The organism is Paraflavitalea sp. CAU 1676, from assembly GCF_029223285.1.
In the GTDB taxonomy this organism is placed as follows: domain Bacteria; phylum Bacteroidota; class Bacteroidia; order Chitinophagales; family Chitinophagaceae; genus Paraflavitalea.
In genome coordinates this window covers 519,045-634,387 of the sequence record NZ_JARHUJ010000001.1, presented here as the reverse complement: position 1 = coordinate 634,387, position 115,343 = coordinate 519,045, and the positions used below count along the sequence as shown (strand labels likewise).

At 48.9% G+C, this 115,343-nt stretch carries 90 protein-coding genes (2 of these 90 cut by a window edge); 36 read left to right on the top strand and 54 right to left on the bottom strand.

The window, feature by feature from the left end; genetic code table 11:
* Both P2H89_RS02620 and P2H89_RS02615 read right to left on the bottom strand, forming a co-directional pair.
* A protein-coding gene (locus P2H89_RS02620; RefSeq protein WP_275824935.1) for a DUF1501 domain-containing protein crosses the window boundary here: on the bottom strand, positions 1 to 1,102 show its 5' portion. It extends 410 nt beyond the left edge of the window; only the first 1,102 of its 1,512 coding nucleotides appear in the window; it begins with the start codon at positions 1,100 to 1,102; the stop codon falls past the left edge of the window.
* A gap of 19 nt (positions 1,103 to 1,121) precedes the next feature.
* A complete protein-coding gene (locus P2H89_RS02615) occupies positions 1,122 to 3,851 on the bottom strand; it encodes a DUF1553 domain-containing protein (RefSeq protein ID WP_275824934.1) in 2,730 nt (909 codons plus the stop codon).
* A gap of 122 nt (positions 3,852 to 3,973) precedes the next feature.
* Here P2H89_RS02615 and P2H89_RS02610 point away from each other — a divergent pair, with 122 nt between their 5' ends.
* Entirely contained in the window at positions 3,974 to 4,987 is a 1,014-nt protein-coding gene (locus P2H89_RS02610; RefSeq protein ID WP_275824933.1) for a LacI family DNA-binding transcriptional regulator, read from the top strand.
* 40 nt (positions 4,988 to 5,027) lie between these two features.
* Positions 5,028 to 6,425: a class II fumarate hydratase gene (gene fumC / locus P2H89_RS02605; protein WP_275824932.1), complete on the top strand. Its 1,398-nt coding sequence runs from the start codon at positions 5,028 to 5,030 to the stop codon at positions 6,423 to 6,425.
* 89 nt (positions 6,426 to 6,514) lie between these two features.
* Here the strand turns inward: fumC and P2H89_RS02600 are convergent, their stop codons facing one another.
* Positions 6,515 to 8,938 (bottom strand): TonB-dependent receptor, encoded by a 2,424-nt coding sequence (locus tag P2H89_RS02600; RefSeq protein WP_275824931.1) that lies wholly within the window; start codon positions 8,936 to 8,938, stop codon positions 6,515 to 6,517.
* An 84-nt stretch (positions 8,939 to 9,022) separates the two neighbouring features.
* Positions 9,023 to 10,780 (bottom strand): PQQ-dependent sugar dehydrogenase, encoded by a 1,758-nt coding sequence (locus tag P2H89_RS02595; protein WP_275824930.1) that lies wholly within the window; start codon positions 10,778 to 10,780, stop codon positions 9,023 to 9,025.
* A gap of 182 nt (positions 10,781 to 10,962) precedes the next feature.
* On the opposite strand from P2H89_RS02595, the gene P2H89_RS02590 reads away from it, so the two are divergent.
* On the top strand, positions 10,963 to 13,257 hold the full coding sequence (locus tag P2H89_RS02590; protein ID WP_275824929.1) for a hypothetical protein: 2,295 nt from the start codon (positions 10,963 to 10,965) through the stop codon (positions 13,255 to 13,257).
* A gap of 83 nt (positions 13,258 to 13,340) precedes the next feature.
* On the opposite strand, the gene P2H89_RS02585 is transcribed toward P2H89_RS02590, so the two are convergent.
* From P2H89_RS02585 to P2H89_RS02555, 7 genes are all read right to left on the bottom strand, one after another.
* Positions 13,341 to 14,594: a DUF4595 domain-containing protein gene (locus P2H89_RS02585; protein WP_275824928.1), complete on the bottom strand. Its 1,254-nt coding sequence runs from the start codon at positions 14,592 to 14,594 to the stop codon at positions 13,341 to 13,343.
* 123 nt (positions 14,595 to 14,717) lie between these two features.
* Entirely contained in the window at positions 14,718 to 15,395 is a 678-nt protein-coding gene (locus P2H89_RS02580; protein ID WP_275824927.1) for a lipoprotein signal peptidase, read from the bottom strand.
* A 69-nt stretch (positions 15,396 to 15,464) separates the two neighbouring features.
* Positions 15,465 to 17,963: a bifunctional UDP-N-acetylmuramoyl-tripeptide:D-alanyl-D-alanine ligase/alanine racemase gene (locus P2H89_RS02575; RefSeq protein ID WP_275824926.1), complete on the bottom strand. Its 2,499-nt coding sequence runs from the start codon at positions 17,961 to 17,963 to the stop codon at positions 15,465 to 15,467.
* Positions 17,964 to 17,971: 8 nt separating this feature from the next.
* Positions 17,972 to 18,934 carry a TerC/Alx family metal homeostasis membrane protein gene (locus P2H89_RS02570; protein WP_275824925.1) on the bottom strand — a complete coding sequence of 321 codons (963 nt, stop codon included), beginning with the start codon at positions 18,932 to 18,934 and terminating at the stop codon, positions 17,972 to 17,974.
* A gap of 165 nt (positions 18,935 to 19,099) precedes the next feature.
* Positions 19,100 to 20,809 carry a gliding motility-associated ABC transporter substrate-binding protein GldG gene (gene gldG, locus P2H89_RS02565; RefSeq protein ID WP_275824924.1) on the bottom strand — a complete coding sequence of 570 codons (1,710 nt, stop codon included), beginning with the start codon at positions 20,807 to 20,809 and terminating at the stop codon, positions 19,100 to 19,102.
* Positions 20,810 to 20,873: 64 nt separating this feature from the next.
* Positions 20,874 to 21,596 carry a gliding motility-associated ABC transporter permease subunit GldF gene (gene gldF / locus P2H89_RS02560; protein ID WP_275824923.1) on the bottom strand — a complete coding sequence of 241 codons (723 nt, stop codon included), beginning with the start codon at positions 21,594 to 21,596 and terminating at the stop codon, positions 20,874 to 20,876.
* Positions 21,597 to 21,899: 303 nt separating this feature from the next.
* Complete coding sequence (locus tag P2H89_RS02555) at positions 21,900 to 23,072, bottom strand: IscS subfamily cysteine desulfurase (protein WP_275824922.1); 1,173 nt, start codon at positions 23,070 to 23,072, stop codon at positions 21,900 to 21,902.
* A 75-nt stretch (positions 23,073 to 23,147) separates the two neighbouring features.
* Here P2H89_RS02555 and mce point away from each other — a divergent pair, with 75 nt between their 5' ends.
* Entirely contained in the window at positions 23,148 to 23,552 is a 405-nt protein-coding gene (gene mce / locus P2H89_RS02550) for a methylmalonyl-CoA epimerase (RefSeq protein WP_275824921.1), read from the top strand.
* Here the strand turns inward: mce and P2H89_RS02545 are convergent.
* The 3 genes from P2H89_RS02545 to arfB are packed head-to-tail and all read right to left on the bottom strand — an operon-like array spanning position 23,549 to position 25,815.
* Positions 23,549 to 24,595, bottom strand: coding sequence for a cytochrome-c peroxidase (locus P2H89_RS02545; RefSeq protein WP_275824920.1), 1,047 nt, complete (start codon positions 24,593 to 24,595; stop codon positions 23,549 to 23,551). The genes mce and P2H89_RS02545 overlap by 4 nt on opposite strands.
* Positions 24,596 to 24,597: 2 nt before the next feature.
* A complete protein-coding gene (locus tag P2H89_RS02540; protein ID WP_275824919.1) occupies positions 24,598 to 25,371 on the bottom strand; it encodes an MbnP family protein in 774 nt (257 codons plus the stop codon).
* Positions 25,372 to 25,413: 42 nt separating this feature from the next.
* The gene (gene arfB, locus P2H89_RS02535) at positions 25,414 to 25,815 is read right to left on the bottom strand and encodes an alternative ribosome rescue aminoacyl-tRNA hydrolase ArfB (RefSeq protein ID WP_345799360.1); all 402 of its coding nucleotides are present in this window, start codon (positions 25,813 to 25,815) and stop codon (positions 25,414 to 25,416) included.
* A 71-nt stretch (positions 25,816 to 25,886) separates the two neighbouring features.
* Between arfB and dtd the strand changes: the two genes are divergently transcribed.
* The 3 genes from dtd to P2H89_RS02520 are packed head-to-tail and all read left to right on the top strand — an operon-like array spanning position 25,887 to position 27,764.
* Positions 25,887 to 26,339 carry a D-aminoacyl-tRNA deacylase gene (gene dtd / locus P2H89_RS02530; protein WP_275824917.1) on the top strand — a complete coding sequence of 151 codons (453 nt, stop codon included), beginning with the start codon at positions 25,887 to 25,889 and terminating at the stop codon, positions 26,337 to 26,339.
* Between the two features lie 27 nt (positions 26,340 to 26,366).
* Positions 26,367 to 26,699, top strand: coding sequence for a nucleotide pyrophosphohydrolase (locus P2H89_RS02525; protein ID WP_275824916.1), 333 nt, complete (start codon positions 26,367 to 26,369; stop codon positions 26,697 to 26,699).
* 45 nt (positions 26,700 to 26,744) lie between these two features.
* On the top strand, positions 26,745 to 27,764 hold the full coding sequence (locus tag P2H89_RS02520) for a hypothetical protein (protein ID WP_275824915.1): 1,020 nt from the start codon (positions 26,745 to 26,747) through the stop codon (positions 27,762 to 27,764).
* A 113-nt stretch (positions 27,765 to 27,877) separates the two neighbouring features.
* Here the strand turns inward: P2H89_RS02520 and P2H89_RS02515 are convergent, their stop codons facing one another.
* Positions 27,878 to 28,210 carry a hypothetical protein gene (locus P2H89_RS02515; RefSeq protein WP_275824914.1) on the bottom strand — a complete coding sequence of 111 codons (333 nt, stop codon included), beginning with the start codon at positions 28,208 to 28,210 and terminating at the stop codon, positions 27,878 to 27,880.
* A gap of 192 nt (positions 28,211 to 28,402) precedes the next feature.
* Here P2H89_RS02515 and P2H89_RS02510 point away from each other — a divergent pair, with 192 nt between their 5' ends.
* Together P2H89_RS02510 and P2H89_RS02505 are read left to right on the top strand one after the other, a co-directional pair.
* The gene (locus P2H89_RS02510) at positions 28,403 to 29,842 is read left to right on the top strand and encodes a glycine--tRNA ligase (protein WP_275824913.1); all 1,440 of its coding nucleotides are present in this window, start codon (positions 28,403 to 28,405) and stop codon (positions 29,840 to 29,842) included.
* A 276-nt stretch (positions 29,843 to 30,118) separates the two neighbouring features.
* The gene (locus P2H89_RS02505) at positions 30,119 to 30,436 is read left to right on the top strand and encodes a hypothetical protein (RefSeq protein WP_275824912.1); all 318 of its coding nucleotides are present in this window, start codon (positions 30,119 to 30,121) and stop codon (positions 30,434 to 30,436) included.
* A gap of 71 nt (positions 30,437 to 30,507) precedes the next feature.
* On the opposite strand, the gene P2H89_RS02500 is transcribed toward P2H89_RS02505, so the two are convergent.
* Positions 30,508 to 31,266: an FAD-dependent oxidoreductase gene (locus tag P2H89_RS02500; protein WP_275824911.1), complete on the bottom strand. Its 759-nt coding sequence runs from the start codon at positions 31,264 to 31,266 to the stop codon at positions 30,508 to 30,510.
* Between the two features lie 535 nt (positions 31,267 to 31,801).
* On the opposite strand from P2H89_RS02500, the gene mfd reads away from it, so the two are divergent.
* Positions 31,802 to 35,296, top strand: a complete 3,495-nt coding sequence (gene mfd / locus P2H89_RS02495; protein ID WP_275824909.1) for a transcription-repair coupling factor — start codon at positions 31,802 to 31,804, stop codon at positions 35,294 to 35,296.
* An 89-nt stretch (positions 35,297 to 35,385) separates the two neighbouring features.
* Here the strand turns inward: mfd and P2H89_RS02490 are convergent, their stop codons facing one another.
* The 9 genes from P2H89_RS02490 to P2H89_RS02450 form a co-directional block, all read right to left on the bottom strand.
* Complete coding sequence (locus tag P2H89_RS02490) at positions 35,386 to 36,324, bottom strand: hypothetical protein (RefSeq protein ID WP_275824908.1); 939 nt, start codon at positions 36,322 to 36,324, stop codon at positions 35,386 to 35,388.
* A 467-nt stretch (positions 36,325 to 36,791) separates the two neighbouring features.
* The gene (locus tag P2H89_RS02485; protein WP_275824907.1) at positions 36,792 to 37,457 is read right to left on the bottom strand and encodes a T9SS type A sorting domain-containing protein; all 666 of its coding nucleotides are present in this window, start codon (positions 37,455 to 37,457) and stop codon (positions 36,792 to 36,794) included.
* Between the two features lie 352 nt (positions 37,458 to 37,809).
* Positions 37,810 to 39,387, bottom strand: coding sequence for a F0F1 ATP synthase subunit alpha (gene atpA / locus P2H89_RS02480; protein WP_275824906.1), 1,578 nt, complete (start codon positions 39,385 to 39,387; stop codon positions 37,810 to 37,812).
* 93 nt (positions 39,388 to 39,480) lie between these two features.
* Positions 39,481 to 40,044, bottom strand: coding sequence for an ATP synthase F1 subunit delta (gene atpH, locus P2H89_RS02475; protein WP_275824905.1), 564 nt, complete (start codon positions 40,042 to 40,044; stop codon positions 39,481 to 39,483).
* 76 nt (positions 40,045 to 40,120) lie between these two features.
* Positions 40,121 to 40,615, bottom strand: a complete 495-nt coding sequence (gene atpF / locus P2H89_RS02470) for a F0F1 ATP synthase subunit B (RefSeq protein WP_275824904.1) — start codon at positions 40,613 to 40,615, stop codon at positions 40,121 to 40,123.
* 94 nt (positions 40,616 to 40,709) lie between these two features.
* Complete coding sequence (gene atpE, locus P2H89_RS02465; protein ID WP_315820186.1) at positions 40,710 to 40,961, bottom strand: ATP synthase F0 subunit C; 252 nt, start codon at positions 40,959 to 40,961, stop codon at positions 40,710 to 40,712.
* Between the two features lie 39 nt (positions 40,962 to 41,000).
* On the bottom strand, positions 41,001 to 42,092 hold the full coding sequence (gene atpB, locus P2H89_RS02460) for a F0F1 ATP synthase subunit A (RefSeq protein ID WP_275824902.1): 1,092 nt from the start codon (positions 42,090 to 42,092) through the stop codon (positions 41,001 to 41,003).
* 211 nt (positions 42,093 to 42,303) lie between these two features.
* Positions 42,304 to 44,115 (bottom strand): ABC transporter ATP-binding protein, encoded by a 1,812-nt coding sequence (locus tag P2H89_RS02455; protein WP_275824901.1) that lies wholly within the window; start codon positions 44,113 to 44,115, stop codon positions 42,304 to 42,306.
* 174 nt (positions 44,116 to 44,289) lie between these two features.
* Positions 44,290 to 46,500, bottom strand: a complete 2,211-nt coding sequence (locus tag P2H89_RS02450) for a hypothetical protein (RefSeq protein ID WP_275824900.1) — start codon at positions 46,498 to 46,500, stop codon at positions 44,290 to 44,292.
* Between the two features lie 168 nt (positions 46,501 to 46,668).
* On the opposite strand from P2H89_RS02450, the gene P2H89_RS02445 reads away from it, so the two are divergent.
* On the top strand, positions 46,669 to 47,355 hold the full coding sequence (locus P2H89_RS02445) for a response regulator (protein WP_275824899.1): 687 nt from the start codon (positions 46,669 to 46,671) through the stop codon (positions 47,353 to 47,355).
* Between the two features lie 46 nt (positions 47,356 to 47,401).
* Positions 47,402 to 48,457, top strand: a complete 1,056-nt coding sequence (locus P2H89_RS02440; RefSeq protein WP_275824898.1) for an ATP-binding protein — start codon at positions 47,402 to 47,404, stop codon at positions 48,455 to 48,457.
* Here the strand turns inward: P2H89_RS02440 and P2H89_RS02435 are convergent.
* From P2H89_RS02435 to P2H89_RS02395, 9 genes are all read right to left on the bottom strand, one after another.
* Positions 48,454 to 49,242: a mechanosensitive ion channel family protein gene (locus tag P2H89_RS02435; RefSeq protein WP_275824897.1), complete on the bottom strand. Its 789-nt coding sequence runs from the start codon at positions 49,240 to 49,242 to the stop codon at positions 48,454 to 48,456. The genes P2H89_RS02440 and P2H89_RS02435 overlap by 4 nt on opposite strands.
* A gap of 76 nt (positions 49,243 to 49,318) precedes the next feature.
* Entirely contained in the window at positions 49,319 to 50,878 is a 1,560-nt protein-coding gene (locus tag P2H89_RS02430) for a glycosyltransferase family 39 protein (RefSeq protein ID WP_275824896.1), read from the bottom strand.
* A gap of 11 nt (positions 50,879 to 50,889) precedes the next feature.
* Positions 50,890 to 51,558, bottom strand: a complete 669-nt coding sequence (locus P2H89_RS02425) for a phosphatase PAP2 family protein (protein WP_275824895.1) — start codon at positions 51,556 to 51,558, stop codon at positions 50,890 to 50,892.
* Between the two features lie 127 nt (positions 51,559 to 51,685).
* Positions 51,686 to 52,810 (bottom strand): TIGR03364 family FAD-dependent oxidoreductase, encoded by a 1,125-nt coding sequence (locus P2H89_RS02420; RefSeq protein ID WP_275824894.1) that lies wholly within the window; start codon positions 52,808 to 52,810, stop codon positions 51,686 to 51,688.
* The gene (locus P2H89_RS02415) at positions 52,807 to 54,093 is read right to left on the bottom strand and encodes a DUF5690 family protein (protein ID WP_275824893.1); all 1,287 of its coding nucleotides are present in this window, start codon (positions 54,091 to 54,093) and stop codon (positions 52,807 to 52,809) included. The genes P2H89_RS02420 and P2H89_RS02415 overlap by 4 nt, the downstream gene beginning before the upstream one ends.
* Positions 54,094 to 54,137: 44 nt before the next feature.
* The gene (locus tag P2H89_RS02410) at positions 54,138 to 54,722 is read right to left on the bottom strand and encodes an HD domain-containing protein (protein WP_275824892.1); all 585 of its coding nucleotides are present in this window, start codon (positions 54,720 to 54,722) and stop codon (positions 54,138 to 54,140) included.
* Positions 54,723 to 54,970: 248 nt separating this feature from the next.
* The gene (locus P2H89_RS02405; RefSeq protein ID WP_275824890.1) at positions 54,971 to 56,545 is read right to left on the bottom strand and encodes a SusD/RagB family nutrient-binding outer membrane lipoprotein; all 1,575 of its coding nucleotides are present in this window, start codon (positions 56,543 to 56,545) and stop codon (positions 54,971 to 54,973) included.
* A 23-nt stretch (positions 56,546 to 56,568) separates the two neighbouring features.
* Positions 56,569 to 59,769 carry a SusC/RagA family TonB-linked outer membrane protein gene (locus P2H89_RS02400; RefSeq protein WP_275824889.1) on the bottom strand — a complete coding sequence of 1,067 codons (3,201 nt, stop codon included), beginning with the start codon at positions 59,767 to 59,769 and terminating at the stop codon, positions 56,569 to 56,571.
* A gap of 169 nt (positions 59,770 to 59,938) precedes the next feature.
* Positions 59,939 to 60,508, bottom strand: coding sequence for an XRE family transcriptional regulator (locus tag P2H89_RS02395; protein WP_275824888.1), 570 nt, complete (start codon positions 60,506 to 60,508; stop codon positions 59,939 to 59,941).
* 199 nt (positions 60,509 to 60,707) lie between these two features.
* Here P2H89_RS02395 and P2H89_RS02390 point away from each other — a divergent pair, with 199 nt between their 5' ends.
* Both P2H89_RS02390 and P2H89_RS02385 read left to right on the top strand, forming a co-directional pair.
* Positions 60,708 to 61,544 carry a UDP-2,3-diacylglucosamine diphosphatase gene (locus P2H89_RS02390; protein ID WP_275824887.1) on the top strand — a complete coding sequence of 279 codons (837 nt, stop codon included), beginning with the start codon at positions 60,708 to 60,710 and terminating at the stop codon, positions 61,542 to 61,544.
* Positions 61,545 to 61,558: 14 nt separating this feature from the next.
* Positions 61,559 to 62,593, top strand: a complete 1,035-nt coding sequence (locus P2H89_RS02385; protein WP_275824886.1) for a glycosyltransferase family protein — start codon at positions 61,559 to 61,561, stop codon at positions 62,591 to 62,593.
* 83 nt (positions 62,594 to 62,676) lie between these two features.
* On the opposite strand, the gene P2H89_RS02380 is transcribed toward P2H89_RS02385, so the two are convergent.
* Positions 62,677 to 62,877: a hypothetical protein gene (locus P2H89_RS02380; RefSeq protein WP_275824885.1), complete on the bottom strand. Its 201-nt coding sequence runs from the start codon at positions 62,875 to 62,877 to the stop codon at positions 62,677 to 62,679.
* A gap of 685 nt (positions 62,878 to 63,562) precedes the next feature.
* Between P2H89_RS02380 and P2H89_RS02375 the strand changes: the two genes are divergently transcribed.
* Complete coding sequence (locus P2H89_RS02375; RefSeq protein ID WP_275824884.1) at positions 63,563 to 64,762, top strand: hypothetical protein; 1,200 nt, start codon at positions 63,563 to 63,565, stop codon at positions 64,760 to 64,762.
* A gap of 116 nt (positions 64,763 to 64,878) precedes the next feature.
* Here P2H89_RS02375 and P2H89_RS02370 read toward each other — a convergent pair whose 3' ends face one another.
* The 3 genes from P2H89_RS02370 to P2H89_RS02360 form a co-directional block, all read right to left on the bottom strand.
* Positions 64,879 to 66,339, bottom strand: a complete 1,461-nt coding sequence (locus tag P2H89_RS02370; RefSeq protein WP_275824883.1) for a hypothetical protein — start codon at positions 66,337 to 66,339, stop codon at positions 64,879 to 64,881.
* A gap of 26 nt (positions 66,340 to 66,365) precedes the next feature.
* A complete protein-coding gene (locus P2H89_RS02365; protein ID WP_275824882.1) occupies positions 66,366 to 69,164 on the bottom strand; it encodes a TonB-dependent receptor in 2,799 nt (932 codons plus the stop codon).
* Positions 69,165 to 69,382: 218 nt separating this feature from the next.
* A complete protein-coding gene (locus P2H89_RS02360; protein ID WP_275824881.1) occupies positions 69,383 to 70,603 on the bottom strand; it encodes a porin in 1,221 nt (406 codons plus the stop codon).
* 235 nt (positions 70,604 to 70,838) lie between these two features.
* Here P2H89_RS02360 and P2H89_RS02355 point away from each other — a divergent pair, with 235 nt between their 5' ends.
* The 5 genes from P2H89_RS02355 to P2H89_RS02335 all read left to right on the top strand — a co-directional run bounded on the left by P2H89_RS02355 (position 70,839) and on the right by P2H89_RS02335 (position 75,900).
* Entirely contained in the window at positions 70,839 to 71,468 is a 630-nt protein-coding gene (locus tag P2H89_RS02355) for a DUF47 family protein (protein ID WP_275824880.1), read from the top strand.
* Between the two features lie 79 nt (positions 71,469 to 71,547).
* Positions 71,548 to 72,564, top strand: coding sequence for an inorganic phosphate transporter (locus tag P2H89_RS02350; RefSeq protein WP_275824879.1), 1,017 nt, complete (start codon positions 71,548 to 71,550; stop codon positions 72,562 to 72,564).
* A gap of 184 nt (positions 72,565 to 72,748) precedes the next feature.
* Entirely contained in the window at positions 72,749 to 73,621 is an 873-nt protein-coding gene (rfbA, locus tag P2H89_RS02345) for a glucose-1-phosphate thymidylyltransferase RfbA (RefSeq protein WP_275824878.1), read from the top strand.
* 231 nt (positions 73,622 to 73,852) lie between these two features.
* Positions 73,853 to 74,908, top strand: coding sequence for a UDP-glucose 4-epimerase GalE (gene galE, locus P2H89_RS02340; protein ID WP_275824877.1), 1,056 nt, complete (start codon positions 73,853 to 73,855; stop codon positions 74,906 to 74,908).
* A 38-nt stretch (positions 74,909 to 74,946) separates the two neighbouring features.
* Positions 74,947 to 75,900 (top strand): transketolase C-terminal domain-containing protein, encoded by a 954-nt coding sequence (locus P2H89_RS02335; protein ID WP_275824876.1) that lies wholly within the window; start codon positions 74,947 to 74,949, stop codon positions 75,898 to 75,900.
* Positions 75,901 to 76,331: 431 nt separating this feature from the next.
* Here P2H89_RS02335 and P2H89_RS02330 read toward each other — a convergent pair whose 3' ends face one another.
* Positions 76,332 to 77,333, bottom strand: a complete 1,002-nt coding sequence (locus P2H89_RS02330) for a tryptophan 2,3-dioxygenase family protein (RefSeq protein WP_275824875.1) — start codon at positions 77,331 to 77,333, stop codon at positions 76,332 to 76,334.
* Between the two features lie 61 nt (positions 77,334 to 77,394).
* Complete coding sequence (gene purD, locus P2H89_RS02325; RefSeq protein WP_275824874.1) at positions 77,395 to 78,675, bottom strand: phosphoribosylamine--glycine ligase; 1,281 nt, start codon at positions 78,673 to 78,675, stop codon at positions 77,395 to 77,397.
* 197 nt (positions 78,676 to 78,872) lie between these two features.
* On the opposite strand from purD, the gene P2H89_RS02320 reads away from it, so the two are divergent.
* A complete protein-coding gene (locus tag P2H89_RS02320) occupies positions 78,873 to 80,588 on the top strand; it encodes a peptide MFS transporter (RefSeq protein ID WP_275824873.1) in 1,716 nt (571 codons plus the stop codon).
* A 75-nt stretch (positions 80,589 to 80,663) separates the two neighbouring features.
* Positions 80,664 to 82,715, top strand: coding sequence for an oligopeptide transporter, OPT family (locus tag P2H89_RS02315; RefSeq protein WP_275824872.1), 2,052 nt, complete (start codon positions 80,664 to 80,666; stop codon positions 82,713 to 82,715).
* Positions 82,716 to 82,980: 265 nt separating this feature from the next.
* On the opposite strand, the gene apaG is transcribed toward P2H89_RS02315, so the two are convergent.
* Positions 82,981 to 83,367 (bottom strand): Co2+/Mg2+ efflux protein ApaG, encoded by a 387-nt coding sequence (gene apaG, locus P2H89_RS02310; RefSeq protein WP_167286308.1) that lies wholly within the window; start codon positions 83,365 to 83,367, stop codon positions 82,981 to 82,983.
* A gap of 155 nt (positions 83,368 to 83,522) precedes the next feature.
* On the opposite strand from apaG, the gene P2H89_RS02305 reads away from it, so the two are divergent.
* Positions 83,523 to 84,974 (top strand): NADP-dependent isocitrate dehydrogenase, encoded by a 1,452-nt coding sequence (locus P2H89_RS02305; protein ID WP_275824871.1) that lies wholly within the window; start codon positions 83,523 to 83,525, stop codon positions 84,972 to 84,974.
* Positions 84,975 to 85,109: 135 nt separating this feature from the next.
* On the top strand, positions 85,110 to 85,547 hold the full coding sequence (locus P2H89_RS02300) for a (4Fe-4S)-binding protein (protein ID WP_275824870.1): 438 nt from the start codon (positions 85,110 to 85,112) through the stop codon (positions 85,545 to 85,547).
* Between the two features lie 240 nt (positions 85,548 to 85,787).
* On the opposite strand, the gene P2H89_RS02295 is transcribed toward P2H89_RS02300, so the two are convergent.
* The 3 genes from P2H89_RS02295 to P2H89_RS02285 all read right to left on the bottom strand — a co-directional run bounded on the left by P2H89_RS02295 (position 85,788) and on the right by P2H89_RS02285 (position 87,547).
* A complete protein-coding gene (locus P2H89_RS02295; RefSeq protein WP_275824869.1) occupies positions 85,788 to 86,132 on the bottom strand; it encodes a translation initiation factor in 345 nt (114 codons plus the stop codon).
* A 92-nt stretch (positions 86,133 to 86,224) separates the two neighbouring features.
* Positions 86,225 to 87,079, bottom strand: a complete 855-nt coding sequence (gene nadC / locus P2H89_RS02290; RefSeq protein ID WP_275824868.1) for a carboxylating nicotinate-nucleotide diphosphorylase — start codon at positions 87,077 to 87,079, stop codon at positions 86,225 to 86,227.
* A 72-nt stretch (positions 87,080 to 87,151) separates the two neighbouring features.
* Positions 87,152 to 87,547 carry a DUF4783 domain-containing protein gene (locus tag P2H89_RS02285; RefSeq protein ID WP_275824867.1) on the bottom strand — a complete coding sequence of 132 codons (396 nt, stop codon included), beginning with the start codon at positions 87,545 to 87,547 and terminating at the stop codon, positions 87,152 to 87,154.
* Between the two features lie 135 nt (positions 87,548 to 87,682).
* On the opposite strand from P2H89_RS02285, the gene gpmI reads away from it, so the two are divergent.
* From gpmI to uvrC, 5 genes are all read left to right on the top strand, one after another.
* Entirely contained in the window at positions 87,683 to 89,209 is a 1,527-nt protein-coding gene (gene gpmI / locus P2H89_RS02280; RefSeq protein WP_275824866.1) for a 2,3-bisphosphoglycerate-independent phosphoglycerate mutase, read from the top strand.
* Between the two features lie 450 nt (positions 89,210 to 89,659).
* The gene (locus P2H89_RS02275) at positions 89,660 to 90,241 is read left to right on the top strand and encodes a sigma-70 family RNA polymerase sigma factor (protein WP_275824865.1); all 582 of its coding nucleotides are present in this window, start codon (positions 89,660 to 89,662) and stop codon (positions 90,239 to 90,241) included.
* 74 nt (positions 90,242 to 90,315) lie between these two features.
* Positions 90,316 to 91,815 carry an outer membrane beta-barrel protein gene (locus tag P2H89_RS02270; protein WP_275824864.1) on the top strand — a complete coding sequence of 500 codons (1,500 nt, stop codon included), beginning with the start codon at positions 90,316 to 90,318 and terminating at the stop codon, positions 91,813 to 91,815.
* Positions 91,816 to 91,893: 78 nt separating this feature from the next.
* Complete coding sequence (locus P2H89_RS02265) at positions 91,894 to 92,505, top strand: hypothetical protein (protein WP_275824863.1); 612 nt, start codon at positions 91,894 to 91,896, stop codon at positions 92,503 to 92,505.
* 183 nt (positions 92,506 to 92,688) lie between these two features.
* Complete coding sequence (gene uvrC / locus P2H89_RS02260) at positions 92,689 to 94,521, top strand: excinuclease ABC subunit UvrC (protein WP_275824862.1); 1,833 nt, start codon at positions 92,689 to 92,691, stop codon at positions 94,519 to 94,521.
* 222 nt (positions 94,522 to 94,743) lie between these two features.
* On the opposite strand, the gene P2H89_RS02255 is transcribed toward uvrC, so the two are convergent.
* From P2H89_RS02255 to P2H89_RS02245, 3 genes are read right to left on the bottom strand one after another with little or no spacing between them, the layout of a single operon-like run.
* Positions 94,744 to 95,166: a hypothetical protein gene (locus P2H89_RS02255; RefSeq protein WP_275824861.1), complete on the bottom strand. Its 423-nt coding sequence runs from the start codon at positions 95,164 to 95,166 to the stop codon at positions 94,744 to 94,746.
* A 13-nt stretch (positions 95,167 to 95,179) separates the two neighbouring features.
* Positions 95,180 to 96,199: a hypothetical protein gene (locus P2H89_RS02250; protein ID WP_275824860.1), complete on the bottom strand. Its 1,020-nt coding sequence runs from the start codon at positions 96,197 to 96,199 to the stop codon at positions 95,180 to 95,182.
* Positions 96,200 to 96,234: 35 nt separating this feature from the next.
* A complete protein-coding gene (locus tag P2H89_RS02245) occupies positions 96,235 to 96,786 on the bottom strand; it encodes a sigma-70 family RNA polymerase sigma factor (RefSeq protein ID WP_275824859.1) in 552 nt (183 codons plus the stop codon).
* 623 nt (positions 96,787 to 97,409) lie between these two features.
* Between P2H89_RS02245 and P2H89_RS02240 the strand changes: the two genes are divergently transcribed.
* The 7 genes from P2H89_RS02240 to P2H89_RS02210 all read left to right on the top strand — a co-directional run bounded on the left by P2H89_RS02240 (position 97,410) and on the right by P2H89_RS02210 (position 106,234).
* The gene (locus P2H89_RS02240; protein ID WP_119053129.1) at positions 97,410 to 98,435 is read left to right on the top strand and encodes a rod shape-determining protein; all 1,026 of its coding nucleotides are present in this window, start codon (positions 97,410 to 97,412) and stop codon (positions 98,433 to 98,435) included.
* A 79-nt stretch (positions 98,436 to 98,514) separates the two neighbouring features.
* Positions 98,515 to 99,366, top strand: a complete 852-nt coding sequence (gene mreC, locus P2H89_RS02235) for a rod shape-determining protein MreC (RefSeq protein ID WP_275824858.1) — start codon at positions 98,515 to 98,517, stop codon at positions 99,364 to 99,366.
* Positions 99,359 to 99,892 (top strand): rod shape-determining protein MreD, encoded by a 534-nt coding sequence (gene mreD / locus P2H89_RS02230; protein WP_275824857.1) that lies wholly within the window; start codon positions 99,359 to 99,361, stop codon positions 99,890 to 99,892. Before mreC ends, mreD begins: the two co-directional genes overlap by 8 nt.
* A gap of 72 nt (positions 99,893 to 99,964) precedes the next feature.
* The gene (gene mrdA / locus P2H89_RS02225) at positions 99,965 to 102,043 is read left to right on the top strand and encodes a penicillin-binding protein 2 (RefSeq protein WP_275824856.1); all 2,079 of its coding nucleotides are present in this window, start codon (positions 99,965 to 99,967) and stop codon (positions 102,041 to 102,043) included.
* Between the two features lie 4 nt (positions 102,044 to 102,047).
* Positions 102,048 to 103,385, top strand: a complete 1,338-nt coding sequence (rodA, locus tag P2H89_RS02220; protein WP_275824855.1) for a rod shape-determining protein RodA — start codon at positions 102,048 to 102,050, stop codon at positions 103,383 to 103,385.
* A 6-nt stretch (positions 103,386 to 103,391) separates the two neighbouring features.
* Positions 103,392 to 105,377, top strand: coding sequence for a penicillin-binding protein 2 (gene mrdA / locus P2H89_RS02215; protein WP_275824854.1), 1,986 nt, complete (start codon positions 103,392 to 103,394; stop codon positions 105,375 to 105,377).
* Between the two features lie 119 nt (positions 105,378 to 105,496).
* The gene (locus P2H89_RS02210) at positions 105,497 to 106,234 is read left to right on the top strand and encodes an MBL fold metallo-hydrolase (protein WP_275824853.1); all 738 of its coding nucleotides are present in this window, start codon (positions 105,497 to 105,499) and stop codon (positions 106,232 to 106,234) included.
* A 326-nt stretch (positions 106,235 to 106,560) separates the two neighbouring features.
* On the opposite strand, the gene gldN is transcribed toward P2H89_RS02210, so the two are convergent.
* The 7 genes from gldN to P2H89_RS02175 form a co-directional block, all read right to left on the bottom strand.
* Positions 106,561 to 107,604, bottom strand: a complete 1,044-nt coding sequence (gene gldN, locus P2H89_RS02205; protein ID WP_275824852.1) for a gliding motility protein GldN — start codon at positions 107,602 to 107,604, stop codon at positions 106,561 to 106,563.
* 23 nt (positions 107,605 to 107,627) lie between these two features.
* Positions 107,628 to 109,211, bottom strand: coding sequence for a gliding motility protein GldM (gene gldM, locus P2H89_RS02200; RefSeq protein WP_275824851.1), 1,584 nt, complete (start codon positions 109,209 to 109,211; stop codon positions 107,628 to 107,630).
* Between the two features lie 82 nt (positions 109,212 to 109,293).
* Positions 109,294 to 110,064 carry a gliding motility protein GldL gene (gene gldL, locus P2H89_RS02195; protein ID WP_275824850.1) on the bottom strand — a complete coding sequence of 257 codons (771 nt, stop codon included), beginning with the start codon at positions 110,062 to 110,064 and terminating at the stop codon, positions 109,294 to 109,296.
* A gap of 143 nt (positions 110,065 to 110,207) precedes the next feature.
* A complete protein-coding gene (locus P2H89_RS02190) occupies positions 110,208 to 111,482 on the bottom strand; it encodes an SUMF1/EgtB/PvdO family nonheme iron enzyme (RefSeq protein WP_275824849.1) in 1,275 nt (424 codons plus the stop codon).
* 153 nt (positions 111,483 to 111,635) lie between these two features.
* Positions 111,636 to 113,702: a thioredoxin domain-containing protein gene (locus P2H89_RS02185; protein ID WP_275824848.1), complete on the bottom strand. Its 2,067-nt coding sequence runs from the start codon at positions 113,700 to 113,702 to the stop codon at positions 111,636 to 111,638.
* Between the two features lie 99 nt (positions 113,703 to 113,801).
* Entirely contained in the window at positions 113,802 to 114,560 is a 759-nt protein-coding gene (locus P2H89_RS02180) for a uroporphyrinogen-III synthase (RefSeq protein ID WP_275824847.1), read from the bottom strand.
* 75 nt (positions 114,561 to 114,635) lie between these two features.
* Positions 114,636 to 115,343, bottom strand: partial view of a DUF4271 domain-containing protein gene (locus P2H89_RS02175; protein ID WP_275824846.1) — the 3' portion only. 342 nt of this gene lie beyond the right edge of the window; 708 of the gene's 1,050 nt are visible here — the last part of the coding sequence; the start codon falls outside the window, past its right edge — the gene reads right to left on this strand; the stop codon is at positions 114,636 to 114,638.

Below are 115,343 nucleotides of genomic sequence, written 5' to 3'. Positions count from 1 at the left end.
AACCAACGTCTATTGCTCCTCCGGCATCGGTACCGTGACTATCCCAACCCCAATCGAACAACTGTACAAATCGAACTCCTTTCTCAACCAGCTTCCGCGCCAGCAGCACGTTATTGGCATAACAGGACTTACCAGGTTGCGTGCCATACATATCGTGTATGTATTGCGGCTCGTCGTTGATGTTCATTACCTCCGGCACAGATATCTGCATGCGGTAGGCCATTTCGTATTGAGCTATCCGGGAGAGTGTTTCGGGATCCTGGAACTCGGCATATTGCTGACGGTTCACTTCATTGATGGCATCAATAGACGCTTTACGCAGGTCGCGGTCGATGCCTTCCGGATCGTTGATAAACAACACCGGATCGCCTTCGCTGCGGCACTGCACGCCCTGGTACACGCTGGGCAGAAACCCGCTACCCCAAACGCTTTTGCCAGCATCGGGAAATCGCCCCCCGGACGTAAGCACTACGAAGCCCGGTAGGTTCTGGTTTTCGGTTCCCAATCCATAGGTAGCCCAGGCGCCCATACTGGGACGGCCGAGCCTCGGCGCTCCGGTATGTATCAGCAATTGTGCAGGTCCATGATTGAACTGATCGGTAGTAACTGCCTTCAGGAAGCTTATTTCATCGGCAACGCTGGCCAGGTGCGGCAGGTGGTCAGAAACCCAGGCGCCGCTTTGTCCCCGCTGTTTGAAGGCAGCCTGTGGTCCCAGCATTTTGGGTACTCCTCTTATAAATGCAAAGCGCTTGCCTTCGAGGAGAGATTGCGGGCAGGCCTGTCCATCCAGTTTAAGCAGTTCGGGTTTGTAATCGAATAGTTCGAGTTGGGATGGAGCTCCTGCCATGTGCAGGTAGATCACGGATTTGGCCCTGCCAGGAAACAAGGGCTGTTTGGATGCGAGTGGATTGGCCGCATCAAACGCCACCTTGCTGATGGCTTGCTCTTTATCATCCTTACAACCACCAAACAGGGAGCCCATGGCCAAAGCACCGAGCCCCATGGCACTTTCCCGGAGAAAGTGCCTCCGCGAATGATAGTGTGCAGCCCGTTCATTTGCTTCTTTGACGAGGCGCTGGGTATGCAATTCTTTTTGTGTCATATGCTCTGAATACGTTGTATCAGTTTTTAGTGATCAGTTCGTCCAGGTTCAGCATGGCATTGGCGGTAACCACCAGGGCCGCCGTTTCGGGATTGTTGTGTTCATCCATCACACCGATCATGGCGCAGGTTTTCGCTTTATCCTGGCTGAACTGTTTCAATGCTTTTTGATAGAGCGCCGAAAGCGCCTGCAGCCTTGCAGGAGTAATGGCTTTGTACATAGCCAGTTCGTATCCTTTGCTGATCTGCTTCTGTACATCGGTTGCCTCCAATTGCTGCATCCGGTAGGCCATATGACGGGCCATGTCCAGATAGGCTTCATCGTTCATTGTTACGAGCGCCTGCAAAGGGGTATTGGTACGGATACGCCTGGCTGCACACAACTCACGCGGCGCACCATCGAAGGTGATCATCGATGGATAAGGAGCTGTTCGTTTCCAGTAGGTATACACGGCCCTTCTATGTCCGTCTTCACCAGGCGCATTTTTCCATTGGGCACCGTTATAGGGCGACAGCCAGATACCATCCGGCTGATAGGGGTATACCGGAGGTCCAAACATTTTTGTACTGATCAATCCACTGATGCATAGCGACTGATCACGCACCTGCTCTGCCGAGAGGCGAACTCTTGCTCCCCGGGCATAATACTTATTGTAAGGGTCCTTTTCAATCAATTCTTTGGTTGCCTTTGAATCCTGCCGATAGGTGGCGGATAGTACAACCGACCTCATCAGTTTTTTAAGACTCCATTTATCGGTGTGCATAAACTGATAGGCAAGATAGTCGAGCAGTTCCCGGTGGGTGGGTGAAACTCCCTGTGTGCCCAGGTCTTCCAGCGTTTCTGCGAGCCCGGCCCCAAAGAACTGCTCCCATACCCTGTTTACCATCGTGCGTGCGGTGAGTGGGTTGTCGGTTTGGGTGAGCCACATGGCCAGGCCAAGCCTGTTACGCGGCGCTTTGTCGGGAAACCGGTTCAGGGCATGAGGTACGTCGGCCTTGACCTCTTTTCCTTTTACCAGCCAATTGCCTCTTTCAAATACTTGCGTAGGACGGTGCATGTCGGCAGGGTTGTCCATCATGATGGGTGTAGTGGGTACTCCTTTGTTCAGCAGGCCCCACCAACGTGCTTCCTGGGCAGCATAGCCTGGCTGACCTTTTCCGGGAAACGGTGCCGAAAAATGAAACCAATCGAATGTGGCGCCACTTGCTTCGGGATTCGTAAGACTTGCGCTGCTATAGTTGAGGTATAAATGGTGAACGCCATTGGTAGCGGGTATCTCAAAGCGACGGATCTCCCATCCTTTGGTCGCCGGCAAGGTTATTTTTTTGACAACCGGCCCGTTGCTGCTATCGATGTGTAAGGTCAATATTCCATCATTAATCCCAGTCGAGTAGCGCATCAGGAGCTCGGTTCTGTTGGTGAGTTCAACGGACTTCAACCGCGCTACGCCGTGATTGCGGCAATTCAGCCACTTGGTATCGGCGAGGGCGCTGTTCACCAGCTCGTCGGCAGTAAGGGAATGAATAGAAGGTTCCCAGGTTTTGATGAATCGCTCCCAGTTTTGCGCTTCGGCCGGTGAACCATATTTCGCTGCCCAATCGATCAAGGTCGTCAATTCGCTGCTCATCGAATCGGTAAAATGTCTCAGTAGGGGATACTCTTCATACGTATCCTCATCGCGGGTATCGTTGAAAAAAGCAAGGAACTTATAATATTCATCATGCGTGAAGGGATCGTATGGGTGACTGTGGCATTGCACGCAGGCGAAGGTTGTGCCCATGATACCTTCCCAGGTAGTATTTACACGATCCAATACTGCAGCCGTACGAAACTCTTCATTGTCCGTGCCGCCTTCATCGTTAGTAAGGGTGTTACGATGAAAAGCGGTCGCTATCAATTGATCATCGGTAGGATGAGGTAACAGGTCGCCGGCGATCTGTTCCTTCAGGAATTTGTCGTATGATTTGTCTTCATTGAAGGCCCTGATCAACCAGTCGCGGTAACGCCAGATGTTTCGGGGACTATCTCTTTCATATCCTTTTGTATCGGCGTAGCGAGCGATATCGAGCCATACAGAAGCCCATTTTTCTCCAAAGTGACGGGAGGCCAGTAATGAATCGACCAATTGGTCATAGGCATTTGCTGCCGAACTCTTTAAATAGGTTTGCGCCCACTCCTCCGGCGCCTGCATACCAATAAGATCCAAACTCAACCTTCGCAGCAGGGTTGCTTTGTCTGCTTCGGGCGAAGGCTTCAATCCTGCATCGGCCTGTTTTTCGTATATAAAATGATCGATGGCATTTCGGGCGGCGGTATTGCCCGATGCCGGCACAGGGGTTTCTTTAACGGGTACATAAGCCCAGTGATCGCCCCATACGGCTCCTTGCTTCACCCAATTGCGGAGTATTTTTATTTCGCCTTCGGTAAGTGGTTCTTCATGGTAAGGCATCCTTTCCTCAAGATCGTGTAGCGTAAGGCGGCGGATCATTTCACTGTTGTCCGGATCGCCGGGAACGATGGCGGGCTTGCCCGATTCGGTATTGGCCAATGCCTCTGAACGGAACAGCAGGCTGAAACCTCCCTGGCGCTTTACGCCTCCATGGCAGGAAATGCACTTCTTATTAATGATAGGTTTTACTTCGGTGTTGAAGTCGATGGCAGGGCTTCGGGTACTGAAGGTGAATATCAGGACGGCTGCTACCAACACGGCAACAACCAACAATGTTTTCTTTACAGCAGGTGCAATCATATGGAACCGTTTGGATAGCGTCTAAAGTTAATGATAAATTGCAGCAGGTGCATCCTGCTCAGACAGGGATTGCGCAATCGTTTGCCTTTTTTTTGATATATTACCGGTTTATTTTCGTTCATATGGAGAAAAAGCTTCCGACCATTAAAGAAATAGCGCAGCGGCTCAACATTTCCATTTCAACTGTTTCGCGCGCCTTGCACGATCATCCCAGTATTGGATTGCGTACGAGGCTGGCAGTGAAGAAGATGGCGGCTGAGTTGAACTACGAGCCCAACCAAACGGCTATTTTCTTCAAACAGCGGAAGACCTTTACGATCGGCGTCATTTTACCCAACCTGCGGGAAGAGTTCTTTTCCTCGGCCATCAATGGCATCGAGACGATCGCATTACAAAATAACTATATCGTACTGATCGGTCAGTCGCACGACGATATCGAGAATGAGAAAAGGATATTGGAAACGATGAAGAAGCACCGTGTGGACGGCATTCTCGCTTCCATTTCCAAGAACACCACGCAGATCGAGCATTTTGAGCAAATGAAGAGCTATGATATTCCGGTCGTGTTCTTCGACCGGGTGCCCGATGCGCCTGATGTGCATTCGGTAAGCTGCAACCTGTACCACAGTTCGATCGAGGCGGTAGAGTTCCTCATCAACAAAGGACACAAGACCATAGGATATATCCAGGGGCCTGCCACCCTGGGCATCAAGAACGAACGGCTGGCCGGTTATTACGAAGCGCTCAAAAAGCATAAACTGCCGGCAGATGAGTCGCTGATCGTGAGCACCGACCTTTCGACCGAAAGCACGCAGCAGGCTTTGGATACCTTGCTGTCGATGAAGAAGAAACCCACGGCGGTATTGGTATTTAATGATTATGTGGCGTTGGACGCCATCCATTATGCGCGGCAAAAGAAATTAAAGATCGATAAGGATATCAGCTTCGTAAGCTATGCCAATGTTTCGGTAACCCGCTATCTCGATTACCCGCCCATCGCTTCGGTAGAGCAGTTCCCTTACGACCAGGGAGCCAGGGCCACCGAATTGCTGTTCAAACTACTGGACACCAAGATCAACCGGCAGGATATTCCTTACGAAAATGTGGTATTAAAAAGCGAATTAATCGTGCACTAAAGCGTAATCCGCCTACCTTTGCCCTCAAATTTTTTCCGTTATGGATTATCGTATTGAAAAAGATACCATGGGTGAGGTGCAGGTGCCAGCCGATGCTTTATATGGTGCACAGACCCAACGCAGCATTGAAAATTTCAAGATTGCACAGGATATCAATAAGATGCCCAAAGAGATCATCCGTGCGTTTGCCTACCTGAAAAAAGCCGCCGCTATCACCAACTTCGAAGCAGGTGTGCTGCCCAAAGAAAAATCGGACCTGATTGGTCAGGTGTGCGATGAGATCCTCGCCGGTAAGCTGGATGCTTACTTCCCCCTCGTAATATGGCAAACCGGTTCGGGTACCCAATCCAACATGAACGTAAATGAAGTTGTCGCTTACCGTGGTCACGTGATCAAAGGCGGCCAGCTCACCGATAAAGAGAAGTTCCTTCATCCCAACGATGATGTAAATAAATCACAGTCTTCCAACGACACCTTCCCTACTGCGATGCACATTGCAGCCTATAAGATGCTGCTGGATGTAACCATCCCCGGCATCGAGAAGCTGCGTGACACGCTTCAGGCGAAGAGCAAGGAGTACATGAAAGTGGTGAAGATCGGCCGTACGCATTTTATGGACGCCACCCCGCTTACTGTAGGTCAGGAGTTCAGCGGTTATGTTTCGCAACTGAACCATGGCCTCAAGGCTATTAAGAATACCCTTGCCCACCTGAGCGAACTGGCCCTGGGTGGTACCGCAGTTGGTACCGGTATCAATACCCCGCCCAACTACGATGTAAACGTTGCCAAACATATTGCAAAGCTCACCGGCCTGCCCTTCGTTACTGCAGAAAACAAATTTGAGGCGCTCGCTGCTCACGATGCCATCGTGGAAGCACACGGTGCCCTGAAAACGGTTGCCGTGAGCCTGATGAAGATCGCCAACGATATCCGCATGCTGAGCTCGGGCCCGCGCAGCGGCATCGGAGAGATCTTCATTCCCGATAATGAACCCGGTTCTTCTATCATGCCTGGTAAGGTGAACCCTACCCAGTGCGAAGCCCTCACGATGATCGCCGCACAGGTGTTGGGTAATGATGTGGCGATCAATATCGGTGGCGCTACCGGTCATTTCGAGCTGAATGTATTTAAGCCTGTCATGATCGCCAACTTCCTGCACAGTGCCCGCCTCATTGGCGATGGCTGCGTAAGTTTCAACGACAAGTGTGCGGTGGGATTGGCGCCTATTGAAGAGAATATCAAGAAACACGTGGACAATTCACTGATGCTGGTAACTGCTCTCAACACGAAGATCGGTTACTACAAGGCTGCTGAAATTGCCCAGACAGCCCACAAAGAAGGCACTACCCTGAAAGAAATGGCCGTTAAGCTCGGCTATGTAACGCCAGGACAATTTGACGAATGGGTGGTACCTGCCAACATGGTTGGAAAGATCTAAGCGTTCTCATTTGCTGAAAATACGAGAGGTTGTCTTCCAGGAAAGACAACCTCTTTTTTTTACACAGAAAACCAGGACTACGTTTCGACCTACAACTTCACCGCCACATTGGCCAACACGCCGTAAGGCATTTGCTGACTCAAGGTACCCTGACCGGTAAAGTATTGCTGATCGGTAATATTATCGAATTTAACGCCCAGGCGGAACCTTCTTGTTTCATAGAACACCGTTGCATTCAACAGTACATAGGAAGGAAGCGTAAATACCCCTGTAGCGGCAGAATTGGCCGTTAAATGTTCGCCGGTATAGGTGCCACCTGCACCAACGCCCAGGCCTTTGTATTTGCCTTTCAGGATGGAATAGCTTACCCACAGATTAGCCAGGTTGGCCGGACCAGCAGCAGGAGGTCTTCTTCCCTGCAGGGCTGCAGTGGTTTTGGTGAGTTTACTATCGTTGTGGGCATAGCCGGCGTTGACGTTCAATCCGTCGATGGGATTGGTGTTCAGCTCGAACTCGATGCCCTTGCTGTTTTGCGTTCCATCCTGCACAGTCACATTATAGTCGATGCCATTTTGTTTAAGCACATCGGGACGGGTGATGTTGGATACACTGATATCATAATAGCTGGCAGTAAAGTTCAGCTGATTGTTGAACAGTTCCAGCTTTACGCCACCCTCCCATTGTTCTGCCTGCTGCGGCTTGAATACGCCCGATAGTTCGGGCAGCGGTTGTGCTACCGGCGCTACGTTGGAAAAGCCATTCATGTAGTTACCAAACAGTGATACATGTTTTTTGATCACCTGGTACACCAAACCCAGTTTGGGAGAAAAGGCGGTTTGTGCGTACCTGGTATTTGCCTGCAGTGCATTGGTGGCATGGTTAAGCGTGCCTTTGCTGTCGAACCGATCTACCCGCAGGCTGAGCATGGCCAGCAAGCCGGGCGTAACATTGATCACATCAGAGGCATAGGCGCTATAGATATAAGTGGAACTGTGGTTGCGTGTGGGCGCCAGTGTGCTGGCCGCGATTTTTTGGTCAACCGCATACTTCGATATTTTGGTATAGTTCTTATCATCGTTCAATGTACCATTCACGAAATCGAACACGATATACGGCGAGTTGTCATTGTTCACTTTGAAACGAACATAGTCAACACCGATCAGCAGCCGGTTGCGAAAGCCGAGTACCTTGAATTCGCCGGTAAAGTTCTGTTGAATATCCAGCGCTGTGTTGATGGTATTTTGCAGAGAAATATTGCGCTCCAGCGAGTCGTCGGTTGCTTTACGGATGAACTGGTACTGGTAGTACCCATCCGATTTACGGGTATTGCTGGAGATGATGGTTTGCGATGTCCAGCCGGGCGACAACTTGTAAGTACCGATGGCACGTACGTTCACCGTAGGCGTTTTCATGGTAAGGTCGTTGCTGGTATAGGAACGCTTCCAGTCAAAATGCAGTTCATCGGGCTCATGTGCAACGAACTGGCGCGTGCGGTTGAGGAATACAACGGCCGGACTGGTCGCTTCTGCATTGTAGAAATCGGCATTGAGGTTGATCCGCAGTTTTTCAGATGCCCGCAACTCCAGTGATGGCGCCAGGAACATAGTTTTACGGAAGCCGGCATCCTGGAAACTGAGCTGATGATGATAAGCTGCGTTTAAGCGAAACAGCACCGTTTTTTCCTTGTTCAGCGGACCATACACATCGGCCACTGCACGGTTGAGGTTGAAACTGCCGGTGGTATAAGACACTTCGCCACCCAGGGTATCGAGTGGTTTCTTGGTGGTGATATTTACCAGACCACCAAAAGATGTAACGGCGCCGCCAAACAAGGTGGCCGATGGCCCTTTCACCACTTCGATCCGTTCGATGGAGGCAGGATCATAATCGCCGTTGGTTTGTCCGGGTACGCCATCTACCAGCGATGCTTCTGTGCGAAATCCACGCAGGGAATAATAAGAGGCTCCATCGGAATTGATACCGCGGCTGCCCTGTACCTTGTACAGACCAGGCGCATTGCGCAGTGCACTGGCAAAATCGATGACCATTTGCTCACGCAACAGGTTCTTGGGTATAGATGTATATACCTGCGGGTTCTCGAGCCGGCTCAGCGGCATCTTCGCCACTGACTGACTTTCTTTGGTATAGAATTTATTTTTTCGGCCTGCAATCACGATCTCTTCGAGGAACGCGTGGTTCTCACTCAGGTTAAAATTACAGATCGTGTTTTCGCCTTCTTTTACGGTGATCGTTTTATCGACCGGTTTCAACTCAACCGAGGAAACCCTGATCGTGTATTCACCAGCTGGTATGCCGGTGATCTTGTATTCACCTTGCGCGTTGGTCATGGTAGCCTGCTTTTTACCTACCAGGGTGACCGATACGCCTTCGGCGGGTTCGCCATCGGAAGAATACACTTTACCGGATAATGAGCCGTTTGATTGCGCGATGGCATTAGCGCCAAATATTGTAAGTATACAACCTACAAGGGCGGAGAGTAGTTTGGTGTTCATCGCCGCAAAGGAATGAAGTATCGGCCCCACCGGCTTACGGTATGAGGAAATCGGTTTACGATATGGGTAACTATTGGGTGGCCGTTATTGTAATATTATCTTGTCTGTCCTGATCTCTGCACCATTCGCATTGTACAATTTCAGGATATAAAGACCTCTTTTGAACCCACTTACGTTCAGGGTAAAACTATTACGGGTGGAGAGTCCTTCCAGCACCGGGATGGCATTCATATTGATGAGCCGGTAACGGACAGGTTTCGTTACAGCAGGCTCCGTTTCTACCTGGATATAACTGGTGGCGGGATTGGGGTACACACTCGTTGTATATTCAACGGGTGGTTTTATGCCAGGTTGTTCTGTCATGGGCAATATCATACCGGAATATTCAAATACCAGGATGGCGCCTTTATTGGTCATATTGGTTTGGTTGGAGCCACTGGGTCCGGAAGTGGAACCAATACTGTCTGTTACTATGAATATTTTTCCATCGGGACTTAATGCAATATCGCGGTACCTGTTGACCGATTTGAAATAACCGATCGAATCGCCGATGATGGCATCTTTAGCCGCATTGAGGCGATAACGGTAGAGGGTACCACGGCGCAGGGTAGTCACCAGCAGAGAAGGATACCAATTGGGTATGCCTTTACCGGCATTCAGGTGATAATATTCGATGGCCGAAGGAGCAATGGTGGGATATTTCAACCAGCCGTTTGCGATCTCACAACTGCTGGCCGGCAGGGGTGTGCACTCTGTATAGGCCTTTACCACCGGCTTTTTGAACACGGCTTTTACGCTGGCCGGCGCATTCTTCTCCTGCATTACTGTGGCTCCTGTAGGAATATAAAACGGGCTTTCCACAAAACCCTGCGAGCAATCGTCGGCCGTTGACCAGTTTACATATTGGTAATTCACTTCATCCGAATCGCCGGCTATATAGGGCCAGCCATAGTTGCGGCCCCCTTCAATGATGTTTACTTCGTCGTCGGTATTGGGGCCATGCTCGGAACTGAACAATTTGCCGCCAGCGGTGAGTATGGGTGTGGTGAACCCGGCAGCAGGTTCTTTTTCCCATACCAGGCCCTGCGGATTACGGTGCCCGATGGTAAATATATGGCTGCGCACGCCGCCCCAAACGGGATTGTCCGAAGGAATAGTTCCATCGAAGTTGAGCCGCAGTATTTTTCCCGAATACAGGGAATAATCGGCTGCTGTGATATTGGCTTGCGTAGGCAGTTTTTGCGACCTGATCTCATTACACCGGTTATTGAACTGGTTGTTGCCGAGATCGCCGCAGGAATAATACAATTTGTCGTCGGCACCAATAATGAGGCGGCCGGTGCTGTGGTCGCCGCCGGCCGGTATACCCTGTATCAGCGTGGTAGGGTTGGTGAGGGATGGCGATGCGCCTCCGTTGTATTTGTAACGCACGATCCTGATCTGAGAAGAAGTATAGCTATAAGCCACGAATATAGAGTCCTGGTTAGTGCCTTTTGCAAATCCCGGATGGAGGGCCAGGCCCAACATTCCATTTTGCCCGATGCCGGTGGCCGCATAGGGCGAAAAGCCGTTGCGGGAAATGTTCAATGCTACTGAACCCTGTATATCGAGGATGATCTGCCGAACTCCCGTTCCTGTATCCACGCGAACGATGCGACCTATCTTTTCTGTAATATAAAGGTGGTTATCTGGCCCGTACACCACATCGAAAGGATGCGCGAGCCGATAACCACCGGCGCCTGGTTTTTCATTCAAAACAGTGCGTGTAAAGGGTTCATTTTGAGCGGTAGAGGAGAATGAAAATAATATAACAATGCTCAAAAGCAGGGTGTTGTTTTTCATAGTCCGGATAGGGTTAAGGGTGCTTCGGATTATTGATTTTGGTAACACTAAGTTGAGCATTTTCCTGATGCAAAACAATAGCTGAAACCCGCACTGACACTAGTATATATACGATTGTACATCTGACACCTGTGCAATACTTTTACAGGAATCCAGGATACCCAAGTATCTAATCCATACTTATGAAAGCAAATCTACTTTTACAACCACTACTGTTCTGCGTATGCACGTTGGTGATACTACCGGCGGCATATTCACAAACCGCCCGGGTGCTTACCGGGAAAAGTTATGTCAACATCACCAAGGGGGTGAGTGGCGGCACCATCGAACCCGGCGATACGCTCGAAATACGCGCCACTATCGCCGTGGGGAACTTTGATGGCAGATCGGTGAGCAATGCCCATTATGTAGACACTATTCCCGCCAACACTACTTTCATCAGCGGCAGCCTTAAAATGCTGACCAATGAAGGGATCGATTTCAAAGCCTATTCCGATGCAGCGGGAGACGACCCTGCTTATTACGACCCGGCAGGGTATATCCGCATCAACCTGGGCAGCACCTTCAACGCCGGCGCGAATCTCGGCGGCATCTGTAGCAATACCACTCCATGGTCGGCTCCCAACGGTGGGTTGATACATGGGCAAGGACGGCCTTCCTTCTTTGGAGGCGTTTGTATCATATCGGCCTCTTTCCGCATCCGCGTCAATCCAGCCATGGCCTATGGCAGTTCTATCAACCTGTATGGCGGATCGTTTTACTACCGGAACAATGGCACCAACGTAAACAGTCCCTGCAGCGCCTGGAGTGTTGCCATCCAGGCCAATGCCGGTCTTTGCTCCAATTCAATAGGCGCCAATGCGGTGTTGGAAAACGGCGGAACTTTTGGTAGCGGCACCACTCAAAACAGGGCTACTTCGGCTATTGTACCCGGTTTCGCCTTTCAAAGCGTTGCAACCGGACAGCCTAATGATGGTAGTTACTCGATCGTCAACAACTTAAGCCCTTCGGGCAATACCAACCCCAATTCGCCCATCCCCCACAGCACCAACCGCGTGCACGCGCGCTGGGATATCATGGGCGACCACACCGGGGCCACCAATCAACAAGCGGGCAACTTACCGGTTGCGCCGGGCGCCAATGGCGGTTACTTCATCGCCGTGAATGCAGCCTACGCCAATAGCAACGCGATACAGCAAACGGTGGGCGGTCTTTGCCCTAATACCTATTACGAATTCTCGGCCTGGTTCAAGAATATCTGTAAGTATTGCGGTTGCGACTCTACCGGCCAGGGCTCTTACGGCAGTTCGGGTTCTACCTTTTTCCCCAACCCCAACTTCAGAGACCCGGACTCTTCGGGTGTAAACCCCAACCTTACTTTTACGGTTGATGGTGTTGACTATTATACAACGGGTAATCTCAAATATACCGGACAGTGGGTGAAGAAAGGATTTGTGTACAAGACGGGACCTGGTCAAACCTCTTTCACCATCACCATCCGCAACAATGCTGCCGGCGGCGGTGGTAACGACTGGGCGCTGGACGATGTGACGCTCGCCACCTGCAGTCCCAACCTCGACCTCCAACCCTCTCCTTCCCTCTCTGTTTGTGATGGGCAGGTGATCGACATGTATGCCAATATCCGCTGTTACTTCCCCAACTATATTCACTGGCGCTGGGAAAGAAGTACGGATGGCGGCACCACCTGGGCCAATACAGGTGTTAGTGGAACGGGTACGCCGGTATTGGTGGGCGGAGAATATGAGTACAAAGCGACCTACCCTACCTTTCTGGCGGGAGCGGTTGTCAATGGCCACCGCTACCGCGTGCGGATCGCTTCCATGCCTGGCAACCTGAGCAACGACAACTGTTCTTACATGGCCACCACACTCATCACGATCACTACGGTCAATTGTAATGTACTGGTGCAAACCGATCTGCAGTCGTTCGCAGGCAGAGCCGTCAACGACCATACCCAACTTCAATGGACCACGATCAATGAAGAAGAAGGCACGAGGTACATCATAGAAAGCAGTTTCGATAAAACGAACTTTACGAGGATCGGCGAGGTGCCCGGTACTTCAACCGGCAGTCAAACCTATCACTTCACCGATCCCCAGCCCATAAGTGGTGTACGTTATTACCGCATTATCATCACCGATGGCAAGGCCAGCAAGTACAGCCGTATCATACAGGTATCGAATGGTGTGCCCGATTTCGCGGTGCGTTCCATTGTGAACCCCTTCCAGGATAAGATCAACATCGACCTTACATCGCCCGATAACATGCCGCTGGTGATTTCATTGATGGATGGATACGGCCGGCTTATCCGGAAGGTATCTACTGTAGTGAGTAAAGGATACAACACGGTTAGCATCACCGGTCTTAGCAATGTGCAGCCAGGCAATTACATTATCCAGTTGCAGCAACAGGATGCCGTAATCACCAGGCAGGTGTTGAAACTGAAAAGAGAATAATCAACCATGCACCTGATAAAATGCTTCGGGCCAGGCTAAAGGTTACTCCCCCGGCCTGGCCCGAATCTATTTAGACTGCGTCGCTATTTGCATCTATAGGTGAGTACATGCTTTACATCCACGCCGTACACCGACTCCTGGCCAGTCGCTTCAAAGCTGGTGACATTGTGGTTGGCGTCGAATTCATAATTTATGAACTCTGCCGTGGTGGAAGGGCCTGTCGGCGTACCGCCGCTGTCGGTGTCGGTGCGGGTTGATTTCACTGGCACGTTTACCGAGTTCTTGCCGTAATTGATGGCATTCTGGAACATCAGGATCTCAGGATTGGGGTGAAATGCCAGGAAGACATTCCCTTCTTCCGTAAGGTCGTATTCGTAGGTGACTGTCGTGGCATTGCCCACAATATTGTCGGTGATCTTTACCTGGGTGAGGTTGCCATTTGTCCATGTGTACTCCGACTTTGCAATCTTCAATGCCGGGAATGCCTGTAAACCGGCCTCGGCCTTCACCATATAGCCATTGGCATCGTAGGTATAATCAATGACCAGGGCCGGCGATGAATTGTCTGATGGGTCGAAGTACCCATGGAAGGAACTGATGCGGCCGCTACCATCGAGCGTAAAATACTGGTCGGTGTCTACCTTGATCTGTGTAGGCGAATAGGTGATGTTGAAGGTGTTGGTGACGGTACCGGAGGTTTGCGCCGTACTATCGATGACCTCGGTTTTTATAACCTGTTCCTGGCTATTGAAGTAGCTGGTAATGGCGCCGATCTTATCACCATTGGTCAATTCATAACTGGCCACATTGCTGATGCGGCAGCCAGTTGGGACGGGACCTGGCGTTGTGCTGGTGAATTTTGCAGCAAACTTACCGTCGGTTACTGTTACTACTGCGCCTGTGGTATCGAGGACCTCACCAGTGAAGGTACCACTTACGCCGGCCGTATCGATACTGGTAATGGTTACACTGAATTTGTTGGCGGCAAGAGGATCGTTGCTATATATCAGTGTGCCGTTGTTATAATACCCAAATACGACAGAAGGTGTGGCGTAATTACCGGTAATAATATTAGCGCCAATGATCTCGAGGTAAAAATTGCCGGTCTTGTCGGTAGAAGTGCCTTCCAGCACCAGTGAGTTTACGCTGCCGGTATTTAGATAATAGGCGGTATCGATGGGCCCCAGGTAGGCCGCACTTCCCTGCTTGAATTCCCAGGCTTCGGTACCAATGGGTGCCACATAACCACCTTCGTAACTTAACTCTTTTTTACAGGCAGGCATAAAGATGCCCACCATTAATGCCATTAACAGTCCAATGCAATGTATTCGCTTCATAACCACGGGTTTAATAGTCCATTAAAGACCATTGATACCCACAGGCTACATCCATGCGCACACCATTACCTCTGTTAGGAAGGAAGTAATAATCATTAAACCATCGTACCCTGCCGGGATCAATTACAATACCTGTACAGTATCGTTGACCGGAGAATTGGTTTCTACAGTTGTGCGGGTTTCTTCGTGGGGGTGCTTTTTGAAAAAGCGACGCTGGAACAATAAGATGACAATAACGCCTACCGAAATAGATGCATCGGCAATGTTAAAGATCGGGGAAAAGAAAGTGAACCGTTCGCCTCCCCAGAATGGGATCCAGGTTGGCAGTGTTTTATTTTCAATGATCGGTACATAGATCATATCAACCACTTTTCCGTGCAGGAAGCTGGCATAGCCGCCACCTGAGGGGAACAATACAGCTTTCGGCAATTCCTCGGAACTGGGTCCAAAAATCATACCGTAGAACATGCTATCGATGAGATTACCCAAAGCGCCGGCAAAGATCATGGCTACACAGATGATGAAGCCACGGTGATATTTCTTACGAACGATACTGCGGATGTAGAATACGCCGAAGATCACGGCCACCAGCCTGAACAACGTAAGCGCCAGCTTACCCCATTCGCCACCAAATTTCCAACCCCAGGCCATGCCCTCATTTTCGATAAAGAACAGACGGAACCATCTGCCGATCAATGGGATTTGTTCTCCGTAATTCATGGAGGTCTTTACCCAGATCTTCAAAATCTGGTCTATAGCTATGATGCCTATTATTATTAAAGCGACCGATCTGATCTTCACCTTACAAGAAATTTAGTTTTCAAAGATAATGCTTTACCTCTGGAGTTCCTTAGCCGGGCACCCCTGTTTTTACTCCTCGAAATAGACCCTTTTTACCCTTTGCGATATGCCCGTAAGCATCTCGTAAGGAATCGTTTGCGCCCAATGGGCCACCTGCCCTACCGGCAGCTCCTTTCCAAAAAGGATCACATCATCACCCTCCTGCACATGCGGAATACCGGTTATATCGATCATCACCATATCCATACATACCGTTCCAATTACAGGCGCCAGCTTCCCGTTCACCCACATCTTTCCCACCCCATTGCTCAAATTGCGCGGGTATCCATCTGCATAACCAATGCGGACGGTAGCCACCAGCGTATCGCGCTCTACCACGCCTCGCCGGCCGTAGCTCACGGTATCGCCCGCTTTCAGGTGCTTGATCTGTGCTATCGTGGCAATAAGGGTAGATACTTCTTTCAACTCCAGGCGGTGTGTATTGGCACTGTCGATACCATACAAACCGATGCCCAGGCGTACCATATCGAGCTGAAGATCGGGATGGCGGGCAATACCAGCCGTATTGGAAATATGCCGCAGGAAAGGATACGTGATCACCTGCTGCAACTTTTCGACCATGCCATGAAATATGGAAGCTTGCCGGCGGGTGTAGGCATCATGCTGGGGATCTTCGCTCGCCGCAAGATGGCTGTACACGCTCTTCACGATAAACAGGTCCCCCTTCAGCACTTCCAGCACCGTATCGAGCTCCTCGGGCGAAAAGCCCAGCCGGTTCATCCCTGTTTCCAGTTCAATGTGCACGGGGAACTGGCGTATACCCTGCCGTTTCAGGAACGCTTCGAACGAGCGCAGCAAGGCTGGCGAATACAGATCAGGCTCCAGGTTGTATTGCACCAATACGTCGAAGGTAGAGGGGTCGGCATTCATGACCATGATGGGCAGGTTGATACCTCCCCTGCGCAGCTCGACCCCTTCATCGGCATAGGCCACCGCGAGGTAATCGACCTTGTGGAACTGCAGCGCATTCGCGATCTCGTAGCTGCCGCTGCCATAGGAAAAAGCTTTCACCATGGCCATCAGCTTTGTGGTGGGCTGCAGCAATTGCTGGTATTGACGCAGGTTATGCCCCAATGCATTGAGGTCTATTTCCAGCACGGTTTGGTGTACCTTTTGTTCCAGCAGCCTATCTATCTGCTCCAGCTCAAATACACGGGCGCCTTTGAGCAGGATGGTCTCGTCGCGGAAACTGAGGTGATGAAAGTCGTGTATAAACGATTCTACCGAAGGATAGAACACGAGTTCGGGTATGGGCGACAGGCGGAAGACGGCCTGGTGCTGGATCATCTTTTCGCCAATGCCAATGAGGCGCGCAATACCCCGCTGGGCAAGCGCCTGCGCCACTTCTTTGTACAACTCCTTTTCGTTGCGGCCGCTTTGCAGGATGTCGGACAGGATCACCGTTTTGCGGTCGTGCTGACTTTGCTGCGCCAGGAAATCGAGGGCAATGTTGAAGGAACTGAGGTCGGCACTGTAACTGTCGTTGATGATAGAACAGTTGTTCATCCCCTTCTTCAGCTCCAGCCGCATAGCCACGGGGCCCAGCTGCAACATCTTTTTGGCGATTGCCTTTGCAGCCACCCCAAGATGCAGCAATACACACCAGCAATGAATGGCATTCTCTACCGAAGCATCGTCGGTAAAAGGTATCTTGATGGCGATCGTTTGTTCTTTGTAAAGCGCGGTGATCAACGTAGTGCCTTCCTCTTTATAAACAGTGAGCACCTGGAGGGTAGCTTCGGTAACCGTGCTCCAGTTGAATATCTCAAAGCTGCCCTGGCCCCCTTTGTTGAACTGCTGCCACAACGCGGCCACCCCTTCATTGATCTCGGGGGCATCCTTACAATACACCAGGGTTTTGACATGGGTAAACAGCCGGAGCTTCTCGTTCACCTTCTGCCGCCGGTTGAGAAAACCTTCACTATGGGCTTCGCCGATATTGGTGAAAACACCGATGGAAGGCTGAATGATCTTTTGCAACCGGTCCATTTCACCGCTTTGCGAGATGCCTGCTTCGAAGATGCCCAGTTCGTGGGTATCATTCATGGGCCACACACTCAGGGGTACGCCGATTTGCGAATTATAACTGCGCGGACTGCGGATGATCGAGTACTGATCATCGAGCAATTGGTTGAGCCACTCCTTGACGATGGTTTTACCGTTGCTGCCGGTGATGCCGATGACGGGCAAGGAATATTGTTTCCGGTGATGGGCCGCCAGCAGTTGAAGCGCTTGCAACACATCCTTTACCTGGATAATATTGGCCTGCGACAGTTTGCTTGCATCCGTGTCTTCACTCACCACAAAGTTCCTGACCCCCTTTTCATAAAGTGCCGGCAGAAAAACATGACCGTCGCGCCTGGGGCCTTTCATGGCAAAGAACAGCGATGTATCCGGAAAGATCATTTTGCGGCTATCGATGAGCAGGTGTTCAATAAAAGCATTGTCGTGCTGCTGAACCAGCTTTCCTTTCACAATGCCCGTAATATCTTCTATATGGTATTTCATGGTGTTGATTAGTGGAGGTCTCTGTTGTGTCCGGCGTCGTTATTACCATTCTTTTCACGGTTTGCCAATGCCACTGAATAGACCATCGATGCGGCAATGCTTACCAGTATCACCAGGAGCGAAACATAGATCGGTATTTCGATATGGAAAAACTCCACCAGCATCTTCAAACCAATAAAAATGAGCACAAAGGCAATGCCCTGCTGCAGGTGACTGAATTTATCGACGGCTCCTTTCAGCAAAAAGAATAAGGAACGCAAACCGAGGATGGCGAATATATTACTGGTATAGATCACCAGTGGATGCTTAGACACCCCCATTACTGCGGGTATGGAATCAACCGCGAATACAATATCTGTCGTGGCCAGCATCACCACCACCACAAACAGGGAGGTGTACATGCGTTTGCCATTGACCTTCACGATATACCGGCCACCAAAATCGTCCATACTGATGGGCAGGATCTTCCGCAGCCATTTGTATACAGGGCTTTTCTCGGGGTTGAACTCAACACTTTTTTCGTGCGTAAACATTTTGTAACCTGTCCAAACCAGGAAGGCGCCGAATATATAGAGCACCCAATGCACACGGTTCACCAGTTCAACGCCCACGGTGATGAACAGCACCCGGAATACGATGGCCATCAAGATGCCGATGAGCAATACCCGGGCGTAATACTCTTCTTTGACATAGAAGAAATTGAAAAGGAGGATGAAGACAAATATGTTGTCAATGCTGAGGCTTTTTTCCATCAGGTAAGCACTGATGTATTCCAGTGCCATGCCTTTACCCAGCTCGAACCAGATGAATACGCCAAAGCTGAGACCCAGTGCCACCCAGAACACGCTTACCCAAAATGCCTTCTTAAGCGATACGTGGGTAGATCGCTTGCTGAAAAGTCCGAGGTCAATGACGATAGCCAGTATCAGAACAATTCCAAAGACCAGGTAAGTGATTTGATCCCTTGTCATGCTTAGTTGTTGATGGCAGCAAAGATAGGGGCCAATGCCGGTTTAAGGGCATGTCTACAGTGGGTCTGCAATTGTACAAATCAGGGGAATTATGGGCGTTTACCGGGTCTTAAAAGAAAGTTAAATCGAAAAGACCGGGCAGCATCGCCATGCCGGCCTGTTGCCCTACTGGTATTTTCTTTTCCGGATAGCCTGATAAATGAACCCAAATAGCAGGACCAACAAAACCGGCACCCCGATATTGACCAGCTGCCAGGTAGTTTTTTGGGTCTCTACCTTTTCGGGATCGAGGAGGCGCAGGGTATAATCTTTGGAACGCGTTTCAAGAATACCGGAGGGATTAACGAGGTATTCAATGCAATTGAGGATAAAATCCTTATTGGCATATTGATAATTAGTAAACTGGTTGAAGCCCATGGGCAGCGGCCCCTGTGCCTGAGAGAACACATTGGTGGCGATATCCGCATCGGCGATCACGATCATTTTATTATCCTCCGCCGGCGCCGCGCGGAATGGCTGCTTGTAAAGGCCCGCCATGGTATCCATGGTCGCTTGCGAAAGGCGGTTGGTGAACAAAGATGAAAACTTCCCCTCAAGTAATACGGCTACAGGTATGTTGGCCTTGTTGAAGGTCTTCATATCTTCTTCCGTTTTGATGCTATTAAGCGACACGATAGCCGGTGTGCTGAGTGTTCGTGCGTTGGAGGAGGTTGCCAGCAGCACCGTCTTTTGAATGCCGGGCGCTTTCACCGTATCGATCGAACTGGGGAACAGTGACAGCACCTGGTCCATGTTTTTCGCGATGGGGTTGTTGCTGTAGGAAGACAATAAGGGGAAATAAGGCCAGGATTGCAATTCGGTTTGCGGCTTGTCGCCCATGCTGCCTACCACCATGGGGATGCGGTCGCATTGGAGGTCCTGCACCAGGTCGGCATTGATCCGCACGCCATATTTGAAGAACTGGTCGTCGAGATTGAGACCAAAATCGAAGGCCACAAAATCGCCGTTCTTACGCATCAGGCTATCGAGATTGGCATCCAGCTTATCGAGCAGCCAGATCACCTTACCGCCATGCATTATATATTGATCGATCTTCAGCTTTTGTTCGTTGGTGAAGGCTTTCGTGGGCTTCATCACCACCAGCGCATTGAAATACTGCGGTATCACTTTCACACTGTCGATGGGTACAAATCCAAATCCATAGTTGGGTTTCAGGGCTCCTTCTATGAGGTCGTATACATTATAGGTCATGGGTTCGCCATTACCCAGCAGGTAACCAACGGCAGGCACTGTTTCGGCGGTTATTTTCTGGATCGCGTGCGCCAGCTTAAACTCGAGTAGGGCGTCTGCATTATTCAGAGTGCTGAAAGGATCGCCGTCGTTCACTTTTGAACTCTGTAGAAAGTCGACGGGTACAATGCGATCGTGATAGGTAACGATAGCACCCGGAAACAGGTAGCGCTGTTCTTCCCCCTCTCCTTCTTTGGCTTTAACGCGAACGTTGGTAGGCTTGAGGCCCAGGCTCATCAGGGAGTCCATCGAATACACGCCGGCGGTGTCTGCCTTATCCGACCCCGGTCTTTGAAAGCGGAAATGGATATTGCCCTTTCCGTTCTCTTTGAACTCCTGCAACAGTTCGCGGGTACTGTTGGCGAGACGTTTAAAGCCGGCAGGCATGTCGCCATCCAGGAATACGGTAACCGTTACGGGATCGTTGAGGTTGCTCAACAGCTTTTTCGTGGGGGTAGATAAAGTGAATCGTTTTTCCTGGGTAAGGTCCAGGCGGAAATGGAATTGGGAGGCGAGGTAATTGACACCCACCAGTACGATCAGCAAATAAATCCACCAGTATTTTGTAGCAAACAGTTTTTTCATAGTCATTAATGATCTCTCAGACTTCCATCAGTTAAAGGGCCGGCTGCGGCCCGATACCATTGGTTTATCGTTTCAATAAGTTCTTAGCTGTAAATGTCAAAAAGAAGCCGATAATGCCGAGGAAATAAATGATATCCCGGCTGTCGACCACGCCGCGGCTCACGCTGCGGTAATGGAAATCGATACCCGCCATGCCAACGTAATAATCGGCGCCCGATTCGAGGGCCGGTATGCGGCTGATAGCATTGAACCCGCTGTACAGCAGGAAACACACAAATGCACTCACGATGAACGCCACTACGGCATTATTGGTAAAGCTGCTGCAGCAAATGCCGATGGCGACAAAAACAGCCACGAGGAAAAGGAGACCGATATAGGACCCGATGATGGCCCCGGTGTCGATACCGCCCGATTCGGACAACTGCAGTATGGTAATGATGTAAACGAGCGTGGGTAGCAGGGCGATCAGCACCACCAGGAGGGCGCCGAAATATTTGCCCCCCACTACCTGCCAGCGGGAGAGCGGTTTGGTTTGCAGGATCTCGAAAGTGCCACCTTTGAATTCGTCGGCAAAGCTGCGCATGGTGATGGCGGGGATCAGCAATAGGAGGATCCAGGGTGCCAATTCAAAAAATTTATCAAGCGTAGCATACCCAAAATCAAGGATATTGGTATCGGGAAACACAAACAGGAACAATCCATTCAGCAACAGGAACACCACAATGGCAATATACCCGGTGAGACTACTGAAGAATTGTCGAAATTCTTTTTTACAAACAGGCCACATGCGTACGAAAATAAGAGATTATACCTACATAAAAAGAAAACCGGTTGATAGTGATCTACGAAAAGAGGATTTACCTATATTCGCTGTCTCCCAAACACAAAAATCCATTTCCTATTGTAGAACTATCCGTGATTATTAACGGCTTAGCCATACATATATTTTACACAGATAACCATAACCTACTGCACCAAAAGCTCTCCCCCCGGAGAGTTTTTGCTTTTTAGGAGGTCCAGCCGTAAGGATATGTCAATTTATTAGCTGTTGAAACGGCCTTCATAGCCCCAAAAAAGGGACAGCTTCTTCTTAAGATGCAGAAAACGGATCGAGAGCCCGCAAAGAGCGCACAGTTTCGGAAACTCGTTGAATGGTGTATTCGATCTCGGCGACGGTAGTGAACCGGCCGAGGCTGAAGCGGAGGGAACTGCGGGCCAGGTCGTCGGGCAGGCCCAGGGCTTTTAATACAAAGCTGGGCTCCATGGAGGCCGAGGTACAGGCCGAGCCGGTGGCTACGGCAATATTTTTATTGAAGCCCAACATCAGGGCATTGCCATCCACGTTGGGAAAAGCAAGGTTGCTGACATGCGGCAGCCGGTTATCAGCCCCTCCATTTACCTGCACACCTTCCAGCAGCAACAGGCCTTGTTCCAGCTGATCGCGCAATTGGCTCAACCGGCCTCCTTCCGCTTGCAAGTGCAGGCGGCATAATTCGGCCGCTTTGCCCAGGCCTACGATGCCGGGCACATTGAGGGTACCGCTGCGCGCACCTCGTTCATGGCCACCGCCGTCTATCTGGGCGGTGATGCGCACCCTGGGATTTTTGCGGCGTATGTAAAGTGCTCCTACCCCTTTGGGACCATATAATTTGTGGGCAGAAAAACTCATAAGGTCTATCCCGTCGGCCAATACATTTACCGGAATCTTTCCGACGGCCTGGGTAGCATCGCTGAAGAAGATCACACCATGCTGCTTAGCGATCCGGCCAATCTCCTCCACCGGCTGTATCACCCCTGTTTCATTATTCGCATACATGATGGCGATAAGGATGGTTTGTGGAGTGATGGCTGCTTCCAGTTGCTCCAGGCTGATAAACCCTTCTCTATCGACCGGCAAATAGGTTACCAGTACACCTTGCTTTTCGAGGTGCTTGCAGGCGTCCAGTACCGCTTTATGCTCAGTTACACAGGTTATGATATGATTGCCTTTGGCCGCATACATTTCTGCCAACCCTTTCAACGCCAGGTTATTGCTTTCGGTGGCGCCCGAAGTAAAAACGATCTCGGTAACATCGGCCCCGATCAGTGCCGCCACTTGCTTTCGTGCATAGTCTACCGCCTCTTCGGCCTGCCAGCCGAGGGCATGTTGCCGGCTGGCAGCATTGCCAAACTGAGTGGTAAAGTAGGGCAGCATGGCTTCTACCACCTGCGGATCGCAGGGGGTGGTAGCATTGTAGTCGAGGTATATGGGAAAATGCAGCATACGCTTATCCTAACACAAATTTACCGCGAATGGTTGGAAGGTGGAAGTATCTTTGAGCTACTTCAAAAACTACTTATGCTGAAAGTTGAACATATCGGCATTGCCGTGAAAGACCTGGCTCGATCCATTCCCCTGTTCGAAAAACTGCTCAACACGCCCTGCTATAAGCAGGAAGCGGTAGCCAGCGAGCAGGTAACCACTGCTTTTTTTCGCCAGGGTGAAACCAAGATCGAACTTTTGGAGAGCACCGACCCGCAAGGGGTAATTGCCCGGTACATCGAGAAGAAAGGGGAAGGCATTCACCACATCGCATTTGAAGTGGCCGATATTGAGGCGGAAATGCAGAGATTACAGGGAGAAGGTTTCACATTACTCAACACCACACCGAAGCAGGGGGCAGATAATAAGCTGGTTTGCTTCTTACATCCCAAAGGAACCAATAGTGTGTTGATAGAACTGTGCCAGGAGAAGAAGGGCTAACTGCCCGGCGGCGCAAAACGTTTGTTTTTGATAAAGGTGGAATCGGTGAGCGTGCGTAAAAATAATTGCAGGTAGTTCTTATCGTTGGTGCTGAGGGCTATGCCATGCTGAACCAGCGGATCTACGGTGGCGCTTTGCTGCACGCCACTATTGTAATGCTCCAAGGCCTGGTTTACCGATATAAATCGGCCATCATGACCATATGGGAAAGTAAGGTACAGGTTACGAAGGCTGGGTACTTTAAACTTCAGCGAATCGGCCCTGTTCTGGGTGATGCGCATGCGTCCCCTATCATTGATGGTTGGATCTACCGGCAGCCCGGTATTGCGGAAACTATTATCGGTAAACAATGGTTCGGCATGGCAGCTATTGCATTTCGACTGAAACAAGGTATATCCCATCTGCTCTTGTGGCGTAAAGGCAGCCAGCCCTTTTTTCACGCGGTCGTATTTGGAATCGGCCGACACCAGCGAGCCCACAAACTGCGTGAGGGCATACAACATGCGCTGGCTATTGATGGTTTCATCACCAAAGGCAGCTTTGAACATTTGTTTATACGTAGCATCCTGGTTCAATTTGCCCAGCACACTATTAATATCTTCTGCCATTTCGTTGGGAGCCATGAGCGGCGCCAACGGCTGCACCTCGAGGTTATTGATGCCACCATCCCAATGGGTTTGCTTTTGCCACACGAGGTTGAACAAAGCCGGCGCATTGCGGGTGGTGAACTGGTTATTGAAGCCATGGCTGAAGTTATGATCGAAGGTGGCAAAAGCAGCAAACTGCTGGTGACAGGAAGCACAGGGAAAATTGCCGTCTTTCGAGAGCTTGCCATCGTAAAAGAGTTTTCGTCCCAGTTCAAACCCTTCTTCGGTCAATGCATTGGTGGTAAACTGGTATTGCGGAGTGGGAAATCCTGCAGGGATGGCAAAACTGATGGGTGTGGGCCCCGATTTGTCGCCATTCGATTTCTTACACGCCTGTATCCATACTGTTCCCAGTAAGAAAAGTAATACAAACCGTATAGTCCACCTGATGGCCACCGTTAATCATTTTTGACTTTCACGACCGCAAACATTTTGGAATAGTTTTCAGCGATCTGCTGTGCCAGGGTACCCGGCGACATCACCCCCGCATTGGTTCCGATACGGATGTCGTGCGGATTGTTGAACCAGTCATATACATCGGCCGTGATGTCGATCACGGTTTTCTTACCAGGCTTCATATCGATGACTTCCGGGTAAGGGAACAACAAAGTTATCTTTTTTATTACGCTTTCGGCCTGCCGGAATCCGCCGATATGGTATTTGAAACTGTTGGCCGGTGCGGTAGAAACAGGCGATGTTCCTTCCAGCTTCGACATGATGTAACCCGTATTCCATTCCCAGAACATCCCTTTAGCGGGGTCAAGTACCCCGGTTTGGGCGCCACTTACGTTCAGCACGCTATCAACCCCCATGGTGAATGCGAGAACGTTGTATTTATACGGAACCACATTCAGTTTGATGACGGTGGAGTTGCTGTCGGCAAAATCGACGAGGTAGTAGTCCTGGTCGCCGGCACGGGATATCCTGTTGGAATCGGTATTGAAAAGTTCAAAGGCATGTACGTAGAATTTAAAGGCACTTACTTTGAAGGATTCATTGAAGGCATTTTTGTAGGTAACGGTGTCGAACTTCATTTCGACCGTGTCAAACAGCACCACTGGTTTAAACCGCAGCTCAATATTGTGAATAGCCGTAGCGTCCATTTTGAGCTCTTTCTGGCAGGATGCCAGTACGGAGATCAGCAAAAGGCAACTGGCTATTCTGTTAAGCATGGACGTGTTTGGCTGGCGTGGTTGCATTTGCACGGATTTAGGTTAATGATCGGCCGGGCGGATCTTCTGACGGTTTTGTTTGTGGCCCGATTGCTTCTTTTTCGAGTCCAGCCGTTTTGCCTTTGCTGCCTTGGAAGGTTTTGTAGCGATGCGTTTCTTTTCCTTTTTCAGGGCCTGCTCTATCAGGAGATGCATCTTTTCTACTACTTCCTGCTTGTTCTCCAGCTGCGAACGGTGAACCTGGCTCTTCACTTGCAAAAACCCTTCCGAATTTACTCTGGAGGCTAGCTTCCTGCTCAATATCTCCTTCTGCTGATTGCTCAGTATCAATGACTTATCAATATGGAAATACCCCTCCACCATGGTCTCTACTTTATTAACGTTTTGCCCTCCTTTGCCGCCACTACGTGCCGTTTGGAACTCAATCTCTTTAGTTATATCTATCTTATTCATAATACACGGGCATTTTGCCGGTTGCCCTTTCTTCCCATAAATTTACACACTAACCTATAAATATGCGGGCAGTAATCCAGCGCGTCAGTATGGCAAGTGTAACGATCAATAATATAATACGCTCAAGCATCGGAAATGGTTTGTTGGTGCTCGTAGGAATTGAAGATGCAGATACTGCAGAAGACATCGAGTGGCTCAGCAATAAGATCGTGAACCTGCGCATATTCAACGATGACCAGGGGGTGATGAATGTGTCGGTCAAAGAAAATGGGGGCGATATTATATTGGTAAGCCAGTTTACCCTGCACGCGGCCACCAAAAAGGGCAACCGCCCCTCCTATATCCGGGCGAGCAAACCCGATATTGCGATCCCATTGTATGAAAAAATGATCGCCCAGCTTGAAAAGGACCTGGGCAAAGGGATCGGCACCGGCGAGTTTGGGGCCGATATGAAGGTGAGCCTGCTCAATGATGGTCCGGTTACGATCATTATCGATTCGAAGAACAAGGAATAGATTGCCTCAAATCATAAAAACAGCAATATGGATATTACGCTGAACGAAGCGCAGCAACAGGTGGACCAATGGATCAAAACCGTGGGTGTGCGTTATTTCAATGAACTTACCAACCTGGGTATCCTGATGGAGGAGGTGGGCGAACTATCAAGACTGATGGTGCGCACCTACGGGGAGCAATCGTTTAAAGAGAGTGATAAGAACAAGCACCTGGCCGATGAAATGGCCGATGTGTTGTGGGTATTGATATGCCTGGCCAATCAAACGGGCGTCAACCTCACCGATGCATTGCACAAGAATTTCGAGAAGAAGAATATCCGTGATGCCAACCGGCACCAGGATAATGAGAAGTTGAAATAATCATTTTGGAATTATAGGACCATATCCTACCATGAAATAGCCCGGATGGATTACCAAACCTTACCCAAAGAAGAACGAATAGCACGCGCTTCAGAATATGCCTTGATGTTGGTAGCGGATGATTTGGCGGTAGAAGAGATTGTAGTGGAATTAAGTACCATGTTCAATCTTGCACACGAAGAGGCCCGGCAGGCCTATGAAAAAATGCGGCAGGACCATGCGGCAACTTATAAGAAAACGATCAACAAGAAAAATATTGCGGCGCTGGCCGCAGGAGTCACCTCCCTTATTTTCGCATTGACTTATTTTTTCATGGGCAAAGAAATGTCGGGCAAAGGAATTGGCACGGCAATGATCTTGCTTTCTATCCTGTTTGCCTTGCCTGCACTTAACTCCGTGATCATAATCATCAGTAATTGGATAGAGAAGAACCGGAAGCAGGTAGCTAAACCTCATCTGCCCCGATATCTTGGGAGCAAAGGAGATAAATTTAAGGTGTACTTATTTGTATCGATAAGTTTCGCATCTATATTTATCATTTGGCCTATTTATAGCTACGTGTCGGGGGAGGGAACAATTGATGAAACAAGGCTGGAGACTTCTGCTCCAAAGATCTTACATAAAAAGCCTTGGAAATCTTATATATCTGACAATGATAATAGGTTTTACGTTTACTATTTTTCCTTCCTCAAAGACCCGAACATATACCGCTTCGATGAAGAATATGTCAAATATCGAATGGCAACATATGATATAGACAGCCTGGAACCAGGTGATGTACTTACCATCCGATACAGGAGGGATCATGAAATGTCTCCTCACCAGCAGGATACCGGCAAGATCTTCACGATTTTTAACATTGCGAAGAAAGGCCTGCCCTATGCAGATTTGGCGGCAAGGAACATGGCCGTCAATAAAGAGAATAAAAAGAACATTGGGAATTTTATCATGATTTTTGCCGTCATGGGTGGACTGTTCTTAACCTATCGACAATTCCGGGCCCGGAAGTACAAACGGATCATGGCAGAACGAATGGCAAACACAACTGACCTAACATTGCGGTGACGGCTATAAACTTATGTTACGGGATATTCCCTTTTTCAGCAGCCACAGGTGGCCTACCGAGAAAGGGAATATCGTGAAAACAACTTTCAGGCAATTTGCAGGCAACAGTTCGCTTAGCGGCGCGACATATCAACCACTTTGAAGATCAAACCACCGATCCCTCCGATCAACATGATGAAGCCGAAGATGTAACTGATACTCCCCGACTCGTACCGGTTCACTTTCATGATACCGCTGATGATGAGGAAAATGGAAACAAGTACCGAGGCGATGCCGAATCCGGCGGGAGAATTTGCCCGCGCAGCTGCGCCGGTTTGCCGCATGGCGCTGTTCACTTCATCGGGATGGTATTTTTGAGAAAGGAGGTTGCTCCTGATCTCATCGGCCGAAAATCCGGCGGCGATCTGTTTGTCGATCTCGATGCGGATGGTCTCATTGTTTGTCATGGGGTGGATTTAGGAGCTTAAAGATAGCGGCGGGTGCCGGCAACCGCAATAGCTGAATAATTTCAAGTATCTGCTGCTGTAAACCAACTAATTGGCCGATATGCCCCATTCGGCTCCCTGATTTATTATATACATACTATTTTTTCAAGCGTCTGAAACAGATAATATTAGCCCGTCTTATCTTTGCCCGCTATGGCAACAGATACCAACAAGTTTCAGGCGATCATTTCGCATTGCAAGGAATACGGATTCATTTTCCAATCGAGTGAGATCTATGACGGTTTGAGTGCAGTTTATGATTACGGCCAATGGGGCAGCGAGCTAAAGAAGAACATTCGCGACTATTGGTGGAAGAGCATGACCCAGATGCACGAGAACATCGTTGGTATCGATGCGGCTATTTTCATGCACCCCACTACCTGGAAGGCGAGCGGCCACGTTGATAATTTCAGCGACCCGATGATCGACAACAAGGACAGCAACAAGCGCTACCGGGTAGACCACCTGATCGAGGCGCATGCCGATCTGTTGGAGAAAGAGGGCAAAAAGGCAGAAGCAGATGCTTTACTGGCGTCGATGGATGCCCTGCTGGCCAAGGACGACCTGGCTGGATTGAAGACACTGATTGAAGACAGTAAGATAAAATGTACGGTAAGCGGCACAGCCAACTGGACGGATGTGCGCCAGTTTAACCTCATGTTCTCAACCCAGCTGGGCAGCGTATCGGATGAGGCCAGTGAGATCTACCTGCGCCCGGAAACGGCCCAGGGTATTTTCGTGAACTTCCTCAACGTGCAGAAGACCGGCCGTATGAAGATACCTTTTGGTATCGCCCAGATCGGTAAGGCCTTCCGTAACGAGATCGTCGCCCGCCAGTTCGTGTTCCGCATGCGTGAGTTTGAGCAGATGGAGATGCAGTTCTTTGTACGCCCTGGCACAGAAGACCAGTGGTATGAATACTGGAAGGCTGAACGCCTGAAATGGCACCTGAGCTTGGGTATTCCAGCCGAAAGATACCGTTACCATGACCACGTAAAGCTCGCACACTACGCCAAAGCGGCCTGCGACATCGAATATGAATTCCCGATTGGTTTCAAAGAAGTGGAAGGTATACACTCAAGAGGTGACTTTGACCTGAGCCAACATCAGCTCTATAGCAAAAAGAAACTGCAATACTTTGATAATGAGATCAATCAGAACTATGTACCATATGTGATCGAGACTTCTATCGGTTTGGATAGAACCATCTTACTGGTACTTAGCGAAGCATATACTGAAGAGGATCTTAGCACCCCTGAAAAGCAAGACAGCCGGGTAGTGCTGAAGTTTCCACCTAAGCTGGCTCCTATCAAGTTGGCCGTATTGCCCTTGTTGAAAAAAGACGGTTTACCGGAGATTGCCCGCCAGATCATGGATACCTGCAAACCTCATTTTTACTGTTTTTATGAGGAAAAGGACGCCATCGGCAAGCGTTATCGTCGTATGGATGCGATCGGAACGCCGTTCTGCATAACTGTCGACCATCAGACGAAAGAAGACAATACCGTTACCATCCGGTATCGGGATTCTATGCAACAAGAACGAATTCCGATAAATAAAATCCTGGAAATTGTTCAAAAACAGATTAATTAATTCTAAATTTGACTCTGCAACATCAAGTATAGTAAAGGTTTAATTCCTGAAAGACCTCTCTCCTTTTTTGAAGTACCGCTAGTCCTTTTGAAAACACACCCCCTATTAGGCTCTATTTGATTTAGTAGCTTAAAATAATTTATTTGGCTATCCGTTATAGGATAACTGCCTTATTGACATAGGTCAAATTATTGACTTGTCAGTAGGACCTTACCCCTATATGAAGGACAGCCGGTGAACATTAACCAGAGGTTCTTTTACCCTAAAAAGCTGTTTATGCTTGCAATCATCATTCCTGTGAATGTGTACTTGTTTGGTGGCCTTATTCTTTCGGCATTCCTGGCAGGGTTCATTGTACGGAAGAGTCAACTGAAGAAACTTAAGATGAAAGTCCTGGAACTGGAAAACGAAATGCTCAGCAATCATGCCGACATTTTGGATCTCCAGAAAGAAAAAGCTAGTCTTGAGCAAAAATTAAAGGAGCATCACATCCCTGTTATTCCCATCTCATCTAAAGAAGAAAGCAATTCCAAAGTGCAGGATATTACCAAGCGGAAACTTGCACAACAAACAGGCAGCGGAAGTCAGCATTAATTCCGCACTTACTTATCTGGCTATAGGTTTGAAATAACGTTCTCCAGTATTGGAATGCGAAAGAAGGTCGTTTACCCGTATAATTCCTGGTGAATGGATTTCTTATCATATCCCAGGTCCTGTATACGCTGCTTGGCTTCATCGATCATATCTTTCCAGCCGCATAGAAAGAAGTAGGCGGGCTTCGGCATCAGGAGTGCAGGATCGCCTGGAGCGGGAAACCTGTTTTCCTTACATATCTTTTCATATACCCCGTGTACATAACCCGTGCAATAAGCGCCTGGTTCTTCCCGGGAAAAAGTGGGTATGTACCGGAAGCTCGACACTTTAGATTCCAATTCCTTCAACTCTTGTCCATAGAGCGCATCCCCAAACTTTCGGCAGCCAAAAACCAGGTAAATGGTTTGGTGTGGAACCTGTTTATTGAGTATATGGTAGCTCATCGAACGGAACGGCGCTACGCCGGTACCTGTGCAGATGAAGAAAAGGTCACGGTCTACCGGCTCCGGTAAAACAAACACCCCTTGCGGGCCACGCAAAGTGATCTCTGACCCCTCCCTGATCTCATTGAATAAATAATGCGTACCAGCTCCGCCTTCCAATAACACAATGACTAATTCGAAAACATTACTCCCATCGGGCCAGGAGGCTATTGAATAACTACGCCATCGCTTGGCCGGTTTCTCGTGAATGGGGAGGTCCAGCGTTACGAATTGCCCCGGAGTGAAATCAAAGGCGTTCAACTCAGGCACCTGTATCCAGAACCTTTTCGTGATGGACGTTTCATCCGCAATGCGTATAACCTTACCAGTTCGCCAGGGCTGTAACATTGGATGTATTTTACTAAATATACAAAAATCCCTACGGATTAAGTGCAGGCGGCAAAGCAGGAGTAACCGGTAATTGGGGGATGGCAGTCAAGGTAATGGCGATGGTTTACCGATTGCAGCGCCGGACTCAGGAAGTCCTTCCAACAACGCCACAAAGCATCTTCAAACAGCGGCAGAAAGCATCTTCAACCAGGGGCAAAAAAAAGGAGCAGCTGAGCTGCTCCTATAGTGCCTTAATGGCAAGCAATCGAGTCGGGTGCTAAAGTATAGTATTTTTTACTCACGCCGCGCTATTCCCAGGATATTTATTTCCACGTAAGTGCATTACTATATTTCCATATTAAGTAACTATACCTTAAGCTGTTGCAATCGCTTGACCGTCGTCAAGGCTAAAATGTTTTAGCAACACAATTGGATAGCTCCCGGCCAGGCTCTCCGGCAAATGTCACCCGGGTAATTTTGTGCAGGCTCCCCCAATCACCCGTTTCTCCGTTTCCCATACTGCCCGCTTTTTCGTATCTTTGCGCCCGTTGTTATGAACTTGCAGACGTTGATGGATACATTTAAGAACAACCCCCGCCTATTTCAATTGGCGGACAGGCTCTCTTTTTCCCAACCTCAACATATTTACTGCAGCCATCTTCGCGGAAGCGCCTCCGCCTTTGTTATCGGCACCATTTTTCAGCACCCTTCCTGCAGCCAGCTCAATCACGTCATCATTTGTGAAGACCAGGAATCTGCCGCCTACCTGCAGAATTCACTGGAAAACCTCACCAATGCACTGAACGTATATTTCTTCCCTTCCTCATTCAAGAACCGGAAGAACTTCAAGCTGCTCAATTCTTCGCACGTAATGCTGCGCACAGAAGCCCTGACCCGCTTTGCGGCCCAGGCTGCCGGAAAAGGTAACCGCACCGGTCTGCTGGTAACTTATCCCGAAGCCTTGTATGAAAAAGTAGTGTTGCCCGATTCGTTATCCGGCAATATTATTTACCTCAAAACGGGCGACAACATCAATGTCGATGGCCTCATGGAGCAACTGGTGAGCTACGGCTTCCAACGCACCGACTTTGTGTACGAACCCGGACAGTTTGCCCTGCGCGGAGGTATCCTCGATATATACTCATTTGGCAACGAAAAACCCTACCGGGTAGAGTTGTTTGGGAATGACGTCGACTCCATCCGCATATTCGATCCGGAATCGCAGCTGAGCGAACGCAAGCTGCTGCAGGTAACCATCATCCCCAATGTGGAGACCCAGTTCGACAGTGATGAAAAAACATCCCTGTTCGATTTTCTCCCCGAGAATACGGTTGTGTGGATACAGGACTGGGCGCTTACCAAAGAAAAGCTCATTACCCAGGAGGAAGACCTCCAGCTGTTCATGAACCTGCAGCAGGAAGCAGCTGCTACGGCCGCCGCTAATCCGAAAAGCAAGGAGGCACGCGCTGCCAAAGAACGGGAATGGGATGAAGATGAGACAAGACTGGTGAAAGCCAGTGTAAAGGCCGACGATTTTGTACCGGCCGATATGCTTGAATTACAACTACAGCAAAGACATATCGTTGAGTTTGGTCATGAAGGCTCCTTCCCCTTTTTTACAGGCGAGGAAGCGCATACCATCCTTTTCAATACCAAAGATCAGCCTGCTTTCAACCGGCAGTTCGATATGCTGATCCGTGACCTGAAACAGTGGCTGGGTAAAGGATTTGCTCTTTACTTGTTCGCAGAGAATCCACGCCAGCTGGAAAGGTTGAACAGCATCTTTGAAGACCTGAAAGCAGAGATCCAGTTTACCCCGGTACCTACTTCCATTCACCAGGGATTTATCGATGAAGATGCCAAGGTGGTTTGTTATACCGACCACCAGATATTCCAGCGTTACCACAAGTACAAGGTGAAGCAGGCTTATAACAAGAACAAAGCCCTCACTTTACGTACCCTGCGCGAATTGCAGCCCGGCGATTATGTAACCCATATCGATCACGGCGTGGGTACGTATAGCGGTCTGCAAAAAATTGAAGTGAATGGTAAGATGCAGGAGGCCGTTCGTATTCTGTATAAGGATAGCGATATCCTGTATGTGAACATCAACTCCCTGCACAAGATATCCAAGTATACCGGCAAGGAAGGCACCGTACCCAAGGTTAACAAGCTCGGCAGCGATGCCTGGACCAAGCTGAAAGAAAAGACCAAGGTAAAGGTGAAGGAGATCGCCTTCGATCTCATCAAGCTTTATGCCCAACGGAAAGCCCAACAGGGGTTCCAGCACTCGCCGGATAACTACATGCAAACCGAGCTGGAAGCATCGTTCATTTACGAGGATACGCCCGATCAAAGCAAGGCTTCGGCCGACGTAAAAAAAGATATGGAGCAGCCCTCGCCGATGGATCGCCTGGTTTGCGGCGACGTAGGCTTTGGCAAAACAGAAGTAGCGGTGCGTGCTGCCTTCAAGACCTGCTGCGATAATAAGCAAGCCGCTGTATTGGTACCCACCACCATCCTGGCGTTCCAGCATTACAAAACATTCAAAGAGCGGTTGAAGGATTTTCCTGTTACCGTAGACTATATCAACCGATTCAAGTCGAGCAAAGAGAAGAAAGACACCCTGAAGCGACTCGAAGAAGGTAAGATCGATATCATCATTGGCACACACGGCATCCTGGGTAAGGAGGTTAAATTCAAAGACCTCGGTCTGCTGGTGATCGATGAGGAACAGAAGTTTGGCGTGGCCCACAAGGAGAAGATCAAGACCCTGCGTACCAACGTAGATGCGCTTACGCTTACGGCTACACCTATACCACGAACACTACAGTTCAGCCTGATGGGTGCGCGTGACCTGAGCATTATCAATACGCCGCCGCCCAACCGGCAGCCTATTCAAACGGAAGTAGCCGTGTTCAATGAAGACATGATCCGCGACGCCATCTATTTTGAAACGGAGCGGGGCGGACAGGTGTTCTTCATTCACAACCGCGTGATGGGACTTGGTGAAATGGCCGGTCTTATACAGGGCCTATGCCCCGACCTTAGCATTGGAACTGCTCACGGTCAAATGGAAGGGCACCACCTGGAAGAAAGGATATTAGACTTCATCGATAAGAAATACGATGTACTTGTTTGTACCAATATCGTAGAAAGCGGTGTAGACATCGCCAACGTCAATACCATCATCGTCAACAATGCGCACCAGTTTGGCCTCAGCGACCTGCACCAGCTACGCGGGCGTGTAGGTCGTAGCAATAAGAAAGCATTCTGTTATTTGCTGGCACCGCCGATGAGCACCCTGCCCAACGATTCGCGCAAGCGCCTGCAAACACTTGAGCAACACAGTGAGCTGGGCAGCGGGTTCCAGATCGCCATGCGCGATCTCGACATCCGTGGCGCGGGCAATATGTTGGGTGGCGAACAAAGTGGATTCATGGCCGAGATTGGTTTTGAGATGTACCAAAAGATCCTGGACGAGGCCATTAAAGAACTGAAGCGAACCGAATTCCGTGCACTCTTCAAAGAGGAGATCTCCAAACAGGAAGATTATGTACAGGATTGTACCATCGATACCGACCTGGAGATACTGATCCCCGATAGTTATGTAGAAAGCATTACAGAAAGGCTTTCTCTCTATACCCGGCTGGATAATTGTGAGGACGAAGAAGCGCTGAAGGATTTTGCTAATGAACTCACCGACCGCTTTGGCCCCATCCCCAAGCAGGTGGAAGACCTGTTCGACACGGTCCGTAGCCGCAAATTGGCGGTGGAACTGGGCTTTGAAAAGATGTTATTGAGGGATGAAACGGTGAAGTTCTTCTTTATCAATAAAGCCGATTCTCCCTATTTCGAATCGGATACCTTTAGAGAAATACTTACTTATATTCAGAAGTATACCAATAACGCTAAGCTGAAACAAACCGGCAAGCTCTTCCTGTTGATCGCCGACAATATCAAAGACATGCAGCAGCTGACTACCTTCCTCAGCAGGATGAGGAACTACGTGAAGAGCGAAACCGAAACTGCCGGGCAAAAAGCGTAGATGCTTTTTTACAGTATTGCTGGCATTGATTAACCTGACCCACCCTTAATCATTTCCGAAACTCCCATCATCCATCAACCACATCGCGCTTACCTGCGCTCCTGTTCCGCCTGCTTGTTTCTTTTGATAGTGCGCATCCAGGCAAACAAGATGGCAAAGAAAGCCAACAGTGGTAATGCCCACACCATGCTCGCCCAACGGAACGTACCACTAACTTCTTCCTTCTCCTCCCGAATAGCCTTCTTACGGGCAGCAACCGTTTTCTCCAGGGAAGCACCATATCGTTGAGCCTCTTCATAGAAAGGAATCGCTTCGTCTCTCGAGTCACTCTTGGCGACGATATCCGCGAAATTCAACAGCAGTTGACCCACGATATCATCGGGAGGGGCGATAAAGCCAATGCGTTCATGCAGTTGATAGGCAATCTGCACTTTCAATGAGTCTGCATTGCGCACAAAAACATATTGTTTATCAACGATCCACTTCGAATAATCAGTAAAGCCAAGCTCAATGATCTTGTCGTATTGCTTCTTTCCCACCTTCTCTTCGAGGATACGTACGTGGATCCATTCGGAGTTATAATGAGAATTGGGATTAATGGCCACGGCCTTACGGATCAGCTCGAGCGCCTTTTCATCATTGCCCGTGAGTTCATAAGCCGTGCCCAGGTTGGCCACAATTGAATAATCGTTGGGGTGTTTGGTATAAAGCCCTTCAAGTATCTTCACACCTTCTGCTTTGTCCCCCACCCTCAGCACGATTGATGCATAATCGCTAAGGCTTTGATAGTTCAGCTTGTCCAACCCAATTCGAAACAGTGAATCCTTTCTACTCATTATCTCTTCGTCGATAAACCCATACTTCCAATAGGGTGGTTCACCATCCTTTTTGTTCAACAATGCCTGCAGGTCAATCTTATTGTCCACAAAAGGCATAAGCGTTCTATGACTATCATTGAGGCAAGCCAGCACGCTGGGGGGTGCCAGTAAAACGATGAATAGAACTGATGAAAGGATATGACGCATCATACTGCAAACTTAGCCGATATACGGTATTAAAAAAATAAAGGCCTGGCTTAGAAAAGCCTGGCCGTTTGTTGATCGTACCCTTTAAAAAATCTTGAATATTTTAATAAGCAGTTGGTTTGGGTTACAGACTGCACTGGTACAAGTAGCAGTTTAAGGAAGCCATCCCGAAGAATCGGGACGGCATTTGTTGATCGTACCCTTTAAAATAAACTCTTATATAGATGTCTTAATCAATTAAATCGCACCATTTCCTGCTTCACTAACAATCTCTATGGATATCACCGTGTACTTGCGTCGTCTGGCTCCCTCTACTCTTTCACTCACACCAGGGGTTTCTTTATAGACATTTGAACTCATGAAACCCCTACACCGGGTACTCAAAAATCATGTTAAAGCTTCAGAAAGAGCCATCCCGGGGAACCGGGACGGCGTTTGTTGATCGTACCCTTTAAAAAACGTTGAATATCTTATTTGGATTTAACAACCCGTTGAATGATCGTTTCATTGCCATTCGACACACGAAGGATATAAATACCTTCCGTCAGTTCCGCTACAGGCAGTATTTCGGTGAGTAATGCCTGTTGGTTCAACACATATTTCGCAACTTGTCCGTTGAGATTATTGATCAGTTCTATCGAAACAAACTTCCCTTTCCAGGCTGCGGGCAGTGCAACGCGCAGCTCATTGATCATCGGGTTTGGTGAAACTTTTACCGTAGGCGTTGCTTTATGCTCGGCCGTATAAACCGTATGCTTCACCGATTTCTGCACACGTCCTTTCATATCCACCATATTGATGCGATAGTAGATATAACCCTTACGCACATTCTTTACATCGTCCGAAAAACTATAGCTTACATTGCGACCGGCAGCTTCTTCTTCTCCGGTGAACAAATATCCTACTTCAGAGAACGTTGTATTATCAATGCTGCGCTCTATTACAAAATGGCTGTAATTGTCATCTACAGCAGTAGACCAGTTCAGCACAATCTTCTTACCGCCATTTGATTTTACGTTCTGAGAAAAGCTGGTCAATGACCAGGTTAATAACAACAGCGGCAATAACAGCCACCTGAATATATGTTGAAGAGTAATGGGTTTTGGGTCAGCAGTCAGGTACAGGTACGTTTTCATAACTTATATTTTAGGGACGGAATAGCTAAGTATTTGTCCACAGGAGTTGGAAACGAACCGGTTATTTTCGTAAGGATTGGGCTATTACACACGGAACCAAATGATGGAATAGGATGGGGGACTTAGGTACGGTTTGTCTGGGAGATTGGTACGGTTTGTATCGGACTTGGAGGAGGTGATCGTTGTTGTTGATCGTGGGTCAAAGATTGAAACAAAAACTGAGAGATGCAATAGGCAGCACCAACTTTTTTTGACTTATGTCGAATGGATTTCGGTTGTGCATTGATTTACAGCAATAAAAAAAAGCCCCTTCGTGTATTTACGAAGGGGCTTTTCTATATCAGGTAAGTGATTACTTGTACTGAGGCATGATAGACTTAGCCAGCTCTACCATCTTCTTGATACCATCTTCGGGCAGGTTACCTTTCTTGAACTGCGCCAGGATATCTGGGAATTTATTCTCCAGTTCCAGCAGGAAGTGCTCTTCAAATTCCTTCACCTTCTTAACGGCTACTTCACGCAGCAAACCTTGTGTACCCAGGTAAATGATAGCAACTTGCTTCTCTACAGTGAATGGCGTGTATTGAGGTTGTTTCAGGATCTCCACGTTACGGGCACCTTTGTCGATTACCATCTTGGTAGCAGCATCGAGGTCACCACCGAATTTGGAGAACGCTTCCATTTCACGGTACAGGGCCTGGTCGAGCTTCAGGGTACCTGCTACTTTCTTCATCGACTTGATCTGCGCGTTACCACCTACACGGCTAACGGAGATACCTACGTTGATCGCCGGACGGATACCGCTGTTGAACAGGTTACCTTCCAGGAAGATCTGACCGTCGGTGATCGAGATCACGTTTGTAGGGATATAAGCAGATACGTCACCAGCCTGTGTTTCGATGATCGGCAGAGCGGTCAAAGAGCCACCACCTTTTACGAGGTGCTTGATAGACTCAGGCAGGTCGTTCATATTTTTGGCAACGCCATCATCATTGATAACTTTTGCAGCACGCTCGAGAAGACGGCTGTGCAGGTAGAATACGTCACCAGGATAAGCCTCACGGCCTGGGGGACGACGCAGCAGCAGAGACACCTCACGGTAAGCTACCGCTTGCTTAGACAGATCATCATAGATGATCAGGGCAGGACGTCCGGTATCACGGAAGAACTCACCGATGGCAGCACCGGCGAACGGAGCGTAGAACTGCAGCGGAGCAGGATCAGAAGCAGAAGCCGCAACGATGGTAGTATAAGCCATAGCACCATAATCTTCCAGTGTTTTCATCACACCGGCAATGGTAGAGGCTTTCTGACCGATCGCAACGTATATACAATAAACTGGCTTGCCAGCTTCAAAGAATTCTTTTTGGTTGATGATGGTATCGATCGCGATAGCCGTTTTACCGGTTTGGCGGTCACCGATGATCAACTCACGCTGACCACGGCCGATGGGGATCATCGCGTCGATCGCCTTCAAACCTGTTTGGAGAGGCTCCTTTACAGGCTCGCGGAAGATAACACCGGGGGCTTTACGCTCCAGGGGCATTTCATACAGCTGACCGGAGATAGGGCCCTTTCCGTCGATCGGTGCACCCAATGTATTTACCACGCGACCCAGCATACCTTCGCCTACGTTGATAGAAGCGATCTTACCGGTACGGCGTACTTTAGCGCCTTCTTTAATATCACCGCTTTCACCCATCAATACCACACCCACGTTATCTTCTTCCAGGTTAAGGGCAATTGCACGTACTCCGTTCTCGAACTCTACGAGCTCACCGGAGCTTACATTGTTTAACCCGTAAACACGGGCAATACCATCGCCCACCTGCAGTACGGTACCAACCTCTTCGAGATCGGCAGCCGCATTGAAGTTGCTCAGCTGCTGGCGTAATATCGCTGATATTTCATCAGGCTTAATGTCTACCATATCTAACTGTTTATAGTTTTGTTGTTTGTTTTAGTTACATCCTGTCAACGGTTGGCATCTGTACGGCATTAACCGACGGGCGCCGCCCGCTCACTATCTTATCTTATAAATAAAGTCGTTGTTCATGAACTGGCTCTTGATCTTGTTGAGATCATAAAGGATGCTGCCATCAACCAGGGTACCGCCCAGCTCCAGTACAAAGCCACCTATCAACTCATCTTTCACGGCTGTTTCCAGTTCCACATTCTTCATGGGGGTTTGCTCCTGGATCTTGCTGATGATCTGCTGTTTAACATCTTCACCAACCGGCACGGCAGTCGTCAGCTTTACGGTATGGATACCTTTGTGCTTCTTGTACTGCGCGATGAAAGCGGTGATGATCTCGGGCAATCCGGATTCGCGACCCTTATTCACCAACAGCTTATTGAATACTGTAGTGATCTCGCTCACTTTACCGTCTGTAATGGCTTTCAGAATAGCATCCTTTTTATCGGAAGCTACTACCGGACTTTTCAATAACGCCACGAATTCACGACTGCCTTTGCAAACAGCCTGCATGAACAGCATGTCTTTATAAATATCTTCCAGTTGATTGCGCTCGATAGCGAGATCAATCAAACTCTTTGCGTACCTACCTGCTAACCGTGGATTAAGCATATTTATTTAAACTTTGGCCTGGTTCGGAATTAATGGAAGGTTTCAGCTCCCCGGTCTCTCCTACCCTGGCCTTGAATTAATTCAATTTTACTTCGTTCGTCAGTTGTTTGATGAAGCCTTCCTGTTCGCCCTTGTTGGTCAGTTCACGACGCAGCACCTTCTCAGCAACTTCGATCACGAGTGCACCCACCTGGTTCTTCACCTCGGTAATTGCAGCCATCTTTTGGTTCTGGATAGCAGCCTGCGCCTCAGCGATGATCTTATTGGCTTCAACTTTAGCTTGTTCTTTAGCTTCGTTGATGATCTTGTCTTTCGTGTCGCGGGCTTCTTTCAACAATTGAGCTCTTTCTTCACGGGCCTTTGCCAGCAGAGCTTCGTTCTCGTTCTTCAACTGGGCCATTTCAGCCTTTACTTTCTCGGCAGAAGCCAAAGACTCGGCGATACCTGTTTCACGTTCCTTCAGTGACTTCAGGATGGGTTTCCAGGCAAACTTCTTCAATAAGAAAAACAATACGATAAAGGAGATCAGCGTCCAGACAAAAAAACCAAGATGGGGAGTTAACAAACTCATAGAAAAAGTATTATAAAGCTTTAGTTCAATGTTTGAAAGTAACTGCACCCTCCGCCCTGTGCTTCAGGTGCAGTACTAAGTTTGGGAAGTATGATTAGCTCAGTACCGCCAGCAGACCAGCGATTACAGCGAACAGCGCAACACCTTCTACGAAGGCAGCTGTCAGGATCATACCACCACGGATGTCGTTTGCAGCTTCCGGCTGACGGGCGATCGCCTCAGTAGCACCTTTACCGATCTGACCGATACCGATACCTGCGCCAATAGCAGCAAGACCAGCACCTACAGCACCACCAAAGTGTGACCAGCTACCGGAAACTTCCAACATGATGTTCATTAAATCCATGATTCTGATTTTTATAATTAAAAAGAAATTGAGTTCGAATTAGTGATGAGGATCTTCCTGGAAATGATGATCCCCGATGGCCTGGCTGATGAAAACAGCAGTCAGGTTGGTAAAGATATAAGCCTGGATAAAGGCCACCAGCACCTCGATGAGGTAGATGAATACTGCAAAAGCGATAGAAACCGGCGTGAAAGCAATACCCGCTACTTTGGTCATTTCAGCAAAAATGAAGATCAGGCTCACAAAGCTCAGGATGATGATGTGGCCCGCTGTCATATTTGCAAAAAGACGAATGATCAGGGCGAAAGGCTTGGTGAATACACCCATCAGTTCTACCGGCAGCATCAGAAACTTAACACCCACAGGTACACCAGGATACCAGAAGATATGACCCCAGAAGTGGGCGTTGGTGCTGAACAGGATTACGATAAGGGATATGATACCCAATACCATCGTAAAGGCGATATTACCGGTTACGTTGGCGCTGCCAGGCAGCAAGCCAAACAGGTTATTGATCAGGATAAAGAAGAACAATGTGAGCAGGTAAGGCAGGTATTTATCGGCCTTGTGGTGCAGGTTGGGCTTGGCCACATCGTCACGCACAAACAGGATAACAGGCTCTACGGCATTCTGCAACCCTTTGGGAGCAGAGGTAAGTCCCTGACCTGCTTTGTATTTCTTGGCAATGTTGGTCAGGATGAAGAACAGGATGATCAGCGCCAGGAACATTTGTACCACGTTCTTGGTGAGGGAGAAATCGTATACTTTAACGCTTTCGTCAACAGAACCGTCTTCTTTTACCGGAACGATATCGTGACCCACCAGTTTGTATCCTTCATGCACTTCTTCGCCGTGGTGGAAAGCAGAAGACATGAATACACTCAGGCCCTTTTGGGGAGAGTACAGGATAACGGGAAGAGGCAGGGTGGCATGGAAATCATGGCCGCCCTCATGCTTAATAGTGAAAAAATGAAACTCGTGCGCGTCTGCAATGTGATCCAACATTTCCTTACCTGGGTCAAACTTGCCTTTAGCACCTTCTCCTTCATTCGCGAAGGCCGAACCGGAAATAAGTACTAAAAAAAGGCTGAAAACCGCTACTGATAAGGATTTGAAACGTTTGAAAGCCATACTGTTCCTGAAATTTGGCGCAAAGATAAGCATGGGGTGTCAAAATCCATCGCCGTAAAGAAGTATTTTGAAGAATTGCCCGAAATGGGAATGGGGATAGGCGGCTACCCTATTTCTTGCGCATATGTTTGATCATTTCAAATACTTCGACATAAAGCTTGTCTTTGGGTCGATCTTCCGCTTTTTAAAGTCTACCAGGTGAAGCCAAAACCTACATAACTCCTTGTTTCTCAAACTGCATCTGGTGCAATTTGTAGTAGAAACCCTGGTTCTTCATCAGCTCCTCGTGGTTACCGATCTCTTTGATCTCCCCTTTATCAAGTACGATGATCTTGCTGGCCTTGCGGATAGTAGAAAGGCGGTGGGCAATAACGATAGAAGTTCTGCCAGCGATCAATTTATCTATAGCATTTTGTATTAATATCTCACTTTCCGTATCAACCGAGGAGGTTGCCTCGTCCAGGATCAATATGGACGGATTGTACAGCAAAGCCCGGATAAACGACAACAACTGTCTTTGACCGAGCGACAGGCTACTGCCCCGCTCCATCACATTGTAATCGTAGCCCCCCGGCAACTGCATGATAAAATCGTGCATATCGATCATCTTAGCGGCAGCGATCACCTGCTCCCGGCTGATGGCAGGGTTCCGCAGGGTGATATTATCCAGCACCGAACCGGAAAACAGGAACACATCCTGCAGCACCACACCGATATTCTTACGCAAAGCATCTAATTTGTACTCGTCGATCTTTACATCGTCGATCGTCAATGTCCCCTTTTGGATATGGTACAACCTGTTGAGCAAACTGATGATGGACGTTTTACCACTGCCGGTGTGCCCCACGATCGCAATGGTTTCGCCCGGTAGTGCAGTAAAGGAAATATCCTTCAGCACATACCTGTCTTCGACATAGGCAAAAGATACATGGTCAAAAACGATCTTACCCTTCACCTGTGTGGGAGCATAATTGCCTTCGCTTTTAATATAATCGTCGTTGTCCAGCACTTTGAAAACCCGCTCGCTGGCCACCATGCCCATCTGCAACACATTGAATTTATCGGCAATTACCCGCAGCGGGCGGAACAGCAGGTTCAAACACAAATAGAACGAGATCATTTTACCTACCAGGCTCTGCGCTTCTACACCCTCCAGCTTCAAAGCGTGTGTAGCCGCCCACCAAACCATCAGACCAGTCCCTACTGCCAGTACAATTTCCACCAGCGGAAAGAAGACCGAGTAAGCAAAGATTGCTTTGATGTTGGCATTGCGGTGCTCCTTATTGATCCTCTTAAACTTATTGAACTCTCTTTCTTCCGCCGCAAATGCCTGCACAATACCCATACCTGTAATATGCTCCTGAACAAAAGCATTTAAACTGGCAACGGCATTCCGTACGCGGATGAACGATTTGTTCACACTCTCTTTGAAATAATAAGTAGCAATGATCAGGAAAGGAAAAGGCGCCAGGCTGATAAGGGTAAGCCGCCAGTCGACCCAGAACATGAACACCAAAATGGCTATGATCGACAACAGATCGGCTATGATGGGAATAAGCCCTTCAGCAAAAATATCGTTAATAGCCTCGATATCGTTGATGGTCCGCGTAGTGAGCGTACCGATCGGTGTAGTGTCGAACTGTGAAAGATTGAGGCCAAGCACTTTTCTGTACACTTTTACCCGAAGGTCTTTCACTACGGTTTGTCCCAGCCAGGCAGTAAGAAAAGAGAAATAGAAACGAAAGAAGACTTCCAGCAACAACAACCCTACCTGGATCACCGTGATCCACATCACCACTTCGATGATGCCGGTTTTTTCCAATACCGTCGCAGCTGCGCCTTTGGGCACCCAGTCATTGATAGTAACCTGTATCAGCCAGGGGCGAATAGGAGAAAGAATTGCCAACAGGATCGCCAGTGCGAGAGAAATATAGAATTTCTTCTTGTACGGGGCCGCAAACCGGAACACCCGGCGAAGCAAGCTGAAGTCAAATATTTTCTTCTCTGAACCTTTTGCTGACATAATGGAAGCGGGCAAAGATAACGACAGTTTCGTGTTTCCGACCCCGGCTTTCTGGTTTTACGGCCAAAACGCGGGATCAATGCATCGATCGGTGTAGATGTAACAGTCTGTTAACAGAAAAGTTGGAATAACAGAGATATTCAGGGCTGCACCCTTCTTTCCTACCACGAAGCCTTATTCACCCATCGCATTGCGATAGGCCTTGATGAAGATGGCGCCGAGGTTCTTGTAGGGAGGAATATAATCATCGAATTTTTCTTTGGCAGGCCCCGTCCTGAAACGGCCACTCAGCTCTTTCCACATGTTGATCCAGTCGATGTTACGGCCTGCTACCAGGTTAGCGTTGATCGCTTCCAGGATCGGTTCGTTCACAGTTTTGGTACCCACCTGCTTGGAGGAAATGATGTGCGCATCCCGGCAGATCGTCAACACCTCATTGAGGTTATTATAGCCACCGCAGGAGCCCAGCACAACGATTCGCGCTGTGGGTGCCAGTTTCTTCAGCGTATAGGGCAGGTGATAACTATGTCCGCGGTGTACGACCACTGTTGGGCGAAGATTTTTACTGTCGAGGTATTCGATCAGTTTCACCTGTGCTTTCTCGTCCAGGTCTTCTTCAGGTTTATATAATGGCTTATTGGCATATATGTACACAGGCTTCCCGCGGGTAGACCGGATGGAAACCCACTCGGGTTTGTCATCGATTTTCCACTCGGCCTTGCCACGGAACATGCCCATGAAATTCACAAAGGAGTTTTGTCCATCTTTATCCTCATCGCCGTAAAAGAATACCTGTTGCACAACGCGGCCGCTATCATCCGTAAGCGACTTGTAATCCTGCGCATAAATGGAGGGGATGCCAAGCATCGTAGACAGGTCCATCTTTCGTGACGCAGTATCGGCTGATTCAAAAAGTATCTTCAGCAACTTATAGATCACTACGCCGCGCTTATTGTTATCCTGAACGTTCTTGTCATAGTTCCACTTTACCTCGTTGAGAATAAAACCAGCCAGCTCCTTATTCTTATCCATGATGCTGCTGTACGAGTCGGCCACATCCACCGCATCTTCGAGGTCATCGTTGCGGTCATTCTTTTTTCGTTCCAGGCCGATCACGAAAGCTTTCATCAAGGTTTCCGCTTCTTCCTTACCCATCGTACCCAGAAAATGATTGAGGGTATTGTATCCGGCAGCCATCTTGATAAACTTACGGAAGTAGTCGCCATTTACACTCATCAGCAGACTATCGCCCCGGGGGTTGGTCATCCGTTGAAAGATCCGCGGATAAACACCGCTCACATAACTCGACGTATAGATCTCGTCTTCGCTCAACACAGCCACATAATACAGCTCCTGCGGCGTGAGTCTTTCGAGCGACCTGAAGCGGACGTTGAGGTCATTCACATCATGCAGGGCATTGATCTCCCGCACAAACAATTGACGCGCCTTGCGGGCCATCATTTCCGTCAATGCATTCAATTCGGTAGCCGTATCACGTACCGGCGGCAACAGGCGACCGGCATACTCGATACGGGTACGCACCAACAAACGGAAATAACTGAAATCATTGTCCTTTACACTATCAATTTCACGGATCGTGATCTTTCCGCGAATGAGGTTATCGAGAAATGGAAAATACAACTGGCCGTTGCGGCTGCCCGCCATCTGGCCTATCGTGCGCACCAGGGTATCCGGGTGGCTCGCGATACGATTGCTGAGCGGGCCCCTCGCCTGCGCATAGTCGTAAAATTTGCGCACATCACGATGGGCTGCCACCTTTAGTATACTATCGGCAAACGGGAGATTCGGCTGCTTCCGCAGTTCCAGGAGAATTTCATCGGGATGCAGGCCCAGGTATTTTCTGGTGAGGATTACCCTCGAGTTCGCCATACCTGGATTGTCTTTCGAAAAGGCAAGACCGTCCACCAGCATTCTGGCCACTCCATAATCACTGCTTTCAATAACCGGCTCTATACTTTGCCCCTTTCTGTCAAGTTCGATACATTCCGCCAGGCCTTTGATCAGGGCCGGTGCACTGGTAGCCGGGAAATCCTTCTGACCGCGCCAATAGGAAAATTGTTGTAGCGTGGATTCCACATTTCGCAAATACTTGATCTTTGACTGGCTGCTCAGGATTGAGTCAGTTTCAATCTGTTCCTGTAACTCATCTACGTGGCGCCCGGTGGCGTCGGTTATCTGGAGCGAAACTGATTCGTCGGGAACTGATTTGTTGATGCTGGCAAACAGCTTTATCTGTTGTTTATCAATGTTTTCGTGCCACAATACCCGTTGCATGGCAATCTTGTACGGATATGCGGTCGTTTGAGCCAGTCCGGCCTGGGCAATCAACAGTAAAAGGGAGCTTGCAAGTAAATATGGTTTCATACGATATTCCAGCTATCTGCATCAATAAGAAGAGCAAAAATACTACCAATTGGTTGTATAGAACGGAAAATCAATGCCTGCGGTATAACATCAGTTAACAATTTCATAATTGGTTCACCCCTTGCCGCGTGCGCTGGAAAATTAACTTTGCGTAAATTTATTGTTAACATGGATTCTAAAGGTAAGAAGATCCTGATCGCTGATGATGAGCCGGACATCCTGGAAATCATACAATACAACCTGCAAAAGGAAGGATATGACGTGCTGACGGCCAAGGACGGAGACGAGGCCCTTACAAAAGCCCGTTCCAATAACCCGGACCTGATCGTGCTGGACATTATGATGCCCAAGAAGAACGGTGTGGAAGTGTGTGAGATACTGCGGTCGCAACCTTCGTTTAAGGATACCCTCATATTGTTCCTGACTGCCCTGAGCGATGAAGGCTCCCATGTAAAGGGCCTCGAAACCGGAGCAGACGACTATATCAGCAAACCCGTTAGCCCTAAAATATTGGTTAGCAGGGTAAATGCACTGTTTCGCCGTACAGCCGCCAAAGAACCGGAAGGCGAAAAAGTGATACGTATCGACAACCTGGAAATCGACCCTGTTAAGTTTGAAGCCAAAGTCGATGGCAAATCCGTCGTACTGGCCAAAAAGGAATTTGAATTACTGTATCTGCTGGCATCCAAGCCAGGCCGGGTATTCCTCCGCAACGAAATACTGAACCAGGTGTGGGGCAACGATGTGATCGTAGGCGACCGCACCATCGACGTACACATTCGTAAAGTGCGTCAAAAGCTTGGCATCGACTGCATTACAACAGTAAAAGGGGTAGGTTATAAGTTTGACGTATAAATCCCCGTAAATTCGTACCACATCAAAACGTAGATAAGCAAGGGGCATGTTCTCCACCAAAAACCTTTCTCCCCGGCAGCTGGCCGCTTTTACAGCAGGTATTTTATCGATACCCATCGCCATCGGCATCTTCCTGTTCACCTTCGACTGGCGGGTGGGGCTGGGCTCGTTTGCCCTGGTATTTGCCGGAAGCTATGCGTTGATCATTTTTACCCTGGAGAAGTTTATCTACCGGAAGATCAAATTGATCTATAAGCTGATCTATCAAACCAAGGCGACCAAGAAAGAAGAGGTCTATTTCAAATACATACTTCCTCAGAAAAGTATCGATGAAGTAAGGGCCGATGTGGAAGCCTGGGGTGAACGCCGGAACAAGGAAATAGAAATGCTTCAGAAGAATGAGGCCTACCGCAAAGAGTTTCTTCAAAACCTGGCCCACGAGATCAAGACCCCCATATTCGCCATCCAGGGATATGTAGACACCCTGCTCGGCGGCGCGATGGATGAAGAGGTAATCCGCAAGAAGTTCCTGGAAAACACTTCCAAGAATGTCGACCGTTTGGTAAACCTCGTCAATGACCTGGATGAAATATCCCGTCTCGAAAGCGGAGAGCAATTGTTATACAAGCAGAACTTCGTGATACAGGACCTGATCAGGGAGATCTATGATTCTCTGTCGATCAAGATCCAGGAAAAGAACATCAAGACCACGATCAAAAAAGGCTGCGAAGCACCCATTACCGTTTTTGCTGACAAGGAAAAGATCAAGCAGGTATTGATCAACCTCGTTGAGAATGCTACCAAGTATGGACGGCCCTATGGAACTATAGTCGCAAGTGTTTATAAAACCGACGACAGCCATGTGCTGGTTGAAATAGGCGATGATGGCATCGGCATTGAACCCGAGCACCTGCACCGCATCTTCGAACGCTTCTACCGCACCGATACGGCCCGCAGCCGTGATAAGGGCGGCACCGGATTGGGCCTGGCCATCTGCAAGCACATTATCGAAGCACATGGTCAAAGTATCCACGCTCGCAGCACACCCGATGTGGGCACCACTATTGGGTTTTCGCTGGAAGCCAGGCGGGACAATGCCTAAGCCATACCCGGCAGCTTGATCCCCGCCCGCTTAATACCGTCAATTATTTTCTCCTGCAATCCCATTCGTTCATCGTGGAAGCCGTGCGGCTTCACCCAGGCATTGACCATTACCTTATAACCGTCGGAATCGAGCGACGAAACCCCTACCCGTGGCTCCGGCTGGTTCAGGATGTCTTTATCGTCCTGCACGATACCTTCAATAATAAAACGCACTTTCCCGATATCGATCCCATAATTCAACTTCAATTCAATATCCATTCTTCGCTTACCCTCCCGGCTGGTATTGATGATGATCTCATTCGAAAGTTTGCTATTGGGCACGATCACTATTTTGTTATCGAAGGTGGTGATGACCGTATAAAAAATCTGAATGGCTGTTACAGTGCCCTCCTGCCCTTGCGTAACGATATTATCACCAATACGGAAAGGCTTCAGCAGCAGGATCAAAATACCGCTGGCAAAATTCTGCATGGTGCCCGATAAGGCCAGGCCGGCCGCTACGGTAACGCCGCCAATAATCGCAGCAAACAAGGTCATCTGAATACCGAGAATCTGCATCAGTAACAATACCAGCAATACATACAGCAGAGATATTACCAGGCTTTGGAGAAAAGGAGCCAGTGTGGAGGAAATAGCCCGTTTTTGGATGCGGGTGCGTGTCCATCTTTTGAGTAACCGGATCATCCACAGTCCTACCAGTAATACGAGCAAGGCAGCCAGTATCCTGGGCCCCATGGTGATGATCCAATCCATCGCTTTGTCGTACAATTTGTCGAGGTTCATAATCAGGCGGGCAACACTTTAGCCGGCATGCTGCCCCTTAGCTCGTGTAAAAAGGTATGCCAGGCAGTGCCCCGGGTCAAGGCAATACCCCACTATGAGGAATACCTCCCTGGTATCCCCGTAGCCGGACAACATAAAAATGCCGCACCACCTTTCCCGCGCGCAATTGATCGATCATTACGGGTGGCTCAATGCTATGGAATGTATTTTTAATGGAGGGAGATAGAGGATCATAGTAGTTGGAAACCGCCATATAATAAGCATCCTGCCCCGGTTGTAATGGCGCCTTGTGCCTATTCAACCAGGCATAATGATGAATATTAGCATAGGACCCTACTGCGATCAAGGGCATTTTCGCCGGCCTCGCCACATAGTAATCCACATGCGCAGCAGGAAACCAATAATCAGTGATGAGATAAGCGCCCGGCTTCATGATCCCTTGCGCAACATCCCGTTTATACAAGCTGTCGAATGCACGGCCCATTTGATGCCAGCCACTCATATCCAGCAGCAGGTCGCCCGAACCCAGCTTTTGATCATCTTTACTACCTAAGCCAACCGGCAACCACTGGATCGAAGTGACCAGCACAATCAACAGGATGGCAGGCAGGGCCAGTGAATACCTCATCACCTTCGGAAATAGGGGTAACAATTGCCGACGCTCCAGGCGTTGCGCCAGGTAAGCGGCTGCAAGGGGAATGAGCGTTGAGTAGGCAGGGCCTGTCCAATGGGGCAAGGTGTCTTTGAACAAAGCCATGAACCAAACAACCGCCACCAATGGCAAACTTAGCATCAGCAGTATTCGCTGATTGGCCGTAGTGGACAACAAAGGCATTTTTCGCATGGCATGGAGCGCCATGAACTGCAATACGACATTGACCGGATTATTATAGAGGAACTCCCCGATCAGTTGTCTGAAAAAACTATCCCATTGCACCGCACCGAAAAAGCCAACCCGGTTGCCATGATAATTGAGGGTGATGAAGTCATGCGCACGATTCCACCAGTAGATAGGCGAGATCAATACTACAGTGATCAATAAAGCCAGGTAGAGAAACGGATTCTTCAGCAAAGACCGCCTGTAGATCATTATATACAAACCGGCGCCTCCCCACAAAAAAACACCGTGCACTTTGCTCATGATGCATAAGCCCGCCACCAGGCCAAACAACAACCAGCGTTTATTGGAACGAGCCCCTTCAGAAACTTCATTGAAAATGTTCACCAGCAGCAACACCCCCCATAACCAGAAAACCATTTGAGGTGCATCGGGTAATATCATCAGACCGCCCAGGATACTACCATATACCGAAGCAGTAAACAAGCAGGCTGCCAGCCATCCAGCATATTCATTCTTCAATTGCCTTCCCAGCAAATACATTTGCCAGGTATTCACCGCTCCGCAGGCGATGGCTCCCAGGCGTACAAAGAATTCTTCCTGTACCAACAGATTGCCGGTAAAGACCCTGATCAACACAGCGATCAGGGGAGGATGATCGAAATAATTCCATTGAAGATGTTGTGCGTAGGTCCAGTAGTACACCTCATCATTCGACAGTTCGGTAACAGCTGCCACGATCATACGCACCAGCGAAGCCACAATGATCAGCCATATGACCCGGTTTCGATAGTTCAAGCAGGGTAAAGTTAATTATTGTATACAACAGGTGTTGAAGACAGCGGACCGGTAACCCGGCGGCCAAAAAGTTTCAATTCGGGCATCCAGGCCACCACACAGGCAGCAATAAAAACACCCATGATCGATCCGGCCAGCACATCTTCGAGGAAATGATGCCCCAGATAGATGCGGGAATATCCTACAAGGATTGCCGCCATCAGGTAGAATGTACGCCACCACTTATTGCTCGCATAAAGGGCAAGGACGGTCGCAACAGCAAAAGCAGTGGTGGTATGCCCCGAAGGAAAGCTCGACCAGCCGCCACGGGATATACCCTCAATAAACTGATCGTATTGATTGGCATGGAGGAACACTTTGGGCCGCGGCATGTGAGTAACATGTTTGATCAGCTGTACCAACAAACCCGAATAGACGTAGGCAAGCAGCAAATGCACCGCCTGCAACAGTTGCCGCGCCAGCAACAATAAAACAAATAAAAGCAAGGTGAACAGGCCATCGCCCAGGTGAGTGAACCAAGAGAAAAACAATTCCGTGCCAGCAGAATGCTTTCCATTCATCAATATAAAACCATCGGCTTTGGAGTGAAGGCTCCAGAAAATAAAGGAGAGCAGCAAATAGACGGTAAAGGCAATAAAATACCTCCTGCTGCCACACAGGGTGCGAATAAGAGGGTTCATGTTGTTTAAAGGTTACACAAACCTAATATCCACATGTAACCCCTCTATTACTTAAAGATTATTGAACTGTGAACAAGTCACGTGGAGTCATGCACCTTACCGCGCCAGGCAAGCCTGGGATCTCTATCTACAGAAAAGCTGTCGACTCTTCGGCCAGTCCAAAGGAAAGGGTCATGCCAGCTCCACTCAAGCCGTTCAAAACATAAACGGCCGGCTCGGGCGAAAAGAACAGGTCGGTTTCGCCATTCGTGAGCTTAGGATAAGTACCGTTCCAGGTTTCAATGATGCGGCTGTCTTTGAACTGCGCGAAAGTGCGCAGGTATTGAACGATCATTGTATTGATGAAATCCTTATCGAAAGGATCGTGCGTAGGTCCGTATTCGTGCGAGTCGCCCACCGTCAGTTCTCCCCGGCCATTTTGCGAAACCATCACATGGATGCCCCATTCCAGGTACTCCGCCATTTCAGCCTCATACCGCTTCTTCAAAGTGGCCATCGAATTTGAAGCCGTAAAGCTCTTATAATGGATCAACGATAAACCGCCGCATAAAGGAGGTCCAATGCGCCAGCTATCGGGCTGTGAAGCAAAACGCATCATCTGAAGTTTGCACTTGGTAAGCGGATAAGCAGCAAACGCTTCGGGGTAAAGGGTTTCGAAATCGGCGCCACTGCAAATAAAGATTACATCCCCTTCATACTCTTCATCATTACCAATATAAACGGTATTATCGGAAATATAGCTAACACACCTGCCCCAGAAAAACTCTACGCCATACTTCCCCTGCAGGTATCCTGGAATAGCCCAAATGGCCTCCCGTGGGTCAACGATCAATTCATCGGCACTATAAAGGCCCCCCAGTAAACCCTGCTGCACTGCCGCACCCGATCGCCCGGCTACCTGCTGTGCATTCAGTAATTCTACCGGGCGCTCACCCTTGAACTGCTCATATAACTCCTGCAACACCTGCCATTCGTCGGGATGATACGCCAGGTGGAGACTTCCTGCGGGATCGTACCAGAAAGCACCATCATCACCCATTTCCTTCCATATCTCCCGGCTACGGAGGGCACGGTCATACAATTTACCGGGCTGCCCGATAGGCCATACCATTCCAAAATTGCGGACGGAGGCCCCCACTGCTTTATGTGTACGCTCGAATACTTTTACGGCATACCCTTTTACCGCAAGGGCGCGTGCGGTGGCCAGTCCTACAATGCCTGCGCCAATAACAATAGCTGACGGCTTACTCATCGGTCGGTTTTTAACAATTCAAATTTCCGGTTAAAATAAAACAAAGAATAGATAGTACCGGCAATTCCTATTACCGAAAATATCACTACCCCTGCAGGATAGAACTGAGACCAGGTTAATTTTATTTGAAATATTTCTTTCGAGAGCATCACCATCGTGCTGCCGAGGTATCCATACGCATCAACGAGGTAAATAAGAAAGCCTACATTACCGGCTATTTTGAAAGTTGCAATGAGCCGCTCAAAAAAGATGCAGTTAAAAGGAATGTATCCCATATACAGCCCCAGCCCCACCAGTTGCATCCAGATGGCCCCTTCCATGATCCCTGCCAGAAACAAAGCAGAAGATACACCCGCCAGCAGGAAGCCGGCGATCACCATAATATGCACCAGCCTGAAAGCCCGGATATTTTTCCGGATACCCACCAGCAGGCTGATCATGATAAGGATCACCACGGAAGTGATCGTTTCTGTTTTGGTAAAGATGGCAGGCTTGGCCCCGTACCCCAGCTCGCTCCATAGGTTCGACATAAAATTATCCCTAACGTCACGCATGATGGTGAGGAATAAATAGGTAATGATAATGGCAATGGTGCCCATCCCGAACATCCGGAGAAATTTAAGTCGCTGCTCCTTGGTCATCGGCAGTCGCGCAGTACGTTCTTCGATATCATCCTGGTCGGGGGCGGGGATCCGCTCCATCAGGTAGAGGAAAACAATGAGCGGTACCACAAAGATCAATCCGGTCATGAATGCCAGCCATTGTTCGGGAACCTGCCAGCTGTCACGTAACCACAATGCGATCGAACGGGTAAAGCCGCCGGCAAATATGAAGCTCACCGCCATAGTGGCGCCAATGAAGTCGGTTGTTTTGCGGCCCTCCACATAACTGAATACGATACCCCACATAAACCCCAGCATAAAGCCGTTCACGAACATACACACCATACCCCAGGGTGCAGGCACCAGAGCAAATACCAGGAGACATAACCACGAGGCACTTACCAGCACAGCGCTTGTTTTCCAGCGCCCCAGTCTTTTCAGTTCGGCAATGAACTTGATGCCGTAAAACTTGCTGAACATATAGCCCAACCCCTGACTGATGATGAGCAGCACCTGGTACTTTACGCCCCAGAAACTAAGACCTTCAAAAGTGGCCACCGTAAACGGTTTTCGATAAGCATATATCGAAGCATAAGTAAGAAATGCGACGGTAGCGGCATACAGGGCAGTTAGCACCTGTTTCCGGGTAAGCGTAGCAACGTTGGCAGTAATAGTTGACAAAAGGAACAGTGTTTTAATGATTTGAACTTTCGGGCTGTAAATGATCAGCCGGCAATTGCATCGCGCGACAAGTGTCGCACCATCATTCCGTGATACTTATTCAGATCGGGCACCGGAAGGCCTTCAATCTTTGCTTCTTCATCCCACAGGCGCATCTTAATGATCAGGTCAAACAAGGGATACTGCTCAAACGCATGCGCCTCATCATCACCCATACGACCTCCCTGAAATTCCAGTGTACGTTTACTGGCTTCCGACAATTGTTCATAATAAGCGGGAGACTTCCAGGTAAGGTAACGCTTGGCTTCTACATGGGCTTCTACCAGCCTGATCAACCTTTTGGAGAAGCCGCGCTCCTGCAGGAATTCGCCACCCACTTCTTCATGGTCCTTGATACCAAATCCGTCCATTTCATTGTCGCCCGCTGCCGACACGCAGATATGTCCAATATCATGAAGGAAGGCCGCCAGGATCACCTCTTCGTCAAAGCCTTGTTGCTCGGCCAGTTGAGCGGCCTGCACCATATGCTCCAGCTGGGTGACCTGCTCACCGGCGTATTCCGCACCGCCATGATGTGCATAAAGGTCGATGATCTCGGTAGCTATAGAGGTGGCCTGTTGGGTATTCATACACAAGTTTATTTTGAATATACGGAAGAAATAGGATCGGGCGTCAGGAGGAGAAAAAAAAGGGCGAAACTTAGAAAAGCTCCGCCGTCAACATTAAGAAACTGCTACGATTGCTTATTATTTGTAGAAAAGATCAGTATTATAGAGTTGTCCGGAAGGAAACTGCCACTCAACGTGCAGCACCGGTAACCGGGCTCGAAACTACCAAAGAACTGTAATGCGCAGCCATTTCGTTGATTAAGGAATTATTATTTAATCAACCACATATCGCCGTTGATATCATCGGTAGTGCCACCGAATTGATTCTTAACCGCTTTCTCCCAGTTGCTAAGATTGGTTGTACGTTCATTGGTAGGATACTGGAAACGCTTCGGAATACGACCGCTATTACCGGTACCTGTACCCGTATTAAAATCAGGCACACCGGTTCTGCGCCAGTTGAAATAAGCTTCCCATCCTGAATTCTGAAAAAACGCCAGGTACTTCTGCAGCAGGATCTGTTGAAGACCGGTAGCATTGTTTCCTGAATATTTCACCGACGCCTGCTGATAATAAGTATTGTCGAAATCGAAGCTGATCGGGTAGGTTACCGCGTTGGTAGCCCCATAAGGATATACCTTATTAAAACTACCCGCAGCGTCTACAGGAATGCCATAAGAACCGATGGATGCTTTGATCGCTTTTTTGTACCAGTCTTCAGCGTTACCGGTAGCCCAGCCCCGGTTGATGGCTTCCGCAATATTGAAACACATTTCAGCATAACCCACCAGTACACCCGGCTCAGCATTGTAATTGGCATAGTAACGGCTGCGGCTGCGCAATGAGTACTCTGCATTAACGGCGTCTGCCATTTTTGACGACATGGCCGCCAGGTCCTCTCCCGATGGAGCGCCCACATAAGCGGTAATATCCGCCGGCGTTTTACCATTGCTCAATTGCTTGGTAGCGGGCTCTGCAGTAGCAAACGCACGGGGATCCTTTATAGCCACCAACGCATTAAGGTACGTGGCAGACATATTATAACGCGTAGCATCAAAACCAAGATTATCGGGATTGCTGGGATACTTGTTGTACGAAGAATACACATACTGCAGGTTATCACCTGTATTGCGCAGCAGCGGATACTTTGCCCCATCAGCCACAATAGCCGCAAAACTCTGTGTAACCTTAAGATCAGCATCGCCGGTCTTTTTACTCAGCGCAATCAATACCCGCAGGCGGAATGCGTTGATGGTACGCTGCCAGGCCGATTTGGTTCCGAAATAAAAGTCGCCATCGATCTTGCCATCGCCCGATTTAGCGATCAGCGCAGCCATTTCAACATTCGCCTCATCCAGCCACTTAAGCACCTGAACGAATACCTCCTTCTGGCTATCATAAGCTGGAGTGGTCATCTCCAATCCCTTCAGCGCATCCTTCAAAGGAAGATCACCGGCCAGATTAGTCATGCGGTAAAAGAAATAGGCCCTGAAGAACTTTCCCAAAGTGGCATACACATTCTGATCGGCTTCGCCTACACGCTTGGCTTCCACTTCCATGCGCACCACATTCTCGAGGGTTTGATAGTTAAGTCCCGCACCCGTCCAGTCATAACGCTGATCACCGTAATAGTTATAATTACAGGCATCAAACTGGCACCAACGGGTCACCAGACTCCAGGGTTTATCGCTATTCAGATCCGATAGTACCCCGGTCAGGATCAGGTTGGGCGACACTGCCGTAGGCTTATTGGGGTTTTCAAGATATTGGTCGTATTTCTTCTGGCAACCAGCTGCAGCCAGTGCCGACACGGAAATTGCAAAAGCTATATTTCTAAATTTCATGACGTGAAGTTTGTGTTGATTGATTAAAAGGTGATATTGATGTTCACACCATATCGCTTCGCCGTGGGCGTTTGCAGGCTTGAACTTCCCTGACTTCCTGCATACTGATCAATATCCAGATCCTTATACTTCGAGAAATACAGCAGATTGCGGCCGATCAGCGATATACTCGCCTGCTTCATGAAAGTTTTACCCAGCACCGCTTGTGGCAGGCTATAGGTAAGCGTCACTTCACGCAGCTTGGCAAAGGTCTTTTCGATCAGGTTTGCCTCATTGGTATTGTAGTAGAAGCTGATGTAATCCTGCAGGTAGGTAGGCGTAGTGTTGGGGGCAAACTGCAACTTGGCATAGTTCGTTACATTACCCAGGTTATCATATTCGATAGCAGTATTGTTGCTAACAACAACACCCTCACCAACCCATGATTTCACACCTTTGTAATCCTGGAAGCGGGCCTCTCCCATTTTACCTTGTACGGTATTGATATGGCGGCCACCGCGGTACGTTTGCTGTTGAATATAGTTCACCATATGACCACCTACACGACCATCGAACTGGAAGCCCAGGCGGAAGTTCTTGTAGCTTACATTGTTGATAAAGCTCCAAACCCAGTCAGGATTGGTATATCCCTGCAGCTGAGAAACCGGGTTGCGGATAGGCCGGCCACCGGCATCGTTGATGATCCTACCATCGGGCGTTTTCACAAATGCCGAACCTACAAACTGATCAACACGGGTACCTATCTTTCTATAAATATCCAATTGGGTAAGGTCGCCGTAGATCTTGGTATACACTTCCTTGAAGGTCGACCAGTTGACCATGGTATTCCAGCTGAAACCGCTGCGGTTGGTAATTGGTGTGGCATTCAGCGACACTTCCCAGCCTGTCTTCTTCGTAGTGATACCATTTTGCAGCGCTCCGGTATAACCAGTGGTTTGCGACAAAGGCGAAGTAAAGATAGCCGGACCATCTTTCGTTGTGAAATAGGTTACATCCAGCCCGATCTTATTGTTGAGAAAGCGAACATCGCCACCTACTTCATACACAGTGCTGCTCAAAGGCTTGATATCGGGGTTATTCAGCGTTGTTGAATAGTACGCACCGGTTTGGTTGTTGTATACAGGCGGCGTAGTATAGGCAATTGAGTTCGTGTAAGAAGGACCATCGTAGCTGGAATAATATTCCGAACCATAACCGAGTGGATAGCTGGCCTGTGGTGTGGCGCCGATCGTAGAAGCCGTTAAACCACCTTTTACATTGGCATATGACCCACGCAACTTCAGGAAGGAGATTGCTTCGGGAAGCTGCACATAGTCTGTTACCACGGTGCTCAACGCGGCAGATGGATAGAAGTAAACGTTATTACCGGAAGGCAGGGTAGATAATTTATCAAAACGACCGGTCAGGGAGATATTGGCATACTTGTTAAGCGATACGTCCAGGTAGCTGTAAGCACTCAGCGTCAGCAGATCTGCCGTGAAGTTTGAAGCACGCAACGGATTGCGCGTATTATTGAAATTATACCAGCCTGGTACGTTCAGGTAGTCGGTGGTCACAAAGCTGGAGTTGTACCGGAAACTGCGGATATTACCACCTACAGATCCCTTTACATCGATATCGCCCCTGAACTTGTTGGTATAGGTAGCCAGGATATCGGTATTGTTCTCGAACAAAGTCCTCTTATCTTCCCGGTAGTCACCACGACCTTCTTCACGCTGATATGGATGTGCCGAAAAAGGCATCTTCTCGTTCCTGAACAGGTCATAGGTAGTTACCTGGGTACGTGCCATCAGTTCCACATGTCTAACAGGTTCGTAGGTAAGTTTGGCATAACCGTTCACATCCGTCTTATAGTGACCACGCAGCCACTCCTTGACCATGAACCAGGGATTATGGTAGCGCTGGTATTCAGCATAGATACTTTGCACCCCTTCCTTGCCAGGCTGCCAGTAATTGCGCATCTGGTCAACATCCCAATCGGCGCCGGCCCAGATCACGATATTATAGATCAAACTGTTGGGACCATAATTCACATCGGGGAAGTTGGGTGTGTACTGGCGATTGTAGTTGAGGTAACCATCCATACGCACTTTGTCCGAGAACTTGTAGCCGGCAGAAATATTGAAATTGGTGATATTGATCTTCATGTTGGGCACTATCCCTTTCTGATAGGTATGCGACAGCGAAAAACGCAGATCATATTTATCACCATGTGATGAAACAGCGATATTGTTGGTAGACAGCAAACCTGTTTGCAGGAACCTCTTCAGGTTATCCTTTCCGCGGGCCACCCAGGGCGTACCCTGGCGAACGCCCGTAACAGGATCTACAGGACTATCGTATTGAGGGATCAGCTGACCTTCGAACTTGGGCCCCCATACGTCGTAGTCGCCGTCGTTCGAGCCAGCGCCCTTACCGTCTTTAAAAGCATATTTGCCATGGTCGCCGGGACCGTACTCGTCCTGCACCTTGGGAATGGCGTTGAAACCACTTTCGAACATGGTGCTGGAATTGAATTCTATCGAATAACCACGTTTGTCGCGGCTTCCTCTTTTTGTAGTGATCATAACTGCACCATACTGGCCGCGGGAACCATAGAGCGCTGAAGCAGTTGCGCCTTTCAACACAGTATAAGATTCAATATCATCAGGACTGATATTCCAGGTATCGGAGTTGATGGGAACGCCATCCACTACGAAAAGGCCAATGCCCGACCCACGCAATACCAACTGGGGAGCCGCCAGCATTTCAGCGGAGGCACCTACTGTAAGGCCCGCCACTTTACCCACCAATGAGTTGATGGGGTTAGGCTCTCTTGCCTTCACGAGGTCTTCGCCTTTTACTTCCTGTACCGCATATCCCAGTTTCTTCTTGTCTTTTTTGATACCCAAAGCAGTCACCACCACTTCGTTGAGCGAACGGGCATCTACTTCCAAAGCCACTTCCAGTGAACTTCCTTTTACCGCCACTTCTTTGGTCAGAAACCCTACTCCGCTTACGACCAGCACGTCGCCGGTTTTAGCGACAATGGTGAAAGCACCGTCGCCGGCAGTAGACGAACCTGTAGCAGTTCCTTTCACCACGACAGAAGCGCCAGCAACAGGCAACTGGTCCTTTACAGAAATTACTTTACCCGAAACCGGATTTTGAGCGAGCGAGAGAAATGGTAAGGACAGCAATAGGCATGCCGTTACCACCCTTACAATAAGGTAGCATTTACTCATAAAACAGAAATTTTAGATGGAGAGCGTGATGTTAAAAATTGAGCAGCGAAAATAGAAGTGCCGTGTAAAGGAAAGGTTATGCCTGTTTTAACAAAGCATTAATTGTTTATAAATACTAAACTGGAGTTAAGTAGTATTAAATAAGTCGCCCCCCCTGATGCTCATTTCCTTAGAACAGGTAAACGACGAGGATGGCTGCATCGGTGTTACCGGCGTTACGTAAACGGTGCTTGGCACGGCCGTCGAAGAAGAGCGTATCGCCGGCATTGAGGATAAATTTCTCTTTTTCTATCTGGTATTCAACGCTGCCTTTTAATATATGTTTACACTCGAAGGCATCAGTTTGAATCATCTGTTTCCGGGCCGCCCCTTTCTTCAATTCCAACAAGGCGATGTCGACGGCTTGTGCTATCACACTCTTGGTAAGGATGCGTTTATAAGAAAACCCTTTAACCGGTTCTTTCTCGAACGGCTTTTCTTCGCCACTCCGAACGATCAACACATGCCCATTAATGAAATGCTCATGCATATCTTCAAAAAAGCTCTTCAGGTCCTCGCCCAGCGAATGGATCAGGTTGAACAAAACGGCCAACGAAGGAACCGTTCTGTTGTTCTCGATCTGCGAAATCAAGCCCTTTGTAACACCAGCCCGGTTGGCAAGATCTTCTAAAGTGATATTCTTTTGGGTCCTTTTTGATTTGAGTTGCTCACCGATCAGTAAAATGAGGTCTTCCTGCATGATAAAACAGATACGTTAAGGTGGAATACAATATTAGGTAAAATATAAACCAGCCATTCTGCAGGGGCTCCCGTTGCAATTAAACTCCAGTTAAATTCTCATAATCGGCTAATACCTAGCTCATATAGAAAACAATTACTTAACGTCCGCTTAAAATTGAGGTAACACTACCATGGGATATTTGCAAAACCCGCGCTCCATGGAAAAACGTCCTGTAGACGTAGTCGTAATCTCTGATGTTCACCTGGGCACTTATGGATGCCATGCCCGCGAACTGGTGGCCTACTTAAAAAGTATCGCACCCAATATTCTCATCCTAAACGGGGATATCATCGACGGCTGGCAATTCTCAAAACGCTATTTCCCTGCCTCTCATATGGCAGTCATTAAGGAAGTACTCAACCTTATGACCAAGGGCACCCGCGTTTTCTACATTACCGGCAACCACGATGAATTGTTACGTCGCTATGCCGATTTCCAACTCAGCAATTTTACCCTCACCGATAAACTTGTGCTGGAGATCGACAATAAGATGACCTGGATCTTTCATGGAGATGTGTTTGACAATACCACCAAGGGAGGCGCCAAATTCCTGGCCAAGCTGGGAAGCAGCGGCTACGGCATGCTGATCCTCTTCAACCGTTTCGTAAACTTTGTCCTTAAACTGTTTGGCCGGGAAAAACTGTCCATCTCCAAAAAAGTAATGGCCGAGGTCAACAAAGCAGTAACCAAGATCAATGACTTCGAAATGATCGCCGCCGAGCTGGCCATCGAAAAGAAATATGACTATGTGATCTGCGGTCATATCCACCAGCCACAGAAACGGGTAGTAGAAAATGAGCAGGGCAAAGTAACCTACCTCAATTCCGGTGATTGGGTCGAGCACCTCACCGCGCTTGAATACAGCCACAACGAATGGAAAATATTTGAGTACGACGAAAAGGAATTTCAACATATCCCTGCCACGGACATGAGCAGGAAAGTAAGTGTAGTAACCGACGAGATCAACTTTTACATCAATTCACTGGCCATCTAACCAGCACCGACAACATGAAAATACTCTACGCATTGCAGGCAACAGGCAACGGGCATATCAGCCGTGCCATGGAACTATTGCCCTTTTTACAAAACTATGGCACCGTCGACCTCTTTCTCAGCGGCGCCAACAGCACCCTGCCCCTCGACGCTCCGGTAAAATACCGCAGCCAGGGACTAAGCCTTTTTTATACCTGCAAAGGTTCACTCGACTATTGGAAACTCACCCGCAGCATCTCCCCGTTTCGTATGATGAAAGAAGCAAGAGACCTGCCGGTAGAGAAATATGATCTCGTATTAAACGATTTTGAGTGCATTACCTCGATAGCCTGTGCTAAAAAGAAAGTGCCCTCGGTCAATTTTGGACACCAGGCCAGCTTTCTATCCCCCAAAACACCGCGCCCCGAAAAGCCCAGCAAGGTCGGAGAATGGGTTTTGCAGAACTACGCCAAAGCCAGCCAGTACATCGGGCTCCATTTTGAATCGTACGATGATTTTATCTATTCACCGGTTATCAAAACCGAGATACTTCAGGCTGAGCCCACCAACGATGGCCATATCACCGTATACCTGCCTTCCTATTGCGACAACGAGTTGATGGCCCTGCTGGCCCCCTTCAAGGATCACCGCTTTGAAGTATTCTCCCGCCAAACCAAAGCGCCCCGCACCGAAGGAAATATCACCCTGACACCCGTCAATAAAGAGAATTTCAATCAAAGCCTTATCAGTTGCCATGGTATTATATGCGGAGCCGGGTTCGAAACGCCGGCCGAAGCTATCCACCTCAGGAAGAAAATGATCGCTATCCCCATACAGGGACAGTATGAGCAACAATGTAATGCCGCAGCGCTGAAGAAGATCGGGATCAAAACGCTCGATAAACTGGACGACGATTTCCCGGATACCTTTAACGATTGGGTCAACGATCCGCACACGCCCACCATCAGCTATAAATACTCCACCGAGGCCATCATCAATATACTGATGATGCGCTGTACCAATCTCCGGTATGAACTCGACATCCCTTATCCCGATCTGATCTTTAATTAAGCCGCCATTTTTCCTTAAATAAAAAAGTCGTACAAAGCGTTTGCCTGTACGACTTTCTCCTTTTGATCCCATGCACCATCGCGTCAACGATGATACTGTACAAATGCGGTGTCCTTTCTATCGGTAGAGTCTTTTTTCTTCTTGTCTTTCTTTTTCTTAGTGCTATCCTGGAAGTTCGCAGAGTAAGTCTCATCACCGGGGGGAATAGACGGGTGATCGGTATTCAGTGCACTAAGGGAAACGGTAAAAAACAAGGCAGCACCTGCAATAAGAAGTGTTTTCATAGATTATCCATTTAATAGTTATACAATAGGCTAGTACATTACAAGCACTGTACCAGATAAATCCGGATGATGTTTCAATCCGGGATATACGCGATGAAGAGTGAAAAACGATTCCGCATTACGGGGAACAATAACCACAATATATGTACGAAGTAATAGGCCTTTATAGACGGCCGTAAAATAAAAGAGCCGTCACGATAGAAATCGAACGGCGTCAGTCACATGAGAGAAATCCTCTCACTTATAAAGAGTTGTAATTAGCTATTTGGAGAACAAAGGTAAGTAGCTGTCAACACAAATGTCTAACTATTTCATTTCATGATAAAAATAGGTGCCAACATTCTGGCTAACCGGTCAAAATAATTGTGTGACCGGGCAATTTTGGAGGATGAAAAAACATTCAGGATACCACAAGCACTACTAGTATAATTACGAATACCCACGCTAAGCGCACAAAAAAGCCGTCACGATAAAGATCGCACGGCTACAAGTCACATGAGAAAAATCTACGCTAAAAAAGCTATTTACTGGAAATCGATCGATTACATGGATTTGGAAGGGCAAGGTAGACCGCCCTTGTTATGAGAGCCTTACCGGAAGTTTATACTACTGTTAAGAATGCTGGTCAAAAAAACTGTCAGTTTCAGCTTTTTTTAGTAAATTAGGAATACAAGGGCTTGCCGTGATGTACCAACGTACTATATTATGGCTCTTATTGGCGATAAGCTTCCAACCAGCAAAGTCACAGAACGAACCAGGTGTATCTACCATCCACTACGACTTTTGCGGTACCCCACTTCATTTTTCATTCAATAAAGAAAGTTTGCAGCAAAGCGCCTGTACCCTCTCCCAACAGACTGTGGCGGATTTTTACATACGGGTCAATGCCAGCCCCTATCAATCAATGATCGCCGCCCTGCAGGCTTATAAAGAGAAATACCACCCGGATGATTGGCTGTTTTATCAGCTTATCAGGAAAACGGCCCAGATCATAAGCCCCAAATCCGAAGACTATACCCGCTACACCATGTACAAATGGTTCCTGCTGATCAAAACCGGGTATGATGCGTATATCACCGTCTCCGGCGAAAAGCTGCTCCTGTACATCCGGAGCGACGAGGAAGTGTATGATATCCCTGTCCGGGTGAATGATGGCCGGCAGTATGTTTGCCTCAATTATCATGACTACGGTGCCATAGACTTCACTTTACTGCATTTTGTACAAACGACGGTACCGGAAGCATCGGCCAAACAAGTGTTCTCCTATAAGATCAAAAACCTGCCCAGCTTCTCCCCGCAGGATTACCAGGAGAAAGACCTCCATTTCACCTATTATGATAACGACTACCATTTCAAGGTAAAATTGAATCCCCAGCTAATTACGCTGTTCAACAACTACCCCACAGTCGATTATGCCTCCCAATTGAATATTCCGCTTAGCCAGGAAACCTATTTATCGCTGATACCGCTCCTGAAGAAAAACGTAAAAGGCATGAGTGTTAAAAAAGGAGTAGACTACCTGATGCGGTTTACACGATACGCTTTTCTGTTTGAAGTAGACACCAAAAGCTTTGGTACTGAGAAGCGGCTTTCGCCCGAGCAAACCCTTTTCTTTGAGCAAAGCGATTGCGAGGACCGGGTGGCCCTCTTCTTTTACCTGGTCAAAGAGATCTACAACCTGCCAATGATCGTATTGGAATATCCCAAACACGTTACGATCGCTGTACAATTCGATAAGCCGAAAGGGAAGACCATTGAATACAACGGCAATAAATATTCCATTTGCGAACCTACCCCACAAAAGGAAGACCTCCCCATTGGTAAAATGCTCGCCAGCCTACGAAAGACCCACTATCAGGTGGTTTATCAATACTCCCCGCAATAACGAGGCGTTCAGAATTACTTGCGGCTCGTGCGTCTCAAAAAGCCCTTGCACATACCTGAATAAAAAGAGCCGCCCTGTAAGAGCGGCCCTGATGTATATATTGGTTAACGAAGACCTTAGAACTTTGTCCATCCTTTGTGCCAGTTTGCATAGGCACCAGCTGGGGCGATAGCACCCAGGAAGTCAACTTTCTCGATGAAAGGCATACGTGCTGTCAGGATCGGATCTTCGAAGTAGGTATTTGGTTTGGTTTGAGTACCAAGTACCAGGGTAGAGTTACCGAAAGGAACCCAATCTGGATTGTTGTAATCGAAAGGACGTGTGTAACGGATTTCGTCTACAGTATTCAAAATTTGGTTCTTGCGGCCAGCTTCCTTGAACCAGTCTGTTAAAAGAGCTTCAGAATAACCGGTGGGAGTAGATTTGTCGACATATACAACAGGCTTCCTGCAACCAGCGATTACGATGCCGCTCAATTGCAGCGTACCGGCAGTGATGTTCTTATCGGTAGCATTACCAGTCGCTGCACTGATCTCGATACCAGAAGGCCAGCCAACGATAGCAGTATTGAAGATAGAGATAGACGAGTTCCTTCTGATCTGGGCAGCAGAACCCAGGAAGTTGCTGTTACCCACATTGCTCAAAGTAGCCAGCGGACCAAAAGCTGATACGTTACAAAATACAGCCTTTGTTTGTGGATTGATAACGTCGCCGTTAACGTTATTATCGCTTTCAAAAGCTTCTGATTTGGAAACGTCGGCAATGGCAGAATCACGAACGATCAAACCAAACTGAACGCTGCCGCTGAAACCGTTGTCGGTATCGAAATCATCGTCCTGCGTTTTGTAAGCGATCAGGTATTTACAGTTTACAGTGCCACCAAACCACTCGAAAGCATCGTCCTTGGCATAAGCAACCTGTACGTGATCGATCACAGTTTTGCGGCCTACAGCAGCCATAGTAAGACTGTTAACTTCTTTATCGGGTTGGAAAGCGTAACCGGCATATTCAATACGCACATATTTCAATACGCCAGAGCTGTCGTCGTCGTTGGGAGTTGCACCACCGCCGGCCAAAGCATCACCATTGGCATTGTTAACACCACCTTCTACTTCCAGGATACCTACGCCACCACCAGTACCGGCAAAAGAAGTGTTGATGCTTGCTTTACCGCAGAGAATGATACCACCCCAGTCGCCTGAAGCAGGATTGGGTGAGTTGGAAGTAAATACGATTGGGTTGTCTACAGTGCCGTTAGCCACGAGCTTAGAACCACGGCTGATGATCAATACAGCTACTTCAGAACCTGAATAAGCACCTTTGATCGTTGTGCCCGCTTCAATGGTCATGGTATGATTTCCTACCATGTACACTTTATCGCTCAGGATATAAGTGTTGTTTTTACGAAGAATGGTATCGGCATCGATACGGCCTTTCAGGGTAATAGTCTGGCCGTTGTTACCGCCTCCGCCACCGGGTACAATGATCACTTCTTTTTCTCCGTCCATCTCTATTTTACGGCAGCCTGTTATGATAAGTGCCGAAAATGCGGCGAGAAAAAAAATCTTCTTTTTCATATTCTTGTATTTGTATTTTAAAGAGATTATAATATAGAGTAGTTAAAAGTCACACCGATAGATGTACCGAATGTTCTGGTGAAGCGGTAAGGATCTTTGTTCTTTTGGAAAGTGTCCTTGCTTTCTGCATTCTGATAAAAGTATTGAGTACGGTTCAGGATATCTGTAACATTCAGGCGGATCTCACCTTTATTCTTCAACAGCTTTTTAGCCATTTGAAAATCCAGTACAGCGCGAGGCGCCTCATAAATGTCAGGTGATCCGGCACCGGCACTGATATCTCCCACGAGGTAAATACGCTCCCCGATTTGGTTGAACAACAAGGTTGCGTTGAAACCATGCTTCTGCAGGTCATAGTTCAAACCGAGGTTGAGCAGGTAGGGCGATTGACCCTGCATCTGCCGGTCGATCTTTACGCCCTGTATATCTGCCTGTACCCGGCTCTTGATATAAGCGGCATTGGCAGTCAGCGTAAAGTTCTTCAGGCTGGTGATGAAATCGAGGCGTTTGCGGAATTCCAACTCAACACCGTAGTTTTCGGCCTTATCGGTATTCTGGAAATTGAATGTGCTCGCACCACCGCTGCCTTCGTTATAGATCTGCTCGATGGCTTTATCGAAGTTCTTATAGAACACACCGAAAGTGATGGCTTCACCAGCTCTTGGGTACAGTTCATAACGCAGATCGAAGTTGGTAGCCTTGGTACGCTGCAGGTCAGGATTACCCTGTACAGAAGCATTCAGCTCGAAATCATACAGGTTGAGGAAAGAAAGCTCTCTTAACTCGGGTCTGATCACGGTTTGTGAACCAGACAGGCGGAGATTCGTCTTGTCATTTAATTTATAGGTAGCATTCAAACCGGGCAGCCAGTCGAGCACCTCGCTATGAGTATGGCGTGGATCGTATTTTTTAACGCTACCCACCAGTTGGTCATAGTTTTCAACACGCACACCCCACACCACACGGAACTTGTCGCTGAGCTGGTTGTCGAACTGGATGAAACCGGCATTCAGGATGGTATTGGCGAGGTAGCGGAAAGAGTTACCCTTGATCGCATCGAAAGCAAACAATGTGCTGTTGGGAGCACCATCACCGAAGTTTTCCGGTGCAAAGATCTTGTCGGCAGGCAACAAACGCAAAGAAGCATTGTCGCGGGGCAGATAGTTGGCAAACAGTTTCGCATCGTAAAGGCGATCTTTGATTTGCAACATATAACCACCCTTTACAGTTTGGCGTTGACCAAACAGGTCGAAGTTATAAGTAAGGTCGCCACCTGCAGTATAGATATAGTCGCTCAGGTTCTGGAAGATGCGGCTACCACTTTCCTGAGAAAGTGAGTTGGCCACCAGCATGCCGTAAGGATTGTTTGTACCTGTATTGCGGGCGTAAACGATCCTGCGCTGATCGGGAATATAGCCATCCAGGATATTAAAGGCGCCATACCATTTTAAACGCAGGGGAGCAACCAGCGTATGCTCACCACTAAGCTGGGTGGTAAAGAAAGTATTTTGCTTGAAAGTGATTTCAGAAGCTCTCACGTCGTTGCCACGATCGAAATCCAGACCGGAACGGTTGGTGAAATAGTTCGTGGAGTTTACGTTGATGATCGATTTCACCGACACCTTGTTGCGGGGATTGATCTGCATACTCAGGCTCGCCAGCGCACCAGCCAGTACATCCTGTGTAAAACGATCGTCATCATAAGAATAATTTTTCGATACGGAAGAACCCAAAATGCTGTTGCGCTGGTTCAACATATCGATATACCTGTTACGCTTATTATAAGTGACACCGAAAGTGCCTCCCACGGTTTTCTTGAACAATTTGGAAACAAAACCGCCATTGGCCTGGAATGAAACGTCGAGGGGAGCATTGTTACTGGTAGCAGTCCAGTTATTCGCCATTTGCTTGCCTAAGGCCGTTTTCTCAGCGGGCGTCAAAATGTCGAAGTCGGATTTGGTCGTGTAGCCGGGAGGTAAACCTCTGGTACCATCATCGATACCCAGCCAATCCCATTTACCACCTTTTGCTTTATAAAAGTCCTTACCGATGGTTTGGGTATTGAAACCGGTACCCACCTGCACGTTCAGGAACGATTGAGAAGGAATGTCTTTGGTATTCACCTGGATCAAACCACCGGCCCACTCGCCGGGATACTCCGGCAGGAAGGCTTTGTTGATCACGATATTGTCGATCATCGGAGCGGGGATCAGATCGAACGAAAAAGTCTTGCGATCGGGCTCGGTACTGGTGAGGAGAATGCCGTTCAGCATCGCCTGGTTATACCTGTCGGCCAAACCACGAACCACCAGGAATTTACCCTCCTGCAAGCTCGCACCGGGCGTTCTTTTCAAAACGTCACCTGTGTTACGATCGGGAGAGCGGCGGATCGTTTCAGCAGAAACGACAGAAGCAACGGTGCCTGTATTCTTTTGAAAGGCGATCACCGCATTAACGGATTCCAGGCGGGCCGCCGTACGGCGGCTGGTCACCGTTACGGCACCCAGCTCTGCGCCACCGCGCTCCATGATAATGGAAAGTTCATTCACCTGGCCTGCAGTAACCTCCACATCATTCACCACCTTGGCAGCATATCCTACAGCCGTAAAATTCAGTTCATACTTTTTACCAGTAGAGAGTGTAAGGGAAAACCGTCCTTCAACATCCGTAGTTGTACCTCCCGGAGCACCGGCGATCTTGATCGATACGCCCTGGAGGGGTTCATTCTTACTGTTAAGGACCTTACCGGCAATCTTACCGGACTGGGCGAAGGAAACAAAAGCTACAAATATAAATACCACTAATAGGGCGTACTTTTTGCTCACAACAGTCTATTTAATGTGCGGGCAAAAGTATCAGCGTCATATTACCGCCATATTACTGCAATGTTAAGGAATCATTAACTGGCCCTGTTTGCAGCTCCAATGTTAAGCGAATGTTACGTCAATGTTACCGCAATGTTTCGTCAATGTTACCAAAGGCCCCAAATGAAGAAGGAGCGACCAAAATCGCTCCTTCAAGACAAGTATTGTGACGCCTTCCATTAAAACCTGAACTGCAATCGCCAGGTGAACACATTGGGACGGCGGTTGCTGGTGTATTCGGGCAATAAGGTCGATTCATTTTTCACCACATCATACCACACAAACATCTTGAGGTGATCGGTGATATAATAGTTATAGCCAAAGCTCCAGGTATCGTAACGGATATCGGCAATGGATAGATGCGTACCTGGTGCACCGATCTCCCTACCTTTTACATCGGTATTGGGATCGTACCAGTCGAACTTTACGCCCAACTGATGCTTGCTGTTAACGATATTATGCAGCAGAATGAAAAAGCCTCCATTGAATTTTCTAACATAATAAGGAGTCGTCAATAATAGCCCTGGTGTTTCCGACGATAAGGCCGTAGCCGTTTGAGTGCCCCACCAATATTCGCTGCGCAGTTCCGTGGCGCCCCATTTGTGCGTGAGTTTCCATTGCATGTCGGCCCCACGGTATTGCCTTGGCGCTTCATCAAACAGGTTATCATCCGAAGAATCGACGACAAACTCCTTCTTACCCGACACATCTTTTACGTTGTACACATACTTGGTATTTTGAATGAACCCTCCCTGCAGAAAAGAAAGTCCGGCCGACACTGAAAGTTTTTTGCTAACCGGGTATGGCTTTATCCTGAACCGGCTGATAAGGTCCTTGTAACTGTCATACTCACCCGGGCCCGTCAATCCCTGGCCGTTAAATGCACCCACATCAAGCTTTACGTATTTCCAGAAATTCCCGCGCCTGCGCGGCTCGAAGGAAGCCATCAGGCCAAGGTCACGCTCGCTGCGCATCAGGATCTGCGACATGCGGCCACGCTCCGGCGATTCCCGGTCCGAGGAGGACAGGTTTACCTCATACCCGAACGGGCGGGCAAACATACCCGTGGTAAAAGTGAAAAGCTGCCACTTATTTTCATACACACGCCCCCAGAAATCACGGATATTAACCCCCCGCTCCGTACCATCGAACTGGAAAACAAACTGCACGGAGGGCTGGTCCTTGTCATTGAAATGTGCATACTCCAGGCGTATACGACCACGCCGCAGCATAAACCTGCTTTGTGAACGTGGGGCAAAATCACCCCCATTATAGCTTTCCGCCCCCTTAAAACTGGCAACCTGAAACTGTGGCTGCATATACCCACCTATGGTAAGATGATCGTATTTCCTATACAGCGATAACAACCCTTTGCCGACGTCGGATGTTGTATCCACCATATCCATTAGGAATTGTGCTTCAGCTACTTGCGACAATACCAACAATCCAATAAAAATTCCGGTCCGGCGTGCACTTAACAATAACTTCATAGATTCATAACATTGCTGCAAAGGTAAATTGAGAAAAAAAGGCTATTGTTAAGAAATTATTACCAATTTGCCTCCACTTTAACAGTAGGGTATTAGTTCTATTTTTGCCACCAAATTATAATGGGATATGGGTTTAAACTCAATTATGAAGATTTTCATGCCGAAAGACAAGATCTTCTACTCACTGTTCGAACAGGTGGCTGTAACAGTGGCACAGATGGGCAAGTTGATGAAAGACGTAGTAACTGAACCTGATTACGACAAAAGGGCCGCCATCATCGCCCAGATCGAGGACATGGAGCACGTGAACGACGATTACACCCACAAGATCTTCACCGAGCTCGGCCGCAACTTTATCACCCCATTCGATCGCGAAGACATTCACTACCTCGCTACTGCGCTCGATGATATTGCAGATTACATCTTCGCTTCTGCTAAAAAGATCAACTTCTATAAAGTAAACCCCAACGATCAGGGCATCCAGAAAATGGCCGACCTGATCGAACAGGCCTCCGAGCAGATCAAGAACGCAGTATTCGAGCTCCGCAACATGCGCAACATGCGCCAGATCACCGATGCCCTCGTAAAGGTGAACAGCATTGAGAACCAGGCCGATGATATCTTCGACATGAGTATCGACCGCCTGTTCGAAACAGAACCCGATGCCAAGGAAGTGATCAAGAAAAGAGAGATCTACCAGGTTATGGAGATCGTTACCGACAAATGCGAAGATGCCGGCAACGTGATCGAGTCCATCATCATTAAATACGCGTAATTAGTTTGAAAATCACCGGTTTAGAACTGAGGCTATTTTCAAAACGAGCACCCAATTCAGGTTTTCAAATTAACCAATTATGACTTTCCTGGTAATCATCATCATACTGGCCCTGGTATTCGACTATATCAACGGCTTTCATGATGCCGCCAACTCCATAGCCACTATCGTCTCTACCAAAGTACTTACCCCCTTTCAGGCGGTACTGTGGGCAGCCGTATTCAACTTTGCAGCCTTCTTTATCGCCAAATACTGGATCGGAGAATTCAAGATCGGTATGTCATTCGCGAAATCGATCAACTCCCACTTCATCACGCTTCCGGTGATCTTCTCGGCCCTCGTAGCCGCCATCGCCTGGAACCTGCTGACCTGGTGGTTTGGGATCCCTTCCTCTTCTTCCCACACCCTGCTGGGAGGCTTTATGGGCGCTGCCCTGGCCCACGTAGGCGGCTTTTCGGAAGGTGGCTTCACTGTTATCAACTACAAAGTAGTATTGCCCATCTTCGCCTTTATATTCGGTGCACCACTTATCGGTATGTTCGTCGCATTGGTCATAACCCTGATCATCGTGAACCTATGCCGCAAAGCCAATCCCTATAAAGCAGAAAGCTGGTTCCGTCGCCTGCAGCTGGTATCATCGGCGCTCTTCAGCCTTGGTCACGGTAGTAACGATGCCCAGAAAGTACTGGGTCTGATCGCTGCCGCCATGGTGGCTGGTGGCAAGCTCGATAACGTGAGCCATGTGCCGGACTGGGTACCGCTCGCCTGTTTCACCGCCATTGGTTTGGGAACTATGAGCGGAGGCTGGAAGATCGTAAAGACCATGGGCACCCGCATTACCAAAGTAACGCCACTGGAAGGTGTAGCAGCCGAAACAGCCGGTGCAGCCACGCTGTTCCTCACCGAGCACCTCGGTATACCCGTATCAACCACCCACACCATCACCGGTGCCATCATGGGTGTAGGGGCTACCAAACGTTTATCGGCCGTACGCTGGGGCGTTACCATCAACCTCCTCTGGGCCTGGATACTTACCATCCCGGTAAGTATGATTCTCGCAGCAATTGTATATTATATAGTACGCCTCGTTATGTAAAGCATCACATATAGCTTATTAAGAGATTCGATCGCCTGCCAGCAACAACTGGCAGGCGATCTGCGTTAAAGCCTCATCCGGCAAAGGTTTACAACAACTTATTGTAAATCGGGACCCTTAAATCTTTATTTTTTGCTATTTTGGCAAATAATCCAAGACTTTTGCGCATTAACAACCACATCTAATGAAAGGTATTATACTGGCAGGCGGTTCAGGAACAAGGTTACATCCGATCACATACGCCATTTCCAAGCAGATCATGCCCATTTATGATAAGCCTATGATCTACTATCCCCTGTCGACCCTCATGCTCGCAGGCATACAGGAGATTCTCATTATTTCTACCCCCTACGATCTTCCACAGTTCCGCAGACTGCTGGGCGACGGATCAAAGCTCGGGCTCAAATTCTCCTATGCCGAACAGGCGGTACCCAATGGCCTCGCACAGGCATTTGTGATCGGGGCCGATTTCATTGGCGACGACAACGTAGCCCTTGTACTGGGCGATAATATATTTTATGGAGCGGGCCTCGGCGCACAGCTCGAAAAGAATACCACTCCCGATGGCGGTATAGTTTATGCTTATCACGTAAGTGATCCCGAACGCTACGGTGTAGTGGAATTCGACAAGAATAAGCAGGTAATCTCCATCGAAGAGAAACCGGAGAAACCCAAAAGCAACTACGCAGTACCCGGACTTTATTTCTATGATAACGATGTTGTGCAGATTGCACGCGACCTGAAACCCAGCCCCCGCGGCGAATACGAGATCACGGATGTAAACAGGGAATACCTCAACAGGAAGAAGCTCACAGTCTCCATCCTCGACCGTGGTACCGCCTGGCTCGATACCGGCACCTTCGATTCGCTCATGCAGGCTTCTCAGTTTGTGCAGGTTATAGAACAACGCCAGGGCATTAAGATCGCCTGCATTGAAGAAATAGCCTACCGCAAAGGATTTATCAGCAAAGAACAACTCACAACAATGGCCCAGCCACTGCTGAAAAGCGGCTACGGCCAGTACCTGATGAACGTGTTGAGCGAGAAAAGTGAATAACGAATACACGCATAACTGAAATCAACTGCAAGGATTTTGCACGATTAATACTAATTTGCGGCCATATTCACTTCCTGAACAATACCGTACCCCCTATAGGAGTTTAATTAAACTGTTTAGAAAAATAATTATCAAACAGGTCATTACAGCTTCAATGCGCTGTCATAGGACGCGGTTTCCCGTCAAAACTGCGGCAAGCGTTGAAGGTTGACCACTCACCATTACCAGACGATGAGCAAAATTCTTGTTACAGGCGGATGTGGCTATATCGGTTCGCATACCATTGTAGACCTTGTGGAAAACGGATATGAGGTTATTTCAGTAGACAATAACTCCCGCTCCAACCCCCGCATTTTCGAAGGCATTGAAAAGATCACCGGCAAAAAGATCAAGAATTATAAAGTCGACCTTTGCAATTTCGACGACACTTTTGCCATTTTCCAGGAAAATGAAGACATCTCCGGCATCATTCACTTTGCCGCCTATAAGGCAGTAGGTGAATCGGTAGAGCAGCCACTGATGTACTTTGAGAACAACCTGGTATCATTGATCAACCTGCTCAAATGTGTGCAGGAGTTCAATATACCCAACTTCGTTTTCTCTTCATCCTGCACAGTATACGGCAACCCCGATAAAATCCCGGTTACCGAAACAACACCACCCAAACCCGCGGAGTCTCCCTACGGATACACCAAACAAATGGGGGAGCAGATCATCAATGAGTTTTCCAAGGCCAACAGCACCCAGTGCGTGCTGCTGCGCTATTTCAATCCCGTGGGCGCTCACCCTTCTATCTCGATCGGCGAATTACCCATCGGCAAACCTGCCAACCTCGTTCCTGCCATCACCCAAACCGCCATCGGCAAACTGCCGCTGATGCAGGTGTTCGGCGATGACTACGATACCAGAGACGGTTCCTGCGTACGCGACTTCATCCATGTGAGCGATATTGCCCACGCGCACACCCTCGCCATCAAACTGGTAGAATCGGGTAAAAACACCAAGCGTTGCGAAGTGTTCAACCTCGGTAGCGGCAATGGCTTCACCGTACTGGAAACCATCAAAACATTCGAGAAAGTGAGTGGCGTTCACCTCAATTACGTGATTGGTCCCCGCCGTCCCGGAGATGTAATAGCCATTTACGCCAACAACGACTTTGCCGTCAAAACCCTTGGCTGGAAACTGAAGTATTCGTTAGAAGACATGCTGCTGACTGCCTGGAAATGGGAGCAGAAATTGAAAACCGACGAAAAATTCTTCCAGAGCAAACCCGCCGACCTGAATTAAATAGGAAGGCTATATATTTGCACCACCAAATTTTGACCATGCTGAAAGAGATACAGCCCACCGGGCAAAAAGATACAAGAAGCGGATTTGGCGATGGCATTGCAGAAGCAGCCCGCAAAAATCCCAACATCGTAGCACTGACAGCCGATCTCGCAGGTTCATTAAAGCTCAACCAGTTCATCAAAGAATTTCCCGAGCGCTTTGTACAGTGCGGTATCGCAGAAGCCAATATGATCGGTATAGCTGCTGGTCTGACCATTGGCGGTAAAATTCCTTATACTACCACATTCGCCAACTTCTCTACCGGCCGCGTGTACGATCAGATACGCCAGTCTGTAGCCTACTCTGGTAAGAATGTAAAGATATGCGCATCCCACGCCGGCCTTACGCTCGGTGAAGATGGAGCCACCCACCAGATCCTCGAAGACATCGGCATGATGAAAATGCTGCCCGGTATGACAGTGATCGTTCCTTGCGATTACAACCAGACCAAGGCTGCTACCCTCGCCATCGCCGACTACCAGGGGCCTGTTTACCTCCGCTTCGGCCGTCCTGTATGGCCTATCTTCACCAAGGTAGAAGACTTTGTGATCGGAAAAGCACAGGTATTCTCAGAAGGGACCGATGTATCGATCTTCGCTTGCGGCCACATGGTATGGAAAGCCATCGAAGCTGGCGTTATCCTCCAGGAGAAAGGCATCAGCGTAGAGGTGATCAACATCCACACCATCAAGCCCTTCGATACAGAAGCAGTGCTCAAGTCGATCACAAAGACAAGATGCGCAGTAACTGTAGAAGAGCACAACATCATCGGCGGCCTCGGCGATTCAGTAGCCCAGGTAGCTGCCCGTCACCTGCCCATCCCCATCGAATACATCGGCACCAACGATACCTTCGGTGAGAGCGGCACCCCCACTCAACTGTTGAAGAAATACGGATTGGATACGCCGTATATCGTAGCAGCGGCAGAGAAGGTGATGAAAAGAAAATAAACAGAACTACTTTCTATAGGAAGGCTGGCCGGTTGGCCGGCCTTTTTTTATGGCTGTATTGATGCGCGCCAAACATATCACAGGAATCGTAATATAGCAAAAACTATAGAGCACCTACAGAGCTTCTACAGAGCACTTATAGAGGATATATAGAGCCCTTCCTTCGGTTCACACCCGGGGATGCTTCACAGATACTTCACCGGCTATTCACGAGTGGCCTCACCGGTATCTATCAAATATCGCCTGGATAGGGTACAAGGCCGGTGCAATATAGGGCCTGTCGCATATAGGGGCGCAGGCCATGTGGAGGCAGTTTGCGGTGCTATTTCGGGCACTGTGCGGCGCCTTAGGATACGATTCCCGCACCAACCAAAGGAATTTCGGGCCACGTGTAAAGCGGGGCCACGGCCAGGTTGCCTAACTGCTTAAAACTACGCTCCGCCCACAAAACCCAGGCGCCGTTCCATATCGGCGGGCAGTGCTGGCAGCTTTCTCCTTTCGATGAGGAAGCTGGTAAGGCGGGCGATCTCTGCAAAAATGTAATGTTTGTCCAATGCTCCTTTGAGGTAATCTCGGCCTGTACTGCCGCCCGTACCGATGCGGGTGCCGATCATACGGTGCACCATACTCATGTGGCGGTAACGCCAGGTACTTAACTGCTCATCGATCTCGAGCAGGTTGTTGAGCAACTGGAAGGGAAGTTGTAAGATGGGATAACCCCTGTACAGCATAATGAAGAGCGCTGCGCGGCAGGCGCGCGGGCTCAGCCTACGGTCGCCGCCGGCTGCTTCATCGGCAAATACAGTGTCGAAGAAAGCCTTATTCTCTGCTTCTGCAGATGCCAGGCTCGTAGTATAAAGATTGCGGTAATTGTTCCAAAAGTCTTTTACCTCGTCGAGGAAAGGCATACGCTCCAGCCAGTCGTTCAGCAGCTCGATAAAAGAACGCTCCTGCTCTACCTGCTTGATCAACTCAACCTGTGCCGGACGCAATTGAGAGATATAGTATTCCTGCCCAAAGCGGTGCTGGTATTTCAATCCAAGCTTGGCCTCCAGTATCTTGAACTGCCAGCTTTGAAAGCCTGAGGCGGGGCGCAGCATATCGCGGAAATCGAGGAAGTCCATGGGTGTCATGGTTTCCATGATATCGATCTGCTGTACCAGTACTTTCAATATCGAAACCACCCGCGACAGGCGGTGTACCACTGTTTGCAGTTCGGGCGAATTATCATTCACGGCCGGCTTCCTCATGATCGCCGCTACGGAATCTACTTCATACAACAATTGCTTGAACCAAAGTTCATAGGCCTGGTGAATGATGATGAACAGCATTTCATCATGTGCCGGCTGGTTCAGCTTATCACTCTCGGGCGCTTGCGCATCCAGTATTTTTTCAAGCTGTAAGTAATCGCTGTAGTGTACACCTTCTGACATGGATAGTAGTTAATTGTTGAAACAAAAGTCACTTACGCTGTGCTGTTGAGCGCGCACATGGCTACTCAAATTCGTATCCGATATCCTTGCGATAATACATGCCATCGTAGCCAATCTGCTTCAATACCTGTTTCGATTTGTAGACAGCGCCGGTAATAGATTCATCGTAGGAGGTAACGCACAGTACCCGGCCGCCGTTGGTCACTACTTCACCATCTTTGGTAGTAGTGCCTGCATGAAACACCAGGCTATCGGCATCAACGGGACTATCGAGGCCGCTGATGGCAAATCCTTTTTCATAAGATCCGGGATAACCACCACTTACCGCCATTACTGTGCAGGCCACCCGCGCATCCTGTTCGATGGTAATTTTATCCAGCGTACCGTTCGCAGTAGCGAGCATCAGCTCTACCAGGTCGGTTTTCAACCGCGGCATGACCACTTCCGTTTCCGGATCACCCATGCGGCAGTTGTATTCGATCACCAATGGTTCATCACCCACTTTGATCAGGCCCACAAATACAAAACCCTTATAGTCGATATTTTCTTTTTCAAGACCTTTTACGGTAGGCTCCACCACCCTATCGATCACCTTCTTCATGAATACATCATCTGCAAAAGGTACGGGACTCACCGCACCCATGCCACCGGTATTGAGACCGGAATCACCTTCACCGATACGTTTATAATCTTTGGCTTCGGGCAGCAACACATAATTTTTGCCGTCCGTAACCACAAATACACTCATTTCAATACCATCGAGGAATTCTTCTACCACCACCTTTTTGCTGGCGTCGCCAAACTTGCTTTGCTGCAACATCAGCTCAAACTCGGCAATGGCTTCAACATGCGATTGGCAGATCAGTACGCCTTTTCCAGCGGCTAGTCCGTCGGCTTTGAGCACGATGGGCAGCGCATGTTGTTGCAGATAAGGAATACCTTCTTCATAATTGGAAGCGTCGAACTCACGGTATTGCGCAGTAGGGATATTATGGCGCATCATGAACTTCTTCGCAAAGGCCTTGCTGCCTTCCAGTTGCGCACCATATTGCGCAGGGCCTATGATCGCAACGTGTTGCAGCGACGCATCCTTGCGGAATACATCTACAATACCTTTTACTAACGGCTCCTCGGGACCGACTATCACCATGCCGATCGCTTTGTCTAACACAAATTGTTTAATTGTGTCAAAATCAGTAACAGACATGTTAATATTGGTGCCGCACAATGCAGTGCCTGCATTACCCGGAGCAATGTATAACTGTTGACAGTGGGGGCTTTGCGTCAGTTTCCAGGCCAATGCATGTTCACGGCCGCCGGAGCCAAGGAGTAGAATATTCATAGTGTGCATGGTACATTTTAACGGGTGCGAATTTCGGTGATTAAGACGTATTGGCGAATTTTAATTGATGATTAGGGTTCGGGAATAGAATTTATCGCTATTTTACGCCGCTAAGGGTTTGGTCATCCCTTACAGGTTGCCCACCCGGTTTGATCTTATCCCTACATTGATTTTTTTAAATCAACCCCCACTTATATATGACGCAGCCTGTAAGCGGCAAACACCCAAAAGGTCTATTCGTACTGTTCTTCACTGAAATGTGGGAACGTTTCAGTTACTATGGCAACCGCGCCCTCCTTGTGCTCTACGTTGTCAACGTTTTGATGATGAGCGATGAATATGCCAACGATGGCGTGTATGGCAGCTACACCGGCCTGGTGTACCTGACTACCCTGCTGGGTGGCTATGTGGCCGACAGGCTCTGGGGCAACCGCCGCTCTGTTATTACCGGCGGCTTTTTAATGGCGGTCGGACAATTCCTGATGTTTTTCAGTGCTTCTTCTTACGAAAATATTCCGCTGGCACATACCATCATGTGGGTGGCATTGGTATTCATGATGCTGGGATTTGGCCTGTTCAAGCCCAATATCTCTACCCTGGTGGGTCAGCTGTACCCCGAAGGCGACAGGAGGCTGGATGCCGCCTATACCGTCTTCTACATGGGTATCAACCTGGGAGCCTTTATCGGTCCGCTCGTTTGCGGTGGATTGGGTAACCAATACGATGCCAATGGCCAGGCTGTTAAAGAAGCCTTCAAATGGGGCTTTGCCTCAGCCGGTGTGGCCATGCTGGTAGGCACCTTTGCCTTTATCTGGCTCAAGAACAAATACGTAGTAAGTCCTACTGGTCAGGGCCTGGGTATACTGCCCAATAATGCCACCAAAGATCCTTCAGCTTCGGAAACGACCGCAACGTCACTCAAGCACGTGGCCACCTGGGGGGTGATCACCCTGGCTTGTATCCTCGGCTTCAAATATGTGTTGGATTTTGATTGGATCGGCTCCTTCATCTTTGGCGTAGCCATCGGTGTAGCGGGTCTCATTATTTCCGATCGTTCACTGACGCCCACCGAAAGGGGCCGGGTGATGGTGATCTTCCTGTCGGCTTTCTTCGTGGTCTTCTTCTGGTCGGCCTTCGAGCAGGCGGGTTCATCGCTCACGCTCTTTGCCGAACGCAATACCGATCGCGCCTTTCAACTCAATACCGCCCTGGGCAATGTTATACTCGCCATTCTTGCAGTAGCCGGCATCCTCTACCTCTTCCTGCAAAGGATCATGGAAATACCTACTGAACTGAAAAGGGTATTCGCGACACTCGGTATCGGAGCGCTCGTCATTGCCATTTACTATTATATCCAGGGAACACGGTACGAACTCAAAGAAATTCCTTCCAGCTGGTTCAATAGTGTCAACTCCATGTGGCTGATCCTGGTGGCGCCCTTCCTGTCTCAGCTGTGGTCATGGCTGGGTAAGAAAAGCGTAGAACCTTCTTCGCCCAAGAAACAGGCCATTGGTTTGATGTTCCTCGCGGGTGGTTACCTGCTCATCGCGTATGGTGTCAAGGACCGTACCGATGCTGCCAGCATGATCTGGTTGCTGGCCATGTATTTCATGCACACGGTTGGTGAACTGTGTTTGTCTCCCATCGGCTTATCGCTGGTAAACCGCCTGGCTCCTGCCCGGTTTACCTCCATCCTCATGGGCGTATGGTTCCTCTCGAATGCTGTAGCCAATAAATTTGGCGGCAAGCTCGGCGCCCTGTTGCCCAGCAAGGGCCCCACTCATTTTGCAGGGTATACGATCAACAACCTGTACGACTTTTTCATGGTATTCGTAGTGCTCAGCGGTGCTGCTTCCATACTCCTGTTCCTGCTCTCGGGATGGATGGAAAAACGCATGGGTACTGTCAAATAGCTGATACGGGCTCACGCTTCTGCGTGGGCCTTTTTCTTATACAAAAACTACATGATTTAATTTAAACAGCTTGTTATGGCGGAAAAGAAGTTTCAGCCGTTTGTGTCACCCGAAACCAATATGGCCGAGTTCACGGTAAAGTCGGTTCTCGTTGGTTCGGCATTCGGAATTATTTTTGGTGCAGCCACTGTGTACCTGGCATTGAAAGCAGGGCTTACAGTATCGGCCTCCATACCTATCGCGGTAATGGCCATTACGCTCAGCCGTTTGTTCCTGCGAACCACCATCCTTGAAAACAACATCATCCAAACCACGGGCAGCGCGGGAGAAAGTATTGCTGCCGGCGTGGTATTCACACTGCCCGGTTTCCTTTTCCTGAGTGAAAAGAGCAGTGCCGATTATTTCAATTATTTCACCATCCTCATCCTCGCGATCTTCGGAGGCATACTTGGTACGCTGATGATGATCCCTTTGCGGAAGCCACTGATCGTAAAGGAGCATGAAACCCTGCCCTATCCAGAGGGTACGGCCTGTGCATCGGTATTAAAGGCAGGCGAGAAAGGCGGTGATTTTGCTAAAACAGCTTTCCTCGGTTTGGGTGTGGCATTCGTGTATGCCTTCCTGCAAAAGATACTGCACCTGATCGCAGAGACACCCACGTTTATCACCAAGGCTACTCATAAATTTTTTCCTGCAGCCCGTACAAGTGCCGAGATCACCCCCGAATACCTTGGTGTAGGTTATATCGTTGGCCCCAAGATCGGCGGAGTACTCGTAGCTGGTAGCGTGTTGTGCTGGTATGTATTTATACCTTTCCTGGCAACCTTGGTTCCGGGTGATGTGGTCGCCGCGCAACTCGTAAAACTAGGCTACCTTGGATCTATTACCGCAGCAGGTGGCCCCGGCGGCTGGGATCCTGCCACCCATACATTTGCCGACCTCCCTACAGCCTTGTACCGCGCTTACGTGCGCCAGGTCGGTGCCGGCGCTGTAGCTGCTGGTGGATTTATTACTTTGATTAAAACGATCCCAACGATCATTTCATCCTTTAAAGGCAGCCTTGGTTCACTAAAAGGTGGTTCAGCTGCAGAGACAGTGGAACGTACCGACCGTGATCTATCGATGAAAGTGGTGGGTATAGGCAGTGTGTTAATGATCCTTCTTATTTCAATTCTGCCCCAACTACCGGGAACCGGATTCGGCAGCAAACTGGTGATCGGCATACTCGTGGTGATATTTGGCGCTTTCTTCGTAACAGTATCATCTCGCATCGTGGGTTTGATCGGCTCCTCCAATAACCCCATCAGCGGCATGACAATCGCCACCCTCATGGGTACCTGTCTCGTGTTCATCGCAGTGGGTTGGACCGGTAAAGTATATGAACCCATGGCCCTTGTAGTGGGTGGACTTATTTGTATTGCCGCCGCCAATGCGGGTGCCACTTCACAGGATCTGAAAACAGGATTTCTCGTAGGTGCTACCCCTAAATACCAGCAGCTCTCTCTTTTTATAGGCGCTATCGTTTCGTCTGTAGCCATTGGCCTGACCGTAAAGGTACTCGACATGCCTACTCCTGAAATGGTTGCACAAGGTATCCATCACGCCATTGGAACCGACACCCTCCCTGCACCCCAGGGTACTTTAATGGCTACCCTCATTAAGGGTATCCTGTCGTACAACCTCGACTGGCAGTTCGTGCTCGTAGGCGTGGCGATTGCCATCATGATGGAGCTTTGCGGGATCAAAGCGCTTTCCTTTGCTATAGGAATTTACCTGCCGCTCGCTACTACCCTGCCTATCTTCATCGGTGGCGCTATCAGGGGTATTGTAGACTGGAGACATAAGAAGAAGAAAGACCATGTATCAGAAGAAGAGGAAGATCTTCGTAAAGGAAATCTCTTTGCCACTGGCCTGGTTGCCGGTGGTGCATTGGCCGGTGTGATCGTTGCATTCCTGAGTGCTAATGGCAAAATAAGAGCAGGACTGGCAAAGATCAGTATGGAGCATGGACTAAGCGAGAACTTCGGCATAACCGGATACTACCTCCTCGGCGTCTTGTTCTTCGCCCTGTTGGGCTTCATCCTTTACCGGGTAGGTATGCAACAGAACAAACCGGAGAAAGTATAAGTAAATAGCCGCAAGGCATCACTGATAAGAATCTGATAAGAAAGCCACGGATTTATCCGTGGCTTTCTTTATGTAACGTCAGCCGTCAGCTTCGGAGGGACAGTTTATTCCTTTACGCGATTCATCACCCAACTACGCACACTTCAATCACGGTCGCAAACACCTGGCACGCAACCCGGGGCTGCTGCAATACATACGTACAGTACACACGCGGCCCCATCCGGTTGCCATTACGCAAAACCGTCTACATTTTTTGTAGCACGACTTAGTTCATCTTAAACGGAACGATCATCTCGAACACGGGAATGTTGACGTCGAACGTCGATTTGCTGTGGAGGTTTTCCATGAGGTAAGTGCCATACATTTTACCCATTTCGCTGCGGAGGTTGCAGCCGCTTACATACTGGTACCGCTCGCCCGGCTGCAGGGATGGCTGAACACCCACCACACCTTCACCTTCCACCTCACGGTTGCTGCCATTGCTGTCTACAATGTACCAATGCCGGCGGTGTAGTTTTACGGGGAAATTGTTATGATTCTCAATGGTAATGCGGTAGGCAAACATATATTCACCCGATACCGGATTGGAGTAATCCGGCTGGTAGAACGTCTCTACACTAATCTCAATGCCTTCGGATATCTTAGATACCATACTATCAGTTTGCCCGTTTAAAGGTAAACAAAAATAAAGGCCGGGTGTAGTATTAGAAAAGATTTAATGGTATTTATAGACGGTAGATGCTAATTTTGCCCCGCCTTTCAGCGTTTTTCCTGAAAAATTACCCACTTACATTAAATATTTCACTTATGAAAATAGCAGTTGCTAAAGGAGATGGTATAGGACCGGAAATCATGGACGCAGTTCTGAAGATCTTCTCAGCCAACAAGGTTCCCCTCGAATACGAAGTCGTTGAAATGGGTAAATGGGTATTCGATAAGGGTTTCTCAAATGGTATGACACCCGAGGCGCAAAACTCGATCGAGTCGCTGGGCATGCTCTTCAAAGGGCCCATGGAAACGCCAAAGGGTAAAGGTGTAAAAAGTGTAAACGTAACAGCCCGTAAAACCTGGAACACTTTCGCCAACAAACGTGTGTTCCAAACCCTGCACGGTGTAGACACTGTCTTTTCCAAAGCAGGCATTCCTATCGACATCACGGTAGTACGCGAAAATATTGAAGATACCTACGGTGGTATCGAACACATGCTCACCCACGACGTAGCCCTCAGCCGACGCTTCATCACCAAGCCCGGTAGCTTACAGGTGATCCGCTACGCGTTCGAAATGGCCAAGCAGAAAAAAGCAAGCCGCATTACCTGCGGTCACAAGGCCAACATCATGAAGCTCACCGATGGTCTCTTCCTCGAATGCTTCTACGAAGTTGCCAAAGAATATCCCGAACTGAAAGCCGATGATATCATTGTTGACGACCTTTGTATGAAGCTCGTTACCCGTCCTGATACATTCGATGTGGTAGTGCTCACCAACCTGCAGGGCGATATCGTATCCGATCTTTGCGCCGGTCTCGTAGGCGGTCTTGGATTTGCACCTTCGGCCAACGTAGGTGATCACATCTCCATCTTCGAAGCTGTACACGGTACCGCTCCCGATATTGCCGGAAAGAATATCGCCAACCCCACTGCCCTTTTGCTGAGTGGTATCTCCATGCTGCGCCACCTCGGCCTTACCGAGAATGCTGCAGTGATCGAGAACGCCCTGCTCTACACGCTCGAAAGCGGTGTGCATACCGGCGACTTTGGCAACAAGGCAACCACTTCTGCCAACACCACGCAGTTTTCTGAGGCGATCATCAGCAACTTCGGTAAGAAGCCTGCACACAATCCCAAAGAAGTAGTCCCCAATCAACCTGGCACACCCACTCCTTTCAAACTGAAGGAGAATGCCATGATGGAATCCAAAGAAACGGTTCAGGAAAACATCGTAGGTGTTGACATGTTCATCGAAAGCAACGAACAACCGCAGTCGATCGCTACCAAATGTCAGCGACATGCCGGCGTAAAGTTCAAGCTTGTGAACATCAGCAACCGTGGTACACAGGTATGGCCTACAGGTTCAGTATATACCAACCTGGTGAACGTGTACAACGTTCGCTTCGAGTCGCTCGATGGCGAACCGCTCAACCAGCAGGATATCCTCGGTCTCTATGTGAGCCTGAGCGGCAACTTCAAGATCTGCTCTTCCGAGTTGCTGAACATGTGGGGTGACAAGAAAGCCTATAGCCTCGCGCAAGGTCAATAAGGATCATTACACACCAGCCCACTGTACAAGGGCCGGTACCGAAATATTAAGTAGTCCACACGGTTGCCGTGTGGACTACTTGCTTACTTAAACAGTTGACGCGATTGCTTTCCATTCTTCGTAACTTAGAATCATATGGCAGACGAAACCCGCAAATACACGAATGAGGAAGTGACGGTGGTATGGAAACCCAGTCAATGCATTCACTCCAAACTGTGCTGGAAAAACCTATCAGAAGTATTTAACCCTACTAAACGTCCCTGGGTAAATATTCAGGGCGCCTCGACCGAGCGGATCATCGAGCAGGTGCGGCACTGTCCCAGCGGCGCGTTAAGCTACTACATGAACAATGCGCCCGAAGCCGCTGATGAACCGGTAGCCGAGGCAGCCAATATTGTGAAGGTAGCAGTAAGTGCCAATGGGCCTTACCTCATCAATACCGAGTGTATTATTCAATATGCCGATGGGCGCGAAGAAGTGAAGAAAGGGAAAGTAGCTCTGTGCCGCTGCGGTTCATCGAACAACAAGCCCTATTGCGATGGCCGGCACAAGGAGATCAACTTCGTAGGCTAAGCAGGGTCAAAGCACCCACATATACAGCCACAGAAAAGTGATGATGCCGAGGACGATCGTTGATATGATCAGGGGCATTATACCGCCCTTTAATTTCCAGGAGTTGTTTTCTTTAGAACCGATAAGCACCTGTCGAAGCGACAGGTAAAAGTAGATCGCCGCAACTCCAAAAGGTATTAAAAGGAATGCGGACGCCAGCACTAGCAGCAACATTCCCCAGAAGCTCTCAAACATATTCGGTTAAATCTTACGCGCCTTGGTGTATCCGTTCTTCTGCAGGAACTGCATCACTTTGTCGCGTTGATCGCCCTGGATGATCACCTCGCCATCCTTCACAGCACCACCGGTGCCGCAGAAGTTCTTGATCTTTTTGCCGAGCACTTCCAGGTCTTCATCAGTACCTTTAAACTCCTGTACCAGCGTTACGGCTTTTCCACCGCGGTTCCTGGTGTCTAACCTCACTTTCAACGGCTGCTGGGCAGGTCGCAGGGTTGCCTGTTGCTCCCGCTCTTCTTCTTCAAAACGAAAGTTAGGGTCGGTACTGAATACAAACCCGTTATTGTCTGGCTTGTTCTTCTTGCTCATGATTATGAATTTTCAGGTTGATGCTGCATCTGCTGGTCATCCACCTGGATTAGCACTTGCTTTTAGGTGTAAGGCCCGGGCGGCAATCCCGTTTATTTGATCACTGCTTTCAAACTCAGGTCGAGGCTCTTCGCCTGGTGGATCAATGCCCCCACACTAACGTAATCGACCCCGGTTTTAGCATAGGCCTCGATATTGTCGAAGTTGATACCACCGCTTGCCTCCGTTTCCATGTTGCCGCCGATCAGTGTCAATGCTTCGCTCAATTGTTCGGGTGTAAAATTGTCGAGCATGATACGATCCACCTTTCCAAACGCTACTACTCTTTTCACCTCATCAAGGCTGCGGGTTTCCACCTCGATCTTCAAGGCCGGGTTGGTTTCCTGTACGTAGGTCCAGGCACGGTCGATAGCCTTTTCCAGTCCGCCGCTATAATCGATATGGTTGTCCTTCAGCATGATCATATCATACAAACCCATCCGGTGATTATGCCCGCCGCCGATGCGTACGGCTTCCTTTTCCAGCAACCTGAAATTGGGCGTCGTTTTACGGGTATCGAGCACTTTGGTGCGATAACCTTTGATGATATCGCTATAAGCATGCGTAAGGGTGGCTATGCCGCTCATCCGTTGCATGCAATTCAACACCACGCGCTCGCATTGCAAAATGGTATGTACCGAAGCTTCCACTTCGAAGGCGATCTCACCAGCCTTCATCGGGTCGCCATCTTTTTTGAAGGGAGAGAACTTTACCGAAGGCTCCTTGAAACGGAATACCGCTTCGGCTACCTGCATGCCGGCCAGGATGCCGTCTTGCTTGATCTTGAGTACCGCTTTTCCCTGGGTATCGGCGGGTATCGAACTTAAGGTAGAATGGTCTCCGTCGCCTATATCCTCTGCCAGTGCAGCTTTGATCAGTATATCCAGTTGCTCTTCGAAAGTTAGCATGCGGCAAAGATAAAATAAAAAGACCCATAGCGTTGGCTATAGGTCTCAGTGTGTTTTCAGGGATAAAAGAATTTATTCAACTTGTTCGAAGCCCATTTCCTGTACTACCTGTTGCTCGCCCTTCTGCTTCATAAAGAATTTCGTACGGTAGTTGCCATTGCTGGTTTGCAAAGTGCCTACGCAAAACAATGAACCGTCTTTATTTTCCCCGCGGTGTTTGATCTGAAAGTTCTTGACCTTGTTACTGGCGAAGAAGTCTTTCAGGATCATTTCGGCCTGACTTTTACTGTAATTATCGCTTTTGCCGGGCAGGGATATGTCCACTCTGCTGTCGAAATACCTGGACAATTGGTTGGCGTTGCCGGTGCGCATCGCTGTGACAACATCATCAATTGAATAGTAGTACGAAGTGAATGAGACCAGGAATAGTGACATGACTATTGTCGCCAGCCTCAGTTGTTTAATCATAAGTGCATATTTTCTGTCTCAAAAATCGCCAAATCCATGCCAAAGTAAGTCTACGGTGAAAAAATACTAATCCCTGTGTATTACTTACCTTTGCCACCCGGCTTTTTGACAAATCTAACATAATCATATCGTTATATGGCAAGCAGCAAAGCAATTTTAGTTATTATGGACGGCTGGGGCCTCGGCCAGGTGAAATCAGCCGACGCTATCCAGAACGCCCGCGTACCCTTCGTCAGTTCCCTCTATGCAAAATACCCAAATACCACCCTGGTAACCTGCGGAGAAGCCGTTGGTTTACCCGATGGCCAGATGGGAAACAGTGAGGTTGGCCACCTGAACCTCGGCGCCGGCCGGATCGTGTACCAGGAACTCCAGCGCATCAATGTAGCGGTGCGCGACGGCTCTTTCGACCAAAACCCCGAAATGCTGGGCGCCATTCAATATGCCCTCGACAACAAGAAACCTTTGCACCTGCTGGGCCTCGTAAGCGACGGTGGCGTTCACTCACATACCCTGCACCTGAAAGCGATCGTTTCGCTGGCGGCTAAAAAGGGATTGAAGGAAGTGTACATTCACGCTTTCACCGATGGTCGCGATACCGACCCCAAAAGCGGCCTTGGTTTCCTGAAAGACCTGCAGGAACACCTCAACAAGACCACCGGCAAGATCGCCACCGTAAGTGGCCGGTATTACGCGATGGACCGCGACAAACGCTGGGAAAGGGTTCAACTCGCCTACGATGCCCTGGTGAACGGCAATGGTGAAAAAGCTACCGATGGCATCGCTGCAGTGGAGCAGGCTTACGCCCACAACATCACCGACGAATTCATTAAACCTACCGTGATCATCGGAGCCGATCAGCAGCCGCTGGCCAGCATCAAAGAAGGCGATGCCGCTATCTGCTTCAATTTCCGCACCGACCGTTGCCGCGAGATCACGCAGGTACTTACCCAAACCGATATGCCCGATCATGGTATGAAGAAGCTGAAGCTGCATTATACCACCATGACCGATTATGACAAGACTTTCAAGGATGTCCATATAGTTTTCGAGAACGACAACCTCAACAATACACTGGGAGAGATCCTCGCGCAAAACGGCAAAACGCAGATACGCATTGCCGAAACCGAAAAGTATCCGCACGTATCTTTCTTCTTCAGCGGTGGCCGCGAAGTGCCTTTTGATGGAGAGCGCCGTATCATGGTACCATCCCCCAAAGTGGCTACTTACGACCTGCAACCTGAAATGAGCGCTATCGAACTTACGGACGCCATCGTGCCGGAGATCGAAAAGGAAAGCGTTGATTTCATTTGCCTCAACTACGCCAACGCCGATATGGTGGGCCATACCGGCGTATTCGAAGCGGTCGTAAAAGCGGTTGAAACGGTGGACAAATGCGTGGAGCGCGTGGTAACCGCTGCTCTGGGGCATGGTTATACGGTATTCCTCACGGCCGATCATGGCAACGCAGACTTCATGATCAATGGCGACGGAACGCCCAACACGGCGCATTCCCTCAACCTGGTGCCGCTGTTCGTGATCGACAAGGACTGGAAAGGGACCGTAAAGCCCGGAAAGCTGGGCGACCTGGCTCCTACCATCCTCACGAAAATGGGCCTGCCTATTCCGGCCGAAATGACCGGAGAAGTGCTGATCGGATAAGAAAGTTTTGAAAGATCATACGGGGCCGGCTATAGCAGCCGGCCCTTTGTTTTGCATTTTTACCAAATGCACCTCATCTTCGCCCGCGCTGCGCCCGGCAAACCCTCACTTCTTTCTATTTCAGCCACTTATATCGCGAGCCTCCCTGCCATTCCCTCATTCAACATTTCGCAAACCATGTGTCAACCATGTACCAAACTTGTGTCTTTCATTGGTGAACACCCCCTTTGACACATGGTTGACACATGCCTCACACAACCTTGAGGCCGGGTTGAGCGTGCACAGCCGCCTGTAACCAGGTTGCCACTGCGCGCCCGCCGGTCCGTTAGCCAAAGCGGCCAACCTATCCAGCCGGTTGGATCACGGCAATTTCGGCATCATTAATTTTAATTGGCGCGCAGCTTTTACTGCGGGAAATTGTCTAAATTACAGGGCAACCAAACGGTTTATATGACCGAAGAAGCCATTTTACAAGGCTGTTTACAAAACAATACAACTGCCCAACGGGAATTGTACCAACGGTATAGTCCCAAAATGCTGTCTGTTTGTTATCGGTTTGCCCACAACCGGGAAGATGCAGAGGATATGTTGCAGGAAGGTTTTATAAAAGTATTTTCACAAATACACACCTTCCAGAATAAAGGAGCCTTTGAAGGGTGGATTCGCCGCATCATCGTTCATACCTGCATCAACCATTTGAAGAAAAATAAGAAGTTTAATGAAAGCGTGGATATTATCCACGCAACGACGATCCAGGTACGGGAAGAATCCGTACCATCGATCGTACAGGCCAAGCAGATCGTTGAATGCATTCGCATGCTGCCTATTGGGTACCGGACAGTGTTGAACCTTTATGCTGTAGAAGGCTATTCGCACAAAGAGATCGCCGAAATGCTCGACATTGAAGAAAGCACCAGCCGCTCCCAATATACCAGGGCAAGGCAAATGCTCGAAGATATTCTGGTAAAAAAGAAAATCATTCAGAAACCCAAAGAGAAGATCAGCTGGCTTGGAATGACCGCGGGACAGTGATAATTTGTTGCACTTGATTGTTACTATGAAACTAATCCTTTGAAAGACACATACCCGTACAATAACCAATGATTATGGAACGCGGTTTCTACAATGATGAGTTTGAAGACTTGATAAAGCTGAAGGCTGATCAATACAAAATGTATCCTTCCGATCATGTGTGGAAGGGCATCAACCGCTCATTGCATACCCGCAAAAAATGGTACTGGCTCGGTTTCGTCCTCTTTATTTCCGGTATCAGTTACTATGCCATCGATCAATTGATCACCCCTTCACCAGCAGGCAAAAAAATAGCCGTCAACGAAAGCACTACGGCTACCAACTTATCAAAAGATCAACAAAAGGATAATACCAAAAAGCAAGCTGTCGTGGTGCCATTCCTGGGCCAGGTTGCCGAAAAGAATGTACGCAACAACCCTGCCAGTACGCCCCGTTCCTTTGTTGCCAATCCAGATAATTACGACGCCGAACCCACCCGGATCATCATTCCGCTCGTGAGCATGGCCAATATCGACCCGGCTTCCGGCAGTAGTGCCGCGTCGGCCGACAACGAATCGACCACCAATCAGCCCGGTCTTAAGAACAAACCCGGTCGCTCACTGCTGGCCGACCGGCTTACCGGCCAGAACGGACAGCAAACAGACATCAGCTCACCGCTCGAAAATAATCGTCAACTGCTTTTTGGCGAGCAGTATCCCGTTTCGCCACCCGAATCAGAAACAGCCGCCCAACAGGCCACTAAAGCCGCACCGGCCGATGCCGGACTGGAAGAAGACCAGCAAAGGATCAACTGGCTGCAACAGTATGCCGTTTATAACCTCTCCGTTCCTAAACTTAAGCGCCTGAGCTGGCAGTTGTCGTTTGCGCCCACTATGAATTACCGCAAGCTGGAAAGCAACGATGCTTCCATGCCGGCGGATATCAAGAACGTTCCCATCGCCCAAAATGTAGCCGGCGATCCCAATAAGCTGGTGAACCACAAACCAGCCCTCGGGTTCGAACTGGGTTCCCATTTCCTGTATGCGCTCAACAAAAACCTGCAGGTACGGGCCGGTGCTCAATTCAACTATTCCCGCTACTCCATTCAGGCCTATGGCTCTTACGCTTCGGATGTAGCCACCATCGCCCTCAACAGCAGTTCGAATGGTTTTACCTACGATTCGCTGACCAATTATACCCGCATCCGCAACTTCGGAGGCGATGTTTCGGAAAACATCCAGAATCAGTATTTTCAAGTGTCGCTGCCTGTAGGATTTGAATACCGGGTGCTTGGCGCCGGCAAACTGCAGATCGGCGTGGCTGGTACCGTGCAGCCCACTTTCCTGATCAATCGCCAAACTTACCTGATCACTACCGACTATAAGAACTACACCAAAGAACCTTCACTCGTGAGAAGGTGGAACGTCAATACAGGCGCAGAGATCTACCTCGCCTACAAATCGGGCGATCTGAAATGGCAGGTAGGCCCTCAGTTCCGCTACCAGCTGTTCTCGAGCTATGTTGACAAATACCCCATTCGCGAATACCTGATGGAATACGGTATCAAGATAGGCGTGACCAAGACTATCCGCTAACGTGTTCACACAATTATGATCAAAAGCTGCCGTTAATACCAACAGCAGCTTTTTAATTTATTATCTATCTTCCCTGTCATGAAGTTATTGCCGGTAATCCTATTGATCGCACTTGCTACCTCCTGTAAGAACAAAGCCGGTCGGCCGTCAAGCGAAAGCGTCGGTACCGATTCTACCGCTACCAAAGACTCCGCGGTGGTGTTTCTACCTATCCAGGACCTCATCCGGCAGGACATTACCCGGGTCGATTCTTTTGCCGGCGGCATCTTACGCAAAGCTGCCCTCGGCATTAAAAAAGACTCCGCGTTCATAAAACCAGCCGCCTTTCACAAGGCTGCAGCGGCCTTCCTGCTGCCCGACCTGGAAGCCGCCACGTTGCAGAACAACTATACGGAAAGCTCCTTTTTTGACGAAAGCACCAATCAACTGCAGTTCATCTACACGCCGAAATACGCTACCAGCGAGGTACGCAACGTAGTAGCTTATATCACCCCCTCCCCCATGGGCGACCAGGTGAGCCGGTTATATATCGAGCGCGACTGGAAGCAGGGCGACACCATCATGCTTCAAAAGCTTACCTGGAAAACCGGTCAGTACTTTTACATCGTTACCATTCGTCAGCTGCCGGGCGGCACAGCCTATACACAATTCGAAAAGCTGATCTGGGATCCTGAACGATTCAACGATTAAAAGCCTGCCGATCCGGCGATTAGCGACCTTCCGATCTACCGGGTAACGGTACCATTCCCAAAATCCGCTAATTTTTCCAGCACTGCCCTGCAGTAATCCCGTTTTTCCTGTTTCGGCGGGCGACCTTGCCGCATCCCGCCGGATTCGTAAATTGCACCCTACCCCCGTGGGTGAAGACAAGATATGACGGCACAGGAGTTTCAAAATATAGCACATACCATACCGGTCAATCCCGGCATCTATAAATACTACGACAACCAGAACACCCTCTTGTATGTAGGCAAAGCCAAAAGCCTCCGCAAAAGGGTAAGTTCCTATTTCGTCAAGACCTTTACATCGTACAAGACCCACGAGCTGGTGCAACGCATCCACCACATCGAGTTTACCATAGTTGACTCAGAACAGGATGCCTTTTTGCTGGAAAACTCGCTTATCAAGCAATTCCAGCCACGGTTCAACATCAACCTCAAAGACGATAAGACCTATCCCTATATCGTCATCAAGAAGGAACCCTTTCCCCGGATCTTTCTTACCCGCAACGTCATTGCCGATGGATCGGAGTACCTGGGGCCATTTACCTCGGTGGGCCGTGTGCGGGAACTGCTGGCCTTTATACGCAACAATATTCCCCTGCGTACCTGTAAGCTCAACCTGACCGATAACAATATTCAAAAGAAGAAATTCAAGGTTTGCCTCGAGTATCACCTCGGCAATTGCAAAGGCCCCTGCGAAGGCCTGCAAACCGCCGCCGATTACCGCGATGGCCTGCAGCAGATACGGGACATCCTGAAAGGCAACCTGTCGCCGGTGATCGCCCATTTCAAGGAAGAGATGAAAGCCGCAGCAGCCGAACTCGCCTTTGAAAAGGCGGAGATCATGCGAAAGAAACTCGAACACCTGGAGCAATACCAGGCCAAATCCATCATTACCACCAACCGCCTCATCAATGTGGATGTGTTTTCCCTGTTGCGCGAGGGCGACCAGGCTTACGTAAACTACCTGATGGTGGAGAACGGCACTATTGTACAAACCCATACTTCGCAGCTCGAAACCCATCTCGACGAGCCGGATGAAGAAGTGCTATCCTTTGCGATCGCCCAGCTGCGCACCACTTTCAACAGCGTAGCGATGGAAATCGTGGTGCCCTTCGAAGTGGAATATACCGAGGCCAATGTATTGATGACGATCCCCAAAGGGGGCGATAAAAAGAAGCTGCTCGAGCTGTCGGAAAAGAATGTGAACTATTTCAAGGAGGAACTGAAGCGCCGGAAGATACTCAAGCTCGAAGGCAAGGACGATTCCGAACGCAAAGAAATATTGTATCAGCTGCAGGAAGACCTGCAGTTGCCGCTGGCGCCTCTGCATATCGAGTGTTTCGATAACTCGAACTTCCAGGGAAGCTATCCTGTATCGGCCATGGTTTGTTTTAAGGATGGAGTGCCCAGCAAAAAGGATTACCGCCATTACAATGTAAAGACGGTGAAGGGCATCAATGACTTTGCAACCATGAAGGAAGTTGTGTTCCGCCGCTATAAACGCCTGCGCGACGAAAACCAGCCCTTCCCCCAACTGGTCATCATTGACGGTGGTAAAGGACAATTGGGCGCTGCCCTCGACAGCATTGAGGAACTGGGCTTGCAGGGAACCATGACAATAGTGGGCCTGGCTAAGAATGAAGAGGAGATCTTTTTTCCCGGCGACCAGGAATCGATCAAGCTACCTTATAATAGTGAAAGCCTTAAACTGATACGCCGCATACGCGATGAGGTACACCGCTTCGGCATCACCTTTCACCGGCAAAAGCGTAGCAAGGGTACCTTTAAGAATGAACTGGAGCAGATCAAAGGGATTGGTAAAAACACAGCCGATCAGCTGCTGAAAGAATTCAAGTCGGTAAAACGCATCAAAGATCTCCCGGAAGAGGAACTGTCGAAATCGGTAGGCGCTTCAAAAGCTAAGTTGATAAGACAGCATTTTTCCGAAACGGGACTAGAGGCGGAGCCGCAAGCGGAGTAAACGGGAACGCCAGCATCGCGCATTTAGCTGGTGCAGGATTTCAGGCCAGGGTTAGCCCGATCGCCTGTACCTGGCGTCGAAGTTGAGGAACGGTGAAGGTTACTGTATCACCAGTCGGCAACAGCCAGTTTGAGCCGCTGCCTGCCTTTCCCGCAAAAAGGCCTGCCCTGAATAGAGCCGGCCGTGCTAACCTATGAAAAACACCTAAGTGTGAGACTGTGTTTATTGACTGTTCTTCTTCTCCTGCCTTTGCTGTCGGCGTTCCATCAATTCTTTCTGCAGAACAGTACCAAAATCCTTCTCGGCTTTGAAGAACGCATTTACCTTTTCGGGCGATATTGCTTTGGCAAATTCCGTATTGTACTTCTTTCGGATGGTCAGGAGCTTTTCTTCAATATCGATCTCGTTTTCCTTGTTGAGGCGTCCATCCACCTTTACCTTGCGGATCTCGGCCGCATACTTGTTGTAGATCGGCCAGAACTTCTGGGCCTCGTCTGGCGAGAGGTTCAGCTTTTGGGTAATGTAAGCGATCTTCAGCGCCTCCACCCGCCCGCCGGGATTCTTTTTTTCATCATCCCCATCCTGCGCAATGACACTGGCGCCGAGGGTAAAGAAAAGGGACACTATTAATAATAATTGCTTCATGATCGTAAATAGATTAGTTCGTGGCAGTTTGTTGAATAACCAGGTTTTGGTCAAGGTATTTCTGGATCTCTTCATCCGACACATTCTGCAACAGATCGCTCATATCGCCCGCATCCAGATCGGGCCGGTTGTTGGTGGCCAGCAGGTCGGAAGAAGGCATCGCTACCGATTGGTTGTCGATATAGCTTTGTAATTCTTCTTCGGGGATCTTGTTGACCTTTTTAGCCATCTGCTCTTCCTGCCGGTTGCCGGAAGGGCCCGTAAACCACCAGGCCCCGAAGGCGACCAGGCCGGCCACTACCGCGGCAGCTGCATAATGCATGATCCTTTTACCTGTACCGAAAGATATCACTTTGGCAGGCTTTGCCGAAGTTTTCACCCTGGCGAGTACCTGATCCGGTAACTGCTCAAAATAACCGGCAGGCACTTCATACACCTGCTTATCTTTCAAACCGGCCAATAAAGCGGGCAGGTTCTCTAATTCTTCATTTACAAAATCGATGGCTTTGGCGCCCGAAACAACATTCTCCGTCAGTCCGTCGAAATAGCCGGCAGGGGTTTCAAAAGGCATCTTCTTACCAAGGCCGCTTAGCAAAGGCGACAGTTCCGACAACTCTTCCGCTGCGCTCAGGGAAGCATCCGATGCTTTCGCCCGCCGCAGTATCGTATCGGCCAGCTGATCGAAATAGCCAGTGGGAACAGTATAGGGATTGGCACCAACGGCCGCAGGCAACGTCGAGTCTGTATCCTGCTGCGCACCGGCTCTGGTGGAGGCTGCCCCCGCTGCAAGCACTTGCAACACCTGCGCAGGGAAAAATTCGAAGTAACCGGCAGGAACCGTGTAGGGATTGGTGCCGGCCGCTCGCAAAACAGCAGGCAAAACCTCTTCACCTACCCTGATCCTGCGCATAACCGCCTCTGGCAGACCGGAAAAATAGCCATCCGGAACTGTGTAAGGCATTACCCGCCCCACCCGGGCTACTGCGGGACTGATCGCCTCTAATTCGTTTAATATGTTGACACTGTGCTCCATGAACTATATATGAGACCTTTTTTGTTAACGGAGGTTTAATGATTCAGGATATAATCTTCTATTTTTTTCACCGCGTGGTGATAGGAAGCTTTCAGTGCTCCCTCAGAAGTTTCCAACACCCTGGACATCTCCTCGTAAGGCATTTCGTCGTAGTATCGCAAAGTGAATACAATACGCTGCTTTTCAGGCAATTGCTGAATTGCCAGCTGAAGCTTCCACTCGAGTTTGGAAGCATCGAAATCTTTGTCGGCCTTGATCTTGTTCTCGAGCCCGCTTTCTACATCTCCCAGGGGCACCGCTGCCCGCTTTTTCTGTTGCTCTAAAAAAGTAAGGCTTTCGTTGGTAGCGATACGGTAGAGCCAGGTGTATAGCTGAGCATCTTCCCGGAAATTCTCCAGTGCGTTCCAAACCCTGATGAACACGTTCTGCAAAACGTCGTTTGCATCTTCATGATCGACTACCATACGGCGCACATGCCAGTATAGTTTTTCCTGGTATTTCCGGATGATGGATGTATAAGCACTTTCCTTGGTTGCAGGGTCACGGAATTGGACCAGCAGCTCACTGTCTTGCGTGGTAACCGCCATAGGTTAGCATTTATGGTTGGTTAGTAATGTCGATTCGAATAAAATTAGCCTATTTGGTTTAAAACGAATCATGACTTTAAGAAAGTATTTGCATTTAAAAACGGATGGGGTTGGTAGTGGTTTGCCTGATGCAGCCAGTTTGCTGCCTCGTGCAAAACCCGCCCGGGGAGCAGGTTTCGGCAAGTGGCCTACCGACTTTAAGCTGCATGATAAAATAGCGTACAACAAGCGGCGGCATCGGTTGTTGTTGTAAGTATTGCGCCGCTTTCGCATCCTGATCCTTTGGCTTCTTTTTTGCTTACAGCATGGCTGCCGTTAGAAGAACTGCTCATTAAACGCTTTTCATGCATCGGCTAAAAGCCGCTCGACACGGGCGTTTAGAAATATTTAGCTGAAATGAACACAGACAAACAATTAAGAGTTACATCGGGCGTTAGTGCTGAAGTAGGCAACCGCAATTCAAGAAAGATCGATCACAGCCATAGTAGTAGAAAGAAAGCTGCGACAGAATTCACAGATGTTGAAAAAATACTGTTCTGGTAAGGGTTACGCTTTGTTAATTCGGATTATTTGCATCAATTTTGCAGGCATTATATTCATATCCAAAAATCTGACCTTTTAAAATGGGCTTATTCAACTTTTTTACCCAGGAGATTGCCATTGACCTGGGTACAGCCAATACCCTCATTATCCATAACGACGAAGTTGTAGTAAATGAACCGAGCATCGTTGCCCTGGATCGCAATAATCCCAAAACCGTCCTGGCCGTAGGAAAGCGCGCTTTGATGATGCACGAAAAGACGCATGAAAGCATCCGCACGGTTCGCCCATTGAAGGACGGAGTAATCGCCGACTTTAACGCCGCCGAATTGATGATACGGGAGATGATCAAAATGATCTACCCCAAAAAACCATTGTTCCCACCAAGCTGGAGAATGATGATCTGTATTCCTTCCAGCATTACGGAAGTAGAAAAGCGTGCCGTTCGCGACAGTGCCGAGCAGGCAGGTGCCAAAGAAGTATACCTGTTGCACGAGCCGATGGCAGCGGCTCTCGGTATCGGCATCGACGTTGAAGAGCCTGTTGGTAACATGATCATCGACATTGGCGGTGGTACCACCGGTATTACGGTGATTGCCCTGGCCGGTATCGTTTGTGACCAAAGTATCCGTATCGCCGGTGATGAATTCACTGCCGATATCATGGAAGCCCTCCGCCGTTACCATAGCCTGCTGATCGGTGAACGTACAGCCGAGCAAATCAAGATCAACATCGGCGCCGCCATGAAAGATCTCGACAACCCACCGGATGATATCCCGGTAAACGGTCGTGACCTGGTAACCGGTATCCCCAAGCAGATCATGGTGAGCTATCAGGAGATCGCCGAAGCCCTCGATAAGAGTATCTTCAAGATCGAAGAAGCTATTCTGAAAGCCCTTGAAATGACCCCGCCAGAACTGGCAGCCGATATTTACCGTCGTGGCCTTTACCTTACAGGTGGTGGAGCCTTGCTCCGCGGTCTCGATAAACGCCTCAGCCAAAAGATCAAGCTGCCGGTGCACGTAGCCGACGACCCGCTGAAGAGCGTAGTAAGGGGTACGGGACTGGCCCTTAAGAATTACGAGCACTATCCCTTCGTGATGCGATAAACTAAAATGATTCACCCGGCGTACCTCACACAGGTACGCTTTTTGAATTGTGGAACTGAATATTAAAAACTGACCGCGCGTGCGCAATATTTTTCTTTTCATCAGAAGGTACTTCAACTTCCTGTTCTTCGTGGTGATGCAACTGGTGGCGCTGTACATTCTGTTCAATTTCAACCGGTTCCACGAAGCGGCATTCCTGGGCGTGGCCAGCGAGGTTACCGGCAAGGTCAATGCGCGATACAATAACATCGAATACTACTTCAAGCTTAAAAAAGCCAACGAAGCCCTGGTTATAGAGAATGAGCAGTTACGCAATCAGCTGCGCCAGAACTTCGACATGCCCGATACCAGCCGCCGCTTTTTCCAGGATACCCTCGCCTACGATACCCTGGGGCACTACCGCAAATGGTGGTTCATGTCGGCCAAGGTCATCAATAACTCCATCAACTTCCAGAATAACTACTTTACTGTTAATCGCGGCGCCAAACAGGGCGTCCGTAAAGACATGGGCGTCATCAGCCCCACCGGCGTAGCAGGAACCATCATTACGGTGAGCGATAACATGGCTATTGCCATGAGCCTGCTCAACAGCCAAAGCCGCCTTAGTGCCAAGCTGAAGAAAAGCGGTGAAACCGGACAGGTTTTCTGGGACGGCAAGAACCCCAACTTCCTGACAATGGTCAACCTGCCCAAGAGTATGCAGGTAAACAAGGGTGATACCATCATTACCTCACAATACTCCACCCGGTACCCGCTCGGTATCATGGTTGGCTCCGTAGCAGAGGTGGTCGACGACAAATCCAGCAATTTCTACACGCTGAAGATCAAAACAGCTACTGATTTCTATAATCTCGAACACGCTACCGTAGTAGAGAATCTTTTCAAAGAAGAGCAAAAAAAACTGGAGGATTCGATTAAAACCAATGAGTGATCTAGTTAAAAATACCATCCGATTCATTTTATTCATCTTCATCCAGGTGTTTGTACTATTGCAGATACCGCCGCTGCACCGTTTTATCGTTCCTTATATCTATTTCCTGTACATCCTGTGGCTCCCCTTCCGCACGCCCAGGGGTACCTTAACGCTGGTTGGCTTCCTTTTTGGTCTTTCCCTCGACTTCTTTACCGTATCTCCCGGCCTGCATGCCGCCGCCTGTACCCTCATTGCCTACCTGCGTCCCTTCCTCATCAATATCCTGATACCACAGGAAGGCGCCGAGCAGAACTATAAGTCGCCCTCCATCACCAGTATGGGCCTGGCCCCCTATGCTACTTATATCCTTATCTTAACTTTACTGCACAATACTTACCTGGTTTTACTGGAGTGGCTGGATGTTGGCTCATTCTGGTTTTTCCTGGGCAAAGTGCTGGCAACAACGGGTATCAGTTTGTTGTTAATCCTGGTAACTGAATTGCTGTTTTACCGGAAGGAGAAATTCCGGACCAATACGGCATAGGTCGCCAATAATTTAATAAAATACTCACCCTTTAATTTTGTACATTGATCTAAGATTTTTGTACACTGTCCTATGGCGCTATTTAATCAATCCCGCAGTACTATTATCCGGCTCATTTTCCTCGGCATATTCCTCATTATAATAGTGCAGCTGCTGAATCTACAAGTGTTCTCCGGCAAATATGAACAGCTGGCCATGGACAATGCCGTGTTCCCGAAAGTGAAATATCCAGACCGTGGGATCATTTTCGACCGCAAGAACCGCGCGATCCTCAACAATACGATCATGTACGACCTGGTGGTAACCCCCTCCGAGTCCAAACATACCGACACCTTCAGCCTTTGTGATATCCTGGGCATCGATACCGCCGAATACAAAAAGCGGATGCTGGAAGCCCGCTTCAAGAACGGCCCTTACCGTCCCTCCATATTCGAAGATCTGTTGACACCCGAACTGCATGCACGCCTCGACGAGAACATCTGGAAATTTCCCGGCTTTGCGCTGGTAGAGCGCCCCGTACGGGTTTATCCCTTCAATGCGGCCGCCCACATTCTCGGTTACATCGGTGAAGCCGACTCAGGAATTATCAAAAGGTCGAAAGGCTTTTATCGCATGGGCGATTACGTAGGCCGCAGCGGACTGGAATCGTATTACGAGTCGATCCTGATGGGTACACGCGGGGTGCAATACATGATCAAGGACAACCGTAACCGCCTGGTAGGCAGCTACGAAAATGGCCGCTTCGATACGGCAGCGATTGCCGGTCGTAACCTGCGCACCTCCATCGATATGGACCTGCAGCAACTGGCCGAAAAACTCATTACCAATAAAGTGGGCGCCGTGGTGGCCATCGACCCAAAAACGGGCGGTATCCTCGCCATGGCATCGGGCCCCAATTACGACCCGAACAGCCTGACGGGCCCTAACAAACAAAAGAACTATGGACAGCTGGCACTGGATGTAGCAGGCCCCCTGCTCAACAGGGCCATCCAGGGTAACTATGAGCCCGGCTCAACCTTCAAACCATTGGGCGCGCTCATTGCGCTCGATGAAGGCGTCATCACCCCTTCCTACGGCTACCCCTGTGGCGGCCGTTATTTCGGCTGCGGCCACGGCAAGCCGGCCTGTACCCACAGCAATCCCGGCCACGCGGCCAACTTGCGCCTGGCCATCGCCAACTCCTGCAACTCGTATTTTGTACAGGTGTACCGCAACTCTGTCGACAACCCCGAGTACCGGGGAGTCAAAAAAGGCTATGAAAAATGGCGCGATTATCTCAACGCTTTCGGACTGGGTCAACGTACCGGGGTAGACCTGACCAGCGAACTGCCTGGCCTGGTGCCCGACACCAGCCGATACAACACAGTGTATCGCGGCTCCTGGAACTCCTGTACCAACCTCACGTTGGGTATTGGCCAGGATATGATGAATGCCACCCCCCTGCAACTGGCCAATGCCATGTGCATTGTAGCCAACAAGGGCTTTTATTTTACCCCGCATTTTGTACAGGGCATCGATGGACAATCGGCCAACGACACCCTCCTGAATAAATTCAAGCAGAAGCACGAAGTACTGACCAAGATATCGGATGACGCTTATGAAGCTGTACACGCTGGTATGCAACAGGTGATCGACGGCACTTCGTCCAGGGCCAAGATCCCCGGTATCAATGTGTGCGGAAAAACGGGAACTGCCGAAAAATTCCGCATCATCCAGGGCCGGCGTATCAAACTCGATGACAACTCGGTGTTTGTATGCTTTGCCCCCCGCGAAGATCCCAAGATCGCGCTGGCAGTGATCGTAGAGAACAGTGGTTTTGGTAATACCTGGGCCGCCCCAATAGCCGGCTTAATGATGGAAAGGTACCTGAAAGACAGTTTGCCCGCAGAAAGGCTGAAAGAAGTGGACAGGATCGCTCATTCGAGCCTGTTGCCATCCTACATACCTTACCTGCAGTACATCGAAGACTCTGCCCGCGCCGCCAACTGGCTGCAACGGTATAAGGATAGTTCGGCGCTGCGCAAATTCATGCGCGAACGCTCGAAGCCACCTTTCCCCCGTTCAAGAGAAAAAGCCCCCAAACATTCGCTTGGCATGGTAGTTCCCGTAACACCGGACCCGAGATTGTTCACAAAAAATAACCTTGCCTAACCCTATGAGCCAACGAAATCCTGCAATATCTAAAGGTGTAGACTGGGTACTGATCTGGCTCTATCTGGCACTGGTGGCTATCGGCCTGCTGAGTATATTTTCGGTTACCTTTCGCGAAGGCGACAATGTGATCCAAAGCTTTCTTGGTTTCAAGACCGATTACAGCAAACAGTTCTATTTCTTTATCGCGTCCATCACCCTCGGTCTATTCATATTGCTTACGGATAGCAAGTTCTTTACCGCCACCGCCAATATCTGGTATGCGGCAGGGATATTTCTGTTATTACTCGTATTTCCTTTTCATACTGAGGTAAAAGGTACCGAATCGATCATCAGGCTGGGTCCTTTCAACCTGCAACCAGCCGAGCTGTGTAAGGTGTTCGTGAACCTGGCGCTTGCCAAATACCTTTCCAGGGTTGAGACCGATTTTACCACACCACGCTCGCACCTCATTGCTTCGGCGATCATCCTGGCGCCAGCCGCCATCACGATCGCGCAGAAGGAAACGGGGCTTGCCCTCGTGTTCTTTGCCTTCTTCCTAGTAATGTTCCGGGAAGGCTTCCCGGCGGGTTACCTCATTGCCGGTTTCTCCATTGGCGTGCTGGTGGTAGCTACCCTGCTGGTTGATAAGATCATCCTCGCCATTGTGCTTTCTGCCATCGCTGTTACCATGATCTACTTCATGAGAAAGCAGATCAAGCGGAAAAGGAGGTTGATGCTTTCCATCATCGGCATCTGGGGGTTAAGCATCATTACCATCGTATTCGTGGTGCCATTCCTGTTCACCAAAGTGCTCCAGAAGCACCAGGTAGAACGGATATTCTCGCTCATTGGTAAAGAAAACCCCTACGCCAAACTCAATACGGTGGAAGGGGAAGAACCAGCGAGTACCACCAAAAAGGATACAGACTACAACGTACGTCAAAGTAAGATCGCTATAGGTAGTGGAGGCTTCGGCGGAAAGGGTTTACTCAAGGGCACCCAAACCCGCTTCGACTTTGTGCCGGAGCAGCGTACCGATTTTATCTTTTGTACCATTGGAGAAGGATTCGGTTTTCTGGGCTGCGCCCTTGTACTGGGCATCTACCTGTTTTTATTATTGAGGATCGTGAATATTGCAGAGCGGCAACGAAGCGCCTTTAGCCGCTGTTACGCCTATGGCGTCGCTTCTGTTTTCTTTTTTCATATCGCCATTAATGTGTGTATGACCATCGGTTTGGCGCCGGTAATTGGTATTCCGTTACCTTTTATCAGCTATGGCGGTACTTCCCTGCTGACCTTTTCAACCATGCTGTTCATCCTGATCCGGTTGGATGCTGACAGGCAAATGGTGTTGAGATAATGATTTATGGCCCTTTTCAACCAATCGCGTAGTACAGTAGTAAAAATCATTTTCGGCGGCATTTTCCTGGTGATCCTTATCCAACTGCTGTATCTCCAGGTCTTCTCGGGCAAGTACGAGCAACTTGCCATGGACAATGCCGTATTTCCCAAAGTACGTTATCCGGACCGGGGCATCATCTTCGACCGGAAGGGACGGGCCATTCTCAACAACACTATTATGTACGACCTCGTGGTAACGCCCAGTGAAGCGAGGCAAACGGATACTGCCGGGCTTTGTGCAATACTCGGTATCGATACCGCCGAATACAAAAAGCGGATGCTGGAAGCCCGCTTTAAGAATGGTCCCTATCGTCCATCCATCTTCGAAGATCTGTTGACGCCTGAGTTACATGCGCAGCTCGAGGAAAGCATCTGGAAATTTCCCGGCTTTGCGCTCGTAGAGCGTCCCGTACGCGTATATCCCTACCATGCAGCCGCCCATATTCTGGGCTATATCGGCGAAGCCGACTCAACTGTCATCCGACGTTCCAAAGGATACTACCACATGGGCGATTACACAGGTATCACCGGCCTTGAATCTTATTACGAACAAGTGCTCATGGGACAGCGCGGCGTACAGTACATGATCAAAGACAACCGCAACCGGCTTGTCGGCAGCTATGAACAAGGGCGCCTTGATACCGCTGCTGTGGCAGGCCGCAATCTGCACACCTATCTCGATATTGAGCTGCAGCAGCTGGCCGAGAAACTGATCGCTCATAAAGTAGGCGCCATTGTTGCCCTTGATCCCAAAACCGGAGGCATACTCGCGATGACTTCAGGCCCCAGCTATGATCCCAACAACCTAACGGGGCCCGACAAACAGCAGAACTATGGCCATCTCGCATTGGATGTTGCCCGCCCGTTATATAACCGGGGTATCAGGGGGCAATATCCCGCCGGCTCCACCTACAAGCCGCTTGGCGCACTGGTGGCGCTGGAAGAAGGCCTCATCACGCCCGCCAGCGGCTACGATTGCCACGGTGCCTATTTCGGTTGTAACAGACCGGTAAAATGTATGGAAAAATGGGCAGGGCATGCCACCAATCTGCGGCAGGCCATTGCCTGGTCGTGCAATTCTTTCTTTTCAGACATATTAAAGCGAACGATCGACAATCCTACATACCGCAATCCACGCAAGGGGCTCACACAATGGAAAGAGTACATGACCGCATTTGGACTAGGGCATCGCATTGGTGTAGACCTGCCCAGTGAGAATGCCGGCAATATTCCCGACACCAGCCAATACGACAAGGAATACCGCGGCTCCTGGAATTCCTGCACCATGACCGGTGGCGGCCTTGGTATAGGGCAGGATAAAATGACGGTTACGCCCATCCAAATGGCCAATGCCATTTGCATCGTAGCCAACAAAGGCTATTACTACATACCCCACTTCGTTAAATCAATTGCGGGTAATCACAGTCAGGATACAGCCCTGCAGAATAAATACCTTTTCAGGCATGAAGTGCTGACCCATATTTCAGACGACCTGTATGAGGTAGTGATCAGTGGTATGCAGGATGTAGTGGATCAGGGTACAGCGCGGGTTGCGAAGATCCCCGGTATTAATATTTGCGCAAAAACCGGAACCGCGCAAAATAAGACGGTGCTGGATGGCAAGGTGATCGAGTTGAAGGATAACTCTATGTTCGTATGTTTTGCCCCCCGCGAAAACCCGGTCATTGCAATAGCCGTAGTGATCGAAAATGGCGGTACAGGCGCCACCGCTGCTGCCCCGATCGCTTCCCTGATGGTTGAAAAATACATCAACGACACACTGCGTACCGACCGGATAAAAGAAGCAGACCGTATCGCCGGATTGGACCTTATGCCCTCCTACCTGCCCAGGTTACAATATAAGGAAGATTCAGTAAGAGCCTTTCAATGGTTTAAATTTACCAAAGACAGCAGCTATATCCGACGATATCTCTTTGCCCACAGGCGTTAAATGCCATGCAGATCGAAAAATAACCCGCAAATTTGCACCCTGAACGCCTTGTCAACATATAACAAGCGGGGCCTGTTAATGGGCGTTCCTATTGGTCCCTTAACAGTAAAAATCTACGGATGAAAATTATTCCCCTCAGCGAAGGCACTTTCACGATCGACAAGACGAAACTTTTTGTACCCTTTGATACCTCCACCGACGAGTTGCAGGAGCGCCCTACCGGTAGTTTGCTGGTAGAAGTACAACCTTTTGTAGTGATCACCTCCGAAGATGTTTTGTTGCTGGATACCGGACTGGGTTTTACGACACCTTCGGGCAGACTGCAATTGCATGAAAACCTCAGTAACCATGGCATCAACCCTTCGGATGTGACCAAAGTGCTGATGACCCATCTGCACAAGGACCATGCAGGCGGTGTTAGCCATGCTGCGGGCGGAAATACTGGTCTGAGTTTTCCCCGTGCCACCTATTACGTACAACGCAAAGAGTTTGAATTTGCCTTCGAGAAAGGCTTTCCCTCCTATATACCCGAAGAACTCGAACCATTGCGCAACTCACCACAGGTTACCTGGCTTGATGGAAATGGGGTCATTGACGGCTACATCAAATATGAGGTCACCGCTGCGCATAGTCCCTGGCACCAGGTTTACTGGATTGTGGATGGAGGAGAAAGGGTCTTTTTTGGCGGTGACGATGCGCCACAACTACAACAAATGCGCAGCCGTTTTGTGGCCAAATACGATTACGATGGTAAAAAGTGTATGGAGTTGCGTCAGCAATGGTGGAAACAAGGTGAAGAAGAGAAGTGGACTTTCTTATTCTATCATGATGTTAAGAATCCTGTGTGGAACTTTTAGCGTGATGATCTACAAATATACTCATCGTGAATTCCGCAATAGTACAACGTAAAACCCCGCAGGATACATGATAAATGGATATAATAAAAAAGGGGCCCGGATAGAAATCCAGCCCCGTTTTTAAAATCCAATATCCTATGAAAAACCATTGTAAAAATAGTGAATCAAACCCACAAAACAATACCTGATACTGGGTATTTTAAAAAAAAATCTTCCTCTTTATTGACTAGGATTATCCTCATTTTTAACGGGTTACGTAGTTCCTGAAATAAAAAACAAAAGGCACCGTAAAACTACGGTGCCTTTGTTAAACATTATCGATAATCTTAATAGGACCAGAGATCCTGCTCATAATTAAAGATCTTTTCGCGTACATTCTCGCCTTCTAACAAGGCCAGGATGGGATCTTTAATGTATGATTTAATGAATTCATCGTTGGGATTACTGATAGTTGATTTGATGATCCGGCTGGCGAACATGCGGCTTTCGAACAATTCTTCCCAGCTCATGCGGGCACCGTAGTTCTTACCATTGTACACTTCGTGTTTGGCAAAAATGGGCCGCAGATCGGGGTAATACACCCAGAAAACCGGAGAAACGTCACGGAATGAACCGTCTTCGTTGGTGATCGTTTTCAGGGGCGCAATACCAAGGATACGAACGTGCATCCTGGAGGATTCCTTGTCGAACACCCAGTCTTCCTTGATCCAGTATCTTTCAACTTTATCAGGATTGAATTCGTCGATGATCACGGTATCGCGCATGATGCCTTTGGACCCATCGGGGTCTTGCGCCAGATCAGGAACCTGGATAGACTTTGGCTTAGCAACCAGATTTTCAGAGATCTGGGCATAGGTCATCGGCGTGGTAAAACGGTCATCGTCGGCAGAAAATGCTGTAATGCTGTCATTTTTGATAGCGCTCAGCAAGATATTGATAAACCGCTGGTTGCCCTGGTCGCCATCTGCTTTGTACACAAATGGAAGGTTTATCTTTTCGTGCACGTCGATCTCTCTCCATACACGCTGCATGAAGGCCGCATCATCTTCGCGAATGTGCTCGTAGGCAAGGGGAAAACGGTCTTTTACCAGTTGCCTTTCGATGGCATTGTCATTACGCAATGATCTTTTGATCGTTGGTAGTTTAATATCCGCCATCGGAACGACGGGCGCAGGTTTTACGGTGTCCACCGGGGGAGTTATGGCTGCATTGTTGGCAGTCGCATTCCTGTTGGTGGTTGCACCTTTTTTTGCAGTGGTTGTCCGCTTTTTAGTGGTCCTGCTGGGTTTCTTAGCCTGCGCATCGGCTTCGGCCGTAGCGAATGCCATCACTGTGAGCAGCAAACACATTTTGATAATACGGTTCTTCATTATCCCTGATATTTAATAAGTTATTATTTAAGCTGGAACACCATGCTTGGAATCTCCTGTTGTCTTCCGTCGGGACCTACTACCTGGATCGCATCAAAGAATAAGCGGGTACCAGGACCAGTTCGGCTGATCAGTGATTCTGCAGGACCAGACCAACGGTTGCCGCTGTTAACAGCTTCGGCGTAGATCTGGATAGGACCTCCAACCGCACCTACTTTGTAGCTAACTACTTTGTAGGGTGCTTCGAAGTCGGAATCAAGCTTGGCGATCACTGCACCGATAGCTTTCAGCTCGGCAGAAGAGATAGAGCCAGATTTCTTGGTTCCTACGAATGCTGTGGGAGGAGGCAGGAATTTAACCCGCATCGGGAACTCGAATGGCTTACCATCAGCAACCACATTGATCTTGGCCATACCGGGAGCAGTTGGCTTGATGGAGTAGCTATCGCCGCTTTTACGGGTAACAGGCGCGCCACCGGAGAAGCTAACCTTTACTTTCTCGCTACCTACGCTACCACCGGAGATGGTGAGCGGGTTGTCAACTCCAACATACAGCACGTTCATCTTTTCGAGGAACACTGAGGCGCCTGAAGGGATACCTACTGTATAGTTAACTTTCTTATTTACGGTAGCGATAGAGCCGTCGGGCTTGGCGTATTCGATGCGCACGTCTACAGCATGGTCACCGGTTCCGCTGGCGGTAGTCTTGAATTTAGCAGTACCATCGGCATCCAGTGTTTGAGCTGCGCCGTTGATAAAGATCTTAGGCTTCGCTGCGGCACTGAAGGCACCTACACCAGCGGTGATCTCGATCGCGTCGCCGGGCATTGCATAGCTGGTATTAGCTTGCGCGATAGCCTGGAACTGGTCGAATACGATCTTAACCGATCCGATCTGGTTGTGCAGGTAATCTACCATTTGGGCTTCTGTGCTCTTGATATCATTCTGGAATTTACCCAGGATGGTCAAAGCTGCTACAGTAGGCGTCATGTGGAAGTAGTTGGTAGTCCAACCTTTCGCATCATTGCTATACTCTTTACCGCTCTGGCTCTTAGGCACATTCATGTTGATGGGGATAGTCTTGTTGAATCCATCGATATCCTTTTTCAACTGAGCCTGCATGGCTGGATTGTCAGCAAATTCTTCGGGCTTCAACACGCCGATCACATTCTTTTTGTAGGCGGTCAGCTTGTCGTAGAGTTCCTTTCCTTTGCCTTCCTTGTCCATCAGGGCAGTAGGCGCATCCAGGTTATCTTCCGAATAGTGCTCAACACCATCCTTGATCTCGAGCTTGGACTTCTTCTTCACATCCAGCTTCAGACCTTCGATGTAGTTGAACAGATCGGCAGTAATCTTCTTTACTTCTTCGGCTTTAGGAGCCCAGATAGCTGCTTTGGCGGCTGTTTGGGGATCCTTCTTCTTAGCGTCGAAAGATTCGTAGGTTACTTTATTCTTATCGTTGATTACAGCAATGGAGTTATCAATGCTGACATTTACAACTTTAAATGCATTGAGGATTTCAGATGATACGTTGAGTGCCAGGAGCGCTGTTAGCACCAGGTACATCATGTTGATCATCTTCTGTCGGGGCTCTTTGGGTAAACCCATAGATTTAGGTTTTTCAGTTTAAACAATTCGATTTACGGAGCTTCTTAGATTCACGGATACGGGACTTTGGATCACCATTTAATTAGCGGCCTTGCATTGCATTCAGCATGTTGCCGTAGATCGTGTTCAGGCTACTCAGGTTGCCCGACAGTTTGGCAATTTGCTCATGTGCTTTCTTGGCATCATCTACGCTACCCTTCATGGTCTGAGAAGCCTCAGCCAGGTTGCTGTAGAAGGTGTTCATCGCTTTCAGGTGATTGTTGGTGTCCTGCAGTTCCAGTTCATAGATGGCATTCAAAGAACCTAAGTTCTTGGTCAGCACCTGAACCTGCTCATGGAATTGTTTAGTGCTGTCGGCAGCGTGGTTAAAGTGCGTAATGGTAGCAGTAGCTCCCTGATAGGCATTCTTCATTGATTCCAGTGCTGCAGCAGCTTCTGAAGTTTTCTTGGAATAATCGCTGGTAGCTTTTACCACATCAGATACTTCGGCGATCTTATCAACAGAAGTTCCGAGTTTTTTAAAGCCATCGCTCAGCTTGCTCAGGTTAGCAGGAGTAATGTCTGCTTCCTGGAGCATTTTATCCATCTTGTCGAGAGCCGGGTTTCCTGCGGAGCCAGCACCGCCAGCCAGTTTTGGTAATGCTTCAGCCAATGCATGCATTTCTGATCCCGGAGGAGGTAAGATCGCATACACGATGAAGATAACAGCTTCAGTTATAAGGCCGGCTGTTAAGAAGAAGTCAGCAAGCGCCTGGTGAGTAATTTTTTGCCAGGCACCAAAGATTACGATAGCAGCGCCCATACAAACTACTACATTCACCACTCTTTCGGTTGATTTAGAAACTCCAGCCATAATTTAAATTGTTTAAATGGTTAGAAAACGGATTTTTATAGGGTTAAAATTGGAAAAACAATACTATACAATCTTGATTCGGTGCTGAGCACCAGCATCAATTAACGTGTTAAGCAGCCAGTAAAGTACCCGTAAGCAGAAGATTATTTTTTCTGCATAGGAGGTAAGTCAATTACACAACGGAAGCCGATGTAAGACTTAGCAGTGTCCATGTATTCGTAGTTACGGGTGCTGGTTTGCAGGTAATAACCCACATCTTTCCAGCTACCGCCACGAATCACTTTGCGTTTCATACGGGGAGGATCGGCGTCATTCGCATTGAAACGAATGTCGGGGTTCATATCGTGTTGGAAGTTGTAAGCACCTTCGTAATACATGGAGGAGGTCCACTCGGCTACGTTACCCGCCATGCAATACAGACCAAAGTCGTTGGGCCAGTAAGCATCGGCACGTACGGTGTAGAAACCACCATCTTCGGGATAGTTACCGCGACCAGGTTTAAAGTTGGCCAGCAGACATCCTTTCTTGTTTCTCAGGTAATAGTTACCCCAGGGGAACATCGATTGAGAGCGACCACCACGGGCTGCGTATTCCCACTCGGCCTCTGTAGGCAGGCGGAAATCAGACTCGGTAGGCCTTTTCTTGCTCTCCAGAAATGAATTGAGGTATTGCGTTCTCCACTCGCAGAAGGCAGTAGCCTGCTTCCAGCTAACACCCACTACAGGATAATTGCCGAAGGCAGGGTGAGAGAAATAACGCTTTGTCATCGGCTCATTGTAAGAATAGCTGAAATCGCGGATCCAGATAAGGGTATCGGGATAGATGCGCTCATCTTTCTTGATAATGAACTTAGAGCGTGGAATATTCGCATTCTCCCGACGAGCAGCCTCCTTCAGGTCGAATATTTCGGAGTGATAGATCAGTTTGGAAGGATCCAGGTCTTTTTTACCGAACACCCGGTTCTCAGGCGTCAGGATCATCTGATCGATCTTCTCAACGGTGGCCTTGTCGTTCCACTTGATGGTCTTGGCTTTTTTCCAATCGATCAGGAAAACGCCATCTACTTCTTTACCATATTGCAACCTCACAGCGCCAATGGAGTCACGGACCCATTGCACAAACTGGCGGTATTCATTGTTGGTAATTTCAGTAGCATCCATCCAGAAGCCGTTGATGGAGATCTGTTTGTTCTTTGCAGTGTAGGCGTAGTTTACGTCTTCGTCGCTGGGGCCCATGTGGAAAGTTCCAGGTGGGATATACACCATCCCCGGCGGCTTGGTCAGGTTGTACTTGCTTGCCGGCGATACTCCATAGAGCTGGCCATCATTCGGCAAACCTTTAGACTTGCCTCCGAGCTTACAACCAGTGGCAAAGGAAACCATTGCCACCACTGCTGTTAAGGCGGATAGGTTTTTCATTTTCATCATATTAAAGGGTATTGGGCAAAAATAATGTTTTACCGACTTCATCACAAGTTTAGAATTTATTTTTTAGAACTGCAATACAGAACTCCAGCATAGGAATAAACGACGTCTGAAACCAGATTATTGTATCCCAAAAAAGAATAAGTTTTACACAGTTCCCATAAGCCGAATCAATGCATCTGCTTCATTTACAGGCTGTTGACAAGTGTATCCCCGACACAGAAATATCGCTGCGTCAGTCGAATAAGGCTTGTGTCCCAGTAATGGAAAATCTTGGTTAGAGGGTTCAGAGGGAGCGGATTGAAGTACGTGGACAGGGATAAACCGGCGTAAGACATCCGCGCGAAGCATTGCAAAATCCCCGCCAATAATCGCTATCTCCGGGATGTCGAAAGTGAGCGCCTGGACCATGGTGGCCCAGACACCAAATGAACCCGGATAGCGACTGACCGTTTGTTGCAACAGGCTACAGATGCGGACACTCCTCTCTCGCCACTCCGGCACATCAAAAATGATACCCAGGCAATAGAGATTCATGGCCATCACTGCATTACCCGAAGGAACAGCCCCGTCGTACACTTCCTTTTTACGTACGATAATATCGGCCATTCCGGTTGGTGTAAAGTAGAAAAAACCTGTTTCCTCTTCACTGAAGTTATCGAGAACATGGGTTGTCAGCCCTTTTGCCGTATACAGGTAACTGGTATCACCGGTGACCTCCTGTAGCTGCAACAATGCCTGAATCAGGGCAGAATAGTCGTCCAAAAAGGCTGGAAACCGCGCCACGCCTTCCTTGTAAGTATGTTGAAAAGATCCATCCGGATGTTTGAATCGGGCAAGTAAAAACTCCATATTGCGCACCGCTACCTCCCGGTAATGATCGTTGCCCAGAGCTGCCGCTGCCTGGCTATAGGCCGTGTTCATCAACGCATTCCAGCCCAGCAATTGCTTATCATCGAGCAGGGGTCTGATACGCCGGTTACGCGCCTGCATCAATATACCCCGGCACTTGTCCATTTGGGACCATAACTCTTCTTCCGTGATACCATGCTGCAAGGCAAATTCTGCCGGCGGCACTTTGATATTCAGGATGGTCTTATGCTCCCAGTTGCCTTCTTCCGTAACGTCATAAAACGCACAAAACAGGGGAGCTTCCTGCCCCAGTAATTGATCAATGTTGGCTTTGTCCCACACATAAAATCTCCCCTCTTCTCCTTCACTGTCGGCGTCCAGCGCCGCATAGAAGCCATATTCGGGCGACAACATTTCCCTTTCCACGAACGAAAGCGTTTGCCGGATAGCCCGTTCATACAACGGATTTTTGGTCAGTTGAAATGCCTCACAAAGCACCGTCACCAGCAGCGCATTATCGTATAGCATTTTCTCGAAGTGAGGTACCAGCCAGGCCCCGTCGGTAGCATAGCGGGCAAAGCCCCCGCCTAACTGATCGTATATACCTCCCAGTATCATTTTATCCAGGCTCAGGCAGGCCTGTAGCAATGCTTCCTCATTTTTCGTGTGGAAGCAATGCTGAAGCAAAAAGCGAATGGTGAAGGTTTGCGGAAATTTGGGAGCGCCACCGAACCCGCCCTCGAGGCGGTCGGCTGTTTTCATGATGTTAGCGTACATCAGGCGCACCTTTTCCTGCGTAAAGACAGTTCCGGGATCGGAGCCCAGTTCAGTGACGGACTGCATCCCAAATTCGTTGGAGCGTACAAGGTGCTGCGTGAGGTTATCGGCCTGCGATTCTACAGCTTCCTGTTTGTCGCGGTATGCGTTAACAACTCCTTGCAGCACTTCTTTCCAGGAAGGGCGGTTATAAACGGGGCGGGGAGGAAAATAGGTGCCGCCGTAAAAAGGCTTGCCTGCGGGCGTCAGGAATACGTTTAAAGGCCATCCACCGCTGCCGGTCATCGTCTGCACCGCATCCATGTAAATATGATCCAGATCGGGACGTTCTTCACGATCGATCTTGATGTTGATGAAATGTTCGTTCATGACCGATGCCGTGCCTTCGTCCTCAAAGCTTTCTTTTTCCATTACATGACACCAATGGCAGGCGGCATAACCAATGCTAACCAGTATAGGCTTATTTTCTGTGCGGGCTCTTTGAAGGGCTTCTTCGCCCCATGGATACCAATCGACCGGATTGTGGGCGTGTTGAAGCAAATATGGGCTGCTCTCGTCTTTTAACCTGTTGGAATGTTGGCTCATTATACGCTGTTATAGGATGACAGTTTCTGTCGGTTGCGGGTAGGTCACTACCCATTGCAACCAACAAAGGTCATCGCAGTAAGTTAGTTCAGCGTAAAATTATTTTTTCTTCAGCAGACCGGCGAGGTACTGTTCCAGGGCAGCCACCATGGATGGTGCCTGTGGTTGTGGCGCTTTGATATCAAGGGTAAGGCCAGCTTCCTCTATGGCTCTTGATGTGTTGCTGCCAAACGCACCTATGCGGGTACCGTTTTGTTGGAATTTTGGGCAATTGTCAAATAGACTTTTTACACCGCTGGGGGTGAAAAAGCAGATAATGTCAAATTCGTTCTTATCCAGTACTTCCTTTACATCGTTGCTGATGGTGCGGTACATGAAGGGAGTGGCAAATCCGCAATTGTTGTTCTTGAGCCAGTTCACGATCTCGTTATCCTGCTGGTTTTCCGAGCAGGGATAGAGGAACTTCTCGTTCTCTTTGTGTTTGTTTACCACATCGAACATGCTCTTGTTGGTGCCATCGGCGCCATAAAACACCTTGCGTTTGCGGTAGAGTATGAATTTCTGGAGGTATAAAGCGACTGCTTCGGTGATGCAGAAGTACTTAGTATCCTGTGAAACGCTCACCTTCATTTCTTCGCAAATGCGGAAAAAATGATCGATCGCATTGCGGCTGGTGAAGATAACAGCAGAGTATTGGGCAATTTCAATTTTCTGCCTGCGGAACTCCTTAGCGGGAATTCCGTCGACACGGATGAATGGATGAAACTGCAACTCCACGCTATACTTCCTGGCAAGCTCGAAGTACGGTGATTTGTCGGTCTCTGGTCTGGGTTGGGTGATCAATATTTTCTTAATCACACTAATCGAACTAGGATCAGTTGCTACGTGTTTAGCCCCGTTTTTTACCATATTTGTGCCGTATGGATTTGCAAATTAATAACTTCTTTCCACAAAAATCAATAACACCTTGTAAATCAGCAATAGGGGTGCTATTTCGAAGGCGCAAAGGTATACAAAAAAATGGAACCGGCTCACCTTTATTTCGTTTCTGATTGGTTTATAAGCAATTATAAACCTATAAGCCAACGCCAAACCCAGCGTAATGAATGCCAAGGTGATAATTACCGGTAGAAATGACTGGTACGGGAAAGCCACCATGATCAATACCGGCAATAGGAATATACCGACCATTTTATTGACCATAAAGATGATGAAGATATAGGTATCGGTTGCATTACTTACGTTGAATATCCAGCCGATCACCTTCAGGATAATGAATTTACCAAGGTAAACGATCGATACGATCAGGCTGCAATAACCCCACAACAACCACAGGTTGGGTTCTGGTACCACGTTGAAATACAAGGCCGCCAGCGCCATGAACATCCCTCCGGCGCAAAAGAACAGGACGTTCAGGAATAACGAAGGCAGGGGTGTTTGCGACAATTGCTCCCGTAACTGCTGCTGTCGCATGGTGGCGCGGAAGAATAAAGTCGTGATATCATGCAGGTATTTATGGAAAAACAGTCGCACGATGGCATAATAGAACAACAGACCAAACAAAAAATAGAATAATCCATCCGTATTGAAGAAACTATTGCTCTTCAGGAAAAGGACTTTACCGGGACCTTTAATGTTGTA

Coding starts and splice junctions, on each gene's coding strand:
- P2H89_RS02615 (WP_275824934.1), bottom strand. CDS start 3,851: ATGATTGCACCTGCTGTAAAGAAAACATTGTTGGTTGTTGCCGTGTTG.
- P2H89_RS02610 (WP_275824933.1), top strand. CDS start 3,974: ATGGAGAAAAAGCTTCCGACCATTAAAGAAATAGCGCAGCGGCTCAAC.
- fumC (WP_275824932.1), top strand. CDS start 5,028: ATGGATTATCGTATTGAAAAAGATACCATGGGTGAGGTGCAGGTGCCA.
- P2H89_RS02600 (WP_275824931.1), bottom strand. CDS start 8,938: ATGAACACCAAACTACTCTCCGCCCTTGTAGGTTGTATACTTACAATA.
- P2H89_RS02595 (WP_275824930.1), bottom strand. CDS start 10,780: ATGAAAAACAACACCCTGCTTTTGAGCATTGTTATATTATTTTCATTC.
- P2H89_RS02590 (WP_275824929.1), top strand. CDS start 10,963: ATGAAAGCAAATCTACTTTTACAACCACTACTGTTCTGCGTATGCACG.
- P2H89_RS02585 (WP_275824928.1), bottom strand. CDS start 14,594: ATGAAGCGAATACATTGCATTGGACTGTTAATGGCATTAATGGTGGGC.
- P2H89_RS02575 (WP_275824926.1), bottom strand. CDS start 17,963: ATGAAATACCATATAGAAGATATTACGGGCATTGTGAAAGGAAAGCTG.
- P2H89_RS02570 (WP_275824925.1), bottom strand. CDS start 18,934: ATGACAAGGGATCAAATCACTTACCTGGTCTTTGGAATTGTTCTGATA.
- gldG (WP_275824924.1), bottom strand. CDS start 20,809: ATGAAAAAACTGTTTGCTACAAAATACTGGTGGATTTATTTGCTGATC.
- gldF (WP_275824923.1), bottom strand. CDS start 21,596: ATGTGGCCTGTTTGTAAAAAAGAATTTCGACAATTCTTCAGTAGTCTC.
- P2H89_RS02555 (WP_275824922.1), bottom strand. CDS start 23,072: ATGCTGCATTTTCCCATATACCTCGACTACAATGCTACCACCCCCTGC.
- mce (WP_275824921.1), top strand. CDS start 23,148: ATGCTGAAAGTTGAACATATCGGCATTGCCGTGAAAGACCTGGCTCGA.
- P2H89_RS02540 (WP_275824919.1), bottom strand. CDS start 25,371: ATGCTTAACAGAATAGCCAGTTGCCTTTTGCTGATCTCCGTACTGGCA.
- dtd (WP_275824917.1), top strand. CDS start 25,887: ATGCGGGCAGTAATCCAGCGCGTCAGTATGGCAAGTGTAACGATCAAT.
- P2H89_RS02525 (WP_275824916.1), top strand. CDS start 26,367: ATGGATATTACGCTGAACGAAGCGCAGCAACAGGTGGACCAATGGATC.
- P2H89_RS02520 (WP_275824915.1), top strand. CDS start 26,745: ATGGATTACCAAACCTTACCCAAAGAAGAACGAATAGCACGCGCTTCA.
- P2H89_RS02515 (WP_275824914.1), bottom strand. CDS start 28,210: ATGACAAACAATGAGACCATCCGCATCGAGATCGACAAACAGATCGCC.
- P2H89_RS02510 (WP_275824913.1), top strand. CDS start 28,403: ATGGCAACAGATACCAACAAGTTTCAGGCGATCATTTCGCATTGCAAG.
- P2H89_RS02505 (WP_275824912.1), top strand. CDS start 30,119: ATGCTTGCAATCATCATTCCTGTGAATGTGTACTTGTTTGGTGGCCTT.
- P2H89_RS02500 (WP_275824911.1), bottom strand. CDS start 31,266: ATGTTACAGCCCTGGCGAACTGGTAAGGTTATACGCATTGCGGATGAA.
- mfd (WP_275824909.1), top strand. CDS start 31,802: ATGAACTTGCAGACGTTGATGGATACATTTAAGAACAACCCCCGCCTA.
- P2H89_RS02490 (WP_275824908.1), bottom strand. CDS start 36,324: ATGATGCGTCATATCCTTTCATCAGTTCTATTCATCGTTTTACTGGCA.
- P2H89_RS02485 (WP_275824907.1), bottom strand. CDS start 37,457: ATGAAAACGTACCTGTACCTGACTGCTGACCCAAAACCCATTACTCTT.
- atpA (WP_275824906.1), bottom strand. CDS start 39,387: ATGGTAGACATTAAGCCTGATGAAATATCAGCGATATTACGCCAGCAG.
- atpH (WP_275824905.1), bottom strand. CDS start 40,044: ATGCTTAATCCACGGTTAGCAGGTAGGTACGCAAAGAGTTTGATTGAT.
- atpF (WP_275824904.1), bottom strand. CDS start 40,615: ATGAGTTTGTTAACTCCCCATCTTGGTTTTTTTGTCTGGACGCTGATC.
- atpE (WP_315820186.1), bottom strand. CDS start 40,961: ATGGATTTAATGAACATCATGTTGGAAGTTTCCGGTAGCTGGTCACAC.
- atpB (WP_275824902.1), bottom strand. CDS start 42,092: ATGGCTTTCAAACGTTTCAAATCCTTATCAGTAGCGGTTTTCAGCCTT.
- P2H89_RS02455 (WP_275824901.1), bottom strand. CDS start 44,115: ATGTCAGCAAAAGGTTCAGAGAAGAAAATATTTGACTTCAGCTTGCTT.
- P2H89_RS02450 (WP_275824900.1), bottom strand. CDS start 46,500: ATGAAACCATATTTACTTGCAAGCTCCCTTTTACTGTTGATTGCCCAG.
- P2H89_RS02445 (WP_275824899.1), top strand. CDS start 46,669: ATGGATTCTAAAGGTAAGAAGATCCTGATCGCTGATGATGAGCCGGAC.
- P2H89_RS02440 (WP_275824898.1), top strand. CDS start 47,402: ATGTTCTCCACCAAAAACCTTTCTCCCCGGCAGCTGGCCGCTTTTACA.
- P2H89_RS02435 (WP_275824897.1), bottom strand. CDS start 49,242: ATGAACCTCGACAAATTGTACGACAAAGCGATGGATTGGATCATCACC.
- P2H89_RS02425 (WP_275824895.1), bottom strand. CDS start 51,558: ATGAACCCTCTTATTCGCACCCTGTGTGGCAGCAGGAGGTATTTTATT.
- P2H89_RS02420 (WP_275824894.1), bottom strand. CDS start 52,810: ATGAGTAAGCCGTCAGCTATTGTTATTGGCGCAGGCATTGTAGGACTG.
- P2H89_RS02410 (WP_275824892.1), bottom strand. CDS start 54,722: ATGAATACCCAACAGGCCACCTCTATAGCTACCGAGATCATCGACCTT.
- P2H89_RS02405 (WP_275824890.1), bottom strand. CDS start 56,545: ATGAAATTTAGAAATATAGCTTTTGCAATTTCCGTGTCGGCACTGGCT.
- P2H89_RS02400 (WP_275824889.1), bottom strand. CDS start 59,769: ATGAGTAAATGCTACCTTATTGTAAGGGTGGTAACGGCATGCCTATTG.
- P2H89_RS02395 (WP_275824888.1), bottom strand. CDS start 60,508: ATGCAGGAAGACCTCATTTTACTGATCGGTGAGCAACTCAAATCAAAA.
- P2H89_RS02390 (WP_275824887.1), top strand. CDS start 60,708: ATGGAAAAACGTCCTGTAGACGTAGTCGTAATCTCTGATGTTCACCTG.
- P2H89_RS02385 (WP_275824886.1), top strand. CDS start 61,559: ATGAAAATACTCTACGCATTGCAGGCAACAGGCAACGGGCATATCAGC.
- P2H89_RS02380 (WP_275824885.1), bottom strand. CDS start 62,877: ATGAAAACACTTCTTATTGCAGGTGCTGCCTTGTTTTTTACCGTTTCC.
- P2H89_RS02375 (WP_275824884.1), top strand. CDS start 63,563: ATGTACCAACGTACTATATTATGGCTCTTATTGGCGATAAGCTTCCAA.
- P2H89_RS02370 (WP_275824883.1), bottom strand. CDS start 66,339: ATGAAAAAGAAGATTTTTTTTCTCGCCGCATTTTCGGCACTTATCATA.
- P2H89_RS02360 (WP_275824881.1), bottom strand. CDS start 70,603: ATGGTGGATACAACATCCGACGTCGGCAAAGGGTTGTTATCGCTGTAT.
- P2H89_RS02355 (WP_275824880.1), top strand. CDS start 70,839: ATGAAGATTTTCATGCCGAAAGACAAGATCTTCTACTCACTGTTCGAA.
- P2H89_RS02350 (WP_275824879.1), top strand. CDS start 71,548: ATGACTTTCCTGGTAATCATCATCATACTGGCCCTGGTATTCGACTAT.
- rfbA (WP_275824878.1), top strand. CDS start 72,749: ATGAAAGGTATTATACTGGCAGGCGGTTCAGGAACAAGGTTACATCCG.
- galE (WP_275824877.1), top strand. CDS start 73,853: ATGAGCAAAATTCTTGTTACAGGCGGATGTGGCTATATCGGTTCGCAT.
- P2H89_RS02335 (WP_275824876.1), top strand. CDS start 74,947: ATGCTGAAAGAGATACAGCCCACCGGGCAAAAAGATACAAGAAGCGGA.
- P2H89_RS02330 (WP_275824875.1), bottom strand. CDS start 77,333: ATGTCAGAAGGTGTACACTACAGCGATTACTTACAGCTTGAAAAAATA.
- purD (WP_275824874.1), bottom strand. CDS start 78,675: ATGAATATTCTACTCCTTGGCTCCGGCGGCCGTGAACATGCATTGGCC.
- P2H89_RS02320 (WP_275824873.1), top strand. CDS start 78,873: ATGACGCAGCCTGTAAGCGGCAAACACCCAAAAGGTCTATTCGTACTG.
- P2H89_RS02315 (WP_275824872.1), top strand. CDS start 80,664: ATGGCGGAAAAGAAGTTTCAGCCGTTTGTGTCACCCGAAACCAATATG.
- apaG (WP_167286308.1), bottom strand. CDS start 83,367: ATGGTATCTAAGATATCCGAAGGCATTGAGATTAGTGTAGAGACGTTC.
- P2H89_RS02305 (WP_275824871.1), top strand. CDS start 83,523: ATGAAAATAGCAGTTGCTAAAGGAGATGGTATAGGACCGGAAATCATG.
- P2H89_RS02300 (WP_275824870.1), top strand. CDS start 85,110: ATGGCAGACGAAACCCGCAAATACACGAATGAGGAAGTGACGGTGGTA.
- P2H89_RS02295 (WP_275824869.1), bottom strand. CDS start 86,132: ATGAGCAAGAAGAACAAGCCAGACAATAACGGGTTTGTATTCAGTACC.
- nadC (WP_275824868.1), bottom strand. CDS start 87,079: ATGCTAACTTTCGAAGAGCAACTGGATATACTGATCAAAGCTGCACTG.
- P2H89_RS02285 (WP_275824867.1), bottom strand. CDS start 87,547: ATGATTAAACAACTGAGGCTGGCGACAATAGTCATGTCACTATTCCTG.
- gpmI (WP_275824866.1), top strand. CDS start 87,683: ATGGCAAGCAGCAAAGCAATTTTAGTTATTATGGACGGCTGGGGCCTC.
- P2H89_RS02275 (WP_275824865.1), top strand. CDS start 89,660: ATGACCGAAGAAGCCATTTTACAAGGCTGTTTACAAAACAATACAACT.
- P2H89_RS02270 (WP_275824864.1), top strand. CDS start 90,316: ATGGAACGCGGTTTCTACAATGATGAGTTTGAAGACTTGATAAAGCTG.
- P2H89_RS02265 (WP_275824863.1), top strand. CDS start 91,894: ATGAAGTTATTGCCGGTAATCCTATTGATCGCACTTGCTACCTCCTGT.
- uvrC (WP_275824862.1), top strand. CDS start 92,689: ATGACGGCACAGGAGTTTCAAAATATAGCACATACCATACCGGTCAAT.
- P2H89_RS02255 (WP_275824861.1), bottom strand. CDS start 95,166: ATGAAGCAATTATTATTAATAGTGTCCCTTTTCTTTACCCTCGGCGCC.
- P2H89_RS02250 (WP_275824860.1), bottom strand. CDS start 96,199: ATGGAGCACAGTGTCAACATATTAAACGAATTAGAGGCGATCAGTCCC.
- P2H89_RS02245 (WP_275824859.1), bottom strand. CDS start 96,786: ATGGCGGTTACCACGCAAGACAGTGAGCTGCTGGTCCAATTCCGTGAC.
- P2H89_RS02240 (WP_119053129.1), top strand. CDS start 97,410: ATGGGCTTATTCAACTTTTTTACCCAGGAGATTGCCATTGACCTGGGT.
- mreD (WP_275824857.1), top strand. CDS start 99,359: ATGAGTGATCTAGTTAAAAATACCATCCGATTCATTTTATTCATCTTC.
- mrdA (WP_275824856.1), top strand. CDS start 99,965: ATGGCGCTATTTAATCAATCCCGCAGTACTATTATCCGGCTCATTTTC.
- rodA (WP_275824855.1), top strand. CDS start 102,048: ATGAGCCAACGAAATCCTGCAATATCTAAAGGTGTAGACTGGGTACTG.
- mrdA (WP_275824854.1), top strand. CDS start 103,392: ATGGCCCTTTTCAACCAATCGCGTAGTACAGTAGTAAAAATCATTTTC.
- P2H89_RS02210 (WP_275824853.1), top strand. CDS start 105,497: ATGAAAATTATTCCCCTCAGCGAAGGCACTTTCACGATCGACAAGACG.
- gldN (WP_275824852.1), bottom strand. CDS start 107,604: ATGAAGAACCGTATTATCAAAATGTGTTTGCTGCTCACAGTGATGGCA.
- gldM (WP_275824851.1), bottom strand. CDS start 109,211: ATGGGTTTACCCAAAGAGCCCCGACAGAAGATGATCAACATGATGTAC.
- gldL (WP_275824850.1), bottom strand. CDS start 110,064: ATGGCTGGAGTTTCTAAATCAACCGAAAGAGTGGTGAATGTAGTAGTT.
- P2H89_RS02190 (WP_275824849.1), bottom strand. CDS start 111,482: ATGAAAAACCTATCCGCCTTAACAGCAGTGGTGGCAATGGTTTCCTTT.
- P2H89_RS02185 (WP_275824848.1), bottom strand. CDS start 113,702: ATGAGCCAACATTCCAACAGGTTAAAAGACGAGAGCAGCCCATATTTG.